This is a genomic window from Streptomyces niveiscabiei (assembly GCF_033794345.1).
In the GTDB taxonomy this organism is placed as follows: Bacteria; Actinomycetota; Actinomycetes; order Streptomycetales; family Streptomycetaceae; genus Streptomyces; species Streptomyces niveiscabiei.
Window position 1 is genome coordinate 171597 of sequence record NZ_JARAYJ010000004.1, and the last position, 113893, is coordinate 285489.

At 71.6% G+C, this 113893-nt stretch carries 109 protein-coding genes and 1 riboswitch (2 of these 110 only partly in view); of the genes, 71 read left to right on the forward strand and 38 right to left on the reverse strand.

The window, feature by feature from the left end:
• Together PV682_RS07075 and PV682_RS07080 are read left to right on the forward strand one after the other, a co-directional pair.
• On the forward strand, positions 1 to 571 hold the final stretch of the coding sequence (locus PV682_RS07075; protein ID WP_319725156.1) for a glycosyltransferase family 4 protein. It extends 572 nt beyond the left edge of the window; only the last 571 of its 1143 coding nucleotides appear in the window; its start codon lies beyond the left edge, outside the window; its stop codon occupies positions 569 to 571.
• Positions 572 to 603: 32 nt separating this feature from the next.
• The gene (locus PV682_RS07080) at positions 604 to 2235 is read left to right on the forward strand and encodes a GMC oxidoreductase (RefSeq protein ID WP_456154969.1); all 1632 of its coding nucleotides are present in this window, start codon (positions 604 to 606) and stop codon (positions 2233 to 2235) included.
• A gap of 19 nt (positions 2236 to 2254) precedes the next feature.
• On the opposite strand, the gene PV682_RS07085 is transcribed toward PV682_RS07080, so the two are convergent.
• Positions 2255 to 4051: an AMP-dependent synthetase/ligase gene (locus PV682_RS07085; RefSeq protein WP_319725157.1), complete on the reverse strand. Its 1797-nt coding sequence runs from the start codon at positions 4049 to 4051 to the stop codon at positions 2255 to 2257.
• Between the two features lie 276 nt (positions 4052 to 4327).
• Here PV682_RS07085 and PV682_RS07090 point away from each other — a divergent pair, with 276 nt between their 5' ends.
• The 6 genes from PV682_RS07090 to PV682_RS07115 all read left to right on the forward strand — a co-directional run bounded on the left by PV682_RS07090 (position 4328) and on the right by PV682_RS07115 (position 9178).
• On the forward strand, positions 4328 to 5083 hold the full coding sequence (locus tag PV682_RS07090; protein WP_319725605.1) for a metallophosphoesterase family protein: 756 nt from the start codon (positions 4328 to 4330) through the stop codon (positions 5081 to 5083).
• Between the two features lie 85 nt (positions 5084 to 5168).
• Positions 5169 to 5603, forward strand: coding sequence for an SRPBCC family protein (locus PV682_RS07095; RefSeq protein ID WP_319725158.1), 435 nt, complete (start codon positions 5169 to 5171; stop codon positions 5601 to 5603).
• A gap of 62 nt (positions 5604 to 5665) precedes the next feature.
• A complete protein-coding gene (locus tag PV682_RS07100) occupies positions 5666 to 6808 on the forward strand; it encodes an ArsA family ATPase (RefSeq protein ID WP_319725160.1) in 1143 nt (380 codons plus the stop codon).
• 53 nt (positions 6809 to 6861) lie between these two features.
• Positions 6862 to 7326, forward strand: a complete 465-nt coding sequence (locus PV682_RS07105) for a DUF5304 domain-containing protein (protein WP_319725162.1) — start codon at positions 6862 to 6864, stop codon at positions 7324 to 7326.
• Between the two features lie 55 nt (positions 7327 to 7381).
• Entirely contained in the window at positions 7382 to 8335 is a 954-nt protein-coding gene (locus PV682_RS07110; protein WP_319725164.1) for an ROK family glucokinase, read from the forward strand.
• Between the two features lie 126 nt (positions 8336 to 8461).
• The gene (locus tag PV682_RS07115; RefSeq protein WP_319725166.1) at positions 8462 to 9178 is read left to right on the forward strand and encodes an endonuclease/exonuclease/phosphatase family protein; all 717 of its coding nucleotides are present in this window, start codon (positions 8462 to 8464) and stop codon (positions 9176 to 9178) included.
• A gap of 5 nt (positions 9179 to 9183) precedes the next feature.
• Here the strand turns inward: PV682_RS07115 and PV682_RS07120 are convergent, their stop codons facing one another.
• Positions 9184 to 9786: a hypothetical protein gene (locus tag PV682_RS07120; RefSeq protein WP_319725168.1), complete on the reverse strand. Its 603-nt coding sequence runs from the start codon at positions 9784 to 9786 to the stop codon at positions 9184 to 9186.
• On the reverse strand, positions 9779 to 10564 hold the full coding sequence (locus PV682_RS07125; RefSeq protein ID WP_319725170.1) for an alpha/beta hydrolase: 786 nt from the start codon (positions 10562 to 10564) through the stop codon (positions 9779 to 9781). Before PV682_RS07125 ends, PV682_RS07120 begins: the two co-directional genes overlap by 8 nt.
• Positions 10565 to 10716: 152 nt before the next feature.
• On the opposite strand from PV682_RS07125, the gene PV682_RS07130 reads away from it, so the two are divergent.
• Genes PV682_RS07130 through PV682_RS07145 form a run of 4 tightly spaced genes read left to right on the forward strand, consistent with a single transcriptional unit; the run spans position 10717 to position 14443 of the window.
• The gene (locus tag PV682_RS07130) at positions 10717 to 11469 is read left to right on the forward strand and encodes a lysophospholipid acyltransferase family protein (protein ID WP_109363213.1); all 753 of its coding nucleotides are present in this window, start codon (positions 10717 to 10719) and stop codon (positions 11467 to 11469) included.
• A 26-nt stretch (positions 11470 to 11495) separates the two neighbouring features.
• The gene (gene macS / locus PV682_RS07135) at positions 11496 to 12695 is read left to right on the forward strand and encodes a MacS family sensor histidine kinase (RefSeq protein WP_319725174.1); all 1200 of its coding nucleotides are present in this window, start codon (positions 11496 to 11498) and stop codon (positions 12693 to 12695) included.
• Positions 12692 to 13360, forward strand: coding sequence for a response regulator transcription factor (locus PV682_RS07140; RefSeq protein WP_319725176.1), 669 nt, complete (start codon positions 12692 to 12694; stop codon positions 13358 to 13360). Before macS ends, PV682_RS07140 begins: the two co-directional genes overlap by 4 nt.
• A gap of 54 nt (positions 13361 to 13414) precedes the next feature.
• Positions 13415 to 14443, forward strand: a complete 1029-nt coding sequence (locus PV682_RS07145) for a 6-phosphofructokinase (RefSeq protein WP_319725177.1) — start codon at positions 13415 to 13417, stop codon at positions 14441 to 14443.
• On the opposite strand, the gene PV682_RS07150 is transcribed toward PV682_RS07145, so the two are convergent.
• Together PV682_RS07150 and PV682_RS44275 are read right to left on the reverse strand one after the other, a co-directional pair.
• Complete coding sequence (locus PV682_RS07150) at positions 14440 to 16263, reverse strand: anthranilate synthase family protein (RefSeq protein ID WP_319725179.1); 1824 nt, start codon at positions 16261 to 16263, stop codon at positions 14440 to 14442. The two genes, PV682_RS07145 and PV682_RS07150, sit on opposite strands and share 4 nt — an antisense overlap.
• 95 nt (positions 16264 to 16358) lie before the next feature.
• Positions 16359 to 16415: a trp operon leader peptide gene (locus tag PV682_RS44275; RefSeq protein WP_407705620.1), complete on the reverse strand. Its 57-nt coding sequence runs from the start codon at positions 16413 to 16415 to the stop codon at positions 16359 to 16361.
• Between the two features lie 96 nt (positions 16416 to 16511).
• Between PV682_RS44275 and PV682_RS07155 the strand changes: the two genes are divergently transcribed.
• Both PV682_RS07155 and PV682_RS07160 read left to right on the forward strand, forming a co-directional pair.
• On the forward strand, positions 16512 to 17867 hold the full coding sequence (locus PV682_RS07155) for a class II 3-deoxy-7-phosphoheptulonate synthase (RefSeq protein WP_055723975.1): 1356 nt from the start codon (positions 16512 to 16514) through the stop codon (positions 17865 to 17867).
• A gap of 121 nt (positions 17868 to 17988) precedes the next feature.
• Entirely contained in the window at positions 17989 to 18210 is a 222-nt protein-coding gene (locus tag PV682_RS07160) for a (2Fe-2S)-binding protein (RefSeq protein WP_319725181.1), read from the forward strand.
• Here the strand turns inward: PV682_RS07160 and bfr are convergent.
• A complete protein-coding gene (gene bfr, locus PV682_RS07165; protein ID WP_112475516.1) occupies positions 18207 to 18686 on the reverse strand; it encodes a bacterioferritin in 480 nt (159 codons plus the stop codon). The two genes, PV682_RS07160 and bfr, sit on opposite strands and share 4 nt — an antisense overlap.
• Before the next feature lie 186 nt (positions 18687 to 18872).
• On the opposite strand from bfr, the gene PV682_RS07170 reads away from it, so the two are divergent.
• Positions 18873 to 19505 carry a sulfite oxidase-like oxidoreductase gene (locus tag PV682_RS07170; protein WP_319725184.1) on the forward strand — a complete coding sequence of 211 codons (633 nt, stop codon included), beginning with the start codon at positions 18873 to 18875 and terminating at the stop codon, positions 19503 to 19505.
• Between the two features lie 3 nt (positions 19506 to 19508).
• Here the strand turns inward: PV682_RS07170 and PV682_RS07175 are convergent, their stop codons facing one another.
• The 6 genes from PV682_RS07175 to thiO all read right to left on the reverse strand — a co-directional run bounded on the left by PV682_RS07175 (position 19509) and on the right by thiO (position 25658).
• The gene (locus tag PV682_RS07175) at positions 19509 to 19979 is read right to left on the reverse strand and encodes a DUF4396 domain-containing protein (protein ID WP_319725186.1); all 471 of its coding nucleotides are present in this window, start codon (positions 19977 to 19979) and stop codon (positions 19509 to 19511) included.
• Positions 19980 to 20054: 75 nt separating this feature from the next.
• Positions 20055 to 20921 (reverse strand): deoxyribonuclease IV, encoded by an 867-nt coding sequence (locus PV682_RS07180; protein WP_319725188.1) that lies wholly within the window; start codon positions 20919 to 20921, stop codon positions 20055 to 20057.
• A gap of 191 nt (positions 20922 to 21112) precedes the next feature.
• Entirely contained in the window at positions 21113 to 23029 is a 1917-nt protein-coding gene (pknB, locus tag PV682_RS07185; RefSeq protein ID WP_319725190.1) for a Stk1 family PASTA domain-containing Ser/Thr kinase, read from the reverse strand.
• 467 nt (positions 23030 to 23496) lie between these two features.
• Positions 23497 to 24291, reverse strand: coding sequence for a thiazole synthase (locus tag PV682_RS07190; RefSeq protein ID WP_319725192.1), 795 nt, complete (start codon positions 24289 to 24291; stop codon positions 23497 to 23499).
• Positions 24292 to 24294: 3 nt separating this feature from the next.
• A complete protein-coding gene (gene thiS, locus PV682_RS07195; protein ID WP_319725194.1) occupies positions 24295 to 24495 on the reverse strand; it encodes a sulfur carrier protein ThiS in 201 nt (66 codons plus the stop codon).
• Positions 24492 to 25658: a glycine oxidase ThiO gene (thiO, locus tag PV682_RS07200; RefSeq protein ID WP_319725196.1), complete on the reverse strand. Its 1167-nt coding sequence runs from the start codon at positions 25656 to 25658 to the stop codon at positions 24492 to 24494. The genes thiS and thiO overlap by 4 nt, the downstream gene beginning before the upstream one ends.
• Positions 25656 to 25768, reverse strand: a riboswitch (TPP riboswitch). (Overlaps the previous gene by 3 nt.)
• Positions 25769 to 25820: 52 nt before the next feature.
• Between thiO and PV682_RS07205 the strand changes: the two genes are divergently transcribed.
• The 6 genes from PV682_RS07205 (at position 25821) to PV682_RS07230 (ending at position 30727) form a co-directional block, all read left to right on the forward strand.
• The gene (locus PV682_RS07205; RefSeq protein WP_319725198.1) at positions 25821 to 26165 is read left to right on the forward strand and encodes a hypothetical protein; all 345 of its coding nucleotides are present in this window, start codon (positions 25821 to 25823) and stop codon (positions 26163 to 26165) included.
• Positions 26166 to 26197: 32 nt separating this feature from the next.
• A complete protein-coding gene (locus tag PV682_RS07210; RefSeq protein ID WP_319725200.1) occupies positions 26198 to 27436 on the forward strand; it encodes an NAD(P)/FAD-dependent oxidoreductase in 1239 nt (412 codons plus the stop codon).
• Between the two features lie 123 nt (positions 27437 to 27559).
• On the forward strand, positions 27560 to 27925 hold the full coding sequence (locus PV682_RS07215; RefSeq protein WP_055721929.1) for an Rv2175c family DNA-binding protein: 366 nt from the start codon (positions 27560 to 27562) through the stop codon (positions 27923 to 27925).
• Between the two features lie 91 nt (positions 27926 to 28016).
• Positions 28017 to 28661 carry a thiamine phosphate synthase gene (thiE, locus tag PV682_RS07220; RefSeq protein ID WP_319725202.1) on the forward strand — a complete coding sequence of 215 codons (645 nt, stop codon included), beginning with the start codon at positions 28017 to 28019 and terminating at the stop codon, positions 28659 to 28661.
• 138 nt (positions 28662 to 28799) lie between these two features.
• Positions 28800 to 29723 carry a methylenetetrahydrofolate reductase [NAD(P)H] gene (gene metF / locus PV682_RS07225; protein WP_055725468.1) on the forward strand — a complete coding sequence of 308 codons (924 nt, stop codon included), beginning with the start codon at positions 28800 to 28802 and terminating at the stop codon, positions 29721 to 29723.
• 59 nt (positions 29724 to 29782) lie between these two features.
• Positions 29783 to 30727, forward strand: a complete 945-nt coding sequence (locus tag PV682_RS07230) for an SCO2102 family sporulation regulator (RefSeq protein WP_319725206.1) — start codon at positions 29783 to 29785, stop codon at positions 30725 to 30727.
• Between the two features lie 65 nt (positions 30728 to 30792).
• Here the strand turns inward: PV682_RS07230 and PV682_RS07235 are convergent, their stop codons facing one another.
• From PV682_RS07235 to PV682_RS07245, 3 genes are all read right to left on the reverse strand, one after another.
• Positions 30793 to 32370 (reverse strand): phytoene desaturase family protein, encoded by a 1578-nt coding sequence (locus PV682_RS07235; RefSeq protein ID WP_319725208.1) that lies wholly within the window; start codon positions 32368 to 32370, stop codon positions 30793 to 30795.
• A gap of 68 nt (positions 32371 to 32438) precedes the next feature.
• Positions 32439 to 33050: a DUF4126 domain-containing protein gene (locus PV682_RS07240; protein WP_319725211.1), complete on the reverse strand. Its 612-nt coding sequence runs from the start codon at positions 33048 to 33050 to the stop codon at positions 32439 to 32441.
• A 416-nt stretch (positions 33051 to 33466) separates the two neighbouring features.
• Positions 33467 to 34093 carry a TetR/AcrR family transcriptional regulator gene (locus PV682_RS07245; RefSeq protein ID WP_055722826.1) on the reverse strand — a complete coding sequence of 209 codons (627 nt, stop codon included), beginning with the start codon at positions 34091 to 34093 and terminating at the stop codon, positions 33467 to 33469.
• Between the two features lie 200 nt (positions 34094 to 34293).
• On the opposite strand from PV682_RS07245, the gene PV682_RS07250 reads away from it, so the two are divergent.
• From PV682_RS07250 to PV682_RS07260, 3 genes are all read left to right on the forward strand, one after another.
• Complete coding sequence (locus PV682_RS07250; RefSeq protein WP_319725216.1) at positions 34294 to 34836, forward strand: SAV_6107 family HEPN domain-containing protein; 543 nt, start codon at positions 34294 to 34296, stop codon at positions 34834 to 34836.
• A 107-nt stretch (positions 34837 to 34943) separates the two neighbouring features.
• On the forward strand, positions 34944 to 35762 hold the full coding sequence (locus PV682_RS07255; protein ID WP_319725219.1) for a methyltransferase: 819 nt from the start codon (positions 34944 to 34946) through the stop codon (positions 35760 to 35762).
• A 284-nt stretch (positions 35763 to 36046) separates the two neighbouring features.
• On the forward strand, positions 36047 to 36439 hold the full coding sequence (locus PV682_RS07260) for a DUF3040 domain-containing protein (protein WP_055722823.1): 393 nt from the start codon (positions 36047 to 36049) through the stop codon (positions 36437 to 36439).
• Positions 36440 to 36711: 272 nt separating this feature from the next.
• Here PV682_RS07260 and PV682_RS07265 read toward each other — a convergent pair whose 3' ends face one another.
• The 4 genes from PV682_RS07265 to PV682_RS07280 form a co-directional block, all read right to left on the reverse strand.
• Positions 36712 to 39213: a transglutaminase TgpA family protein gene (locus tag PV682_RS07265; RefSeq protein WP_319725223.1), complete on the reverse strand. Its 2502-nt coding sequence runs from the start codon at positions 39211 to 39213 to the stop codon at positions 36712 to 36714.
• On the reverse strand, positions 39210 to 40526 hold the full coding sequence (locus PV682_RS07270; protein ID WP_319725225.1) for a DUF58 domain-containing protein: 1317 nt from the start codon (positions 40524 to 40526) through the stop codon (positions 39210 to 39212). Before PV682_RS07270 ends, PV682_RS07265 begins: the two co-directional genes overlap by 4 nt.
• Before the next feature lie 665 nt (positions 40527 to 41191).
• Positions 41192 to 42205 carry an AAA family ATPase gene (locus tag PV682_RS07275; protein WP_055722820.1) on the reverse strand — a complete coding sequence of 338 codons (1014 nt, stop codon included), beginning with the start codon at positions 42203 to 42205 and terminating at the stop codon, positions 41192 to 41194.
• 242 nt (positions 42206 to 42447) lie between these two features.
• The gene (locus PV682_RS07280) at positions 42448 to 42999 is read right to left on the reverse strand and encodes a beta-class carbonic anhydrase (RefSeq protein ID WP_319725228.1); all 552 of its coding nucleotides are present in this window, start codon (positions 42997 to 42999) and stop codon (positions 42448 to 42450) included.
• Between the two features lie 353 nt (positions 43000 to 43352).
• Here PV682_RS07280 and rsmH point away from each other — a divergent pair, with 353 nt between their 5' ends.
• The 16 genes from rsmH to PV682_RS07360 all read left to right on the forward strand — a co-directional run bounded on the left by rsmH (position 43353) and on the right by PV682_RS07360 (position 61505).
• Positions 43353 to 44309 (forward strand): 16S rRNA (cytosine(1402)-N(4))-methyltransferase RsmH, encoded by a 957-nt coding sequence (gene rsmH / locus PV682_RS07285; RefSeq protein WP_079057024.1) that lies wholly within the window; start codon positions 43353 to 43355, stop codon positions 44307 to 44309.
• Between the two features lie 118 nt (positions 44310 to 44427).
• Positions 44428 to 45153, forward strand: coding sequence for an FtsB family cell division protein (locus PV682_RS07290; RefSeq protein WP_319725233.1), 726 nt, complete (start codon positions 44428 to 44430; stop codon positions 45151 to 45153).
• Positions 45154 to 45158: 5 nt separating this feature from the next.
• On the forward strand, positions 45159 to 47132 hold the full coding sequence (locus PV682_RS07295; RefSeq protein WP_319725235.1) for a peptidoglycan D,D-transpeptidase FtsI family protein: 1974 nt from the start codon (positions 45159 to 45161) through the stop codon (positions 47130 to 47132).
• Between the two features lie 73 nt (positions 47133 to 47205).
• Positions 47206 to 48831 carry a UDP-N-acetylmuramoyl-L-alanyl-D-glutamate--2,6-diaminopimelate ligase gene (locus PV682_RS07300; protein WP_319725237.1) on the forward strand — a complete coding sequence of 542 codons (1626 nt, stop codon included), beginning with the start codon at positions 47206 to 47208 and terminating at the stop codon, positions 48829 to 48831.
• A 4-nt stretch (positions 48832 to 48835) separates the two neighbouring features.
• A complete protein-coding gene (locus PV682_RS07305; protein WP_319725239.1) occupies positions 48836 to 50236 on the forward strand; it encodes a UDP-N-acetylmuramoyl-tripeptide--D-alanyl-D-alanine ligase in 1401 nt (466 codons plus the stop codon).
• Positions 50233 to 51306, forward strand: a complete 1074-nt coding sequence (gene mraY, locus PV682_RS07310) for a phospho-N-acetylmuramoyl-pentapeptide-transferase (RefSeq protein WP_055718462.1) — start codon at positions 50233 to 50235, stop codon at positions 51304 to 51306. Before PV682_RS07305 ends, mraY begins: the two co-directional genes overlap by 4 nt.
• The gene (murD, locus tag PV682_RS07315) at positions 51288 to 52703 is read left to right on the forward strand and encodes a UDP-N-acetylmuramoyl-L-alanine--D-glutamate ligase (RefSeq protein WP_319725244.1); all 1416 of its coding nucleotides are present in this window, start codon (positions 51288 to 51290) and stop codon (positions 52701 to 52703) included. Before mraY ends, murD begins: the two co-directional genes overlap by 19 nt.
• Before the next feature lie 133 nt (positions 52704 to 52836).
• Complete coding sequence (ftsW, locus tag PV682_RS07320) at positions 52837 to 54189, forward strand: putative lipid II flippase FtsW (protein ID WP_319725246.1); 1353 nt, start codon at positions 52837 to 52839, stop codon at positions 54187 to 54189.
• A 6-nt stretch (positions 54190 to 54195) separates the two neighbouring features.
• Positions 54196 to 55284, forward strand: coding sequence for an undecaprenyldiphospho-muramoylpentapeptide beta-N-acetylglucosaminyltransferase (gene murG / locus PV682_RS07325; RefSeq protein WP_055718459.1), 1089 nt, complete (start codon positions 54196 to 54198; stop codon positions 55282 to 55284).
• A gap of 36 nt (positions 55285 to 55320) precedes the next feature.
• Positions 55321 to 56121 carry a cell division protein FtsQ/DivIB gene (locus tag PV682_RS07330; protein ID WP_319725250.1) on the forward strand — a complete coding sequence of 267 codons (801 nt, stop codon included), beginning with the start codon at positions 55321 to 55323 and terminating at the stop codon, positions 56119 to 56121.
• Between the two features lie 279 nt (positions 56122 to 56400).
• On the forward strand, positions 56401 to 57594 hold the full coding sequence (ftsZ, locus tag PV682_RS07335) for a cell division protein FtsZ (protein WP_055718457.1): 1194 nt from the start codon (positions 56401 to 56403) through the stop codon (positions 57592 to 57594).
• Positions 57591 to 58319, forward strand: a complete 729-nt coding sequence (gene pgeF, locus PV682_RS07340) for a peptidoglycan editing factor PgeF (RefSeq protein ID WP_319725253.1) — start codon at positions 57591 to 57593, stop codon at positions 58317 to 58319. Before ftsZ ends, pgeF begins: the two co-directional genes overlap by 4 nt.
• A 6-nt stretch (positions 58320 to 58325) precedes the next feature.
• A complete protein-coding gene (locus tag PV682_RS07345) occupies positions 58326 to 59045 on the forward strand; it encodes a YggS family pyridoxal phosphate-dependent enzyme (RefSeq protein ID WP_319725255.1) in 720 nt (239 codons plus the stop codon).
• A 129-nt stretch (positions 59046 to 59174) separates the two neighbouring features.
• Positions 59175 to 59813, forward strand: a complete 639-nt coding sequence (locus PV682_RS07350; RefSeq protein ID WP_055718454.1) for a cell division protein SepF — start codon at positions 59175 to 59177, stop codon at positions 59811 to 59813.
• A gap of 71 nt (positions 59814 to 59884) precedes the next feature.
• Entirely contained in the window at positions 59885 to 60169 is a 285-nt protein-coding gene (locus tag PV682_RS07355) for a YggT family protein (RefSeq protein ID WP_010350399.1), read from the forward strand.
• Positions 60170 to 60221: 52 nt separating this feature from the next.
• Positions 60222 to 61505 (forward strand): DivIVA domain-containing protein, encoded by a 1284-nt coding sequence (locus PV682_RS07360; protein WP_319725260.1) that lies wholly within the window; start codon positions 60222 to 60224, stop codon positions 61503 to 61505.
• 177 nt (positions 61506 to 61682) lie between these two features.
• Here the strand turns inward: PV682_RS07360 and ileS are convergent, their stop codons facing one another.
• The gene (gene ileS, locus PV682_RS07365; RefSeq protein ID WP_319725263.1) at positions 61683 to 64820 is read right to left on the reverse strand and encodes an isoleucine--tRNA ligase; all 3138 of its coding nucleotides are present in this window, start codon (positions 64818 to 64820) and stop codon (positions 61683 to 61685) included.
• Between the two features lie 415 nt (positions 64821 to 65235).
• Here ileS and PV682_RS07370 point away from each other — a divergent pair, with 415 nt between their 5' ends.
• From PV682_RS07370 to PV682_RS07385, 4 genes are all read left to right on the forward strand, one after another.
• On the forward strand, positions 65236 to 65664 hold the full coding sequence (locus PV682_RS07370; RefSeq protein WP_319725266.1) for a TraR/DksA family transcriptional regulator: 429 nt from the start codon (positions 65236 to 65238) through the stop codon (positions 65662 to 65664).
• A 146-nt stretch (positions 65665 to 65810) separates the two neighbouring features.
• The gene (gene lspA / locus PV682_RS07375; RefSeq protein ID WP_319725269.1) at positions 65811 to 66356 is read left to right on the forward strand and encodes a signal peptidase II; all 546 of its coding nucleotides are present in this window, start codon (positions 65811 to 65813) and stop codon (positions 66354 to 66356) included.
• Between the two features lie 12 nt (positions 66357 to 66368).
• Positions 66369 to 67313 carry an RluA family pseudouridine synthase gene (locus tag PV682_RS07380; RefSeq protein WP_055718449.1) on the forward strand — a complete coding sequence of 315 codons (945 nt, stop codon included), beginning with the start codon at positions 66369 to 66371 and terminating at the stop codon, positions 67311 to 67313.
• Between the two features lie 60 nt (positions 67314 to 67373).
• Complete coding sequence (locus PV682_RS07385; protein WP_319725273.1) at positions 67374 to 68960, forward strand: Na+/H+ antiporter; 1587 nt, start codon at positions 67374 to 67376, stop codon at positions 68958 to 68960.
• Between the two features lie 39 nt (positions 68961 to 68999).
• Here PV682_RS07385 and PV682_RS07390 read toward each other — a convergent pair whose 3' ends face one another.
• Complete coding sequence (locus PV682_RS07390) at positions 69000 to 70109, reverse strand: mechanosensitive ion channel family protein (RefSeq protein WP_319725275.1); 1110 nt, start codon at positions 70107 to 70109, stop codon at positions 69000 to 69002.
• An 85-nt stretch (positions 70110 to 70194) separates the two neighbouring features.
• On the opposite strand from PV682_RS07390, the gene PV682_RS07395 reads away from it, so the two are divergent.
• Entirely contained in the window at positions 70195 to 70764 is a 570-nt protein-coding gene (locus tag PV682_RS07395) for a dienelactone hydrolase family protein (protein WP_319725277.1), read from the forward strand.
• Here the strand turns inward: PV682_RS07395 and PV682_RS07400 are convergent, their stop codons facing one another.
• The 4 genes from PV682_RS07400 to PV682_RS07415 all read right to left on the reverse strand — a co-directional run bounded on the left by PV682_RS07400 (position 70765) and on the right by PV682_RS07415 (position 75511).
• Positions 70765 to 72438, reverse strand: coding sequence for an alkaline phosphatase D family protein (locus PV682_RS07400; protein ID WP_319725279.1), 1674 nt, complete (start codon positions 72436 to 72438; stop codon positions 70765 to 70767).
• A gap of 82 nt (positions 72439 to 72520) precedes the next feature.
• Complete coding sequence (locus tag PV682_RS07405) at positions 72521 to 73330, reverse strand: thioredoxin domain-containing protein (protein ID WP_319725281.1); 810 nt, start codon at positions 73328 to 73330, stop codon at positions 72521 to 72523.
• Positions 73331 to 73399: 69 nt separating this feature from the next.
• Positions 73400 to 74086 carry a hypothetical protein gene (locus PV682_RS07410; RefSeq protein WP_319725283.1) on the reverse strand — a complete coding sequence of 229 codons (687 nt, stop codon included), beginning with the start codon at positions 74084 to 74086 and terminating at the stop codon, positions 73400 to 73402.
• A gap of 99 nt (positions 74087 to 74185) precedes the next feature.
• Positions 74186 to 75511 carry a DUF2252 domain-containing protein gene (locus PV682_RS07415; RefSeq protein WP_319725286.1) on the reverse strand — a complete coding sequence of 442 codons (1326 nt, stop codon included), beginning with the start codon at positions 75509 to 75511 and terminating at the stop codon, positions 74186 to 74188.
• A 170-nt stretch (positions 75512 to 75681) separates the two neighbouring features.
• Between PV682_RS07415 and dnaE the strand changes: the two genes are divergently transcribed.
• Complete coding sequence (dnaE, locus tag PV682_RS07420) at positions 75682 to 79221, forward strand: DNA polymerase III subunit alpha (protein ID WP_319725288.1); 3540 nt, start codon at positions 75682 to 75684, stop codon at positions 79219 to 79221.
• Positions 79222 to 79415: 194 nt separating this feature from the next.
• On the opposite strand, the gene PV682_RS07425 is transcribed toward dnaE, so the two are convergent.
• A complete protein-coding gene (locus PV682_RS07425; RefSeq protein ID WP_165854583.1) occupies positions 79416 to 79580 on the reverse strand; it encodes a hypothetical protein in 165 nt (54 codons plus the stop codon).
• Positions 79581 to 79804: 224 nt separating this feature from the next.
• Between PV682_RS07425 and PV682_RS07430 the strand changes: the two genes are divergently transcribed.
• The 4 genes from PV682_RS07430 to PV682_RS07445 all read left to right on the forward strand — a co-directional run bounded on the left by PV682_RS07430 (position 79805) and on the right by PV682_RS07445 (position 83831).
• On the forward strand, positions 79805 to 80995 hold the full coding sequence (locus PV682_RS07430) for an NYN domain-containing protein (protein ID WP_319725291.1): 1191 nt from the start codon (positions 79805 to 79807) through the stop codon (positions 80993 to 80995).
• Between the two features lie 96 nt (positions 80996 to 81091).
• A complete protein-coding gene (locus tag PV682_RS07435) occupies positions 81092 to 82066 on the forward strand; it encodes an ABC transporter ATP-binding protein (RefSeq protein ID WP_319725608.1) in 975 nt (324 codons plus the stop codon).
• Between the two features lie 97 nt (positions 82067 to 82163).
• Positions 82164 to 82985, forward strand: a complete 822-nt coding sequence (locus tag PV682_RS07440) for an ABC transporter permease (RefSeq protein WP_319725292.1) — start codon at positions 82164 to 82166, stop codon at positions 82983 to 82985.
• A 195-nt stretch (positions 82986 to 83180) separates the two neighbouring features.
• Positions 83181 to 83831 carry a DUF2567 domain-containing protein gene (locus PV682_RS07445; protein ID WP_319725296.1) on the forward strand — a complete coding sequence of 217 codons (651 nt, stop codon included), beginning with the start codon at positions 83181 to 83183 and terminating at the stop codon, positions 83829 to 83831.
• A 414-nt stretch (positions 83832 to 84245) separates the two neighbouring features.
• Here PV682_RS07445 and ybaK read toward each other — a convergent pair whose 3' ends face one another.
• The 4 genes from ybaK to PV682_RS07465 all read right to left on the reverse strand — a co-directional run bounded on the left by ybaK (position 84246) and on the right by PV682_RS07465 (position 88314).
• A complete protein-coding gene (gene ybaK, locus PV682_RS07450; RefSeq protein ID WP_319725298.1) occupies positions 84246 to 84743 on the reverse strand; it encodes a Cys-tRNA(Pro) deacylase in 498 nt (165 codons plus the stop codon).
• 8 nt (positions 84744 to 84751) lie between these two features.
• Positions 84752 to 85489 (reverse strand): LON peptidase substrate-binding domain-containing protein, encoded by a 738-nt coding sequence (locus PV682_RS07455; RefSeq protein WP_319725300.1) that lies wholly within the window; start codon positions 85487 to 85489, stop codon positions 84752 to 84754.
• A gap of 11 nt (positions 85490 to 85500) precedes the next feature.
• Complete coding sequence (locus PV682_RS07460; RefSeq protein WP_319725302.1) at positions 85501 to 86532, reverse strand: hypothetical protein; 1032 nt, start codon at positions 86530 to 86532, stop codon at positions 85501 to 85503.
• 183 nt (positions 86533 to 86715) lie between these two features.
• Positions 86716 to 88314, reverse strand: coding sequence for an oxidoreductase (locus PV682_RS07465; RefSeq protein ID WP_319725306.1), 1599 nt, complete (start codon positions 88312 to 88314; stop codon positions 86716 to 86718).
• A 179-nt stretch (positions 88315 to 88493) separates the two neighbouring features.
• Here PV682_RS07465 and hisD point away from each other — a divergent pair, with 179 nt between their 5' ends.
• The 10 genes from hisD to PV682_RS44280 all read left to right on the forward strand — a co-directional run bounded on the left by hisD (position 88494) and on the right by PV682_RS44280 (position 96718).
• Positions 88494 to 89819, forward strand: a complete 1326-nt coding sequence (gene hisD, locus PV682_RS07470) for a histidinol dehydrogenase (protein WP_319725310.1) — start codon at positions 88494 to 88496, stop codon at positions 89817 to 89819.
• Positions 89816 to 90922 carry a histidinol-phosphate transaminase gene (locus tag PV682_RS07475; RefSeq protein WP_319725312.1) on the forward strand — a complete coding sequence of 369 codons (1107 nt, stop codon included), beginning with the start codon at positions 89816 to 89818 and terminating at the stop codon, positions 90920 to 90922. The genes hisD and PV682_RS07475 overlap by 4 nt, the downstream gene beginning before the upstream one ends.
• A complete protein-coding gene (gene hisB, locus PV682_RS07480; protein ID WP_319725316.1) occupies positions 90919 to 91512 on the forward strand; it encodes an imidazoleglycerol-phosphate dehydratase HisB in 594 nt (197 codons plus the stop codon). The genes PV682_RS07475 and hisB overlap by 4 nt, the downstream gene beginning before the upstream one ends.
• Complete coding sequence (locus tag PV682_RS07485) at positions 91509 to 91673, forward strand: hypothetical protein (RefSeq protein ID WP_319725319.1); 165 nt, start codon at positions 91509 to 91511, stop codon at positions 91671 to 91673. The genes hisB and PV682_RS07485 overlap by 4 nt, the downstream gene beginning before the upstream one ends.
• Positions 91664 to 92314, forward strand: a complete 651-nt coding sequence (gene hisH / locus PV682_RS07490) for an imidazole glycerol phosphate synthase subunit HisH (RefSeq protein ID WP_319725322.1) — start codon at positions 91664 to 91666, stop codon at positions 92312 to 92314. The genes PV682_RS07485 and hisH overlap by 10 nt, the downstream gene beginning before the upstream one ends.
• Positions 92311 to 93036 (forward strand): bifunctional 1-(5-phosphoribosyl)-5-((5-phosphoribosylamino)methylideneamino)imidazole-4-carboxamide isomerase/phosphoribosylanthranilate isomerase PriA, encoded by a 726-nt coding sequence (gene priA / locus PV682_RS07495; RefSeq protein WP_319725324.1) that lies wholly within the window; start codon positions 92311 to 92313, stop codon positions 93034 to 93036. Before hisH ends, priA begins: the two co-directional genes overlap by 4 nt.
• Positions 93033 to 93428, forward strand: a complete 396-nt coding sequence (locus PV682_RS07500) for a RidA family protein (protein WP_319725326.1) — start codon at positions 93033 to 93035, stop codon at positions 93426 to 93428. The genes priA and PV682_RS07500 overlap by 4 nt, the downstream gene beginning before the upstream one ends.
• The gene (gene hisF / locus PV682_RS07505; protein WP_112476256.1) at positions 93425 to 94180 is read left to right on the forward strand and encodes an imidazole glycerol phosphate synthase subunit HisF; all 756 of its coding nucleotides are present in this window, start codon (positions 93425 to 93427) and stop codon (positions 94178 to 94180) included. Before PV682_RS07500 ends, hisF begins: the two co-directional genes overlap by 4 nt.
• A gap of 124 nt (positions 94181 to 94304) precedes the next feature.
• Positions 94305 to 94895, forward strand: coding sequence for a helix-turn-helix domain-containing protein (locus PV682_RS07510; protein ID WP_319725329.1), 591 nt, complete (start codon positions 94305 to 94307; stop codon positions 94893 to 94895).
• Positions 94892 to 96718: an MFS transporter gene (locus PV682_RS44280; RefSeq protein ID WP_407705617.1), complete on the forward strand. Its 1827-nt coding sequence runs from the start codon at positions 94892 to 94894 to the stop codon at positions 96716 to 96718. Before PV682_RS07510 ends, PV682_RS44280 begins: the two co-directional genes overlap by 4 nt.
• 145 nt (positions 96719 to 96863) lie before the next feature.
• Here the strand turns inward: PV682_RS44280 and PV682_RS07525 are convergent, their stop codons facing one another.
• Complete coding sequence (locus tag PV682_RS07525; RefSeq protein WP_319725332.1) at positions 96864 to 97499, reverse strand: TIGR03085 family metal-binding protein; 636 nt, start codon at positions 97497 to 97499, stop codon at positions 96864 to 96866.
• Between the two features lie 83 nt (positions 97500 to 97582).
• Here PV682_RS07525 and hisI point away from each other — a divergent pair, with 83 nt between their 5' ends.
• The 11 genes from hisI to lgt all read left to right on the forward strand — a co-directional run bounded on the left by hisI (position 97583) and on the right by lgt (position 106510).
• Complete coding sequence (gene hisI / locus PV682_RS07530; RefSeq protein ID WP_109363068.1) at positions 97583 to 97963, forward strand: phosphoribosyl-AMP cyclohydrolase; 381 nt, start codon at positions 97583 to 97585, stop codon at positions 97961 to 97963.
• 11 nt (positions 97964 to 97974) lie between these two features.
• Positions 97975 to 99468: an anthranilate synthase component I gene (locus PV682_RS07535; RefSeq protein WP_109363042.1), complete on the forward strand. Its 1494-nt coding sequence runs from the start codon at positions 97975 to 97977 to the stop codon at positions 99466 to 99468.
• Positions 99469 to 99667: 199 nt separating this feature from the next.
• Positions 99668 to 100315 (forward strand): TIGR02234 family membrane protein, encoded by a 648-nt coding sequence (locus tag PV682_RS07540; protein ID WP_319725337.1) that lies wholly within the window; start codon positions 99668 to 99670, stop codon positions 100313 to 100315.
• A gap of 150 nt (positions 100316 to 100465) precedes the next feature.
• Entirely contained in the window at positions 100466 to 100717 is a 252-nt protein-coding gene (locus PV682_RS07545) for an HGxxPAAW family protein (RefSeq protein WP_055718338.1), read from the forward strand.
• A gap of 119 nt (positions 100718 to 100836) precedes the next feature.
• On the forward strand, positions 100837 to 101277 hold the full coding sequence (locus PV682_RS07550; RefSeq protein WP_319725341.1) for a DUF2752 domain-containing protein: 441 nt from the start codon (positions 100837 to 100839) through the stop codon (positions 101275 to 101277).
• Between the two features lie 116 nt (positions 101278 to 101393).
• Entirely contained in the window at positions 101394 to 102203 is an 810-nt protein-coding gene (gene trpC / locus PV682_RS07555; RefSeq protein ID WP_319725343.1) for an indole-3-glycerol phosphate synthase TrpC, read from the forward strand.
• Between the two features lie 21 nt (positions 102204 to 102224).
• Positions 102225 to 102422, forward strand: a complete 198-nt coding sequence (trpM, locus tag PV682_RS07560; protein WP_319725345.1) for a tryptophan biosynthesis modulator TrpM — start codon at positions 102225 to 102227, stop codon at positions 102420 to 102422.
• A 60-nt stretch (positions 102423 to 102482) separates the two neighbouring features.
• Complete coding sequence (trpB, locus tag PV682_RS07565) at positions 102483 to 103724, forward strand: tryptophan synthase subunit beta (RefSeq protein WP_319725347.1); 1242 nt, start codon at positions 102483 to 102485, stop codon at positions 103722 to 103724.
• A complete protein-coding gene (gene trpA / locus PV682_RS07570) occupies positions 103721 to 104539 on the forward strand; it encodes a tryptophan synthase subunit alpha (RefSeq protein ID WP_319725350.1) in 819 nt (272 codons plus the stop codon). The genes trpB and trpA overlap by 4 nt, the downstream gene beginning before the upstream one ends.
• A gap of 127 nt (positions 104540 to 104666) precedes the next feature.
• On the forward strand, positions 104667 to 105440 hold the full coding sequence (locus tag PV682_RS07575; protein WP_319725352.1) for a DsbA family protein: 774 nt from the start codon (positions 104667 to 104669) through the stop codon (positions 105438 to 105440).
• A gap of 116 nt (positions 105441 to 105556) precedes the next feature.
• Positions 105557 to 106510: a prolipoprotein diacylglyceryl transferase gene (lgt, locus tag PV682_RS07580; protein WP_319725354.1), complete on the forward strand. Its 954-nt coding sequence runs from the start codon at positions 105557 to 105559 to the stop codon at positions 106508 to 106510.
• Between the two features lie 60 nt (positions 106511 to 106570).
• On the opposite strand, the gene PV682_RS07585 is transcribed toward lgt, so the two are convergent.
• The 7 genes from PV682_RS07585 to PV682_RS07615 form a co-directional block, all read right to left on the reverse strand.
• A complete protein-coding gene (locus PV682_RS07585) occupies positions 106571 to 107386 on the reverse strand; it encodes an HpcH/HpaI aldolase/citrate lyase family protein (RefSeq protein WP_319725356.1) in 816 nt (271 codons plus the stop codon).
• Positions 107383 to 108573, reverse strand: a complete 1191-nt coding sequence (locus PV682_RS07590; protein WP_319725358.1) for a CaiB/BaiF CoA transferase family protein — start codon at positions 108571 to 108573, stop codon at positions 107383 to 107385. The genes PV682_RS07585 and PV682_RS07590 overlap by 4 nt, the downstream gene beginning before the upstream one ends.
• Entirely contained in the window at positions 108570 to 109463 is an 894-nt protein-coding gene (locus PV682_RS07595; protein WP_319725360.1) for a ribokinase, read from the reverse strand. Before PV682_RS07595 ends, PV682_RS07590 begins: the two co-directional genes overlap by 4 nt.
• On the reverse strand, positions 109460 to 110878 hold the full coding sequence (locus PV682_RS07600; protein ID WP_319725362.1) for an ADP-ribosylglycohydrolase family protein: 1419 nt from the start codon (positions 110876 to 110878) through the stop codon (positions 109460 to 109462). The genes PV682_RS07595 and PV682_RS07600 overlap by 4 nt, the downstream gene beginning before the upstream one ends.
• Positions 110866 to 112032: an ADP-ribosylglycohydrolase family protein gene (locus tag PV682_RS07605; protein ID WP_319725364.1), complete on the reverse strand. Its 1167-nt coding sequence runs from the start codon at positions 112030 to 112032 to the stop codon at positions 110866 to 110868. The genes PV682_RS07600 and PV682_RS07605 overlap by 13 nt, the downstream gene beginning before the upstream one ends.
• An 8-nt stretch (positions 112033 to 112040) precedes the next feature.
• Complete coding sequence (locus PV682_RS07610; protein ID WP_319725610.1) at positions 112041 to 113306, reverse strand: ADP-ribosylglycohydrolase family protein; 1266 nt, start codon at positions 113304 to 113306, stop codon at positions 112041 to 112043.
• 88 nt (positions 113307 to 113394) lie between these two features.
• Positions 113395 to 113893, reverse strand: partial view of an ADP-ribosylglycohydrolase family protein gene (locus PV682_RS07615; RefSeq protein WP_319725366.1) — the 3' end only. Its footprint extends 527 nt past the window's final position; 499 of the gene's 1026 nt are visible here — the last part of the coding sequence; the start codon falls outside the window, past its right edge — the gene reads right to left on this strand; its stop codon occupies positions 113395 to 113397.

The following is a 113893-nucleotide window of genomic DNA, read 5'->3' on the forward strand; positions in this document are numbered from 1 at the left end:
GGCACGGCTCGGGCTGACGGACCGTCCGGTCGTGGTGTGCGTGTCGCGGCTCGTGCCGCGCAAGGGCCAGGACACGCTGATCAGGGCGATGCCGGGCATCCTGAAGGCCGAGCCGGAGGCGGTGCTGCTGATCGTGGGGGGCGGCCCCTACGCGGGCGAGCTGCGAAAGCTGGCCCGGGAGACGGGAGTCGAGGACTCGGTGCGCTTCACGGGTTCCGTCCCGTGGGAGGAACTGCCCGCCCACTACGGCGCCGGGGACGTCTTCGCGATGCCGTGCCGGACGCGGCGGGGCGGCCTCGACGTCGAGGGCCTGGGGATCGTGTACCTGGAGGCGTCGGCGACGGGACTGCCCGTGGTGGCGGGGGACTCGGGGGGCGCGCCGGACGCGGTCCTGGACGGTGAGACCGGCTGGGTCGTACGCGGCGAGTCGGTCGAGGAGACGGCCGAGCGGATCGTCACGCTGCTGGGTGACGGGGAGTTGAGGCGGCGGATGGGGGAGCGGGGGCGCAAGTGGGTCGAGGAGAAGTGGCGTTGGGACCTCTTGGCGGAAAAGTTGAGGACGCTTCTCTAGCAGGAACCCGCCATTCCCCCCATGCTCCGCATATGACAGCACATCTGACGCAACGTCAGCTCAGTAGACGCCAGATCCTCGGCATGGCCGCCCTCCAGACGGCCGCCACTCTCGGCCTCACCCGCATCTCCCTCCAGTCCGCGCACGCCGAAGAACCCGAGGCCATCGACAACTCCCCGGCGATCGTGGTCGGTTCGGGCTACGGCGGAGCGGTCGCCGCGCTGCGGCTCGCGCAGGCCGGCATCCGTACCCTCGTCCTCGAAATGGGCCGCGCCTGGAACACGGCCGGAGCGGACGGCAAGGTCTTCTGCAACACGGCGAATCCGGACAAGCGCTCGATGTGGTTCAGGACCCGCACTGAGGCCCCCCTCGCGAGCTTCCTGTGGCTGGATGTCGTGAACAGGGACATCACCTCCTACCCCGGAGTCCTGGACCGCGTGAAGTTCGCGGACATGTCGGTGTACGTCGGCAGAGGCGTCGGCGGCGGCTCCCTCGTGAACGGCTCCATGGCGGTCACCCCCGACCGGGCGTACTTCACCGAGCAGTTCCCCACGGTCGACGCGACGGAGATGTACGGCACGTACTTCCCGAGGGCCCGCCGGATGCTCGGCGTCAACACGATCGACCCGACCTGGTTCGAGTCGACGGAGTGGTACAGGTTCAGCCGCACATCGAGGAAGGCGGCGACGAACACGGGCCTCAGAACGACCTTCGTACCCAGCGTGTACGACTTCACGTACATGCGGAAGGAGGCCGCGGGCACGGCGACGAAGTCGGCGCTGGGCCAGGAGGTCATCTACGGCAACAACCACGGCAAGCGCAGCCTCGACAAGACGTACCTCGCCTCCGCGCTCGGCACGGGCAACGTCACCATCCACACGATGGAGAAGGTCACCGCCATCAGCCGCGCGAGCGACGGGAGTTGGCTCCTCAGCACGGCCCGCATCGACGACACGGGCACGGTCGTCGAGACGAGACAGTACGGCTGCGCCTACCTCTTCCTCGGCGGCGGCAGCCTCGGCACCACCGAACTCCTCGTCAAGGCACGCCAGTCGGGCACCCTCCCCGCCCTGGACGCGAGCGTGGGCGCCGGCTGGGGCACCAACGGCAACGTCATGCTGGGCCGCGCCAACCACCTGTGGGACACGACCGGCGCCAACCAGTCCACGATGCCGGTCATGGGCATCGACGACTGGGCCAACACCGACAACCCGGTGTTCGCCGAAATGGCCCCGCTGCCCACGGGACTCGAGAACTGGGTGAGCCTCTACCTGGCGATCACGAAGAACCCGGAACGCGCGAGGCTGACGTACGACAACGGCGCGCTGGGCCTGAGTTGGAGCGCCGCCCAGAGCGCGGTGTCGGTGGCGATGGCGAAGAAGCTGTTCGACCGGATCAACGCGGCGAACGCGACGATCTACCGCTACGACCTGTTTGGCACGCCCAGCAAGGTCTTCGCGGACGACTTCTGCTACCACCCTCTGGGCGGCTGCGTGCTGGGGAAGGCGACCGACGACTACGGCCGCGTGAAGGGGTATTCACGCCTGTACGTCACCGACGGCTCGCTCGTGCCCGGCAACATCGGCGTGAACCCGTTCGTCACGATCACCGCGCTCGCCGAACGGACGATGGCGCGGGTCCTCGTGGAGGACACCGCGCCATGAACTGCCCTGAAGGGAAAGGCTACTTCGCGTACAGGGCCTCGATCTCGGCCGCGTAGTCCTTCGCCACCACGTTCCGCTTGAGCTTCAGCGAGGGCGTGAGGTGACCCGAGTCCTCCGTGAACTGGGAGGAGAGAATGCGGAACTTCCGCACCGATTCCGCTTTCGACACCGCGGCGTTGCCGTCGTCGACCGCCGTCTGGATCGCCGCGAGCAGATCCGGGTCGTCACGCAGCGACGCCGCGGTGGCGCCCGCCGGCTTGCCGTGCTCACTGGCCCAGCGGCCCAGGAACTCGTCGTCGATGGTGACGAGCGCCGCCACGAACGGCCGGCCGTCCCCGACGACCATGCACTCGGCGACCAGCGCGTGCGCCCGGATGCGGTCCTCGATCACCGCCGGGGCGACGTTCTTGCCGCCCGCCGTGACGATGATCTCCTTCTTGCGGCCGGTGATGGAGAGGTAGCCGTCCTCGTCGAGGGTGCCGATGTCCCCGGTGTGGAACCAGTTGTCGGCCAGCGCCTCGGCGGTCGCCGCCGGGTTGTTCCAGTACTCCTTGAAGAGGTGCTCGCCGTGCAGCAGCACCTCGCCGTCGTCCGCGATCCTGACGACCGAGCCGGGCAGCGGCTGGCCGACCGTACCGATCTTCTGCCGGTCCCACGGGTTGAACGCCGTCGCCGCGCAGGACTCGGTGAGGCCGTAGCCCTCCAGGACCGTGAAGCCGATGCCCCGGAAGAAGTGGCCGAGCCGCTCGCCGAGCGGGGCGCCGCCGGAGATCGCGTACTCGCCCCGGCCGCCCAGGACCGCGCGCAGCTTGTTGTAGACGAGCTTGTCGAACACCTTGTGCTTGATCTTCAGCCCGAGCGACGGACCCGACGGCAGGTCCAGGGCCTTGCTGTAGGCGATCGCCGTGTCGGCGGCCTTGTCGAAGATCGCGCCCTTGCCGTCGGCCTGCGCCTTCGCGCGCGCCGAGTTGTAGACCTTCTCGAAGACGCGCGGCACGCCCAGGATCAGCGTCGGCTTGAACGAGGCCAGCTCGTCCGTGAGGTTCTTGATGTCCGGGAGGTTGCCCAGCTTGATCGGCGCCATCATCGGCGCGATCTGCACGAGCCGCCCGAAGACGTGCGCCAGCGGCAGGAACAGCAGGACGCTGCACTCGCCGGTGCGGAACAGGGGGCGCAGCCGCTCGACGACGTTCCCGCACTCCGCGAAGAAGCTGCGGTGCGTGAGCACACAGCCCTTGGGTCTGCCGGTGGTCCCCGAGGTGTAGACGATCGTCGCCGGGTCGTCGGCCTTCGCCTGCGCGCTGCGCTCGTCGAGCGTCTCGTCCGTCACGTCCCGGCCGAGCCGGCCCAGCTCCTCGACGCCGCCCGCCTCGATCTGCCAGACGTGCTTCAGCTCCGGCAGCGACGCGCGCACCGACTCGACGGCCGCCGCGTGCGACTCCAGCTCGACGACGCAGGCCGTCGCGCCCGAGTCGGAGAGGATCCAGCCGATCTGCTCCGGCGAGCTGGTCTCGTACACCGGGACCGTGACCGCGCCTGCGCTCCAGATCGCGAAGTCCAGCAGCGTCCACTCGTACCGGGTGCGCGACATCAGGGCCACCCGGTCGCCCGGCCGGACCCCGGCCGCGATCAGGCCCTTCGCCGCGGCGTGCACCTCGGCGAGGAACTCCGTGGCCGTCACGTCCTGCCACGCGGTGCCCGCCTTGCGGGCGATCACGGCCACATCCGGGTGCTGCGCGGCGTTTCTGCGGACGATGTCGGTCAGATTCCCGTCCGCAGGGACCTCGTACAAAGCCGGAAGGCTGAACTCGCGCAAGACTGCTGCTCCTCATAGGGCGCCGGCGCCACGACGTCGTGCGATGCGACGGAACGGTCCAAGGCTCGGTGGACTGCCCGGACGTTACCGGTCGGTATGGCGACTTCGACAGGGGGTCCGGCTGAGATGTTCGCTGCGTCACACATCTTCGGTACTGCTCTGCGTACGGTAGTCCACAGACTTACTGACCGGCCAGTAACGGCGGTCGCGGACGTCACTGTTCACCCGCCGCGTCCCCGCCTACCCTTGATCGTCATGGCATCCACACGCATCCACGTGGTGAGTGACGTCCACGGCAACGCGCACGACCTCGCGCACGCCGGGGAGGGCGCCGACGCGCTCGTCTGTCTGGGCGACCTGATCCTCTTCCTCGACTACGCCGACCACTCGCGCGGCATCTTCCCCGACCTCTTCGGCGCCCAGAACGCCGCCCGGCTCGTCGCCCTGCGCACCGCCCGCCGCTTCGACGAGGCGCGTGACCTCGGCCGGCAGCTCTGGTCCACCGTCGACGGCGACCGCGCCACCGTCATCGAGGACGCCGTGCGCAGGCAGTACGCCGACCTCTTCGCCGCGTTCCCGACCCCGACGTACGCCACCTACGGCAACGTCGACATGCCCGCGCTCTGGAAGGAGTACGCCGCTCCCGGCACCACCGTCCTCGACGGCGAGGTCGCCGAGATCGGCGGCCGTACCTTCGGGTTCGTCGGCGGGGGCCTGCGCACGCCCATGAACACGCCCTTCGAGATCTCCGACGAGGAGTACGCCGCGAAGATCGAGGCACTCGGCGCCGTCGACGTCCTGTGCACGCACATCCCGCCGGAGGTGCCGGAGCTGGTGTACGACACCGTCGCGCGCCGCTTCGAGCGCGGGAGCCGCGCGCTGCTCGACGCCATCCGCCGCACCCGGCCCCGCTACTCCCTCTTCGGACACGTCCACCAGCCCCTCGCCCGGCGCATGCGGGTGGGCGCCACCGAATGCGTCAACGTCGGTCACTTCGCCGGGTCCGGGAAGCCCTGGGTCCTGGAGTGGTGAGGGGCGTGAAGTCGGCAGGTCATGCGCGCGGTAGCCTTCACGCGCAGCGACTAATCACCGGCCCGCATCTGGAGGAACCCCGGCGATGGCGGAACACACCAGTTCGAGCATCACGATCTCGGCGGCACCGGCCGACGTCATGGCGGTCATCGCCGACTTCGCGCGGTACCCGGACTGGACGGGTGAGGTGAAAGAGGCCGAGGTCCTCAAGTCCGACGCGTCCGGCCGCGCCGAGGAGGTCCGCCTCGTCATGGACGCGGGGGCCATCAAGGACGACCAGACGTTGGCGTACACCTGGACCGGCTCCAACGAGGTCTCCTGGACGCTGGTCAAGTCCCAGATGCTGCGCTCCCTGGACGGCTCGTACACGTTGAAGCCGGCGGGCGCCGGTTCGACCGAGGTCACCTACCGCCTCACGGTCGACGTCAAGATCCCGATGCTGGGCATGATCAAGCGCAAGGCCGAGAAGGTCATCATCGACCGGGCGCTGGCGGGGTTGAAGAAGAGGGTCGAGGGCTAGGAGTTTCGGGTGCGGGTTGTGGGTGGCCGGCAGCCGCAACTCAACCGTTAGCGTTGATCCTTATGCGCACTCTCTTGGTCACCGGTCCCGGCGGTGCCGGTCGTACGACCCTCGCTGCCGCTACCGCCCTCGCCGCCTCCCTCGACCGCACCCGGACCCTCGTCCTCAGTGCTGATCGCGGGGACAGCCTGGGAGCTGCGCTCGGAGTACCTACCGGGGACAAGCCCCTCGCCGTCAACGAGTTCCTCACCGCCTGGCGGCCCGATGCCTCGCTCGGTTTCCGGGAGGACCTTCTCCGGTTCCAGGAGAAGGCCACCGGCGCGCTTGACCTGCTCGGTGCCTCGCGGCTCGAAGCGGAGGAGATGACCTCCCTTCCCGGCGCCGAGGAACTCAACCTCCTGCGGGCGCTGCGGGATGCCGTCCTGTCCGAGCGGTTCGAACTGGTCGTCGTCGATCTGCCGGCCATCCCGCAGGCGCTCGCTCTGCTGGCCCTGCCCGAGGAGCTGCGGCGTTATGTCCGGCGGCTCCTTCCCGCCGAGCGGCAAGCCGCACGAGCCCTGCGCCCGGTGCTGGGGCGCCTCGCCGGGGTGCCGATGCCGGCGGAGTGGCTGTATGAGACGGCGAGTAAGTGGGACGGTGAACTCGCCGCCGTAGAGGCCGTGTTGGCGGACCCCCGGACCGGCGTACGGATCGTCGCCGAACCCGGCCCCGCGGGGGCCGACGCCGTGCGGGACGCCCTGCTGGGGCTCGCGCTCAGGCGGTTGCCCGTCGAGGCGCTGGTCGCCAACCGGGTCGTCCCGGACGAGGGCGGCCGGCTGACGGGTCTCGCCGCCCAGCAGCGCAAGACCCTGGACGAGTGGGGTGCGGTGATCGTCCCCCACCTCGGCGGAGACCCACGCGGCGTCGACGACCTCCGCGCCCTCGCCGTACCCCCGGTCGAACTGCCGGCGGCATCCGTCGAGTGGCCCGTGACCGAGCAGGACGACGTCTTCGTGTGGACGCTGCCCCTCCCCGGCGCCGTACGCGACGAACTGGACCTGATCCGGCGTGGGGACGAACTCGTCGTCACCGTCGGCCAGTTCAGGCGGATCGTCCCGCTGCCCTCCGCGCTGCGGCGCTGCACGGTCGAGGGCGCCTCGCTCAGGGACGGCGAGCTGAGGGTGCGGTTCGCGCCTGATCCGCGGTTGTGGCCGAAGGACCGGTGAAGGAGCGCGGCGCGTTCCGGTACCGTCGTAAGGACGAGCCGTAGGGAGACGTCATGAGCAGCGACGACAGTCAGGGACGTGAGGCGGTCGAGGAGACCCCGCGGGCGACGGACGCGGACGCCTGGGCCACCGCCTGCGAAGAGGACCTGGCCGCGGAGAAGGCCCGCCGCCGCGCCCAGTACGGACCGCCCCCCGGCTCGGCCGGCGAGGAACTCCGCAAGCTCTTCGACGCGGTCTCCGACAAGCTCGGCACCCTCAACTCCCCCCTCCTCGGCGCGGTCGCGGGCCCGGCCGCGCAGCAGGTCGTCCGCCAGGTCGTCCAGCAGGCGAAGGCCGTCGTCGAACCGGTCGTCGAACGCAACCCGGACGTCTTCGACCACCTCAGCGCGGCCGGCAACGAACTCCTCGCCGCGTACCGCTCGGCGGTCCAGCGCCAGGAGAACCGCTGGACCAAGAGTGACACCGGAGACGACAGGGACGAGGGCACGGGCCCGGGCCAGCGCATCGACGTCGACTGAGGGTCCCCTCCGGTACGGTGGCCCATAGCGGGGCTCGACCGAAACTGAGGGATTCATGGGACTCACCATCGGCGTCGACATCGGCGGCACGAAGATCGCGGCCGGCGTGGTCGACGAGGAAGGCACCATCCTGTCGACCCACAAGGTGCCGACCCCGGGCACGCCCGAAGGCATCGTGGACGCCATCGCCTCCGCCGTCGAGGGAGCGCGCGCCGGGCACGAGATCGTGGGCGTCGGCATCGGCGCCGCCGGTTACGTCAACCGCCAGCGCTCCACCGTGTACTTCGCGCCGAACATCGACTGGCGCAGCGAGCCGCTGAAGGAGAAGGTCGAGCAGCGCACCGGCCTCCCCGTCGTCGTCGAGAACGACGCGAACGCCGCGGCCTGGGGCGAGTACAAGTTCGGCGCGGGCAAGGGCCACCGCAACGTCATCTGCATCACCCTCGGCACGGGCCTGGGCGGCGGCATCATCATCGGCAACAAGCTCCGCCGCGGCCACTTCGGCGTCGCCGCCGAGTTCGGCCACATCCGCATGGTCCCCGACGGGCTGCTCTGCGGCTGCGGCTCCCAGGGCTGCTGGGAGCAGTACGCCTCCGGCCGCGCCCTCGTCCGCTACGCCAAGCAGCGCGCCAACGCGGCCCCCGAGAACGCGGAGATCCTCCTCGGCCTCGGCGACGGCTCGCCCGACGGCATCGAGGGCAAGCACATCTCGATGGCGGCGAGGCAGGGCGACCCGGTCGCCGTCGACTCCTACCGCGAGCTGGCCCGCTGGGTGGGCGCGGGCCTGGCCGACCTGGCGTCCCTCTTCGACCCGTCGGCGTTCATCATCGGCGGCGGCCTGTCGGACGAGGGCGAGCTGGTCCTCGACCCGATCCGCAAGTCGTACAAGCGCTGGCTGGTGGGCGGCAATTGGCGCCCGGTGGCGGACGTCCTGGCGGCGAGCCTGGGCAACGAGGCGGGCCTGGTAGGGGCGGCGGACCTGGCAAGGGAACCGGACCCGATCATGTAGGGATCGCGCTCAATCGGGCGCGAGGTCATTGCCGTTAGGGGCGCGGGGAACTGCGCGAGCAACCACACACAACCGGTACTCGCGCACTACCTCAGCGCCCCTCCCCTTTAGGCGTAAATTGACGCCATGCCCCTGCCCCCCACCATCCGCGTACTCACCTACAACATCCGCTCGATGAGGGACGACACCCCCGCACTCGCCCGCATCATCAAAGCAGCCACCCCCGACCTCGTCCTCCTCCAGGAAGCCCCCCGCTTCTTCCGCTGGCGCAAGAAACTCGCCCGCCTGGCAAGAGCCGCAGACCTGGTCGTCCTCACCGGCGGCGGCACAGCGGCGGGCCCGGCGATCCTCTGCTCCCTGCGCACGACGGTCGAGCGGACCGAGGACGTCCTCCTCCCCCTCACCACCGGCAACCACAGACGAGGCTTCGCGACAGCGATCGTCCGAATCGGCAACGCCCGCCTAGGAGTTCTCAGCACCCACCTCTCCCTGGACGAGGAGGAGCGCTACGACCAGACGGCCACCCTCCTCGACCGCCTGGCAGGGCTGGGCGTGGACCACGCGATCGCGGGCGGCGACATCAACGAACCCCCCACGGGCCGCTCGTTCCAACGCCTCGCGGAGACCCTCCAGGACACGTGGATGACGGCACCGTGGGGAACGGAACACACCTTCCCGGCGACCGAACCGAACAGCAGGATCGACGCCATCTTCACGACGAAGGGCATCGAAGTCCTCACGGCGGGCGTCCCGAAGGACTACCCCGGCATCACGGAGAACGACCTGAGGGCGGCCACGGACCACCTCCCGGTCCTGGCCACCCTCAGAATCCCCGGCAACTAGAGCAACTAGACGACCGCACCCCGCCCGGGATCGTCGTCCCCCTCCTCGTCCGTCCGCATCCGCATGACCAGCGTCGCGAACCCCCCGAGGAACCCGCCGATGCCGACCGTCGCGAGCCACCACGTCATGTCCCACCCGAGGAGCACGGCGATCAGCAGCAGCACCGGCCCCCCGACGACCGCGAGCCACGCGAACTTCGCGGTCGTGTCGGCCTCGGGCAGCGGCGGCGGCTCGGGGGGCACGAAGTGCCCTTCGTCGTCCTCGCCGAGGTCGTCGTCCTTGGGCTCGGCCAGCGAGTAGTCGCGCGGCCCGGCCACGACGCCGGGCGCGAACGTCACGGAACCGCCGAGCGGCTTGTCGGCCGGCGGTTCGGCGGCCGGCTTCTCCCCGGCCCCGGAATCGGCCTCGGCGGCCGGCGCGTCGTCGTTGGCCTGCGCCTCCAGCAGCGCCAGATCCTCCACCGACTTGAACGGCTTCGCCCCCGGCGGATCCTTGGGCTCGTCCCCGTACCCGGCGACGATGGCGGCCCACGCGGCCTCCTCGTCGAACGGGACGTGCTGGTCCTCCGGCTCTGCGTTGTCCTCGCGGTCGGAGTCGTGCTCAGCCACCTGCCGTCGTCCCTTCCTCAGCGACACCCCTGTCGGCTGCGAGCCGGTCGATGAACGCGATGCTCTCCTCGACGACACGGTCCGCGTCGTGGTCCAACGTCGCGACGTGGTAGCTCTGTTCCAACACGACCTCGCGTACGTCCAACGACGAGATCCGGCTCAGGATCCGCGCGGAGTCCGCCGAGGGGACCACATGGTCCACGGCCGAGCGCAGCAGCAGCACCGGCTGCGTCACCTGCGGCAGCTCGCCGTCCAGCTTGCGCAGCGCGCCGCGCAGGGAGTGCGCGCAGTGCAGCGGCACCCGGTCGTACCCGATCTCCTCGGCGCCCTCCTTCGCGATGTCGCTGGCGATGCCGGGGGTCGTACGGATCAGGTGGCGGGCCACCGGGAGGGCGTACGCGGCGAGGCCGTGCACCTTGTTCGCCGGGTTGACGACGACCACGCCGGCGATGTCCGCGCCGTGCTTCGCGGCGAGGCGCAGGGCGAGGGCGCCGCCCATGGAGAGGCCGGCGACGAACACCGTCGTACAGCGCTCGCGCAGGGCGCGCAGTTCGCGGTCCACCTCGGCGTACCAGTCGGGCCAGCCGGTCAGGGCCATGTCCTCCCAGCGCGTGCCGTGCCCGGGCAGCAGGGGCAGCGACACCGTGAGGCCGTGTTCCGCGAGGCGCCGGCCCCAAGGGCGCAGCGACTGCGGGGAACCGGTGAAGCCGTGGCAGAGCAGGACGCCGACCTCTCCGCCCTCGTGGCGGAACGGCTCTGCTCCGGGAAGGACCGGCACGTCGGTCTCCTCATCGGTCAAAAGGGCGGGACGTGTGGTTCACCGTACGCGACCGCACTGACACCGACCAGGGCCGTCGGCCTGTTGCGCACCGAGCCGGGTTAAGGTCTGTTCGACACAAAACAGGAGGCACTCGGTTGTTGTACGGCGCGATGAAGGTCGCTATCGGGGGACCGCTGAAGGTCACCTTCAGGCCCTGGGTGGAGGGCCTGGAGAACATCCCCGCCGAGGGGCCCGCGATCCTGGCGAGCAACCACCTCTCGTTCTCCGACTCGTTCTTCCTCCCGGCGGTCCTCGACCGCAAGGTGACGTTCATCGCGAAGGCCGAGTACTTCACCACCCCGGGCGTGAAGGGCCGGCTCACCGCCGCGTTCTTCAAGGGCGTCGGCCAGCTCCCGGTGGACCGCTCGGGCGCGCGCGGCGCCGGTGAGGCCGCGATCAGGAGCGGCATCGAGGTCCTGGAGCGCGGCGAGCTGTTCGGGATCTACCCCGAGGGCACCCGCTCGCCCGACGGCCGCCTCTACCGGGGCAAGCCCGGCGGCCTCGCCCGCGTCGCGCTCGCGACCGGCGCGCCCGTCATCCCCGTCGCGATGATCGACACGGAGAAGATCCAGCCGCCCGGCCAGGTCATGCCCAAGCTGATGCGCCCCGGCATCCGCATCGGCAAGCCCCTCGACTTCAGCCGCTACGACGGTATGGACCAGGACCGCTTCATCCTGCGCGCGATGACCGACGAGGTCATGTACGAGATCATGAAGCTCTCCGGCCAGGAGTACGTGGACATCTACGCCACCGCCGCCAAGCGGCAGCTCACCGAGGCGGCGAAGGCCGAGAAGGCCGCCAAGGCCGCGCTCGCGCAGGCCGAGAAGGAACAGGCCAAGAAGGAGAAGGCCGAAGAGGCTTAGGGTTTCTGGTCTAGGGGGTGGGGGACATGCCCAAACGGGAACGCGTCATGCGCATGTCGGTCGAGCAGCCGCTGTGGCGTGCGCTCACCGGCTACCGCGTCCTGACCATGCTGTACGCGATCGGCCTGTTCATCAGCGCCTACGACGACTTCGACCGCCCCGAGGTCGCCTTCGTCTACTTCCCGCTGCTGTTCATATGGACGCTCGCGACGCTCCCCCGCGTCGCGAGCGCCGCCAACTGCACCAAGCGCTTCCTCGCCGCCGACCTCACCGTCGCCGTCGTCGGCATCCTCCTCACCCCCCTCGCCGTCACCGACGAGCGCATCAACTCCGGCGGCCCCACGCTGCCGTCGATATGGACGGCCGGCTCCGTCCTCGCGTTCGCCATCAAGGGCGGCTGGCGCTGGGCCGCCTTCGCCTCCACGCCGGTCGCGGTCGCCAACCTCATCCAGCGCGGGGCGCCCGCCCACGACACCGTCCACAACGTGATCCTCGTCTGGGTCGCCGCCATCGCCATCGGGTACGTCGTCGAGGTCGCCCGCGCCTCCGAGCGCACCCTCGCCCGCGCCCTGGAGATCGAGGCCGCGACCCGGGAGCGCGAACGGCTCGCCCGGGACATCCACGACAGCGTCCTCCAGGTCCTGGCCATGGTCCAGCGCAGGGGCGCGGTCATCGGCGGAGAGGCCGCCGAGCTGGGCCGCATGGCCGGCGAACAGGAGGTCGCCCTGCGCACCCTGGTCTCCGGCGGCCTCGCCCCCGTCTCCCACGTCTCCGAGGACCTCACCGAGGGCGCCGTCGTACGCCTCGTCGACGAACCCGACCCGGACGGCCCCGCCGACCTACGGCCGCTGCTCGCCCCGTACGCCTCCGCCCGCGTCAGCCTCGCCGAACCCGGCGCCCCGGTCGAGCTGGCGCCCGCCGCCGCCCGTGAACTCGCCGCCGCCGTCGGCGCCGCCCTGGACAACGTGCGCCGGCACGCCGGGGACGACGCGCACGCCTGGATCCTCGTCGAGGACGAGCCGGACGAGGTGATCGTCACCGTCCGCGACGACGGGCCCGGCATCCCCGAAGGGCGCCTCGCGCAGGCCGAGGGGGAGGGGCGGCTCGGCGTCGCCCAGTCGATCCGGGGCCGGCTGCGCGACCTCGGCGGACGCGCCGAACTGATCTCCACGCCCGGCCAGGGCACCGAAGTCGAACTGACGGTCCCGAAGAAGGGCAGGACATGAGCGGCATCAAGGTGATGGTGGTCGACGACCACCCGATGTGGCGCGACGCGGTCGCCCGGGACCTCGCCGAGCACGGCTTCGACGTCGTCGCCACCGCCGGGGACGGCGACCAGGCCGTACGCCGCGCCAAGGCCGCCGTCCCCGACGTCCTCGTCCTCGACCTCAACCTCCCCGCCAAACCCGGCGTCCAGGTCTGCAAGGAGGTCGTCGCCGCCAACCCCGCGCTGCGCGTCCTCGTGCTGTCCGCGAGCGGGGAACACGCGGACGTTCTGGAGGCCGTCAAGTCCGGCGCGACCGGGTACCTGCTGAAATCGGCGTCCACGGAGGAGCTGCTGGACGCCGTGCGGCGTACGGCCGTCGGGGACCCCGTCTTCACGCCCGGGCTCGCCGGGCTCGTCCTCGGCGAGTACCGCCGCCTCGCCTCCGACCCCGCGCCCGCCTCCGGCGGCGGCGACCAGCCCGACGCGCCCCGGCTCACCGACCGCGAGACCGAGGTGCTGCGCCTCGTCGCCAAGGGCCTCAGCTACAAGCAGATCGCCGAACGCCTCGTCATATCCCACCGCACGGTCCAGAACCACGTACAGAACACCCTCGGCAAGCTCCAGCTCCACAACCGGGTCGAGCTTGTCCGGTACGCGATCGAGCGGGGTCTCGACGACGAGTGAACCGCGCGCAAGACTGACACCTCGTCAGGTCGGTCGGGCGAAGGGACTTGTTCCATGCGCGTCGGAGTACTGACCGGGGGCGGCGACTGCCCCGGCCTCAATGCCGTCATCCGGGCGATCGTCCGCAAGGGCGTCCAGGAGTACGGCCACGAATTCACCGGGTTCCGCGACGGCTGGCGCGGACCCATGGACGGCCGCGCCGTCCCCCTCGACATCCCCGCCGTACGCGGCATCCTCCCGCGCGGCGGCACGATCCTCGGCTCCTCCCGCACGAACCCCTACCGGGAGGAGGGCGGCGTCGAGCGGATCAGGGCGACGCTGGCCGCGCAGGGCGTCGGCGCGCTCATCGTCATCGGCGGCGAGGACACCCTCGGCGTCGCCGCGCGCCTCTCCGACGAGGAGGGCATCCCCTGCGTCGGCGTCCCCAAGACCATCGACAACGACCTCTCCGCGACGGACTACACGTTCGGCTTCGACACGGCCGTGGGCATCGCGACCGAGGCCATCGACCGGCTCCACACCACCGCCGAGTCCCACATGCGCGTCCTGGTCGTCGAGGTCATGGGCCGCCACGCCGGATGGATCGCGCTGCACTCGGGCCTCGCCGGGGGCGCGAACGTGATCCTCATCCCCGAGCAGCGCTTCGACGTCGACCAGGTCTGCGGCTGGGTCACCTCCCGCTTCCGCGCCTCCTACGCCCCGATCGTCGTCGTCGCCGAGGGCGCGATGCCGAAGGACGGCGACCTGGTCCTCAAGGACCAGTCCCTGGACTCCTTCGGACACGTACGCCTCTCGGGGGTGGGCGAATGGCTGGCCAAACAGATCGAGAAACGGACGGGCAACGAGGCCCGGACGACCGTCCTCGGCCACGTCCAGCGCGGCGGCACCCCGAGCGCCTTCGACCGCTGGCTCGCCACCCGCTTCGGCCTCCACGCGATCGACGCGATCCACGAGGGCGACCACGGCGTGATGGTCGCCCTCCGGGGCACCGACATCGTCCGGGTCCCCCTGGCGTCGGCGACGGAGAAACTGAAGACGGTGAACCCGAGACTGTACGAGGAGGCAGGGGTCTTCTTCGGCTAGCCGACCGGCTTCAGGGCACCCATCAACTCCCGTACGATCCCTGCTCCGTCGAGCGTCAGGATCGACTCCGGATGGAACTGCACCCCCGCGAACCCGGGCCCGCGCAGAGCGTGCACCTCCCCGTTCGCGGCCCTGCTGACCTCCACGTCCGTCTCCTCGCCGCACCGCGCCACGAAGCTGTTGTAGAAGCCGACCGTCTCCCGCCTCCCGAACAGGTCGATCTCCACCTGGGCCCCCTGGAACGGCACCTCCTTCCGCACGATCTCCATCCCCAGCTCGGCGGCGACGAGTTCGTGGCCGAGGCACACCCCGAGCACCCCGTGCCGATGCCCGCGCAGCAGCTCTCCGGCCAGCTCCCGCAGGAACCGCATCTTCGGGTCGGTGAGGTCGGAGGGGTCGCCGGGGCCGGGGCCCAGGACGACGGGGCCGGGGTGCGCGAGCACGGCCTCGCGCAGCCCGGGTTCGTCGTAGCGGCGGACGGTCACGTCGAGGCCGTTCGTGCGCAGGACGTGCGCCAGCATCGCCGTGAAGGTGTCCTCGCCGTCGACGACCAGCGCATGCCCGTCCAGTCCCGGCGTCCGCTCCTGCATCCGCAGCCAGAACGGCGCCAGGGACGACCGGCGTCCGTCCAGCGCGGCCCGCACCCGGGGGTCGTCGGACAGCCGCGGCCGGCCCCGCTCGGAACGCGGCCGGGACGGACGTACCCCCAGCGCCGCCAGCACACCGGCCGCCTTCGCGTGGGTCTCCGCCACCTCGCTCGCCGGATCGGACCCGCGCACCAGGGTCGCCCCGACGGACACCCGCAGCCGCCCCTCGGCGGAGATGTCGGCCGTACGGATCAGGATCGGCGAGTCGAGGGTCTGCGCGCCCCCGGCGTCGCGGCCGAGCAGCGCCAGCGCGCCCGCGTAGTACCCGCGCCCCCCGGACTCGTGCCGCTCGATGACCCGGCACGCGTTCTGCACGGGCGAGCCGGTGACGGTCGCGGCGAACATGGTCTCGCGCAGCACGTCACGGACGTCGAGGGAGGACTTGCCCCGGAGTTCGTACTCCGTGTGCGCGAGGTGCGCCATCTCCTTCAGCCGGGGCCCGATCACCACCCCGCCCATGTCCCCGACCGTGCACATCATCTTCAGCTCCTCGTCGACGACCATCGACAGCTCCTCGATCTCCTTGCCGTCGGCGAGGAAGCCCAGCAGGTGCTCGGGCGTCGGCCCCTCGGCGGGATAGCGGTACGTCCCGCTGATCGGGTTCATGACGACGGTCCCACCGGACATCCGCACGTGCACCTCGGGGGACGCGCCGACGAGGGTCCGCTCACCGGTGTGCACGACGAACGTCCAGTACGCGCCGCGCTCGCCGACGAGGAGCCGCCGGAAGAGGGCGAGGGCGTCTTCGCGGGAGAAGCCGCCGATATGACCTTCGTACGTACGCCGGATCACGAAGTTGGCCCCCTCACCGCTGCCGATCTCGTCGCGCAGGACGCGTCCGACGATCTCGCCGTACTCCTCGTCGTCGACGTCGAAGCGGCCGTCGGTCACGCGGACGTCGTGGGCGGGGAGGTGCTCCAGCGCCTCGTCCAGGGTGAGGGTGTGGGTCTCCTCGGGGATCAGGACGGTCAGCGGGGTGCCGTCGTCGCGTACGTCGAAGCCGCGCTCGCGGATCTGGCGGAACGGGATCAGCGCGAGCCCGTGGTCGGGGAGGTCCGCGAGGCGGTCGTACACCTCGGTCGGGCCGATCAAGAGCTCGACGGTGTCGCCGTCGTGGCCGGGCGTGCGGCGGCGCAGGAGCGCGAAGGGGCGGGGATCGTGCAGGAGGTCCATGTGGTGGCTCTCTCTGTGGGAGAGAGACGGCCCCGGGAAACCCTGGGAAACACGAAGGCCGCCTCTCGGGGCGGCCTGTGGGATGTACGCGCAGATCAGCGGGCCGCCGGGGGAGCGGTCCACCACCAGGTACGGGTCGAGTGCGCGAACATGCGGCGTACCCTACAGCACACCGTCGCCGTCCCACCCGTGTCTCACCTTTCGAGCCATGCGAAAACCGGTCGACACGACCCCGTAATGTGGAGCCCGTGACCGTGAACGCTGATTCCCAAGCCGTCGCCGCGCTGGCGACCTGGCGCGACCTGCCCGCGGCGCAGCAGCCCGAGTACCCCGACACCGAGGCGCTGCGCAAGGTCGTCGCGGAGCTCGAGTCGTATCCGCCGCTCGTCTTCGCGGGGGAGTGCGACCAGCTGCGCAGCCGGATGGCGGCCGTCGCCAAGGGGGAGGCGTTCCTTCTCCAGGGCGGCGACTGCGCCGAGGCGTTCGACGCCGTGGGCGCCGAGCAGATCCGCGCCAAGCTGAAGACGCTCCTCCAGATGGGCGCCGTCCTGACGTACGCCGCCTCGGTGCCGGTCGTGAAGGTCGGCCGTATCGCCGGCCAGTACTCCAAGCCGCGCTCCAAGCCGACCGAGACCCGTGACGGCGTGACCCTGCCGACGTACCGCGGCGACTCCGTCAACGGCTTCGACTTCACCGAAGAGGCCCGGATCCCGGACCCCGAGCGGCTGAAGCGGATGTACCACGCCTCCGCGTCGACGCTGAACCTGGTGCGCGCCTTCACCACCGGCGGCTACGCCGACCTGCGCCAGGTGCACGCCTGGAACCAGGACTTCGTGAAGTCCTCGCCGTCCGGCCAGCGCTACGAGCAGCTCGCGCGCGAGATCGACAACGCCCTGAACTTCATGCGGGCCTGCGGGACGGACCCGGAGGAGTTCAAGACCGTCGAGTTCTACTCCTCGCACGAGGCGCTGCTGATGGACTACGAGTCGGCGCTGACCCGCGTCGACTCCCGCACCGGCAAGCTGTACGACGTCTCCGCGCACATGGTGTGGATCGGTGAGCGCACGCGCCAACTGGACCACGCGCACATCGAGTTCGCGTCGAAGATCCGCAACCCGGTCGGCGTCAAGCTGGGTCCGACGACCACGGCCGAGGAGGCGCTCCAGTACGTCGAGCGCCTCGACCCCGACCGGGAGCCCGGGCGGCTGACGTTCGTCGTCCGCATGGGCGCCGACAAGGTCCGCGACAAGCTCCCCGAGCTGGTCGAGAAGGTCACCGCGTCCGGCGCGGTGGTGGCCTGGGTGACCGACCCGATGCACGGCAACACCTTCGAGGCGGCCTCGGGCCACAAGACCCGCCGCTTCGACGACGTGCTCGACGAGGTCAAGGGCTTCTTCGAGGTCCACAAGGGCCTCGGCACCCACCCGGGCGGCATCCACGTCGAGCTGACCGGCGACGACGTCACCGAGTGCGTGGGCGGCGGCGACGAGATCTTCGTCGACGACCTGCACCAGCGCTACGAGACGGCCTGCGACCCGCGGCTCAACCGCAGCCAGTCGCTGGACCTCGCGTTCCTGGTGGCGGAGATGTACCGCGACCAGTAGGTCTCAGGACATGCCTTGGGGCGCGGATCACATGCGATCCGCGCCCCTTCGCACTTTTGCGGCACCTGTCCGCCGGGTAAGGTTAGGTTCACCTAATCGTTCTGGTGGGAGGTGAGTCCGCGTGTACGTGTGCAGCTGCTTCGGCGTGACCGAGGCGCAGGTCCTGCGGCACGCGGACGACGGCGCCTGCACGCCCCGCCAGATCGCCTCCGCCTGCAAGGCCGGTACGGACTGCGGCTCGTGCGTCCGCCGTATCCAGGCGATCCTCGGCCGGGGGGCCTGCAAGTCGGCGGTGACGCGGCTGGAGTCGGTGGAGCCGGTCTCCCTGGAAGAGGCCGCCTAGCTCTCCGGCTGCTCGATCAGCTGGGCGATGTAGAGCGCCTCGCCGAGCTTCTCGACCAGTTCGAGCTGGGTGTCGAGGTAGTCGATGTGGTGCTCCTCGTCCTCCAGGATCGACTCGAAGATGTTCGCCGACGTGATGTCGCCCTTCTCGCGCATCACCTTGATGCCGCGCTTCAGGCGGTCGATCGCCTCGACCTCGATCATGCGGTCCGCCTCGAACATCTCCTTGACGGTCTGGCCGATCCGGACGTGGAAGAGGCGCTGGTAGTTCGGCAGGCCCTCCAGGAAGAGGATCCGGTCGGTCAGCACCTCGGCGTGCTTCATCTCGTCGAACGACTCGTGCCGGGTGTACTTCGCGAGTTTCGTCCAGCCGAAGTTCTCCTGCATCTTCGCGTGCAGGAAGTACTGGTTGATCGCCGTCAGCTCACCCGTGAGCTGCTCGTTGAGGAATTCGATGACTTCCGGGTCGCCCTGCATCGCCAAGGCTCCTTCCGTACGGGATCTGTGGGGGGATCTATGGGTGGATCTATGGGGGAGGACGCGGCCGATGATGGCACTGGTGCGGAAGATCGTCCAGTAAGTGCGGGCTTAGTAAGTAAGGGCATGCTTAGTTCGAATTGCCCCGATTTTCGGGTTCGTATTTGTATCTGTCAGGATGGAGTCATGGGTCGTCCGGTGGAGCGGGAATCAGGAGAGAGCGGACCGTCCGAGCTTCCGCCGGGGCAGCGACTCCAACGAGGCTGGCCGGTCACGCACTACGGCCCCGTCCCCAAGTTCCGCCCCGAGCGCTGGGACTTCCGCGTCTTCGGCGCCACCGCCGACGGGGAGAAGCACAGCTGGAGCCACGAGGAGTTCGCGGCCCTGCCGTACGCGACCGTCGTCGCGGATCTGCATTGCGTGACCAAATTCAGCATGCTCGGCGCGGAATGGGGCGGTATTCCGGCGCGTGCGGTCCTCGCGCTCGCGCCGCCCGCCCCCGAGGTCACACACGTCATGGTGTGGGCCGAATACGGGTACAGCGCCAACCTCCGGCTCGCCGACTTCACCGATGCCCGCACCCTCTTCGCCAGCCACAAGGACGGCGAACTCCTCACCGCCGAACACGGATTCCCGCTGCGGCTCGTCGTGCCCCACCTCTACGCCTGGAAAGGGCCCAAGTGGGTGCGCGGCATCGAGTACATGACCGCCGACCGGCGCGGGTTCTGGGAGGAGCGGGGCTATCACAACGTCGGCGACCCCTGGCGCGAGCAGCGGTACTCGTACCAGGAGGGGCCGGGGGAGGGGCCGGAACTCTGAGATTCAGTGGTGGTGTTGGTGGACCACCGCGTGGCCTTTGCCGCGCCCGATCATCCACTTGTTCACCGGGACGGTGACGAGGAACGCGATCACCAGGGAGATCGCGAGGGAGCCCCAGAACAGGACGTCCGCCAGTTCCGCGTCCATCGCGTCCGGCCACAGCGCGATCACGCCGTTGTCGATCAGCTCCATGACCGCGATCGACAGGGTGTCCGCGGCCAGCGCCACCCGGATGGCCGCCTTCAGCCCGAGCCCGCTCCTCAGCACCCCGCGCAGGGTGAGCGAGTAGCCGAAGAAGAACGCGAGCACGATCGCGAGGACCGTGGTCGGGAGGTTCCCCCACCCGGCCGCCGTACCGATCACCATCCCCAGCACTTCACCGATGGCGCAGCCGGTGAGGCAGTGGAGGGTGGCCTGGATCGCCATGGCCCAGGTCGCGGGCGTGGGGTGGTGGGCGTGCGCCTCGTGCTGCATGGGGGCTCCCGGGGGTCGGTTGCGGGACCTGCACCGGGCTGAACTGTATACCCCCCTAGGGTATTCCGTGCCGGGTCAGCCGTCCCGGAGTTCCTTCAGCCGCGCCACGTCCGCCGCGTGGCCCTCCTTGCCGCCCGGTGTCTCGATGACGAGCGGGACGCCCTCCGTCGCCGGGTGGGTCATCAGGGCGCGGAAAGGGTCCTCGCCGATGTGACCGGCGCCGATGTTCTCGTGGCGGTCCTTGTGCGCGCCCACGACGTCCTTCGAGTCGTTCGCGTGGATCAGCTTCAGGCGGCCCTCGCCGACCGTACCGACCAGCAGGTCGAGCGTCTGGTGCATGCCGGTCGGGCCCGTCAGGTCGTGGCCCGCGGCGAAGATGTGGCACGTGTCCAGACAGACGCCGAGCTTCGGGTGGGCGTCCAGGGCCTCGAAATACGGGCCGAAGTCCCAGGTGCGGGAGCAGAGGGACGAGCCCTGTCCCGCCGTCGATTCGAGCAGGAGGTACGGGTCGTCGTCGTGGGTCAGCTCGTCCAGCAGCGGCAGCATGTGCTCGCGGACCTGGCCCAGCGCCACCTTCCGCTCCCGGCCGCCGGTCGCGCTTCCCGTGTGGACGACGACCCCGAGCGCCCCGATCGCCCGCGCCCGCCGCAGGGAGTGCCGCAGCGACTCCACCGACTTCTCGACGGTCGCCTCCGTGTGGGAGCCGAAGTTGATCAGGTACGGCGCGTGCACGTACGCCGGGACACCCCGCTCCGCGCACGCCTCCCGGAACGCCTCGTCCTGCCGCGGGTTCCCCGCCGGCGTCGCCCACCCCCGCGGGTTCGCGACGAAGACCTGCACGGTCTCCGCCTTCAGCTCCTCGGCGTACGAGAGACCGACGGAGTGCAGACCACCGGCCACGGGGACGTGGCCGCCTACGGGGTTACGGGAGGGGAAGTTCACGCTTCCAGGGTGTCACGCGGGGTGGGGGGCTCCGCGCCGGGTACGGGGGCGGGGCCGGGGGCTGGGCTGGTCGCCGGGGCCGTCGGCCGCGCTGACCGCTGGTGCCGTTGGCCGAGCTGAGCGCTGGTGCCGGTGGCCGGTGCTCGCCGGCCCCGGCCGCCCCGCCGTCCCCGTACCCCCTCATCACCCCCTCACCGGATGGTGATCGTGATCGTCGACCCCTTCGGCGCCGTCTTCCCCGCGTCCACCGACTGGTCCTTCACCGTGTCCCCGAAGAGGCCCAGCAGACCCCGGTCCTCCTCGACCTTGAAGCCGGACTGTTCGAGCTGCTTCTTCGCGTCGTCGACGCTCGATCCGACGACGTCCGGGACCTCGACCATCTCCGGGCCCTTGGACAGGGTCAGCGTGACCGTGTCGCCCTCGGCGGCCTCGCCGTCCGCGCCGGGCGACTGCTGCGCGACCTTGCCCTTGTCCAGCTCGGAGTTGACCTGCGTCGAGGAGATCTCGACCTTGAGGCCGGCCCCCTCCAGCGCGGTCGTCGCCGCGTCGAGGTCCTGCCCGGTGACGTCCGGGATCTCGACGGACGCGCCCTTGCTGACGACCAGCGCGACGGCGGACCCGGCACGCCGGGACGTGCCGACCGCGGGCGTCGTACGGATGACGGTCCCCTTGGTGACCGAGTCGTTGAACTCGCTGGTCACGACGCCCGGTTCGAGCCCGGCGGCGGTGAGGCGCTTGCTCGCCTCGGCCTGCGTGAGACCGGTGACGTCCGGGACGCGGACCGTCTGCGGGCCGTCCGAGACCGTGAGGGTCACCGAGTCGTTCTTGCGGATGCGGGCGCCCGGCGCGGGGTCCGTGCTGATGACGGTTCCGCGCCGCACCGTGTCGCTGTAGGCGTGCTTCACGTCGCCGACGGCGAGCCCTGCGTCGTCCAGCCGCTCCTTCGCGACCGCCTCGGTCTGCGTGAGGACCGCGGGGACGTTCGTGAACTGGCCCGAGTTGATGTACCAGACGCCCGTACCGATCCCCAGGACCAGCAGGACCCCGGCGACGACCGCGACGACGCCCCGCCGGCGCCGCACCGGGCTCCTGCGCGGCGGGGGCGGGGGCGCCTCGAAGCGGGACGTGTGCTGGACGTCCTCCTCCTCGTTCACCGGCAGCAGGCGCGGGACCGTCAGCGACCTCGGGATCACGCTCGTACGGTCCTGCGCGATGTCGTGCTCCGACGCCGTCGACTGCGGCGGCACCGCGTCCAACTGCTCCTCGCTGAGCGCTCCGCGCGCGGTGCGGACCTGGCCCAGCAGCTCCACCGCGTCGTTCGGCCGCACGTCCGGTGTGCGCGCCGTCGCCGACGCGACCAGCTCGTCCAGCTCGTACGCCAGACCCGGTACGGCCGCCGAGGGCGGCGGGACGTCGTCGTGCAGGTGCTTGTACAGCACGATCGCCGGGGTCTCGCCCTCGTGCGGCTGCGCGCCGGTCAGCATCTCGTACAGCAGGACCCCGCACGCGTACACGTCCACGCGCGCGTCCGCCGTGCCCCTCTCCGTCTGCTCCGGCGCCAGATACGCGACCGTCCCGAGCACGCCCCCCGTGCTCTCCGTCACCGTCCCTACGGACCGCACCAGCCCGAAGTCCGCGACCTTGACCCGGCCGTCGTCCCCTATCAGCACGTTCTCGGGCTTCATGTCCCGGTGCACGAACCCGGCACGGTGCGCGGCGCCCAGCGCTGCCAGCACCGGCTCCAGAATGTCCAGCGCGGCCCGGGGCTGAAGCGCACCCCGCTCCCGCAGCACATCCCGCAGCGTGCACCCGGCGACGTACTCCATCGCCAGATACACGTAAGGCCCATCGGCCCCCTGATCGAAAACCTGCACCACATTCGGGTGCGCCAACCGGGCGACCGACTTGGCCTCCCGGATGAACCGCTCCACGAACACGCCGTCCGCCGCCAGCGCCGGATGCATCACCTTCACGGCCAGCACCCTGTCCAACCGCATGTCCACGGCCCGATAGACCGTAGCCATCCCGCCAACCGCGATCCGCGCATCGACGCGATAACGCCCATCGAGCACCTGCCCGACGAGAGGGTCCTGAAGGGTCGTATCCACGCCGCCGAGTCTACGAGCCACCACTGACACAGAGATCCGCCCACCCGGAATGGGAACACCCTTGTGACGCGAAACCCCCCTGACCCCTGGAGGGAAGGGTTCCGTCAGTGGCGGGGATCACGGGGCGGGGGGAGAACACGACTGACGACCGGGCCGCCACCCGAGCCCGACATCCGCGCCCGCGCGGAAGCCGCGTGCCTGGTCGGCACCCGCGACCGGAGGTCCTCCGACCCATCCGCGCCCGCGCGCGGGAGCCGCAGCCGGAGCGCCTCGGCTGCCCGGTGGAGACCCGCACATCCGAGCCTGCGGAGGGCGCAGCGTTCCCGGCCTGCGCCGCCCCGCGTCACGCGCATCCGCGCCCGCGCGGAAGCCGCGTCTGTGGTGGGGCTTCGGACGGGAAGCCCCACGGGAGACGCCAGCCTCTCGGCCGACTGGAAACGGTGGTGCGTGGGTGGGGAAGGGAGCGGTCAGAAGGACGGGCGTTCAGGGTCGAACGCCGCCAAGCCCTCCGCCGGGGACGACGCCTCCGCGAAGTACCGGCGAGGGATGCGCCCCGCCAACCGCGCCGAGCGCCCCGCCTCGACCGCGCTGCGCATCGCCGATGCCATCAGGACGGGGTCCTGCGCCCGCGTGACCGCGGACGCCAGCATCACCCCCGCGCACCCCAGCTCCATCGCGAAGGCCACATCGGAGGCCGTCCCGGCCCCCGCGTCGAGAATCACCGGCACGCGCGCGTGCTCGACGATCAACTGGAAGTTGTGGGGGTTGCGGATCCCGAGCCCGGACCCGATGGGCGACCCGAGGGGCATCACCGCCGCACACCCCACATCCTCCAGCTTCCGCGCGAGGACGGGATCGTCGTTCGTGTACGGCAGCACAGTGAACCCGTCGTCCACCAGCACCTCCGCCGCCTCCAGCAACTCGACGGGATCCGGCAGCAGCGTCCGCTCATCGGCGATCACTTCGAGCTTGACGAGCGACGTCCCGAGCGCCTCCCGGGCGAGCCGGGCGGTGAGAACGGCCTCCCCCGCGGTGAAACAGCCGGCCGTATTGGGCAACACCCGAACCCCGAGCCGATCAAGAACGGACAGAACCGATCCCTGGGTGGAGGGATTCACCCGCCGCATGGCGACGGTCGTCAGCTCGGTCCCGGACGCGACGAGCGCACGTTCGAGGACATCGAGACTGGCCGCACCCCCGGTCCCCATGATCAGCCGCGAGGAGTACGCCGTACCCCCCAGCAGAAACGCGTCATCAGCCATGACTCAACCTCCCTGGACAGCCGTGAGCACTTCGACGCGATCCCCGTCGGAGAGAACGGTCGTGGACCACCCCGCGCGCGGGACGACGATCTCGTTGAGCGCGGCGGCGACCCCGGAGGGAACGGGCGCGAGCGTACGGACGACGGAATCGAGCACCGTCCCCGCGTCGACCACCCGCACCTCGCCATTGACGGAGATGTTCATACGGCGTGCTCCAGAAGCGAGCCGGCACCGAAGCGCCGGGGAGTGAAGGAACGGGCTTCCTCGGGTAGCTCACCGCAGGTCAGCGCGTGCGCGAGCGCGTCCCCGGTGACCGGCGTCAGCAGGACCCCGTTGCGGTGGTGCCCGGTCGCGAGGAGCAGCCCGGCGAGCCCGGTCGGCCCGAGAAGGGGCGCGTTGTCGGGCGACCCGGGCCGCAGCCCCGCACGCGTCTCCGTGAGCGGCAGCTCGGTGATCCCGGGCACCAGCTCGTGCGCGTCGCGCAGCAACTCGTACACACCCCCCGCGGTGACGGCGGTGTCCCACCCCTGCTCCTCGGTGGTGGCCCCCACGACGAGCTCCCCGTTCGCACGGGGCACGAGATACACGTGACTCCCGCGCACGACGGCCCGCACGGTACGGCTCAGGAAGGGCGCGTACGCGGCCGGCACGGCGAGCCGCAGCACCTGCCCCTTCACGGGCCGCACGGGCGGCCGTACGGCGTCGGGGACCCCGTCGAGCCGCGCGCTGAGGCTGCCCGCGGCGAGCACGACCTGCCCGGCGCCGAGGAACGCACCCGCGCGCGTGTGCACGCCGGTGGCCCGCCCCCCGGTGACGTCGAGCCGCGCGGCCCACTCACGGTGGAAGGCGACCCCCGCGCGCGTACAGGCGACGACGAGCGCGGCGGCGAGCCGACGGGGATCGACCTGATGGTCGCCGTCGACGCGCAGTCCCCCGCGCACACCGGGCGCGAGCATGGGCTCCAGACGGCGGCACTCCCGCCCGGACAGCCACTCCGACTCCAGCCCGGACTGCCGTTGCAGCACGTGCAGGTCACGCAGGTGGGCCCGGTCGTCGGCGTCGAGCGCGACGGCGAGCGTCCCGCAGCGGCGGTAGCCGACGTCGTGCCCGGTGACCTCGGTCAGCTCGGCCACGAAATCGGGGTACCGGCGCGCGGAGGCGAGGTTCAGACCCAGCAGGGTCTGCTCGCCGTGGTGCAGTTCGGTGACGGCGGCCAGCATCCCGGCGGCGACCTGAGCGGCCCCGCCCCCCGGCTCGGGATCCACCACAGAGGCCCTCAGGCCGCGCTGTGCGGCCCGCCAGGCGGTGACCAGCCCGATGATCCCGCCCCCGACCACGAGGACGTCAGACGGACGCGTAGGCGACATGGGCGTCCAGCCCCTCCCTTCGCCGGCATGACCCGGATCAGGTTCGTACGGTCGGAGGCCGGCCAGCCTCCCTCTCAGCCCGGTACGCCCGGGCTCCCGCGAGTGCTTTACGTTGGCACCACCCTAGCCCGCACCCCCCGCACCTCGTAAAGGGAGCCTCAGTTGACCCTCGACGGCCTCGTGTTCGCCCCCGTCGCCGACCAGGCGCCCGGCCAGGTCGGCACGGGCACCCGGTTCACTTACCACGAGTCCGACGGCGTGGTCTGGGCCGACTACGCGGGCGGGGACGTCGTACGCGGCCACCTCGTCGGCACGCGCGCGGGCGACCGCGTCGACTTCCGCTACGTCCAGCTGCGCACCGACGGGACGACCGCTTCCGGCCACTGCGTGTCGACCGTCGTGATCCTCCCCGACGGACGTCTGCGGCTCGACGAGACCTGGGAGTGGGAGTCCCAGCGGGGCACCGGTACGAGCGTTGTGGAGCAGGTCACGAAGCCGGGCCCCTGACTGACTCACCGTCACGCAACTATGGTGATCGAGTGAGCGAGCAGACGCAGGAGCAGGAAACGGACGCCCCGCGCGTGGTCGTCGTCGGCGCCGGGATGGCCGGGGTGCAGACCGCGGTCGCCCTGCGCGAACAGGGCTTCGCCGGGACGGTCACCGTCGTCGGCGCGGAACCCCACCAGCCGTACGACCGCCCGCCGCTCTCCAAGGCCGTCCTCCTCGGCAAGTCCGACGGCTCCGCCTTCGACATCGACTTCCCGGGCCTCGGCATCGACCTCGTCCTCGGCCGCGAGGCCCTCGCCGTGCGCCCCTCGGATCACGTCGTCGACACGGACGCCGGTACGGTCCCGTACGACGTCCTCGTCCTCGCCACCGGCGCCGAACCGATCCTCCTGCCCGGCACGGAGGGCGTCCCCGGCGTCCACCTCCTGCGCACCCTCGACGACGTCGAACGCCTCCGTCCCGTCCTCGCCGACCAGCACGACGTCGTGGTCGTCGGGGCGGGGTGGATCGGCGCCGAGTTCGCCACCGCCGCGCGCGAGGCGGGGTGCGCGGTGACGGTCGTCGAAGCGGCGGACCGCCCCCTCGCGGGCGCGCTCCCCGCCGACGTCGCCGCACCCATGACCTCCTGGTACGCCGACCTCGGCGTCGAACTGCGCACCCACGCGCGCGTACGGAGCATCGAGCCGGGCGCCGTTGTGCTGGACGACGGCACGCGCATCCCCGCGGGCGCGGTCCTCGTCGGCATCGGCGCGCGGCCCGCGACGGCGTGGCTGCGCTCCTCGGGGGTGACCCTGGGCTCCCACGGCGAGGTCGTCACCGACGAACACCTCCGCACGTCCGCGCCCGACGTCTACGCCGTCGGCGACTGCGCCTCGTTCCCCTCCGTGCGCTACGGCGAACGCCTCCTGATCCACCACTGGGACAACGCCCTCCAGGGGCCCCGCACGGTCGCCTCGAACATCCTGGCGTCCGCCACCGGCGCGCCCCTGACCGCCTACGACCCCGTCCCGTACTTCTGGTCCGAGCAGTTCGGGCGGTTCGTGCAGTACGCGGGGCATCACGCGGGGGCCGACACGATGATCTGGCGCGGTGACCCGTCCGGACCGGCCTGGTCGGTGTGCTGGCTGCGGGAGGGGCGCCTGGTCGCCCTGTTGGCCGTAGGACGGCCTCGGGATCTGGCGCAGGGGAGGCGGTTGATCGAGGCGGGGGCCGTGATGGATGTGGTGGTGCTGGGGGACGCGGGGGCGCCGTTGAAGTCGGCGGTGGCGTGAGGGAGCGGCTGGTTCGGCGGCCGGGTGCCGGCGGTCCCGGCAGGCTCTCGGCGTGGGTGTCCGGGTGGGTGTCCGGGTGGGCTCCGCTTCCGCGTGTCAGTGGCAGATGGCAGGCTTGATGTCGTGACCGAGATTGACACGAAGATCGACGCTCTTGTCCCCGCCTGGCTGACCCTGCCCGACATCGCCGAACTGCTCGACGAGGAGGTGACGCGCGTACGGCAGCTGGTGAAGGAGGGCCAGCTGATCGCCGTCCGCCGCGGCGAGAACCGCGCCCTGCACGTCCCCGCCTCCTTCATCGACGGCGACAAGGTCGTCAAGGGCCTCTCCGGCCTGCTGACGCTCCTGCGGGACGACGGCTTCACGGTCGAGGAGATGATCGAGTGGCTCTTCACTCCCGACCCCACCCTCCCCGGCACCCCGGCCCAGGCACTCCTGGAGAACCGGGGCACCGAGGTCAAACGCCGGGCCCAGGCACTGGCGGTCTGACCGACACGCGGTGAGGTACGGCCGTGCCTCCCGGAGAGACACGGCCGTGCCCCACCCGACACCACCGACCGACCCACCCCGGGGGGACCCCATGCCCGACGCCGCAGTACAGCTAGCCGACGCCCGTCTCTACCTCTGCGTGGACGCCCGTAAGCGCCAGGGCGACCTCCCGGAGTTCCTGGACGCCGTGCTCGCCGGGGGAGTGGACATCGTGCAGCTCAGGGACAAGGGGCTGGAGGCGGCGGAGGAGCTGGAGCACCTCGCCGTGTTCGCGGACGCCTGCGCGCGGCACGGCAAGCTCCTCGCCGTGAACGACCGCGCGGACATCGCGCATGCCGCCGCCGCTGACGTACTGCACCTCGGCCAGGGCGACCTTCCCGTCCCCGCGGCGAGGGCGATCGTGGGCCCGGGGACGCTGATCGGCCGCTCCACGCACTCGGCGGCGGAGGCGGAGGCCGCGGCGGTCCAGGAGGGCGTCGACTACTTCTGCACGGGCCCCTGCTGGCCCACCCCGACGAAGCCCGGCCGCCCGGCCCCCGGCCTCGGCCTGGTCCGCCACACCGCGTCCCTCGCCCCCGCCCGCCCCTGGTTCGCGATCGGCGGCATCGACCTCACGAACCTCGACGAGGTCCTGGAGGCGGGCGCCCGCAGAGTGGTGGTCGTCCGCGCGATCTCGGAGGCGACCGACCCCGGCGAGGCGGCGGCGCGCCTCAAGAAACGCTTGAACGAGGCGTGACCGGGGAAGGCGGCGCAGCCGCCGGACCTGCCCACTTCCCCTACGCCCCGTCCGATAAACGGACACCGCACCCGTGGATTAGGGCAAATTTCCGAGGGCCGGTTGGGGGAGTGGCCCGGTGCTGGCTAACCTGCGGGTATGGCCCTCGGAACCGCATCCACAAGGACCGACCGCGCGCGTACGGTGCGTGACATCCTGGCGTCCGGCAAGACGACGTACTCGTTCGAGTTCTCGGCCCCGAAGACGCCCAAGGGCGAACGGAGCCTGTGGAGCGCGCTGAGGAGAGTCGAGGCGGTGGCACCGGACTTCGTGTCGGTGACCTACGGTGCCGGCGGCTCCACGCGCGCGGGGACGGTGAAGGAGACCCAGCAGATCGTCGCGGACACGACGCTGACGCCGGTCGCGCACCTGACCGCCGTGAACCACTCGATCGCCGAACTGCGCAACATCATCGGCCAGTACGCTGACGCCGGGATCAGGAACATGCTCGCGGTCAGGGGAGACCCGCCCGGCGACCCGATGGCCGACTGGATCGCGCACCCCAGCGGACTGACGTACGCGGCGGAACTGGTCCGCCTGATCAAGGAGTCCGGCGACTTCTGCGTCGGCGTCGCCGCGTTCCCGGAGATGCACCCGAGGTCGGACCACTGGGACACGGACGTCGCGCACTTCGTCGACAAGTGCCGCGCGGGCGCGGACTACGCGATCACCCAGATGTTCTTCCAGCCCGAGTCCTACCTGCGCCTGCGCGACCGCGTCGCCGCCGCGGGTTGCGACACCCCGGTCATCCCCGAGATCATGCCGGTCACCAGCGTCCGCATGCTGGAGCGGCTCCCGCAGCTCAGCAACGCGGTCATCCCGTCCGCCCTGAAAGAGCGGATCCTCACAGCGAAGGACGATCCGGCCGCTGTACGCTCCATTGGTATCGAATTCGCCACGGAGTTCTGCGCGCGGCTGCTCGCCGAGGGCGTCCCCGGACTGCACTTCATCACGCTCAACAACTCCACGGCGTCGCTGGAAATCTACGAGAACCTTGGCCTGCACCATCCCCCGCGGGCCTAGACCGGTCGCACGGAAATAAGACACACTGCGTAGCGGCCACTGGGAGAAGAGGGGCGTACATGGGCTGGACGGTCCTCTACATCGCGTTCGGCGTCGTCGCACTCTGGCTGCTCGGCGAGGTGCTGTTGCAGTACAAGGCGCGACTGCGCTGGCGGCTGCTGGCGTTCGCCGGCTTCCTGGGCGTCGTCTTCGGTGTCCTGATTCCATCGGTCCCGGTGATCGCCGTCGGCGCGGTCGCGTTCGCGATCGGGCAGACGTACGTCACGCTGTCGTTCCGCAAGGGCTTCGAGTCCGGCTGGGCGGTCAGCCGCCCGGGCCTCGCGGAGGGCTTCACGAAGCGCCGCAAGGGCAAGAAGGCCGACGACGACGATCCGGCCGCCCCCGCGACCCCGCCCCCCGGCACGGCCGAGGCCCCCGACGCGCCGTACGAGGCCGCCGACCCCGCCCTCGACGCCGCGGCCACCGCCGCCTTCGAGCGCGCGACCGGCGGCTACGACGACGACTTCGACCACGACGACGTTTTCACCCCGGCCCGCCCCCTCAACCAGTCCGCCGACACGGTCTACGAGCCCCAGCCGATGCCGGACGAGACCGGCACGTACGGCGTCTACAGCGACACCGCGTACGCGGCGGCCACCGGCCAGGACCAGTACGCCGCCTACTACGACCAGCAGCAGGCGTACGGCTACGACGCCACCGGCGAGCAGCAGCAGTACGCCGCCTACTCCGACCCGTACATCGGCACCCAGACCTACGGCACGGGTTCGTACGACACCACCGGCTACGACCAGCAGCAGTACGGCACCCAACAGGGCTACCCCCAGGACCAGTACGCCCAGCAGGGCTACACGGAGACCCCCGCGGGCGGCGTCTGGGTCCCCCAGCAGCGCAACACGGACGACCCGCCCTACGGCGACCTCCCCGCCGACCAGCAGTACTACCAGGACGGCCAGGGCCAGCAGCAGCACGGCAACGGGTACGACGAGCAGCAGTACCGTTTCTGAACCGCCGGGCGTGCGCAGCCGATCCTGCCGGGAGCGTGCGCCCCGTGCCCCCGCCGCTCACCTCCTCACTGCGACCCCCTGAACTCCGGCCCCTCCACGATCAGTCCCGCCACCAGTGCCCCCGACATGCCCGCGTGCGGCAGTCCTCCGCCGGGGTGGGACCAGCCGCCCACGGTGAACAGGCCGGGGAGGGCGGTCGTGTTGGACGGGTGCAGCAGCCGGCCCTCCGCCGCGGCCAGCGCGGGGGGCGGAATCGAGCCACCTTCCGCGCCGGTCGCCGCCGCGACGTCCGCCGGGGTGCGCACCTCACGCCACAGGAGCCGCTCCCGCAGGCCCGGTACGGCCCGTTCGGCGGCCGTCAGCATCGCCTCCGCCGCGGCCTCGTGATCCCCTCCGGCGCCGGCCGGGACCGTGGCCGTGAGGACCATCGCCTCGTGCTCGGCGTCCGGAGCCAGGGTCGGGTCGTCCGGGCGCAGGACGGTGACCGTGGGGGAGGCCGGGGCCGTCGGCTCCGCCCCGAAGAGGGACGCCAACTCGGCCTCGCGGTCGGGGGTGTGGACGACGGTCAGATGCGGGGTGCCCCCGGGGCGAGCGCCACGCAACGCGAGCAGCACCGTCAGCCGGCTCGGCAGCCCCCGCTGCGGCTGCACCTCGCCCTCCCCGCGCGCGGGGACACCGAGGAGGCCGGGAGCAGCGCCGGTGACGACGAAGTCGGCGTCCACGAGGGTGCTGCCGGGGGCGGCGCCGTCGGCCAGGTACTCCCGGGAGGCGCTGCCGGTCGGCGAGCCGTGTGCGGTCCTCCCGTTCGGTGAGTTCCGCGACGTGCTCTCCGTCACCTCCACCCCCGCGACCCGGCCGTCCTTCTCCACCACCCGGACGACCTCCGTGCCGAACACGAACTCCACCCGCCGCGCGAGGCACCGCTCGTACACCGCGCGGGCCAGTTCACGCAGGCCGCCCTGGACGTACCAGGTGCCGAACGCGTGCTCCATGTACGGCAGGACGGCCGCGCTCGCGGGCGCCGTGCGGGGGTCGAGGCCGTGCGCGAGGGCGTGGCTCTCCAGCAGTGCGGTGAGGCGCGCGTCGCGCAGCTCCCAGGCGCCGACCTTGGCGAGCGTGCCCGCCCTGCGCGTGCGCAGGAGCCGCTTGTGCGGGACCGACGGGTACGGCTCGCGCCCGGCCAGCACCTCCCAGTTCGGCCACAGGGGCTCCTCCAGCAACGGCCGCCGCATACGGTCCCACGCCTCGCGCGCCCGCACGAGGAAGTCCCCCCATCGCGCGCCCGCCCCCGCCCCCAGCGCCTCGTCCAACGCCGCGACCACACCCGCGCGCGAGGCGTTCGGCAAGGACACCGCGCTCCCGTCCCCGAACACGTGCCGCGCCGAGGGGTCGACCTGGGTCAGCCCGACGACGTCCTCCAACGCCTCCTTGCCGGTCTTGACGAACAGATCCCGCCACACCGCGGGCAACGTCAGCACCCCGGGCCCCACGTCGAACCGGAACCCGTCCCGCTCCCACCGCCCGACCCCGCCGCCGTACGTCTCCCCCCGCTCGTACACCACCACCCGGTGCCCCGCGATCGCCAACCGCGCAGCCGCCGCCATCGCGCCCATCCCGGCGCCGATCACCACGATCCGTCCCATGCCGGCGACTGTATCGGCCACCACTGACAGCGAGGCCGGGGCGGGTCGCCCCACCCGCCTCCCTCACCTCACCCTGACGGCCCGCTTCGCCCCGCCGGCCTCCGTTCCTCCCGGCGTTGCGCCCTCCGGCGCAGGAAACGGCGGATTCGGGAGACGAGGAAGACCAGGAGGACCACGCCGACGACGAGCAGCGTGCCCGCGATGATCGCCGCCGCCTCCGGATGGAACATCGCGAAGGTCACCAGCCCTCCGACGCCGAGATCCTCCGCAAGGCTCACGATCAGGTTGCTGAAGGGCTCGGGCGACGTGTTGACGGCCATCCGCGTGCCCGCCTTGACCGCGTGGCTCGCGAGGGCCGTGGAGCCGCCCAGGAGGCCCGCGGCGATGTCGGAGAGGGACCCGGAGTGGCCCGCGAGGAGCGCGCCGACCCAGGCGCCCGCGACGGGCCGGATCAGCGTGTGGACGGCGTCCCAGACGGAGTCGACGTACGGGATCTTGTCGGCGACCGTGTCGCACAGGAACAGCACGCCCGCGACGACCAGGACCTCAGGGCGTTGCAGGGTCTCCGGGATCTCGTCGCTGAACCCTGTCGCGCCGAACACGCCGAGCAGCAGCACCACCGCGTACGCGTTGATGCCGCTGGCCCAGCCGCTGGTGAACACGAGGGGGAGTACGGACACGGACGCGATGGTAACCAGGGCGGGACGAGCCGGCCTGGTGATGAGCACACAGCTCTGAGTATCCGTACCTAACCCCCGAGATGAGTACGCGCGCGGATGGGTGCCGACCTGCGTGAACGGGAGAGTGGAGGCACGGAAAGGGGCCCGGCGCCGGTACCGCCGACACGGGGCGGCGGAACCGGCACCGGTCCCGGACCGCTCCTTCCGCCGGCCTGGTCGGCGGGAGCGAGGCACGGGGGACCCCTGGGGGGAACGACCGGACGGGGGACCGACGGGGGAATCGGGGGAACAGGGGGAAACGGGGGGGAGCAAGAGGAAGCGCCGGTTCGACGGTGGCCCGCGGGGGACGCGGCCACGTCGGACCGGCGCTTTCGTCGTACGCCTCGGTAAGGGGCGCTACTCCAGGAGGGCGCCCCTTACAGCCGCCCGCTCACCCGCCCCTGCAACAGCCGCGACAGCGCCGCGTGGACCTCGTCCAGCGACCGCTCCGGCTGGAACGCCTGCCAGTCCAGCGCCGCGACCAGCACCATCCCGACGAGCGCGGCGGCGGTCAGGGGTACGTCGATGTCGTCCGCGAACTCGCGTTCCTCCACGCCCGCGCGCAGGACGTCCTCGACGACGGCCACCGCCTCCTTCCGCACGACCATGAGGGTCGACTGCCAGGCACGGTTCGTGCGCCACAGCTCGGCCACGTACAGCTGGGTGAACGCGGGATACCGGTCGATGAAGACGAGCCCCGCGCGGATCATCGCGTCGAGCGCGTCGACCCGCGTGCCGCCCGCGCGCGCGGAGCGCTCGGCCGCCTCTCTCAGGGAGGCGGTCAGCAGGCCCACGCCGTGTCGCAGCAACTCCTCGAAGAGGACGGACTTGCTGGCGAAGTTGTAGTACACGGTGCCCTTGGCGACGCCCGCGCGCTCGGCGATCTCGTCCACCGTGGTGGCGGAGAACCCCTGCTCGGCGATGAGCGTGACGGCCGCCTCGTAGAGCTTCTGCCGAGTGGCCTCGCGGCGGGTGCCGCCGCCCGACGTGGTGCTGCTTTCCATGCGTCGATTCTCACAGGAACGGGAGCGCCGGGGGACCGGTTCGAAGATCGCGGCGAAGGCGGGACGCGAAAGGCGGCCAGAAGGGGTGATCGAACTCCTGACCGAGACAAAAGACCAGGTCAGAACGGATTGTCAGTGGCATACCTCACGATGGGCACATACGGCCACAGTGCCGTCACCCAGACGACAGGAGGTTCGTCATGGCCAGCAACCGCGCGGCAGCCGCCCACCGGCACAGCGTCACCGGCCCTGCCCCCTCACTGAACGGCCCGGCGAGCGACGTGCACCCCGTCCTGCGCCGGGCCACGGCCCCGCCCGCCGCCCTCGACCTGCTCACGCAGGCGCGCACAGGGCTGGACGAGGCCGCCGTCCTCGACACCCCCAACGAGCGGTACGCCACGGCGCACCTCGCGGCGCTGCGCACCGCCGCCGCCGTCCTCGCGGCCCGCGCCCGGCCCGACCTCACGCCCCGGCGCCGCGCCCGCATCCGCAGCGCCTGGGAGCTCCTCCCCGAGATCGCCCCCGAACTCGCCGAGTGGAGCGCCCACTTCGCCGCGGGCGCCACCCGCAGGGCCCGCGCCGAGGCCGGCATCGTCGGCGCGGCGTCCCCGCGCGACGCGGACGACCTCATACGCGACGTCGCGATGTTCGTGCGCCTGGTGGAGCGCCTGCTGTCCGTCCAGCCGGTCCTGCCGCGCCAGAACCCGCCGGGAGGCGACCGCGACTACCCGCACGCGGGCTGACGGCACGGCCGAGGCAATAGGGTGGACGCGCACGAAGCCCTCACCTCGGGGGTGTCCGTCCGCCCCGCCGGGTAACGCGGCGGGGCCGCGTCTAGGAGTCAGTTGCCGTGTCGGATCCGTCGCGCTCGCCCGCCCCGCAGGAACGTCCGCAGACCGGGGCGCTGGGGACCGATCCGGCGAGGCCGCGTTCGTCACTGCGCACGGCCGTCGTGTGGGAGGTGCTCCAGGAGGCGCTGGAGCACCGGGTCAAGGGCAGCGGCCGTGAGTCGCTCGACGTGCTGGACGCCGGGGGCGGCAGCGGCAACTTCGCCGTACCGCTCGCCCGGCTCGGCCACCGGGTGACCGTCGTCGACCCCAGCCCCAACGCCCTGTTCGCCCTGGAGCGCCGCGCGGCCGAGGCCGGCGTCGCCGAGCGCGTACGGGGCGTGCAGGGCGACGCGGGCGGCCTCTTCGACGTCGTGGAGCGCGGCGGGTACGACGCCGTCCTGTGCCACGGCGTCCTGGAGTACGTCGACGACCCCGCCGACGGCATCCGCAACGCCGTGGCCGCGCTGCGCCCTGAGGGCGTCCTCAGCCTCCTCGCGGCGGGCCTCGGCGGCGCCGTCCTCGCGCGGGCGCTCGCCGGGCACTTCAAGGAGGCCCGGCAGGCGCTCGGTGACCCCAGTGGCCGATGGGGCGAGGGCGACCCCGTCCCCCGGCGCTTCACGGCCGAACAGCTCACGGAACTCGTCGAGGGCGCGGGCCTCGCCGTCGGCGCGGTGCACGGCGTACGGATCTTCGCCGACCTCGTCCCCGGCGTCCTCGTCGACACCGAGCCCGGCGCGCTGGAAGCCCTGCTGAAACTGGAGGAGACGGCGGCGGAACTGCCCGCTTTCCACTCCGTGGCGACCCAGCTCCACGTCCTCGGCGAGACCCGCGCGAGCTGACCGGTCCCTTTACGCCCCCTTGACCCTGGCTTGATCAAGGTCCCGGCCGTGATGGAGTACGCCACAGGCCCTCCGTTACGGCGTCGTGCGCCGTATGATCGAGGGAGACCGTCCGGCATGACGGGTCGGCCGCCGGGGAATGGAAGCCTCAGCGAGCCGGGACGCTCTTGACGGGTTCTGGTTGGCCAATTGGCGTAGAGGGGCGGGTTTCACGGGGGCGATTCCCTGCCTATCCTGAAGGGACCCCCGGGTCGCCCCGGCGACTGCACGATGAGGAGGACGCCGTGCCGCTCTCTGAGCACGAGCAGCGAATGCTTGAGCAGATGGAGCGAGCGCTGTACGCCGAAGACCCCAAGTTCGCGACAGCGCTTGAGGGAAGCGGGCTGCGGACGTACACCCGGCGACGGGTCTACCAGGCGGTCGCCGGCTTCCTCGTAGGTATCGCGCTCCTCATGGCCGGTATGGTCGCCCAGCAGGTCTGGCTCAGCGTGGTCGGGTTCCTCGTCATGCTGGGATGCGCCGTGCTCGCCGTGACCGGTTGGCGCAAGGCCCCCAAGCCGGGCGAGCAGCCCGCGCCCGGCGGCCCCCACGCCCGCCAGCCCCGGTCGAGGCGCTCCATGATGGACCGCATCGAGCAGCGCTGGCAGCGCCGCCGCGACGAGCAGCAGGGCCAGTGACCCGAGGCGCGTAGCGCAGCTCCTGACACGTACGGCTGAGGGGGCCACCCGATCGGGTGGCCCCCTCAGCCATGCGCGCCGGATGGCGTCGGGAACAGCCGAACAGGATGACGGCCGAGCGGGGAAGCCGCCGAGCCGGGGCACAGCCGAACCGGGGCACAGCCGAACCGGGGCACAGCCGAACCGGGGCACAGCCGAACCGGGTGATAGCCGAGAAGGAGGGCCGCCGCGCGGTGTCCGGAGACACCCCGCGGCGGCCCTTCCCGCGCCTCTCAGCCTCCTTGCTGCTGCCCCCGCCCGGCCCACGGCGCCCGCTGCGCCAGGCCGGCCCAGCGGGTCGCCCAGGACGCCTTCGCGGCCGTCCAGCGGTCCATGAGGTCCCACATCGCCCGGACGGCGGAACGAGGGGCGACGAGGGCGCGCAGGCGGACCGGCCAGGTCGCGCGGGCACGGAAAGCGGCGCGGACCGCACGGGCCTCGTCCGCCAGGCCGGCCTCCGCGCGCGGGTGCGGCGCGAAGAGGACCTGCTCCACCGCGCCGGCCACCCGGTGCACGGACCGCGCCGCGGGCTCCTCCAGCTCGCCGAGCCCGACGATCCGCTCGGCGGCCCGCCGGGGCGTGAGCGCCTCGTCCGGCGCGATGCCGAAGTCCCACGCCGTGTCCGTCAGCTCCCGCCACACCGCCAGGACGTGCGCGACGGCGGCCTCACCGGCCCGCACGGAGGGATCCTCACCCGGCGCCAGCGGATCACCCACCGCGCCCTGGGGCCCCGCGCGCTCCCCGCCAGGACCGGCCCCGGCGTGCCGCGCCGACGCCAGCCGCAGCGACCGCCTGCGCAGCCGCCACAGCATCGGCAGCGACGGCACCGCGATCACCAGCACGGCCAGCAGCGACCACCAGGCCACCTTGTACCAGGGGGTGCCCCCGCCGCCGCCCGTCGCCGAGTCCACCGGCAGCGCGCTCGCGCAGCCGTTCTCCTTGCGCTCCACCGCCGAGCAGCTCGCGCTCGCGGACGGCGCCGCGGAAGGCGCCGCGCTCGCCGACGCCGAGCTCTCCGGCACCGCCGGAGCCGCCGTGTCCGCGGAGTCCGGCAGCGTGTACGACGGCGTCGAACCCCGCGTCGGCGTCGGCTCGAACCGGGTCCAGCCGATGCCCTCGAAGTACAGCTCCGGCCACGCGTGCGCGTCCTTCAGGCTCACCTCGACCGTGCCGTTCCCCTGCGGGGTGCCCGGCGCGAAACCGACCGCGACCCGCGCCGGGATGCCCAGCGTCCGGGCCATCGCCGCCATCGCGAACGAGTAGTGGACGCAGAAGCCCTGCTTGTCCCGCAAGAACGTGGCGATCGCGTCCGGACCCGACCCCACCTCGACCTGGGTGTCGTACTGGAAGCCGCCCGTCACCGCGAAGTAGTCCTGGAGCGCGACCGCCTTCGCGTAGTCCGTCTCCGCGCCCCGGGTGATCTGCCGGGCCTGCTGCCACACCACCGACGGCAGCGAGGACGGCACCTCCGTGTAGTCGCCCAGGATCGAGGAGCGCGCCTCGGGCGCCGCCGCGAGCTGCTCCGCCGTCGGCTGCACCTCCAGGCTGCTGACCTGGTACGTCAGACCGCGCGTGTTCTGGCCGTGGTCCCCGACGAGCGTCATGCCCTCCGGCTCGAACCGCCAGTTCCCGGCGATGCGCACCCCGCTCGGCGGGTACGGCATCGGCAGCCAGTCCTGCGCGTACCAGTCGGCGGCCGTGACCTGCGTGGTGACCTCCGTGCGCTTCACGTCCGAGCGCAGGCCCACCGGCGTCGGGAAGCTCTTGGGGACCTCCTGGATGCGCTTGCGGGACGGGCGCCAGGTCGTGCCGTCGAAGTCGTCCAGGGAGACGATCCGCAGGTACATGTCCGACAGGTCGTTGGAGTTCGTCCGCAGCGTCAGGACCGTACGGTCCTGGTCGATGTTCAGGCTGTCGCGCAGCGACACCAGCGGGTTGACCGCCGAGATCGTGCCCCCGCCGCCCGTGCCCGCGCCGACGCCCGCGCCCGTGCCGTCCAGCAGGCCGCCCTGGATCGCCGGGATCGGCAGCAGCGGCACCACCAGGGCGACGCCGAGCGCCGCCATGCCGATCCGCCGCCCCGTGCGCACCGGGGCCACCGGGCCCTCCGCCGCGCCGGGACCGCCGGGCCCGCGCGGGGCGCCGCCGAAGACGCGGCCCCACTGGGAGAGCCGCTCGCGGCCCTCGGCGAGCAGCAGCATCAGATAGCCGGCCGCCGCGACCAGGAACCACAGCCAGTCGGAGCCCCCCTCGGACAGGCCCGCCGCCACCGAGTACAGGGCCAGCAGCGGCAGCCCCGCCGGGGCCGCGTTGCGGAACGTCACCGCGAGGGTGTCCACCAGCAGGCCGATCACCAGGACCCCGCCGATCAGCATCAGCCGGATGCCGTCGGACAGCGGGGCCGGGATCGCGTACCGGCTCACGTCGTCCCCGCCCGCCTGGAACAGGTCCGCGAAGCGCGTGATCGCCTCCGGGCCGGGGACGATTCCCGCGAGTGCCTGCTCGCGGGCGAAGACCAGGGTCAGCAGCAGGACCGTCACCAGCACCTGCGCCGCCACCGTCAGCGGCCGGGCCAGCGGGATGCGGCGGGCCGCCGCGCCCACGCCCGACTGGACCAGCAGGAGCAGCACCGCCTGGAGGAACCACGAGCTGCGGTCGACCAGCGGCAGCAGGGCGGTCGCCGCCATCAGCGTGGCCGCCGCCGAGCACAGCGTCACTCTCGCCCGCCCGCTCATGATCCCGTCCTTCCGGTCGTGCCCACCACGCCCGACCGCTCGCGGTCCGCCTGGCGCCACAGGTCCTCCAGCGAGGCGCCCCTCGGGACGCTCACCGCCGTCCAGCCCGCGTCCCGCAGCATCCTCAGCCGCTCCGCCTGACCCTTCATCGGTTCGGACCCGCCGTTCGGTTCACGGCCCGCCTCCCGGCTCCAGGAGTCGTTGTCGACGAGGAACGCGATCGCTCCTCCGCTGCGCTGGCGCATCTTCGCGGCCACCGCCGCCTGCTCCTCGTCCAGGTCGCCGAGGAACGCGACGAGGAGGCCCTCGTTGCCGCCGCGCAGCACGTCGTACGCGCGCGAGAGGCCCGCGCCGTCGGAGTGGTCGACCACCGCGAGGGTGTCCATCATCAGGCCGGCCGCCTCGGCGGACTCGCCGCCGCCCACGAAGCCCTCGGTGCCCTCGCCGGGGACCGAGCTGCCGGTGTCGGTGAGCAGGCGGACCGTGAAGCCGCGCTCCAGCATGTGCGTCAGGACCGACGCCGCGCCCGAGACCGCCCACTCGAAGGGCGCGTCCGGGCCGACGCCGTCGTACGCGATGCCCCGGGTGTCCAGCAGGACCGTGCAGCGGGCGCGCTGCGGCTGTTCCTCGCGGCGGACCATCAGCTCGCCGTAGCGGGCCGTCGAGCGCCAGTGGACGCGGCGCAGGTCGTCGCCGTAGCGGTAGCCGCGCGGGATCACGTCGTCCTCGCCGGCCAGCGCGAGCGAGCGCTGGCGGCCGTCGCCGTACCCCTTGGCCTCGCCGCTGAAGCGGACCGGGGGGAGGGGGTCGACGCGGGGGATCACGGTCAGGGTGTCGTACGACGAGAACGAGCGGGTCAGCTCGCACATGCCGAACGGGTCGGACAGGCGCAGCTGGAGGGGGCCGAGCGGGTAGCGGCCCCGCAGGTCGGAGCGGACCCGGTAGGAGACCTCGCGCCTGCCGCCCGCCTCGACACGGTCCAGGACGAAGCGGGGGCGCGGGCCGAGGACGTACGGCACCCGGTCCTGGAGCATCAGCAGGCCGGTCGGCATCCGCGACACGTTGTCCATGCGCAGGTGCACGCGGGCCTCACTGCCGGCGGGCACGCGCGCGGGCGCGAGCCTCCGGCTGCCCGCCACCCGGTACCGCGTCCGGTACAGCACTCCCGCGCAGATCAACGGCAGCACCGCGAGCAGCAGCCCGACCCGCAGCAGATCCGGCTGCCCGAGCACGTACGCGCAGATGGCGGCGGCTATCCCGGCGGCCAGGAACGACCGCCCCCGCGTGGTGAGCCCGGCGAGCGCGGTCCGCACGCCACCTTTCTCCCCCGGCTTGCCCTCACCGCGCCCCCCTGCGCCACCCGGGCCACCGCCCACCCGCCCACTCGCGCTCGCCCCCGCAGGCCCGTGCGCCGGTGGCCCCGCAGGCCGCCCGGGATACGCCCCAGGGGCGCCCACCCCGGCAAAGCCACCGGGTACGGCCCCCGCAGGGCCGGCAGATCGCCGGGGGTGTCCGCCCGAAGCAGTCCCGGTGGCATGCCCGCTTGCTGTCGCCCCGGCGGAGTCGGCCGGAGGAGTGCCGGGCCGTTGGGGGGAGGCGCTCGGAGCGCTCCCAGCGGGGGTGCTCGGCGGAGTGCCGGGCCGTCGTGGATACCCGCCTGATGTGGCCCCCGTGGCCTGCCCGCCTGTCGGCGGTGCGAAGGAACCGGCCGCTGCCGGGTCGCCCGGGGTGTCCGGGCGACCGCCCGCAGAAGCACCCGGGGCGCGCCCGGGCTGCGGTGATCCCGTCGGCCGTGCGGGCTCGCCGAACGCCGCCTCGGCCCGGCCGCCCGGGTGCCGCCCGTGTGCCGGCCTCGTGGAGTCGTCGGACGGCGTTCCCGCGAAGCCTCCCCGTGTACCCCCGGCGGCTGCCCCCGCAGGCCGCCCGTCCGGTGTGCCCCCTGCCGGGAACCCGCCGGGCGGCGCCCCTCCGGGCGTCATCACAGACCCCGCGAGCCGTACGGCTGGCCGTAGTCGCGCTGCTGCTGGGGGGTTGCCGGGACCGGGGTGCGCTGGAGGATCTCCTCGACGACCTGTTCCGAGGTGCGGCGGTTGAGCTGGGCCTGGGCCGTGGGCAGGAGGCGGTGGGCGAGGACGGGGACCGCGAGGGACTGGATGTCGTCGGGGAGGGCGTAGTCGCGGCCGGAGAGGGCGGCGGTGGCCTTCGCCGCGCGCAGGAGGTGGAGCGTCGCGCGCGGGGAGGCGCCCAGTCTGAGGTCGGGGTGCGTGCGGGTGGCGCCGACGAGGTCCACGGCGTACCGCTTGACCGCCTCGGCGACATGGACTCCGCGCACGGCGTCGACGAGCTTGACGATGTCGTGCGCGTGCGCGACGGGCTGGAGGTCGTCCAGGGGGCTCACCGCGCCGTGCACGTCGAGCATCTCCAGCTCGGCCTCGGGGCTCGGGTAACCGATGGAGACGCGGGCCATGAAGCGGTCGCGCTGCGCCTCGGGCAGCGGGTAGGTGCCCTCCATCTCGACCGGGTTCTGGGTCGCGACGACCATGAACGGGCTCGGCAGCTCGTACGACTGCCCGTCGATGGTGACCTGGCGCTCCTCCATGGACTCCAGGAGCGCGGACTGCGTCTTCGGCGAGGCGCGGTTGATCTCGTCGCCGATGACGATCTGCGCGAAGATCGCGCCCGGCTTGAACTCGAAGTCACGGCGCTGCTGGTCCCAGATGGACACGCCGGTGATGTCCGAGGGCAGTAGGTCGGGGGTGAACTGGATACGGCGGACCGAGCAGTCGATGGACCGCGCCAGGGTCTTGGCGAGCATGGTCTTGCCGACGCCGGGGACGTCCTCGATCAGCAGGTGCCCCTCGGCGAGCAGCACGGTCAGCGCGAGTCGTACGACCTCGGGCTTGCCCTCGATCACCCCCTCCACCGACCCGCGGACCCTGTCCACGGTGGTGGTCAGATCAGTGAGGCTCGCTCGTTCGTCATAGGTCGTCACCCGGCCCTCCTCGGCCCGTACTGTTCCGGGCCGCCGCTGTCGTGCGAACCGGCCCACCCCGAATCACGGACGCCGCCCCCGGAATGTTCGGCTCGGCGCCCTCACCGCATTCTTGCCGCCGTTACCGATTCGTGTCACTCGCCTGTGGATAACCGCCGGAGATATGTCCTGGGCTGCGGCTTTTGCCGGTAATGGTGACAGGAAGTTGACAGGGCGCGGACCCCGTACTCGCGGTGCTCGCGCTAGTGGGCCGGGTCGATCTCGCGCAGCAGACCCGTCTTCACGTCGAAGACGAAGCCTCGCACATCGTCGGCGTGCAGCAGGAACGGGGACGTGCGCACCCGCTGCATGGACTGCCGGACGTCCTGGTCGACGTCCCGGAACGCCTCCACCGCCCACGCGGGACGCTGGCCGACCTCGTCCTCCAGCTCGGTGCGGAACTCCTCGGTGATCTGCTCCAGGCCGCAGCCGGTGTGGTGGATCAGGACGATCGAACGGGTGCCCAGCTTGCGCTGGCTGATGGTGAGCGAGCGGATCACGTCGTCGGTGACCACACCGCCCGCGTTGCGGATCGTGTGGCAGTCGCCCAGTTCGAGGCCGAGCGCCGCGTGCAGGTCCAGACGGGCGTCCATGCAGGCCACGACCGCGACACGCAGGACCGGGCGGGCGTCCATGCCGGGGTCGGTGAACGCCGAGGCGTAGTGCTCGTTCGCCTGCACCAGCCGGTCGGTGACCGTGCCGCCGTGAGGTATGGCGCCTTCGGAGTCTGTCGATACGGATGCGGAAGTCGTCATATCCATGACGGTACTGGTCACCCGCCTTCCGGTCCCGTTGTGAGAAAGGAAAATGAGGGTCATCGCACCCTCGGTGTGAGGTAAGCCACAAGAGTGAGCAGGTGGGGGCCCAAAGGGTGATTTCTCGCGGTACGCGGCTACCCGCGCGCGAGGGTCCGCGACGCGCAGGCCGGTTGATTGACCGTGAGACAGCGTGGACTAAAGTGACGCGAAGCGGGAGGCGCGGCAGCGGAGGCTCTCCCTGCCGACTCGAACCCGAGAAACTTCCCCGTGGGACCCCGGCCCGGCCGCTCGTGGTCTCCCCGCGTGCGCGGCGCGTACGTACGGGCCCCGCCGGTAACTGAGAGGGCCCCTTGAGCAACAGCCGACACGTCCCCGTGATGCTCCACCGGTGCCTGGACATGCTGGCACCAGCGCTCCAGGAGCCGGGAGCGGTCGTCGTCGACTGCACACTCGGGCTCGGCGGCCACAGCGAGGCCCTCCTGGAGCGCTTCCCCGAGGCCCGCCTCGTCGCCCTCGACCGCGACAAGGAGGCCCTGCGCCTGTCCGGCGAGCGCCTCGCGCCCTTCGGCGAGCGCGCCACCCTCGTCCACGCCGTGTACGACGAACTCCCCGACGTCCTCGACCGGCTCGGCCACCCGCGCGTCCAGGGCGTCCTCTTCGACCTCGGCGTCTCCTCCATGCAGCTCGACGAGGCCGGCCGCGGCTTCGCGTACGCACAGGACGCCCCCCTCGACATGCGCATGGACCAGACGACCGGCATCAGCGCCGCCGAGGTCCTCAACACGTACCCCGGCGGCGAACTGGTGCGCATCCTGCGCGCGTACGGCGAGGAGAAGCAGGCCAAGCGGATCGTCTCGGCCGTCGTGCGCGAGCGCGAGAAGGAGCCGTTCACCAACAGCGCGCGGCTCGTCGAGGTGATCCGGGGCGCGCTGCCGCAGGCCGCGATGCGGACCGGCGGCAACCCCGCCAAGCGGACCTTCCAGGCGCTGCGCATCGAGGTCAACGGCGAGCTGTCCGTGCTGGAGCGGGCGATCCCGGCGGCCGTCAAGTCGCTGGCCGTGGGCGGGCGGATCGCCGTCCTGTCGTACCACTCCCTCGAAGACCGCCTGGTCAAGCAGGTGTTCGCGGCCGGCGCCGCCAACACGGCGCCGCCCGGGCTGCCGATCGTGCCCGAGCGCTACCAGCCCCGGCTCAAGCTGCTCACGCGCGGTGCCGAACTTCCCACCGAGGAAGAGATCGCCGAGAACCGCCGGGCCGCCCCCGCGCGGCTGCGGGGCGCCGAGCGCATCAGGGAGGACGTGGAGTGAGCCGGTCAGGGAGCCGACCGCGAAGTTCCCGGAGCGGGCCGATTCACACATCTGAGCGACTCGGGCCGGTTCGTGCATCTTCGCGGAGGCTTCGGACGTCCTACTGGGTGGAGGCGCTATGAGAACGGGACTCAAGGGACGACTGGCCGGGCTGCTGCCGGCCGGAGGCGGTGCGCAGGCCGGACGGACACCGTTCGTGCTGCTGGTCGTCGTCCTGCTGGGCGGCGGGCTGATCGGCCTGCTGGTGCTCAACTCCGCGCTCAGCGAGGGCTCGTTCCGGATGGACGACCTCCAGAAGGAGACCAAGAGCCTCACCGACGAACAGCAGGCGCTCCAGCGGGACATCGACTCCTACTCCGCGCCGGACGCCCTCCAGAAGCGCGCCCGCGAACTCGGCATGGTCCCCGGCGGCGACCCCGCCTTCCTCCAGCCCGACGGCACCGTCAAGGGCTCCCCCTCACCCGCCGCGCAGCCCTCCGGGGCCCACGCGCGCGAATCCGTACGGCCCCCCGAGGCGATCACGCTGTCGCAGACGAACCAGGACGCGGCGAACCAGAACGCGACGGGCGGGCTCCCCACCGGCCAACTCCCCACCGGCCAGAGCCAGGTCCCCGGCACCCAGGCGAATCAGCCGGGCCGGACGGGGCAGACGCCGAACCAGCCGGGTCAGCCGAACCAGCCCGCCCGGCCGCTCGTCCAGGCGAACGAGCCGAACCAGGGGAACGAGCCGAACCAGTCGGGCCAGCCGCCCCGGTCCGGCCAGACCGGCACCACGAGCCGCCCGGACCGCACAGCCCAGGCCCCCGCCGCCCAACCCCCCGCCCCCACGACCCCCGGCAGGTGACGGAAGTGTCCGACAGGGAACCGCCCCGCCGCCGAGTCCCCGGCCCCGCCCGCCCGCCCCGCCCCGCGCAGAGCGCCCCGCGCAGGCCCGCCCCGGGCGCCCGGCCCCCCGCCCGCCGCCCCGCACCCCCCCGCTCCCCAGCCGCAGCCCCCAAACCTCTGCGCCTCGGCAGCCCGAGGCCCCGCCTGCGGCTGGTCGGCGTGGCCCTCGGCCTCGTCCTGAGCGCCTTCGTCGTCCGCCTCCTCCAGGTCCAGGCGGTCGACGCGAGCACGTACACCGCGAAGGCCGAGCAGAACCGGTACGTCGGACAGGTCCTCGCGGCGGAGCGCGGCGAGATCACCGACCGCAGCGGCGTAGCCCTGGCGACCAGCGAGGACGCGTACGACATCACCGCCGACCCGACGATGTTCTCGGCGAAGCAGCTGAAGATCGACGACGGCCCCGAGCAGGCCGCCGCCCTCCTCGCGCCGATCCTCGGCCAGGACCAGGCCGACCTGGTCAAGAAGCTGAGGCCGAAGAACTCGGCGTCCCGGTACGCGAAGCTGGCGTCCCGGCAGACCCCGCAGGTCTGGAAGCAGATCCGCGACCTGCGGGCCACCCTCGCGGGCAAGGCCAGCACCGACAAGACGGCCGTGAACGTCCTGGGCGGAGTCTTCTCCGTCCCCAGCAGCAAGCGCGTGTACCCCAACGGCGACCTCGCCGCCGGGATACTGGGCTGGGTCAACGCGGAGGGCGTCGGCGGGGGCGGCGTCGAACAGCAGCTCAACAAGCTCCTCGCGGGCAAGGACGGCAAGATCCGCTACGCCCAGTCCGGCGGGCGGCAGGTGCCGACGGCCGGATCGACGGAGACGCCCGCCGTACCCGGCTCCGACGTCGAGCTGACCATCGACCGGGACATCCAGTGGGCCGCGCAGAACGCGATCACGGAGCAGGTCCAGAAGTCGAAGGCGGATCGCGGCTACGTCATCGTCCAGGACACGCGCACCGGCGAGATCCTCGCCATGGCCAACTCCCCGGGCTTCGACCCCAACGACCTGTCCTCGGCGACCTCGGCGAACATGGGCAACGCGGCCGTGCAGGACGCCTACGAGCCCGGCTCGACCGCGAAGGTCGTCTCGATGGCGGCGGTCCTGGAGGAGAACGCGGCGACGCCGCTGACCAAGGTCACCGTCCCGAACCGGCTGCACCGCGGCGACCGGCTCTTCCAGGACGACATCGACCACCCGACCTGGTACCTCACCCTCAACGGCGTCCTCGCCAAGTCGTCCAACATCGGCACCATCCTCGCCACCGGACAGCTCGGCAGGACCCAGCCCGAGGCGAACCAGGTCCTCTACTCCTACCTGCGCAAGTTCGGCGTGGGACAGCCCACCGGCCTCGGCTTCCCCGGCGAGACGCGCGGCATCCTCGCGCCGGCCGCCGACTGGTCGACCTCGCAGCAGTACACGATCCCGTTCGGCCAGGGCATGTCCGTCAGCGCCCTCCAGGCGGCCTCCGTGTACTCGACGATCGCCAACGGCGGCGTACGCGTCGAACCGACGCTCGTGCGCGGCACCGAGGGCCCCGACGGACGGTTCACGCCCGCGCCCGCGCCGCGGACCTCACGGGTCGTCAGCGAGAAGACCGCCAGGACGCTGAGCCAGATGCTGGAGTCCGTGGTCGACGACCGGGAGGGCACCGGCACCAAGGCCCGCATCCCCGGTTACCGCGTCGCCGGGAAGACCGGCACCGCCAACCGAGTCGATCCCGTCACCGGCACGTACAAGGGGTACACGTCCTCCTTCGCGGGCTTCGCGCCCGCCGACAACCCGCGCGTCACCGTCTACTGCGCCATCCAGAACGCGACGAAAGGCAGCTACTTCGGCGGCCAGATCTGCGGCCCGATCTTCAAGCAGGTCATGGAGTTCGCCCTCAAGACCCTCCAGGTCCCGCCGACGGGCGCGAAGCCCGCCAGCCTGCCGGTGACGTTCACCCCATGAGCACCGCAAACGCCACGAACGCCATGAAACCCCCGCCCCTCCCGTTCAGCGCCGAACAGCCAGGAACCAGCCCGTGACCATGATCACTCCCGACCCGGGGAACCACACCCCGCCCCCGTCCTCGCTTCGCTCCGGAGCGGGTCGGCCCGGTACGCTCACCGCCGTGCCACACGCTGATCAGTCCCGAAACCACCAGACACCCCGGCCGCAGCAGGTCACCGCGACACCCCTCGCGGACCTCGCCGACCGGCTGGGCGCGCGGCGGCAAGACGAGAGCGCTGCGGAGGTCACGGGCATCACCCACGACTCGCGCGCCGTCCGCCCCGGCGACCTGTACGTCGCCCGCGCGGGCGAGCGCACGCACGGCGCCGACTTCGTCGCCCAGGCCGCGGCCCAGGGCGCCGCCGCCGTCCTCACCGACCCGGCGGGCGCCGACCGCGCCGCCGCGACCGGCCTGCCGGTCCTGGTCGTCGACGACCCGCGCGCGCGGATGGGCGAACTGGCCGCCGACGTCTACGGCCGTCCGGCCGAGGCCCTGCTGAAGATCGGCATCACCGGCACCTCGGGCAAGACCACCACCGCCTACCTCGTCGAGGGCGGCCTGAAGGCCCCCGCCGGCCTCATCGGCACGGTGGAGACCCGCATCGGCGACGAGCAGATCAAGTCGGAGCGCACCACCCCCGAGGCCACCGACCTCCAGGCCCTGTTCGCCGTCATGCGCGAGCGCGGCGTCGAGTCGCTCGCCATGGAGGTCTCCAGCCACGCCCTGTCGCTCGGCCGGGTCGACGGCGTGGTCTTCGACGTCGCCGTCTTCAACAACCTCAGCCCGGAACACATGGAGTTCCACTCCGACATGGAGGACTACTTCCGGGCCAAGGCCACCCTGTTCACCAGGGAGCGCAGCAGGCGAGGGGTCGTCAACTACGACGACGCGTACGGCCGCAGGCTCGCCGCCGAGGCCGAGGTCCCGGTCGTCACGTTCTCCGCCGAGGGCGACCCGGACGCCGACTGGCGCGCGGTGGACGTCCACATCGGCGCGATGGACTCGGACTTCACGGTCGTCGCCCCCGACGGGTCCCGGATCGCCGCCAAGTCGCCGATCGCCGGCCCGTTCAACGTGGCCAACAGCCTCGCCGCGATCGTCGCCCTCGTCGAGGCCGGCGTCGACCCGCACACCGCCGCCGAGGGCGTCGCCGCCGTACCCGGCGTGCCGGGGCGCCTGGAGCGGGTGGACGCGGGACAGCCGTACCTCGCGGTCGTCGACTACGCGCACAAGACGGACGCGGTCGAGTCGGTGCTCAAGGCGCTGCGCAAGGTCACCAAGGGGCGGCTGCACATCGTGCTCGGCTGCGGGGGCGACCGGGACGTCACCAAGCGCGCGCCGATGGGCGCGGCGGCGGCCCGGCTCGCCGACACGGCCGTACTGACCTCCGACAACCCCCGCTCCGAGGACCCCCTCGCGATCCTCACCGCGATGCTCGACGGCGCCGCCTCCGTGCCCGCGCACGAGCGCGGCGAGGTGCTCCTGTTCGAGGACCGCGCCGCCGCCATCGAGGCGGCCGTGGCCCGCGCGCACGCGGGGGACACCGTGCTGGTCGCGGGGAAGGGCCACGAGCAGGGCCAGGACATCGCCGGCGTGATCCGTCCCTTCGACGACCGCCAGGTGCTTCGCGAAGCTATCCAGAAGACCCAGGGATGAACTTGTGATCGCCCTCTCCCTCGCCGAGATCGCTGAAGTCGTCGGCGGGCAGATGCACGCCATACCGGATCCGTCCGCGCGCGTCACCGGACCCGTCGTCCGCGACTCCCGCGAGGCCGGACCCGGCAGCCTCTTCGTCGCGTTCGTCGGCGAACGCGCCGACGGCCACGCCTACGCGCGCCAGGTCGTCGACGCGGGCGCGGTCGCCGTCCTGGCGTCCCGCCCGGTGGACGCGCCCGCGATCGTTGTGGACGACGTCACCAAGGCGCTGGGCGCCCTCGCGCGCCATGTCGTACGACGCCTCGGCGCGACCCCCGTCGCGCTCACCGGATCGGCCGGCAAGACCAGCACCAAGGACCTCATCGCCCAGGTGCTGAACAGCCACGCGCCGACCGTCTGGCCCGAAGGCAACCTCAACAACGAGATCGGCCTGCCGCTGACCGCGCTGCGCGCCACCGACGAGACGAAATACCTCGTCCTGGAGATGGGCGCGCGCTACATCGGCGACATCGCCTATCTCACACAGCTGACGCCCCCGAAGATCGGCCTCGTCCTCAACGTCGGCACCGCCCACATCGGCGAGTTCGGCGGCCGGGAGCAGATCGCGCAGGCCAAGGGCGAACTGGTCGAGTCGCTGCCGGCGGACGGCGCCGCGATCCTCAACGCCGACGACCCCCTGGTGCGGGCCATGGCCTCCCGTACGACGGCGAAGGTGGTCCTTTTCGGCGAGAGCGACGAAGCGGACGTACGCGCCGAGAACGTGCGACTCACGGACAGCGGACAGCCCTCCTTCAGGCTTCGCACACCCTCCGGTGCGAGTGACGTGACCATGCGCCTGTACGGTGAGCACCACGTGTCGAACGCGCTCGCCGCCGCCGCCGTCGCCCATGAGCTGGGCATGTCCGCACAGGAGATCGCTGAGGCGCTCTCCGGGGCGGGCACCCTCTCCCGCTGGCGGATGGAGGTCACCGAGCGCCCGGACGGCGTGACGATCGTCAACGACGCCTACAACGCGAACCCCGAGTCCATGCGAGCGGCGCTGCGCGCGCTCGTGGCCATGGGCAAGGGGCGGCGGACCTGGGCGGTGCTCGGCAAGATGGCCGAGCTCGGGGACGAGGCGCTCGCCGAGCACGACGCGGTCGGACGGCTCGCCGTCCGGCTCAATGTCGGCAAGCTCGTCGCGGTCGGCGGCCGGGAGGCCGCCTGGCTGCAACTGGGCGCATACAACGAGGGTTCGTGGGGTGAGGAGTCGGTGCACGTGTCCGACGCACAGGCGGCTGTCGACCTGTTGCGCAGCGAGTTGCGCCCGGGGGACGTCGTACTCGTGAAGGCGTCCCGATCGGTCGGTCTGGAGAGTGTCGCCGAGGCGCTGCTCGCCGCTGAGGGCGAGGTTTCCGCCCGATGATGAAACAGGTCCTGTTCGCGGGAGTCATTGGTCTGTTCCTGTCGCTGGTCGGCACCCCGCTGCTGATCAAGCTGCTGGCGCGCAAGGGGTACGGCCAGTACATCCGTGACGACGGCCCGCGCGAGCACGCCAGCAAGCGCGGTACGCCGACCATGGGCGGTATCGCGTTCATCCTCGCGACGGTCGTCGCCTACTTCGGCGCGAAGATCATCGCCGGCAAGCCCCCGACGTACTCGGGCCTGCTGGTGCTCGGTCTGATGATCGGCATGGGTCTGGTCGGCTTCCTGGACGACTACATCAAGATCGTCAAGCGCCGTTCGCTGGGTCTGCGGGCCAAGGCGAAGATGGCCGGACAGCTCATCGTCGGCATCGGATTCGCGGTGCTGTCGCTCCAGTTCGCGGACAACAGAGGCAATACGCCCGCGTCCACGAAACTGTCGTTCATCACGGACTTCGGCTGGTCCATCGGACCGGTGCTGTTCGTCGTGTGGGCGCTGTTCATGATCCTGGCCATGTCCAACGGCGTGAACCTGACGGACGGTCTGGACGGCCTCGCCACCGGCGCCTCGGTGCTGGTCTTCGGCGCGTACACGTTCATCGGCGTCTGGCAGTACCAGGAGTCCTGCGCCAACGGCGAGACGCTCACCAACCCCAACGCCTGCTTCGAGGTACGAGACCCCCTTGACCTCGCCGTGGTGTCGGCGGCGCTGATGGGGGCCTGCCTCGGCTTCCTGTGGTGGAACACCTCCCCGGCGAAGATCTTCATGGGCGACACCGGCTCGCTGGCCCTCGGCGGTGTGCTGACCGGCCTCGCGATCTGCTCCCGCACGGAGCTGCTCGTGGCCCTCATGGGCGGCCTGTTCGTCCTCATCACCATGTCGGTCGTCATCCAGGTCGGCTCGTTCCGCCTCACCGGCAAGCGCGTCTTCCGGATGGCACCGCTCCAGCACCACTTCGAACTCAAGGGCTGGTCCGAGGTCCTGGTCGTGGTCCGCTTCTGGATCATCCAGGGCATCTGCGTGATCGTCGGACTCGGCCTCTTCTACGCGGGATGGGCAGCGGACAAGTGACCGACTGGCAGGGCAAGCACGTCACCGTCGCCGGACTCGGCGTCTCCGGCGTCCCGGCGGCCAAGGTGCTGCGCGGGCTCGGCGCGGAGGTCACCGTCGTCAACGACGGCGACGGCGACCGCGCACGCGCGCAGGCCGACGAACTCCGTGAACTCGGCGTCACCGTCCGCCTCGGCGACGGCAGCACCCTGCCCGAGGGCACCGGCCTCGTCGTCACGGCGCCGGGCTGGCAGCCCGACAAGCCCCTCTTCACGGCGGCCCGCGCGGCCGGCGTCGAGATCTGGGGCGACGTCGAGCTCGCCTGGCGCCTGCGCGGCCCGGACGCCCCGCCCTGGCTGTGCGTCACCGGCACCAACGGCAAGACGACGACGACGCAGATGCTGGCGTCGATCCTGACGGCCGCCGGCCTGCGTACGGCCGCCGTCGGCAACATCGGCGTCTCCCTGCTGGACGCGGTCAACGGGGACTACGACGTCCTCGCCGTCGAGCTCTCCAGCTACCAGCTCCACTGGGCGCCCTCCCTGCGCGCCCACTCCGCCGCCGTCCTCAACCTCGCCCCGGACCACCTCGACTGGCACGGCTCCATGGAGGCGTACGCCGCCGACAAGGGCCGCGTGTACGAGGGCAACCGGGTCGCCTGCGTCTACAACGTCGCCGACAAGGCCACCGAGGACCTGGTGCGCGAGGCGGACGTCGAGGAGGGCTGCCGCGCGATCGGCTTCACCCTCGGCACGCCGGGCCCCTCCCAGCTCGGCGTCGTCGAGGGCATCCTCGTCGACCGCGCGTTCGTCGAGAACCGGCAGCAGAACGCGCAGGAACTCGCCGAGGTCGCGGACGTCAACCCGCCCGCCCCGCACAACATCGCCAACGCCCTCGCCGCCGCCGCCCTCGCGCGCGCGTACGGCGTCCCCGCCAAGGCGGTCCGCGACGGGCTGCGCGCGTTCACGCCGGACGCGCACCGCATCGCCCATGTGGCCGACGTGGACGGCGTCTCCTACGTCGACGACTCCAAGGCGACCAACACGCACGCCGCGCAGGCGTCGTTGGCCGCGTACGAGTCGGTCGTGTGGATCGCCGGAGGGCTCGCGAAAGGCGCCGCCTTCGACGAGTTGGTGGCCGGTTCCGCCGAACGGCTGCGCGGCGTCGTCCTGTTCGGCGCGGACCGTGCGCTGATCCGGGAGGCCCTCGCGCGACACGCCCCGCAGGTACCGGTCGTGGACCTCGACCGGACCGACACTGGGGCGATGCTCCAGGCGGTGCGGGAGGCTCAACGCCTCGCGACCGAGGGCGACACCGTTCTTCTCGCCCCGGCTTGCGCCTCGATGGACATGTTCACCAACTACAACCAGCGTGGGGACGCGTTCGCGCAAGCGGTTCGCGAACTCGCCGGCACCTGACCCGGCCGCCTGCCGGGGCGAGCTATGGGAGGGACCGTGATGTTCGGCTGCGGGTCGTGGGGGGCTGGTCGCGCCCCCGTGGCGGAGCCGCAAATGTCGGGGCCCCGCGCCCCTAAAAGACGGGGTGCTGCCGGTGCCTAGCAGTCGTACCGGGGGTCCTCCCGTCCAAAGAACTGTGCGGCGGCCGGTTGTTCGCAGTCCCAAGCGGCGTGACAACCCTCTCATCCGCCTCCACACCCGCGCCCGCAAAGCCTGGGACCGCCCCCTCACCGCCTACTACCTGATCCTCGGCGGAAGTCTCCTCATCACCGTCCTCGGGCTCGTGATGGTGTACTCCGCGTCGCAGATCACCGCGTTGCAGCAGTCCCTGCCCGGCACGTTCTTCTTCCGCAAGCAGTTCCTCGCTGCGTCCATCGGGGCGTTGCTGCTGGTGGCGGCGTCCCGGATGCCCGTCAAGCTGCACCGGGCGCTCGCGTACCCCATTCTCGCCGGGGCCGTGTTCATGATGGCGCTCGTGCAGGTGCCGGGGATAGGGGTGGCCGTCAACGGGAACCAGAACTGGATCTCGCTCGGGGGCTCGTTCCAGATCCAGCCGAGCGAGTTCGGGAAGCTGGCGCTCGTGCTGTGGGGGGCTGATCTGCTCGCGCGCAAGCAGGACAAGAAGCTGCTCGCGCAGTGGAAGCACATGCTCGTCCCGCTCGTCCCGGTCGCGTTCATGCTGCTCGGACTCATCATGCTGGGCGGCGACATGGGCACGGCGATCATCCTGACGGCCGTGCTCTTCGGCCTGTTGTGGCTCGCGGGAGCGCCGACGCGGCTGTTCGTGGGGGTGTTGTCGATCGCCACCCTGATCGGGCTGATCCTGATCAAGACGAGCCCCAACCGCATGGCCCGCCTCCAGTGCATCGGCGCCACGGACCCCAAGGCGGGACCGGTGGACTGCTGGCAGGCGGTGCACGGCATCTACGCCCTCGCGTCGGGCGGCATCTTCGGTTCCGGCCTCGGCGCGAGCGTGGAGAAATGGGGCCAACTCCCCGAAGCGCACACCGACTTCATCTTCGCCGTCACCGGTGAGGAACTGGGCCTCGCGGGGACGCTGTCGGTCCTCGCCCTCTTCGCGGCTCTAGGCTATGCGGGTATCCGCGTGGCCGGACGCACGGAGGACCCCTTCGTCAGGTATGCCGCGGGAGGCGTGACCACCTGGATCATGGCCCAGGCCGTGATCAACATCGGTGCGGTGCTCGGCCTGCTGCCGATCGCCGGTGTCCCTCTCCCGCTGTTCTCCTACGGGGGTTCGGCCCTGCTGCCGACCATGTTCGCCATCGGGCTGCTGATCGCGTTCGCGCGTGAGGACCCCGCTGCGCGGGCGGCGCTTGCGATGCGGCAGACCCGTTCTGCTAGAAAGCGGGGCGGGGGTCCTCGGGAACCCCGGAGATGGAACACGATGCGACGGCGTGCCCCGGCACGTACGTCCGGAGAGCGGTGAATTTCGGTGCATGTCGTACTCGCAGGCGGAGGGACCGCCGGCCACATCGAGCCCGCGCTCGCCCTCGCGGACGCGCTGCGCAGGCAGGACCCGACCGTGGGCATCACGGCCCTGGGGACGGAGCGCGGCCTGGAGACCAAGCTCGTCCCGCAGCGGGGCTACGAACTCGCGCTGATCCCGGCCGTACCGCTGCCCCGCAAGCCCACCCCCGAGCTGATCACCGTCCCGGGCCGGCTGCGCGGCACCATCAAGGCGGCCGAGCAGGTCCTGGAGCGCACCAAGGCGGACTGTGTGGTCGGCTTCGGCGGGTACGTCGCCCTGCCCGGCTACCTCGCCGCCAAGCGCCTCGGCGTGCCGATCGTCATCCACGAGGCCAACGCCCGCCCCGGCCTCGCCAACAAGATCGGCTCCCGGTACGCCGCCCAGGTCGCCGTCTCCACGCCCGACAGCAAGCTGCGCGACGCCCGTTACATCGGCATCCCGCTGCGCCGCTCCATCTCCACCCTGGACCGCGCCGCGGCCCGCCCCGAGGCCCGCCACCTGTTCGGCCTCGACCCGAACCTGCCGACGCTGCTGGTCTCCGGCGGTTCGCAGGGCGCCCGGCGGCTCAACGAGGTCGTCCAGCAGGTCGCGCCCTGGCTCCAGCAGGCCGGGATCCAGATCCTGCACGCGGTCGGCCCGAAGAACGAACTGCCGCACGTGCAGCAGATGCCGGGGATGCCCCCGTACATCCCGGTAAGTTACCTGGACCGGATGGACCTCGCGTACGCCGCGGCCGACATGATGCTCTGCCGCGCGGGCGCGATGACCGTCGCCGAGCTCTCCGCCGTCGGACTCCCGGCCGCCTACGTCCCGTTGCCCATCGGCAACGGCGAACAGCGGCTGAACGCCCAGCCGGTGGTCAAGGCCGGTGGCGGACTGCTGGTCGACGACGCGGAACTGACGCCGGAATGGGTCCGGGAGAACGTCCTGCCCGTCCTCGCCGACCCGCACCGGCTGTACGAGATGTCGCGCGCGGCCAGCGAGTTCGGCCGCCGGGACGCGGACGACCTGCTCGTCCGCATGGTGTACGAGGCGATCGCCTCGCGCCGTTAGACGCGCCGTTAGCGGCATCGAGAAAGGGCGGGCAGCGTGGCCGGAGGACCCTCCACCGTCGAGCGCGGTGCGGAACGTCGGCAGGGACCCACCGGCCCGCCCCTCGTCCGCCGCCTGGACCCGCGCAGGCTCCGCCTGATCGTCGTCCTGGCCGTCGCCGCCGTCCTCCTCGGGGCGGGCGGCGCCTGGGTGTTGTACGGCTCCCCGTGGCTGCGCGTCGAGGACGTCTCGGTGTCGGGGACGGACGTCCTGACGCCGGAGCAGGTCCAGGACGCGGCTCAAGTCCCGCTGGACACACCGCTGGTGTCGATCGACACCGACGAGATCGCGTCACGTCTCCAGCGGGCCCTGCCGCGTATCGGCGAGGTGGACGTGGCCCGTTCGTGGCCGCACGGCGTCACGATCGAGGTGACCGAGCGGACCCCGGTCCTGCTGATCCGGCACGGCTCCGGGTACACCGAGGTCGACGGCGAGGGCGTCCGGTTCGCGACGGTCCCTCAACCGCCGAAGGGCGCGCCCCTGTTGGAACTGGCCCTCACGAACTCCGGTTCGACCGCCGCGAGTCTGCGCCGCTTCGACGAGGACCGCCTCGTCCGCGAGGCCGTCCGCGCGGCCGGCAGCCTTCCGTCCGGCGTGCTGAAAACCACAAAAACCGTCAAAGTTCGTTCGTACGACGATATTTCACTCGACTTGACGGATGGTCGCACGGTCGCGTGGGGGAGCGCCGAGAAGGGCGCGGCGAAGGCCCGTACGCTCAGTGCCCTCATGAAAGCCGCGCCGGACGCCCGGCACTTCGACGTGAGCGTCCCCACCGCCCCTGCGTCATCAGGGAGTTGACGCACATACGCGCAGGCCAGCACCCTGGTTGGGCAGCGACATGGCTGATCACATAGGGTGAAAAGAAAAACGGGAGGTTCGGCGTGTTCGTTGAACGGGCGCCACTTGTCGACTTAGTGTCCTGTTCGGAAGACTCCAAGGAACAGACACACTGGTAACCCTAAACTTCAGCGTTAGGGTTCGGGTCGGCGCTACGGACCGTCCCATTCGGCATCCGTCGTCGGGGCTCGGGCAACCGGGCAGCGGCGACAACGTAATTCGAGGCGAGAGGCCTTCGACGTGGCAGCACCGCAGAACTACCTCGCAGTCATCAAGGTCATCGGTGTCGGCGGCGGTGGTGTCAATGCCATCAACCGGATGATCGAAGTCGGTCTCAAGGGCGTCGAGTTCATCGCCATCAACACCGACGCGCAGGCGCTGTTGATGAGCGACGCCGACGTCAAGCTCGACGTCGGCCGCGAACTCACCCGAGGACTGGGCGCAGGCGCCAACCCGGCCGTCGGCCGCAAGGCCGCCGAGGACCACCGCGAGGAGATCGAGGAGGTCCTCAAGGGGGCCGACATGGTCTTCGTGACGGCGGGCGAGGGCGGCGGCACCGGCACCGGCGGCGCACCCGTCGTCGCCAACATCGCGCGCAACCTGGGCGCCCTCACCATCGGCGTGGTCACCCGCCCGTTCACCTTCGAGGGCCGCCGGCGCGCCAACCAGGCCGAGGACGGCATCGCGGAGCTGCGCGAAGAGGTCGACACCCTCATCGTCATCCCCAACGACCGGCTGCTGTCCATCTCGGACCGCCAGGTCTCCGTCCTCGACGCCTTCAAGTCGGCCGACCAGGTCCTGCTCTCCGGCGTCCAGGGCATCACCGACCTCATCACCACCCCGGGCCTGATCAACCTCGACTTCGCCGACGTCAAGTCCGTGATGTCCGAGGCCGGTTCGGCGCTCATGGGCATCGGCTCGGCCCGCGGCGACGACCGCGCGGTGGCCGCCGCCGAGATGGCCATCTCCTCGCCGCTCCTCGAAGCCTCCATCGACGGCGCCCGCGGTGTCCTGCTCTCCATCTCCGGCGGCTCCGACCTCGGCCTGTTCGAGATCAACGAGGCAGCCCAGCTGGTCTCCGAGGCCGCCCACCCCGAGGCGAACATCATCTTCGGCGCCGTCATCGACGACGCCCTCGGCGACGAGGTCCGCGTCACCGTCATCGCGGCCGGCTTCGACGGGGGCCAGCCCCCGGCCCGGCGCGACAACGTGATCGGCTCGGCCTCCACCCGCCGCGAGGAGCCCGCGCCGGTCAGCCGGCCCGAGTCCCGCCCGTCCTTCGGCTCGCTCGGCAGCGTGACGCCGAAGGAGGACCCGGAGCCCGCGCCGGAACCGGTCGCCGACCTGCCCCCGCTGAGCCCGCCGGTCCCGCCGTCGCGGACGTACTCGGACAGCGCCGCCGAGGAACTGGACGTACCGGACTTCCTGAAGTGATAGGACAGCGCGAGAGCGTGCGCGGCGCGCACTTCGCCTTCACCGACCGGTGGGGCGGGGTGAGCGCCGCTCCGTATGAGGAGCTCAACCTGGGCGGCGCGGTCGGCGACGACCCGGCCGCCGTCCTGACCAACCGTGAACTGGCCGCCAAGTCGCTCGGTCTCGACCCGGCGTCGGTGGTCTGGATGAACCAGGTGCACGGCGCCGACGCCGAAGTCGTGACCGAGCCCTGGGGCGCGAAGCCGGTGCCGGAGGTCGACGCGATCGTCACCGCCCGCCGCGGCCTCCCCCTCGCCGTCCTCACCGCCGACTGCGTCCCCGTCCTGCTGGCCGACCCGGTCGCCGGTGTCGCCGCCGCCGCGCACGCGGGCCGCCCCGGCATGGTGAAGGGCGTCGTCGCCAGTGCCGTACGCGCGATGGCGGAGCTCGGTGCCGAGCCCGCCCGGATCGTCGCCCGTACCGGGCCCTCGGTCTGCGGCCGGTGTTATGAGGTGCCGTCGCAGATGCGTGCCGAGGTCGCCGCGCTCGAACCGGCGGCGCACGCCGAGACCAGCTGGGGCACTCCCGCCGTCGACGTCGCCGCCGGGGTGCACGCGCAGCTGGAACGGCTCGGGGTGCGCGACCGGGCGCAGTCGCCGGTGTGCACGCTGGAGTCGCACGACCACTTCTCGTACCGCCGCGACGGCGCCACAGGGCGACTCGCGGGATATGTCTGGCTGGACTGATGGGGCATGACGGACCGTAAGGACGAACTCGCCGGGAATCTGGCGAAGGTGGAGGAGCGCATCGCGCGCGCGTGCGCGGACGCCGGGCGGGCCCGGTCGGAGGTGACGCTGATCGTCGTCACCAAGACCTACCCGGCGAGCGATGTGCGGATGCTGTCGGAACTCGGTGTGCGGCACGTCGCCGAGAACAAGGACCAGGACGCCGCGCCCAAGGCCGCCGAATGCGCGGATCTGCCGCTGACCTGGCACTTCGTCGGGCAGTTGCAGACCAACAAGGCGCGTTCCGTGGTGGGTTACGCGGATTTCGTGCAGTCCGTCGACCGGGACCGGCTCGTCGTCTCGCTGTCGAAGGAGGCCGAGCGGGCCGGGCGCGAGGTGGGGTGCCTGATCCAGGTCGCGCTGGACGCGGGGGAGAGCGCGCGGGGTGAGCGCGGGGGCGTCGCGCCGGGCGGGATCGGGGAGTTGGCCGGGCTCGTCGCGGCCTCGCCGGGGGTGCGGCTGGACGGGCTGATGACCGTCGCTCCGCTGACCGGTGAGTACGCCGGGCGTGAACGGGCAGCGTTTCAGCGGTTGATGGATTTGTCGACCGACCTGCGCCGGAGCCATCCGGCTGCCACCATGGTGTCAGCGGGGATGAGTGCGGACCTTGAGCAGGCCGTGGCGGCCGGGGCGACACATGTGCGCGTCGGCAGTGCGGTACTCGGAGTCCGTCCTCGGCTCGGGTAACGTCGCCAGGAAGTCGGACCACAGTAGAAAATATGGTCATTACCCGCCAGGAGGCGGACACAAGGGCCACGTGGATCGCGGGACTTGGCAGTCGTCAACCGATCCACCACAGAGCGGAGGACTCAGAGCATGGCCGGCGCGATGCGCAAGATGGCGGTCTACCTCGGCCTCGTGGAGGACGATGGGTACGACGGCCGGGGCTTCGACCCCGATGACGACTTCGAACCCGAGCTGGACGAACCCGAGCGCGACCACCGGCGGCACGAACCGTCGCACCAGTCGCACAACGCACATCAGTCCCAAAGGGACGAAGAGGTGCGAATCGTCCAACCCCCCGCCCCTCGTGAGCCGGTGGTCCGCGCGGCGGCGCCGACCGCGGAATCCGGACGCCCCGCACGCATCGCGCCCGTGGCGTCCATCACACAAGAACGTCAGTCCCTGGAGAAGAACGCACCGGTGATCATGCCCAAGGTCGTGTCCGAACGAGAGCCTTACCGGATCACCACGCTTCACCCGCGGACCTACAACGAGGCCCGTACCATCGGGGAACACTTCCGTGAGGGCACCCCGGTGATCATGAACCTCACCGAGATGGACGACACGGATGCGAAGCGACTTGTCGACTTTGCCGCCGGTCTGGTGTTCGGTCTCCATGGCAGCATCGAGCGGGTGACACAGAAAGTGTTCCTGTTGTCTCCTGCTAACGTCGATGTCACGGCGGAGGACAAGGCCCGCATCGCAGAGGGCGGGTTCTTCAACCAGAGCTGAGACGCACCACCGGATTTACCCGGCAAGACAAGACAGAGCACGCGTAAGCAGGGGAGAGGGAAGCACCGAACATGGGCGTGGTCCTGAACATCATCTACATCGCGCTGATGGTCTTCCTCATCGTGCTCATCTTCCGGCTGGTCATGGACTACGTCTTCCAGTTCGCCCGCTCGTGGCAACCCGGCAAGGCGATGGTGGTCGTTCTGGAGGCCACCTACACTGTCACCGATCCACCGCTCAAGCTTCTTCGGCGGTTCATCCCGCCGTTGCGTCTCGGGGGCGTGGCGCTCGACCTGTCCTTCTTCGTACTGATGATCATCGTCTATGTCCTGATCTCGATCGTGATCCGGCTGTGAACGATGTGACCTACCGTCTTGCCGATGCCGAAGACAACGTTGAGGTGAAGAGATGCCGTTGACCCCCGAGGACGTGCGGAACAAGCAGTTCACGACCGTCCGCCTCCGAGAAGGCTATGACGAGGACGAGGTCGATGCCTTCCTCGACGAGGTCGAAGCCGAACTGACCCGCCTCCTGCGCGAGAACGAGGACCTGCGCGCCAAACTGGCCGCGGCCACCCGCGCCGCCGCGCAGAACCAGCAGCGCAAGGCCCCGGAGCCGCAGGACCAGCAGCAGGGCATGCCCCAGCAGCAGGGAATGCCGCCCCAGCAGGGCATGCCGCAGCAGGGGATGCCCCAGCAGCAGGGCATGCAGCAGCCCGGGATGCCCCAGCAGGGCATGCCCCCGCAGGGGATGCCGCAGCAGGGCATGCGAGGACCGGGCGCCCCGGTGCCCGCAGGGATATCGGGCCCGCCGCAGCAGCAGATGGGCGGCCCCATGGGCGGCCCGCCCCAGCTGCCGAGCGGTGCCCCGCAGCTTCCGGCCGGTCCCAGCGGCCAGGGTCCCCAGGGTCCCGGTCCGATGGGCCAGGGTCCGATGGGCGGCCCCATGGGCCAGGGCCCGATGGGCGGTCAGCCGCCCATGCAGCAGCAGATGGGCGGCCCGATGGGTGGCCCCATGGGCGGTCCGATGGGCGGCCCCGGTCAGGGCCCCGGCGGCGACAGCGCCGCCCGCGTCCTCTCGCTGGCCCAGCAGACCGCCGACCAGGCGATCGCCGAGGCCCGCTCCGAAGCCAACAAGATCGTCGGCGAGGCCCGTTCGCGCGCCGAGGGCCTGGAGCGCGACGCCCGCGCCAAGGCCGACGCCCTGGAGCGGGACGCGCAGGAGAAGCACCGCGTCGCCATGGGCTCCCTGGAGTCCGCCCGCGCCACGCTGGAGCGCAAGGTCGAGGACCTGCGCGGCTTCGAGCGCGAGTACCGCACCCGCCTGAAGTCCTACCTGGAGTCGCAGCTGCGCCAGCTGGAGACCCAGGCCGACGACTCCCTCGCCCCGCCGCGCACCCCCGCGACGGCCTCCCTGCCGCCGTCCCCGTCGCCCTCCATGGCCCCGGCCGGCGCGGGCGCCCCGTCCTACGGCGCTGGTGCGCCCGGCATGGGCTCGGGCATGGGCGGTCCCGGCATGGGTGGTTCGGGCATGGGCGCGCCCAGCCCCGCCGCCCCGTCCTACGGCGGCCAGCAGCAGATGTCCCCGGCGATGACCCAGCCGATGGCTCCCGTCCGTCCGCAGGGTCCCTCCCCGATGGGCCAGGCTCCCTCGCCGATGCGCGGCTTCCTCATCGACGAGGACGACAACTGACGGCCTCCTAGAGGCCCCTACGGCACGTAGTACGCCGTAGACACAGGCAGCGTTCAGGGCGCGGCCCCGGATTCGTCCGGGGCCGCGCCCTTTTTACGCGAGTTGCGGCGGAGTTGACGACAAAGGCCCGGCTCCCCCCTGTCGTAGCGGGGGAGCCGGGCCTCGGTCGTACGGCGGTTACGCCTTGCGCAGGCGGAACGTCAGGGCGAGCCCCTCGTCCGTGAACGGCTCGCCGTACGTGTCGTCGGCAGGGCCGGTCGCGAAGTCCGTCGCGAGGACCTCGTCGGCGATGAGGGTGCTGTGGCCGGTGAGGGCCTCGGTGACCGCCGGGTCGGCGGACTCCCAGCGCAGGGCGATGCGGTCGGCGACGTCGAGGCCGCTGTTCTTGCGGGCCTCCTGGATCAGGCGGATCGCGTCACGGGCCAGGCCCGCGCGGCGCAGCTCCTCGGTGATCTCCAGGTCCAGGGCGACGGTCGCGCCCGCGTCGGAGGCCACCGACCAGCCCTCGCGGGGCGTCTCGGTGACGATGACCTCGTCCGGGGAGAGGGTGATCGTCTCGCCGTCGACCTCGACCGACGCCGTGCCCTCGCGCAGGGCCAGCGACAGGGCCGCCGCGTCCGCGTTCGCGACCGCCTTGGCGACGTCCTGGACCCGCTTGCCGAACCGCTTGCCGAGCGCCCGGAAGTTGGCCTTCGCCGTCGTGTCGACCAGCGAGCCGCCGACCTCGCTCAGCGACGCCAGCGACTCGACGTTCAGCTCCTCCGTGATCTGCGCGTGCAGTTCGCGGTCGAGGGCGTCGAAGCCGGACGCCGCGACCAGCGCGCGCGACAGCGGCTGACGCGTCTTCACCCCGGACTCGGCGCGGGTCGCGCGGCCCAGTTCGACCAGGCGCCGGACCAGGACCATCTGCCGGGACAGCTCGGCGTCGATCGCCTTCTCGTCCGCCTCCGGCCACGCCGACAGGTGCACGGACTCCGGGGCGCCCGGGGTGACCGGGACGACCAGGTCCTGCCAGACCCGCTCGGTGATGAACGGGGTCAGCGGCGCCATCAGCTTCGTGACCGTCTCGACGACCTCGTGCAGCGTGCGCAGCGCCGCCTTGTCGCCCTGCCAGAAACGGCGCCGGGAGCGGCGTACGTACCAGTTCGACAGGTCGTCGACGAACGCGGACAGGAGCTTTCCGGCGCGCTGGGTGTCGTACGCGTCCAGAGCCTGCGTCATCTGCGCGGTGAGGGTGTGGAGTTCGGACAGGAGCCAGCGGTCCAGGACCGGGCGGTCCGCCGGGGACGGGTCGGCCTCGGACGGGGACCAGTTCGACGTGCGGGCGTACAGGGCCTGGAAGGCGACCGTGTTCCAGTACGTCAGGAGGGTCTTGCGGACGACCTCCTGGATCGTGCCGTGGCCCACCCGGCGCGCCGCCCACGGGGAGCCGCCGGCCGCCATGAACCAGCGGACCGCGTCGGCGCCGTGCTGGTCCATCAGCGGGATCGGCTGGAGGATGTTGCCCAGGTGCTTGGACATCTTGCGGCCGTCCTCGGCCAGGATGTGGCCCAGGCAGACGACGTTCTCGTATGACGACTTGTCGAAGACGAGCGTGCCGATCGCCATCAGCGTGTAGAACCAGCCGCGGGTCTGGTCGATCGCCTCGGAGATGAACTGCGCCGGGTAGCGGGACTCGAAGAGGTCCTTGTTCTTGTACGGGTAGCCCCACTGCGCGAACGGCATGGAACCCGAGTCGTACCAGGCGTCGATGACCTCGGGGACGCGCGTCGCCGTCTTCCGGCACTGGGGGCACGCGAAGGTGACCGCGTCGATGTACGGGCGGTGCGGGTCCAGGGACGACTGGTCGGTGCCCGTCAGCTCGGTCAGCTCCGCGCGGGAGCCGACGACCGTGAGGTGGTCGTCCTCGCAGCGCCAGATCGGCAGCGGGGTGCCCCAGTAGCGGTTGCGGGACAGCGCCCAGTCGATGTTGTTGGTGAGCCAGTCGCCGTAACGGCCGTGCTTGACCGTGTCCGGGAACCAGTTCGTCTTCTCGTTCTCCTGGAGGAGCCGGTCCTTGACCGCGGTCGTGCGGATGTACCAGGAGGGCTGCGCGTAGTAGAGGAGCGCGGTGTGACAGCGCCAGCAATGCGGGTAGCTGTGCTCGTACGGGATGTGCTTGAAGAGGAGGCCGCGCTGCTGAAGGTCCTCGGTGAGCTTTTCGTCCGCCTTCTTGAAGAAGACTCCGCCGACCATCGGTACGTCCGCGTCGAACGTGCCGTCCGGGCGGACCGGGTTCACGACCAGGAGGCCGTACGCGCGGCAGACCTTGAGGTCGTCCTCGCCGAACGCCGGGGACTGGTGGACGAGGCCGGTGCCGTCCTCGGTGGTGACGTACTCGGCGTTGACGACGAAATGCGCTTCTTCTGGGAACTCCACGAGCTCGAACGGACGTTGGTAGTTCCAGCGCTCCATTTCGGCGCCGGTGAAGGTCTGGCCCGTGGTCTCCCAGCCCTCGCCGAGCGCCTTGGCGACGAGCGGCTCGGCGACGACGACCTTCTCCTCGCCGTTCGTCGCGACGACGTACGTCACCTCGGGGTGCGCGGCCACGGCCGTGTTGGAGACCAGCGTCCAGGGGGTCGTCGTCCACACCAGGAGGGCGGCCTCGCCGGCCAGCGGACCGGAGGTGAGGGGGAAACGGACGTACACGGACGGGTCGACGACCGTCTCGTAGCCCTGGGCCAGCTCGTGGTCCGAGAGGCCGGTGCCGCAGCGGGGGCACCAGGGGGCGACGCGGTGGTCCTGGACCAGGAGACCCTTGGCGAAGATCTCCTTCAGCGACCACCAGACCGACTCGATGTACTCCGGGTCCATCGTCACGTACGCGTCGTCGAGGTCGACCCAGTAGCCCATGCGGGTCGTCAGCTCGGAGAAGGCGTCCGTGTGGCGCAGCACCGACTCGCGGCACTTCGCGTTGAACTCCGCGATGCCGTAACGCTCGATGTCCTGCTTGCCGGAGAAGCCCAGCTCCTTCTCGACCGCCAGCTCCACCGGCAGGCCGTGGCAGTCCCAGCCGGCCTTGCGGGCGACGTGGTAGCCGCGCATCGTGCGGAACCGGGGGAAGACGTCCTTGAAGACGCGGGCCTCGATGTGGTGGGCGCCGGGCATGCCGTTCGCGGTGGGCGGGCCCTCGTAGAACACCCACTCCGGGCGGCCCTCGGACTGCTCCAGCGTCTTGGCGAAGATCTTCCGCTCGCGCCAGAAGTCGAGCACTGCGTGCTCAAGGGCGGGCAGGTCGACCTGGGCGGGGACCTGGCGGTACGTCGGCTCTGTCATCTGCGAGCTTCCTCCAACGGACTTGCTGCCTTCCGTCGGAGGGACGAGAGCCGTTTCGCTCCCGCGGTACCACCCTCCTTGGCCCGCCCGTCCTCCGGGGAGCCCCCTCATTGGGTTCGCGAAACCGGGTCTACTCGCCTGACGGCTTTCTTCCGGCGGCTCCGGGGTGATCTTCACGACGCGCTCGCCCCCGGGCTCCCACCGTCCCCGGGTCGCTCTCGGCCGCGTACGCCGCTACTCGTCCCCATCCACGCTTTCTCGCTCCGCTCAGTGTACGGGGCTCCGGGCGGGGCGGCCGAACGGAATTCCCGGGGTGCGCGACGGGTGGTTCGACCTGTTGCCGACCGGGTGAAGTCGATTTATCGTCCCAGCACGATTCGCGTGCAAGATCACGGTATGTGAAGGGGCCGCGGCCATGGTGGCGAAGAACAAGAAGAGTGCGGGTACGGCTGTGCTGGCTGTACGGAAGGGGGAGGAGCCATGGACTCCGGCGGAGGTGGCGGAGGCGCGGGCCGAGCTGCTGTCCGAGGTGCTGCGGCTGCGGGGGGAGATCGACGCGTCCGAGAACGCGCTGGTGGGCCTCATGCGGGACTCCGGGGACGGGGCCGGTGACGACCAGGCCGACACCGGGACGAAGAACATCACGCGCGAGCACGAGATGGCGCTCACCGCGAACGCGCGGGAGATGCTGGAGCAGAGCGAGCGGGCGCTGGAGCGGCTCGACGCGGGGACGTACGGGCTGTGCGAGAGCTGCGGGCAGGCGATCGGAAAGGCCCGGATGCAGGCGTTTCCTCGGGCGACGTTGTGCGTGGAGTGCAAGCAGAAGCAGGAACGGCGCTACTGAAGGGGGTGGCGGGGGTTCGGTGGCGAGTGCGGCTGCTTTGTGGCTGGTCGCGCAGTTCCCCGCGCCCCTAAAGATGGCGCTGCGCGCCCATCTTTTCAGGGGTGTCGTACCCTCGTCCTCACTGGTACCTAGGTCGAGGGACACACGTGGCAGAGGTGGAGCGCGTTATCGGTACGTCGGAGACTCCGGAGGACGAACAGCCTCGGGGGAAGCGGCGGGTTCTCGTGTTGTTCGCGGTGGCCGCTGTCGCTTATGCGCTTGATCTCGTCAGCAAGATCATTGTGGTGGCCAAGCTGGAGCACCACGCTCCTGTCGAGCTGATCGGGGACTGGCTCAAGCTGGACGCGATCCGCAACTCCGGGGCCGCGTTCAGTTTCGGGGAAGCGTTCACCGTGATCTTCACGGTGATCGCCGCCACCGTGATCGTCGTGATCGTGCGGCTGGCCCGCAAGCTGTACAGCCTGCCGTGGGCCGTCGCGCTGGGGCTGCTGCTCGGGGGTGCGCTCGGGAACCTCACCGACCGGATCTTCCGGGCGCCCGGGGTGTTCGAGGGGGCCGTCGTCGACTTCATCGCCCCGAAGCACTTCGCCGTGTTCAATCTCGCCGACTCCGCGATCGTCTGCGGGGGCATTCTGATCGTCCTCCTGTCGTTCAAGGGACTGGACCCGGACGGGACCGTCCACAAGGACTGACATACTCGACGGGTGAGCACGATTCCCGAGATCCGAACCCTGCCCGTGCCCGACGGCCTGGAGGGCGAGCGCGTCGACGCCGCCATCTCCCGCATGTTCGGCTTCTCCCGCACGAAGGCCGCCGAGCTGGCCGCGGCGGGGAAGGTCTCGGTGGACGGCTCGGTGGTCGGCAAGTCGGAGCGCGTGCACGGCGGCGCCTGGCTGGAGGTCGAGATGCCGCAGGCCCCCGCCCCCGTACAGATCGTCGCCGAGCCGGTCGAGGGCATGGAGATCGTGTACGACGACGATGACGTCGTCGTCATCGTGAAGCCGGTCGGCGTCGCCGCGCACCCCTCCCCGGGCTGGACCGGCACCACCGTCATCGGCGGGCTCGCCGCCGCCGGGTACCGCATCTCCACGTCCGGCGCCGCCGAGCGCCAGGGCATCGTGCACCGGCTCGACGTCGGGACGTCCGGCCTCATGGTCGTCGCCAAGTCGGAGCGGGCGTACACCTCGCTGAAGCGGCAGTTCAAGGAACGCGTCGTCGACAAGCGCTACCACACCCTCGTCCAGGGCCACCCCGACCCGACCAGCGGCACCATCGACGCGCCCATCGGACGCCACCCGCAGCACGACTACAAGTGGGCCGTCACCGCCGACGGCAAGGCGTCCGTCACCCACTACGACCTCATCGAGGCGTTCCGCTCGGCCTCCCTGCTCGACATCAAGCTGGAGACCGGCCGCACCCACCAGATCCGCGTGCACATGTCCGCGCACCGGCACCCCTGCGTCGGCGACCTCACGTACGGCGCCGACCCCACCCTCTCCAAGCGGCTGCGCCTGACCCGGCAGTGGCTGCACGCGGTCCGCCTCGGCTTCGAGCACCCCGGGGACGGGGAGTGGGTCGAGTTCTCCAGCGACTATCCCGCGGACCTCCAGCTCGCGCTGGACCTGGTCCGGGAGGAGACGTACGGCTGAGCCCGGCGTGCGAGGCTTGTTCTTGATCGGTTGTGTCGAGAGAACGCCGGAGCCGTCGCCGTGGATCAGCTGGCCCTCTTGTTCGTCCTGCTGCTCGGGGCCGTGATCAGTGTGCCCGTGGGGGACCGGCTCGGGTTGCCGTCCCCGGTGCTGATGACGCTGCTCGGGATTCTGCTCGCCGTCGCGGACTTCGTGCCCAACGTCGACATCCCGCCCGGGCTGATCCTGCCCGTGCTGCTGCCGCCGCTGCTGTACGCGGCCGTGCGGCGGACCTCCTGGCGGCAGTTCGCCGCCAACCGGCGGCCCATCTTCCTGCTCGCCGTCGCGCTCGTCTTCGTGACGACGTTCTCCGTCGCCGCCGTCGCTCATGCGATCGTGCCCGGGCTGTCCGTCGCCGCCGCCGTCGCCCTCGGAGCGCTCGTGGCCCCGCCCGATCCCGTGGCCGCCACCGCCGTCGCCGGACAGCTCGGGCTGCCCCGGCGGCTCGTCTCCATCCTGGAGGGGGAGGGGCTGTTCAACGACGTCACCGCGATCGTGCTGTACCACGTCGCCATCGCGGCCGTCGTCAGCGGGGAGTTCCGGGCCGGTGAGGCGGTTCTCCAGTTCGTGCTGTCCGCCGTCGTCGCGGTCGTCGTGGGGGTCGCGCTCGGGTGGGGGGCCAACAAGCTCCTCGATCTGCTGGGGGACGCGACCCTCCAGATCAGTCTGACGCTGCTCGTGCCGTTCGCCGCCTACGTGCTGGCCGAGGAGCTGCACGGGTCCGGGGTGCTGGCCGTGCTCACCTGTGCGCTGTTCCTCGCGGAGTACGCCGCCGACCCCGACGACGTCGTCAACCGGCTCGCCGGGCACGCGTTCTGGGACATCGTCGACACGCTGGTCACCGGTGTGGCCTTCGGGCTGATCGGGCTCGAACTGCACAACGCCCTGCGCACCGCTTCCGGGCGGTGGGGGGAGATGCTCGGGTGGGCCGCGGTCGTCGCCGGGGTCGTCATCCTCGTACGGCTCCTGTGGCTGCTTCCGGCGGGGTGGCTGGCCCGGAAGTTGCACGCCCGGCGGGACGTCGACGAGGAGATTCCCGTGAGCTGGCGGGAGACCGTCGTCATGTGGTGGTCCGGGATGCGGGGGGTCGCCTCCGTGGCCCTCGCGCTCGCCATTCCGCTGCACATCGACGACGGGTCCGCGTTCCCCGCCCGCGACGAGATCGTGTTCATCGCCTTCGGGGTCATCATGACGACCCTCGTGCTCCAGGGGCTGACCCTTCCGTTCCTCGTGCGGCGGCTCGGGGTGCGGGCCGACACCGAGCGGGAGAAGGAGTACGAGCGGGAACTGGCGGTCCGGGCCGCCAAGGCCGCCAAGCGCAGGCTGCGCGAGATCGAGGAGGTGGAGGAGCTGCCCGAGGAGGTCTCCGAGCAGTTGCTGCGGCGGGCGTTCGAGATCGGGGTGCGGATCTCCCCGCACATCGCCGAGGACGAGCGGCGCGAGGGGCACGAGCAGCGGGTGCGCCGGCTGAAGCGGGTCCGGCGCATCCAGGGCGAGATGATGAGCGCGGCCCGCCACGAGGTGCTGGCCGCGCGCAGCGAGAGCGGCGCGGACCCGGAGATCGTGGACCGGGTGCTGCGGCAGCTGGACGTACGCAGCCTGCGGTGACACCGTGCCTCATCGGTACGCCCCTGTCACCGTCTCCCGCTACCCCCGCCCCCCGTGCGGCGGCTCGTACGCCCGGCGTGGTGACGCCCCGTCCGGGCGCGGCGTTGCCGAGGGGAGCTGGGCGTCCGCCGTGTTGACCCGGGGGAGGGCGTACGGGTGGTGGTCGCACAGCCAGCGGATCATCTGTTCGCGGACGATCACCCGCACCTTCCAGATGTCGTCCGCGTCCTTCGCCGTCAGGAGGGCGCGGACCTCGATCGTGTTCGGCGTGGTGTCGGTCACCGCGAGGTCGTAGGCGCGTCCGTCCCAGTGCTCGCACGCCCTCAGGATGTCGCGGAGGTGGACCCGCATCGCGTCCAGCGGGGCCGAGTGGTCCAGCTGCCAGAAGACCGTGCCGGTCAGCTGGGCGCCACCCCGGGACCAGTTCTCGAACGGCTTGGACGTGAAGTACGACACCGGCATGGTGATCCGGCGTTCGTCCCAGGTGCGGACGGTCAGGTACGTGAGCGTGATGTCCTCGACCGTGCCCCACTCCCCGTCGACGACGACCGTGTCGCCGAGCCGGACCATGTCCCCGAAGGCGATCTGGAACCCGGCGAACATGTTGCTGAGTGTCGACTGGGCGGCGACACCCGCGACGATGCCGATGATGCCGGCGGAGGCGAGGAGGGAGGCGCCGGCGGCGCGCATCGCGGGGAACGTGAGCAGCATCGCGGCGATCGCGACGACCCCGACGACCGCCGCGACGACCCGCATGATCAGGGAGACCTGGGTGCGTACCCGGCGTACGCGCGCGGGGTCGCGGTGGGCGCGGGAGCTGGCGTACCGGGTGAACGTGGTCTCGACGATCGCGGCGGCGATGCGGACGACGAGCCAGGCCGCCGAGCCGATGAGGACGAGCGTGAGGGTGCGGCCGATGCCGACGCGGTGGTCCTGGAGCAGCTCGGCCCTGTCGTAGGAGCCTCTGAGCAGGGCGGCGCACAGCAGGAGCTGGTAGGGGACGCGGCCCCGGCGCAGCAGGCCCCACAGGGGGGTCTCCGAGTGGCGGGCGTCGGCCTTGCGCAGGAGGCGGTCGGTGGCCCAGCCGATGAGCAGGGTCAGGGCGAGCGAGCCGCCCACGACGATCACGGGTCGGAGCAGGTTCTCCATACCGTCGAACGTAACCGCTCAGGGATGCCCGTGAACATGGGGGCCGTGAGGCTCGTGTGAAGGGCGCGGCTGGCACCATGTGGGCATGAACATCATGCTTTTCCACTCGGCCTACGGTCTCCGGCCCGCCGTACAGGACGCCGCGCGGCGGCTGCGCGAGGCCGGGCACGTGGTCTGGACGCCCGATCTCTTCGAGGGGCGGACGTTCGACGAGGTCGAGGCGGGGATGGAGTTCAAGGAGGCCGTCGGCAAGGAGGAGCTCCTCAAGCGGGCCGTCCTCGCCGCCGCCCCCTACTCCGAGCGCGGACTGGTCTACGCCGGCTTCTCGCTGGGCGCGTCGATCGCGCAGACCCTCGCGCTGGGCGACGAGAAGGCGCGCGGCCTGCTCCTCCTGCACGGCACGTCGGACATCGCGCCCAACGCCTCCGTGGACGACCTCCCCGTACAGCTCCACGTCGCCTCGCCGGACCAGTTCGAGACGGACGACTGGCTGAACTCCTGGTACCTCCAGATGCGGCGGGTCGGCGCCGACGTCGAGGTCCACCGGTACGCCGGGGCCGGCCACCTCTACACCGACCCCGGGCTGCCCGACCACGACGAGGAGGCCGCCGGCATCACCTGGCGGGTGGCGCTCGGCTTCCTCGACACGCTCTAGCTACACCGGGTCGTAGGTCCGCTCGACCTTCTGGGAGCCGGCGAGCGTGCGGTAGGACCGCGACCACGACGACGTCGCGTTCTGCTTCGTCTTGTCGGAGAGCGTGTAGTAGTCCATCTGCGCGCGGGCCTGCGTGATGTCGAGCACGCCGTAGCCGTGGCGGTCGGTGTCGACCCACTGGACGTGGCGGTTGGCGGCGCGGATCACCGGCGAGGCCAGGGCGGAGATGACGCCCTCGGGGGCGTTCGTGAGGTCGTCGAGGTTGTCGGAGGTGACCGACGTGACGACGAACTCGGTGGCCGCCGACGGGGAGAGCGGGTAGGTGCCGGCGTCCACGGGGACGTCGTTCGCCCACGCCATGTGGATGTCGCCGGTGAGGAAGACCGTGTTGGATATCGCGTTCGACCTCAGGTGGGCCAGCAGTTCGCGCCGGTCGTCCGTGTAGCCGTCCCACTGGTCGGTGTTGAGGGCGAGGCCCTCCTCGGGCAGGCCGAGCAGCTTGGCCAGCGGCTTGAAGAGGTCGGCGGCCAGGGAGCCGATCGCGAACGGCGAGATCATCACCGAGTTCCCGACGAGCTTCCAGGTCGTGTCGGAGGACTTCAGCCCGGCCTTCAGCCAGTCCAGCTGGGCGCGCCCGGTGATCGTGCGCTCGGGGTCGTCCACCGAGCCGCTGCCGGTCTTGACCTGCTGCGAGCGGAAGGACCGCAGGTCGAGCAGGGAGAGGTCGGCGAGCTTCCCGAACCGCAGCCGCCGGTAGGTCGTCCCGGCGAGGGCGGGGCGCACCGGCATCCACTCGAAGTACGCCTGCTTGGCCGCCGCCTGACGCGCGCTCCAGGTGCCCTCGGCGCCCTCGGTGTGGTTCTCGGCGCCGCCGGACCAGGAGTCGTTGGCGAACTCGTGGTCGTCCCAGATCGCGACGACCGGTGCCTTGGCGTGCAGGGCCTGGAGGTCGGTGTCGGTCTTGTAGGTGCCGTGCCGGGCGCGGTAGTCGGCGAGGGTGGTGATCTCGTGGGCGGGGACGTGCGGGCGGATCACCTTGCCGCGGGTGCCGTACTGGCCGGTGCCGTACTCGTAGATGTAGTCGCCGAGGTGCAGCCAGGCGTCGAGGTCGTTGCGCGCCGCGAGGTGGCGGTAGGACGCGAAGTAACCCGCCTCCCAGTTCGCGCAGGAGACCACGCCGAAGCGCAGGCCCGCGACGGACGCGTCGGCGGCCGGGGCCGTACGGGTGCGGGCCACGGGGGAGAGGGTGCCTCCCGCCGAGAAGCGGAACCAGTAGTCGGTCGCCGGGGCGAGGCCGCGGACGTCCGCCTTGACGGTGTGGTCGAAGGCGGCGCTCGCGGTGACCGTGCCGCGCGCGGCGATGTCCGTGAGGGCCTTGTCGCGGGCGATCACCCACTCGACCTCGGTGTCCGGGCCGAGCCCCGAGCCGGGGAGCGCCTCGGGCACCGGCGTCACCCGGGTCCACAGCAGGACGCCGTCGGCGAGGGGGTCGCCGGAGGCGAGGCCGTGGAGGAAGGCCGGGGCGGTTTCGGAGGCGGCGCGCGCGGGCAGGGCGGCGGCCAGCGGACCCGCCAGGACGGCGGTCGCCGCCGCGGCCTTGACGACCGTACGGCGGCGAGGGGTGAGGGACGTGTGGGCGGGGCTCTGCGCTGTGGGTCTCTGCGGTGTGGTCACGAACCCTCAGGTTACTGATCGGTATGAACGCCGGTGGGCGAACTCGTGAAGTCCGCCCACCGGTTGTTCACCCGGCAGGGGTTCAGCCCTTGAGCGCGGCGTCGACCACCTGGTTGAACTGGTCCACCGTCATCATCGGCTTCCCGTCGTTGAGCTGCTTGCCGTCCATGACGAAGCCGGGCGTGCCCTGGACGCCTTCCTTGTTGTCGTCGAACGTCTTGGACATGGCCATCGCCCAGGCGTCGTAGGTGCCCTTCTTCACAGCGTCCTGGAACTTCGCGTTGCCCTTGAGCGCGGGGACCGTGTCGGCTATCTCGATGAGGTAGCCGTCGTTCTTGAACTTGTCGTTCGTCTCCTCCGGGTGCCACTTCGTCGAGTACATCGCGGCCTTGTACTCCAGGAACGCCTCCGGGCTGACGTTCAGTGCCGCGCCCAGCGCGCTGAGGGCGTTCTTGGAGCCCTCGCCGTTGTCCTTGTTGTCGATGAAGGTCGCGCCGACGTACTGGAACTTGTACTTGCCGGAGTCGATGTCCTTCTTCACGGTCGTCCCGACCGTCTGCTCGAACTGGGCGCAGATCGGGCAGCGCGGGTCCTCGAAGATCGTGAGGGTCTTCTTCGCGGTGTCCTTGCCGATGACGACGGTCGTGCCCTTGTCGCCGGTGGTGTTGGCCGGGGCGACGACCGTGTCGCTCTTCACGGCCTCCCAGTGGTCCGGCTTGTTGGCCTGGATCACCGCGTAGCTGATCCCGCCGGCCGCCGCCAGCACCGCCAGCGCCGAGGCGCCGACGACGACCTGCCGCTTGGCCTTGTCCTTCTTCGCCTGCCGCTCGCGCTCCTGGCGCAGCCGCTCACGGGCCGCCGTCTTCGCCGCCTGGCTGTTGCGCTTGCTCATGTCGGTGTTCTCCCTGGGAAAGATGCTGGGTACGGGGGTGTCGCGTCGCGTGCCTGGTCAAGCTCGGGCTCAGGCGGCGAGCGGCGGGCCCCTGCGGCCCAGGGAGTGGACGAGGAGCAGGTCGCGGACGGCGGCCGTACGGCGCGTCGCGCGCGGCAGGCGGCCACGGGCGCCGGTCTCGGGGCGCGGCCGGTGGGTGACGGCGGCCACCGCGAGCAGCAGCGGCCGGAACGTCGTCACGGCGGCGGCCCGCAGCAACTGGGCGAGGGCCCGCTCGCCCCGGCGCAGCCAGGCGGCGGCGACCAGGCCGACGCTGACGTGCGCCGCGAGCAGCCCCCACGCGGTGGCCGGGTCGGCGTGCGCGAGGAGCGCCGGGACCTGGCCGGAGTGGGTGACGCGGGCGAGGGGGGTGCCGAGCGCGGTGCCGTCGCCGCACAGGACGTTCCAGCCGACCGAGCGCAGCGGGCCGGTGACCGGGCCGCCGGCCGGGCCGTAGCAGACGTTCTGGCCGGTCGTGAAGACCGTGTCGGCCGCCAGCTCCAGCGGGACCAGCAGCGCGGCGATCCGGGCGTAGCCGCGTTCGCGGCCCGCGAGGAGGTAGGCGAGCGCGAACACGGCCACGGCGATGACCGCGACCGTGTTCAGCGGCAGGGGGGCCCGGGACAGCAGGACGTGCGACGCGGTGCTGAGCGTCACGACGAGTGCCGTGAACAGCGCCGCGCGAACGGCTCTGAGTCGGGTCCCGGATATGTTCATAACACCGGCAGTGTGACATGGTCCGCCGTAAGAGACCCCTAAAAGCTGCCTGTGAGAGGCCCCGGGGCGGCTATGCGTGACCTCGGCGCGACCTGCGCGTCACAGACCCGGTATCCGGCCGTTGCGGAACAGGTCGACGAAGATCTGGTGGTCCTGGCGCGCGCGGGCGCCGTACGCGTGCGCGAAGTCCACCAGGAGCGGCGCGAAGCCCTCCTCGTCGGCCGCGAGCGCCGCGTCGATGGCGCGCTCCGTGGAGAACGGGACCAGCGACTCGCCCGAGGTGTCGTCCGCCGCCGCGTGCATCGTCGCCGTGGCCCGGCCGAGGTCGGCGACGACCGCCGCGATCTCCTCCGGGTCGTCGATGTCGCCCCAGTCCAGGTCCACCGCGTACGGCGACACCTCGGCGACCAGCTGGCCCGCGCCGTCCAGCTCGGTCCAGCCCAGCCACGGGTCCGCGTGCGCCTGGAGGGCGCGCTGGGAGATGACCGTGCGGTGGCCCTCGTGCTGGAAGTAGTCCCGGATCGCGCGGTCCGTGATGTGCCGGGACACGGCCGGGGTCTGGGCCTGCTTGATGTAGATCACGACGTCGTTCTCCAGGGCGTCGCTGTGCCCCTCCAGCAGGATGTTGTACGACGGCAGCCCGGCCGAGCCGATGCCGATGCCCCGGCGGCCGACGACGTCCTTCACGCGGTACGAGTCGGGGCGGGCCAGCGAGGAGTCCGGGAGGGTCTCCAGGTAGCCGTCGAACGCGGCCAGCACCTTGTAGCGCGTCGCCGCGTCCAGCTCGATGGAGCCGCCGCCCGGCGCGAAGCGGCGCTCGAAGTCGCGGATCTCCGTCATCGACTCCAGGAGGCCGAAGCGGGTCAGCGAGCGGGCGTCCCTGAGCGCGTCCAGGAGCGGGCCCTCGGCCGTGTCCAGCGTGAAGGGCGGGACCTCGTCGCGCTTCGCGCCCGTCGCGAGCGCGTGCACACGCTCCCGGTACGCGCCCGCGTAGACGCCGACCAGCTCGCCGATCTGCTCGTCGCTCAGCGCCTTCGCGTACCCGATGAGGGCGATGGAGGCGGCGAAGCGCTTGAGGTCCCAGGTGAAGGGGCCGACGTACGCCTCGTCGAAGTCGTTGACGTTGAAGATCAGGCGGCCCGTCGCGTCCATGTACGTGCCGAAGTTCTCCGCGTGCAGGTCGCCGTGGATCCACACGCGCGCGGTGCGGTCGTCCAGGTAGGGGCCGCCGTGCTTCTCCCCGTCCAGGTCGTGGTAGAAGAGAGCGGCCGTCCCCCGGTAGAACGCGAACGCGGAAGCCGCCATCTTGCGGAACTTCACGCGGAACGCGGCCGGGTCGGCGGCCAGGAGCTCGCCGAACGCGGTGTCGAAGACGGCGAGGATCTCCTCGCCGCGCTGCTCGTCGTTGAGCCGGTTGACCGACATCGCCGGGTGCCTCCTGGTGCGTACGTGTTCGACAGTGTTTCTGCCGACTCCAACGGGCGGGGCCTTCGAGAAGTGCCCGCCTGTGAAGGTACGCGGGGGAGCCCCGTGCGTGTCAGTGCCGAGGCATAGACTTCACGCCGACCCCCAGACCGCTCCCAGGAGGCCACGCCGTGTCGAAGCCGCCGTTCACGCACCTGCACGTCCACACCCAGTACTCCCTGCTGGACGGTGCCGCGCGGCTCAAGGACATGTTCGACGCGTGCAACGAGATGGGCATGACCCACATCGCGATGTCCGACCACGGCAACCTCCACGGGGCGTACGACTTCTTCCACACGGCGAAGAAGGCGGGCATCACGCCGATCATCGGCATCGAGGCGTACGTCGCCCCCGAGTCCCGGCGCAACAAGCGCAAGATCCAGTGGGGCCAGCCGCACCAGAAGCGCGACGACGTCTCCGGCTCCGGCGGTTACACGCACAAAACGATGTGGGCCGTGAACAAGACGGGCCTGCACAACCTCTTCCGCCTCTCCTCCGACGCCTACGCGGAGGGCTGGCTCCAGAAGTGGCCCCGGATGGACAAGGAGACCATCTCCCAGTGGTCCGAGGGCATCGTCGCCTCCACCGGCTGCCCCTCCGGCGAGCTCCAGACCCGCCTGCGCCTCGGCCAGTACGACGAGGCCCTCAAGGCGGCGGCCGACTACCAGGACATCTTCGGCAAGGACCGCTACTTCCTGGAGCTGATGGACCACGGCATCGAGATCGAGCACCGGGTCCGCGACGGCCTCCTGGAGATCGGCAAGAAGCTCGGCATCCCGCCCCTGGTCACGAACGACTCGCACTACACGTACGCGCACGAGGCGACCGCCCACGACGCCCTGCTGTGCATCCAGACCGGCAAGAACCTCTCCGACCCGGACCGCTTCAAGTTCGACGGCACCGGCTACTACCTCAAGTCCACGGACGAGATGTACGCCGTCGACTCCTCGGACGCCTGGCAGGAGGGCTGCGCCAACACCCTCCTGGTCGCCGAGATGGTCGACACCACCGGCATGTTCGAGGCCAAGAACCTCATGCCGAAGTTCGAGATCCCCGAGGGCTACACCGAGGTCACCTGGTTCCGCGAGGAGACCATGGCCGGGATGCGCCGCCGCTTCCCGAACGGCATCCCGGACGACCGCATGAAGCAGGTCGAGTACGAGATGGACACCATCATCTCGATGGGCTTCCCGGGCTACTTCCTCGTCGTCGCCGACTTCATCATGTGGGCCAAGAAGCAGGGCATCGCGGTCGGCCCCGGCCGAGGCTCGGCGGCCGGCTCGATCGTCGCGTACGCCATGGGCATCACCGACCTCGACCCCATCCCGCACGGCCTGATCTTCGAGCGGTTCCTCAACCCCGAGCGCATCTCCATGCCGGACGTCGACATCGACTTCGACGAGCGCAGGCGCGTCGAGGTGATCCGGTACGTGACGGAGAAGTACGGCTCCGACAAGGTCGCCATGATCGGCACCTACGGCAAGATCAAGGCCAAGAACGCCATCAAGGACTCCGCGCGCGTGCTGGGCTACCCGTACGCGATGGGCGACCGCCTCACCAAGGCCATGCCCGCCGACGTCCTCGGCAAGGGCATCGACCTCGACGGCATCACCAACCCCTCCCACCCGCGCTACAACGAGGCGGGCGAGATCCGGGGGATGTACGAGAACGAGCCGGACGTCAAGAAGGTCATCGACACCGCCAAGGGCGTCGAGGGCCTGGTCCGGCAGATGGGCGTGCACGCCGCCGGCGTCATCATGTCCAGCGAGCCCATCGTCGACCACGCCCCGGTCTGGGTGCGGCACACCGACGGCGTGACCATCACGCAGTGGGACTACCCGAGCTGCGAGTCGCTCGGCCTGCTGAAGATGGACTTCCTCGGCCTGCGCAACCTGACGATCATGGACGACGCCGTCAAGATGGTGAAGTCCAACAAGGGCGTCGAACTCGACCTGCTGGCGCTGCCGCTCGACGACCCGAAGACCTTCGAACTCCTCCAGCGCGGCGACACGCTCGGCGTGTTCCAGTTCGACGGCGGGCCCATGCGGTCGCTGCTGCGGCTGATGAAGCCCGACAACTTCGAAGACATCTCCGCCGTCTCCGCGCTCTACCGTCCCGGCCCGATGGGCATGGACTCGCACACGAACTACGCGCTGCGCAAGAACAAGCTCCAGGAGATCACCCCGATCCACAAGGAGCTGGAGGAGCCGCTCGAAGAGGTCCTCGCCGTCACCTACGGCCTGATCGTCTACCAGGAGCAGGTGCAGAAGGCCGCGCAGATCATCGCCGGGTACTCGCTCGGCGAGGCCGACATCCTGCGCCGCGTGATGGGCAAGAAGAAGCCCGAGGAACTCGCGAAGAACTTCACGATCTTCCAGGCGGGCGCCCAGAAGAACGGCTACAGCGACGAGGCGATCCAGGCGCTGTGGGACGTGCTGGTGCCGTTCGCCGGGTACGCGTTCAACAAGGCGCACTCCGCCGCGTACGGGCTCGTCTCCTACTGGACCGCCTACCTCAAGGCCAACTACCCCGCCGAGTACATGGCCGCGCTCCTGACGTCCGTCAAGGACGACAAGGACAAGTCCGCGATCTACCTCAACGAGTGCCGGCGCATGGGCATCAAGGTGCTGCCGCCGGACGTCAACGAGTCCGTGCACAACTTCGCCGCCCAGGGTGACGACGTGATCCTCTTCGGGCTCGAAGCGGTCCGCAACGTCGGCACGAACGTCGTCGAGTCGATCATCCGCAGCCGCAAGGCCAAGGGGAAGTACGCCTCCTTCCCCGACTACCTCGACAAGGTCGAGGCCGTCGCCTGCAACAAGCGGACCACCGAGTCGCTGATCAAGGCCGGGGCGTTCGACTCCCTCGGGCACACGCGCAAGGGGCTCACCGCGCACTTCGACACGATGATCGACAACGTGGTCGCGGTGAAGCGCAAGGAGGCGGAGGGGCAGTTCGACCTCTTCGGGGGGATGGGGGAGGAGGACAGCGACGAGCCCGGGTTCGGGCTGGACGTCGAGTTCACCACCGACGAGTGGGAGAAGACGTATCTGCTCGCGCAGGAGCGGGAGATGCTCGGTCTTTACGTCTCCGACCACCCCCTGTTCGGGCTCGAACACGTGCTGTCCGACAAGGCCGACGCGGGGATCGCGCAGCTCACCGGGGGTGAGCATGCCGACGGGGCCGTCGTGACCATCGGCGGGATCATCTCCGGGCTCCAGCGCAAGATGACCAAGCAGGGCAACGCCTGGGCCATCGCCACGGTCGAGGATCTCGCCGGGTCCATCGAGTGCATGTTCTTCCCGGCGACGTACCAGCTGATCTCCACGCAGCTCGTCGAGGACGCGGTCGTGTTCGTCAAGGGGCGGCTCGACAAGCGGGAGGACGTGCCGCGGCTCGTCGCGATGGAGCTGGCTGTGCCGGATCTGTCCAACGCGGGGACGAATGCGCCGGTGATCCTCACGATCCCGGCCACCCGGGTCACGCCGCCGATGGTGAGCCGGCTGAACGAGATCCTCACGCATCATCGGGGGGACAGCGAGGTGCGGATCCGGTTGCAGGGGCCGACGAAGACGACGGTGCTGCGGCTGGACCGGCACCGGGTGAAGCCGGACCCCGCGTTGTTCGGTGACCTCAAGGTGCTGCTTGGGCCGGCTTGCCTTGCGGGGTAGGGGGAGGGTGGATCGGTTGTAGGCCGGCTGCGGGGTGGTGGGGGCTGGTCGCGCCCACGCGGCGGTAGCCGCCTATCAGATACAGCCCCGCGCCCCTAGAAGACTTAGCCCAGCCCGGCGCTTAGAAGCACAGCTTGTTGGCGTGGACGAGGGGCGCATCCCTTTGTGGGTGCGCCCCTCTTTGTCTTACTGCCTCAGTTGTGGCCGAAGCGGCGTTCCCTGTGCTTGCGGGCCATGTCCATCGGGCTGGCCGTCGTCGCTCGCTTCGCTTCCGCTTCCATCGCGGTCTGCTGGGCCTGCTGCTGGCCTCGTTCCGCCTGGGAAGCCTGGGCGCGGTTCTGTTTCTTGTGCTTGGCCATGGGGATCTGCCTCCTGAGGATGGTTAGGGGCTAGGGCCTGGTTCAGACTCACACGGGTGGAGATAAGCCGCATTTCGGATCATTGCCCTGTGTGACCAAGGGGTCGGAGGGGGCAATGTCCCCAAACGCCACGCCGAAGATCGAGTTCCGGCCGTTAACCCTCGCGAGGTCGGGCAGACTCGAAGGAAGCCCGAAGCACAACTCCCGGGAAGAGGGTGAGTCGCGTGGACCGCTGCATCGTCCTGGTGGACGCCGGGTATCTGCTCGGGGCCGCCGCCAGTCTCCTCGCCGGCGAGCCCTCGCGCTCCCGTATCAGCGTCGATCACAGTGCACTCGTACAAGGACTGCGAGAACAGGCGGAGTCCGACACCGAACGGCCGCTGCTGCGGATCTACTGGTTCGACGGCGCCCCCGACCGCGTCCCCCAGCCCGAGCACCGCAGGCTGCGCGTGATGCCCCGGGTCACCGTCCGGCTCGGCGCGCTGACCCGCAGCGACGGACGCTGGGCGCAGAAGGGCGTCGACGCCGCGATGCACGCCGAGCTGACCGAACTGGCCCGCAACCGCGCCTGCTCGGACGTCGTGCTGGTGACCGGCGACGGCGATCTGCTGCCGGGGATGATGGCCGCGAAGGAGCACGGCGTCGCCGTCCACCTGTGGGCCGTCCAGGCCGCCGACGGGGACTACAACCAGTCCGAGGACCTCGTCGCGGAGGCGGACGAGCGGCGGGTCCTCGACCGGACGTGGATCACCAAGGCCGTCCGCGCGAAGGAGCACGGCGGGGTGTGCGCGCCGCAGCCCGTGCCGCGCCCGGAGATCGCGGCGATCCTCGCGGCCCCCCTGCCCGACGCGCCGCGTCCCCCCGCCCCCGAGCCGCACGAGCACGCGCAGGCCGACAGCAACGGCGTGTCGGAGCGCGTCCCCGCCCCCAAGGGCATCCCCACGCCGAAGGACCTCGCGACCCTGCGCGCCTCCGGCGAGAAGCCGGTGCCCGCGCCGAACGCGACCCTGCGCTGGTCCTCCGACAAGGGCTGGGTCGACCGGCCCGCCGCCGAGCCCCCCGAAGCCGCCGCGATGCCGACGCTCGCGCAGCTCACGACCGCCGAGCAGCGCTGGGCGGACCGCGAGGAGGACATCACGACCGTCGGCGGCGACCCGTACGAGGTAGGACAGGTGTTCGCGCGGCGCTGGATCGCCCGTCTCGGTGACCAGAGTCACCTCCCGAAACTGTCCGGAATGTATCCCCGCGTACCCCACCGCATCGACGGCGAGCTGCTGCGCTACGCCGCCCGCTTCGGGCTCCTCGCGCACAAGGACGACCAGATCGACGAGCACGACCGGTACGCGATCCGGGCCGGATTCTGGCGTGAGATCGACGCCAGGACCGGCGTCGAGCACGCGCCCGCGGCCGACTGAGCGGCGACCCGGACAAGGGCCGGGCCCGCCGACCCCGTACGCTCTCCCCTTGTGAGTACGCGCGCGGCACCGGCAGTCCGGCACACGGAGGACGTCGTGATTGCCGTGCGCGGGCTGACCAAGACCTACCGGGCGGTGCGCGGCAGGCGCGGCGCGCCCGGCACGCCCGAGGTGCGGGCCACGGACGACGTCTGCCTCGACATCCACCGCGGTGAGATCTTCGGACTGCTCGGGCCCAACGGCGCCGGGAAGTCCACCCTCGTACGGCAGCTGACCGGGCTGATGCGGCCCGACTCCGGCAGCGTCGAGATCCTCGGGCACGACATCGTGCGCCACCCCGAACGGGCGGCGCGGCTCCTCGCGTACCTCGGGCAGGAGTCCACCGCGCTCGACGAGCTCACCGTCTCCCTCGCCGCCGAGACCACCGCGCGGCTGCGCGGGCTCGACGTGCACGAGGCGCGCGCCGAGCGGGACGCGGTCCTCGACGAACTCGGGCTCACCGCTCTCGCCGGACGGCCCTTGCGCAAGCTGTCCGGGGGGCAGCGGCGGCTCGCCTGCTTCGCCACCGCGCTCGTCGGGGAGCGGCGGCTGCTCGTCCTCGACGAACCCACCACCGGCATGGACCCCGTCGCCCGGCGCGCCGTCTGGTCCGCCGTCGACCGGCGGCGCGCCGAGCGGGGGACGACCGTACTGCTCGTCACCCACAACGTCATCGAGGCGGAGACCGTCCTCGACCGGGTCGCCGTCCTCGACCGGGGGCGCGTCATCGCCTGCGACACGCCTACGGGGCTGAAGGAGCAGGTCGCCGGGGAGGTGCGCGTCGATCTCGTGTGGCGGGAGAAGGCGCCGCTGGACGTCCCCGAGGTGGCCGCGCTGCGGGAGCGGGCGATCGAGTCGGGGCGGCGCTGGACGCTGCGGCTCGCGCCGGAGGAGGCCCGGGCCGTCGTGTCGACCGTGACCGGCGGGGCCGCGTTCGCCGCGCTCGACGACTTCACGCTGGCCACGCCGAGTCTTGAGGACGTGTACCTCGCGCTCGGGGGGAATTTCCGGCAGGGGCTGGTGAAGGCATGAAGGGCCCTTTTGGCGTCCTGTGTGACGGGATGAGTTTTTCGGGCGCCGGATCCGTACGGGACGGGGCCGGGGTCCTGGAGAAGAGGAGCAGCGCCACGTGAGTGTCGTACCCGCCGGGGTTCTGCCGGGGAGCGTGCGGGGGGCGGAGCAAGGAGGGCGTGAGGCCGCCGAGCTCGGGCCTCGCGCCCGGCTGTGGCCGTCCCTCGCCGCCGTGTACCGCGCGCAGCTCTCGCGTGCGCGGGTGGCGCGGATTCCGCTGCTCTTCGTCGCGACGTTCCAGTCCGTCGGGATCCTCATCATGATGCGCGGGGTCGTCGACGGGGGGAGCGAGGCCGAGGCCGTCGTCGCCGGGTCCGCCGTGCTCGTCGTCGCCTTCGTCGCGTTGAACCTTCTCGCGCAGTACTTCGGGCAGTTGCGGGCCAGCGGCGGGCTCGACCATTACGCGACGCTCCCCGTGCCGCCCGCGGCCGTCGTGCTGGGGGCCGCCGGGGCGTACGCGTCGTTCACCGTGCCGGGGACCGTGGTGACCGCCGTCTTCGGGTGTGTGCTCTTCGGGTTGCCGCTGACGCACCTCTGGGTCCTGGTCGCCGTGATCCCCCTGGCGGGGGCCGCGCTGTCGGGGCTGGGGGCGGCGCTGGGGCTGCTGGCGCCCCGGCCCGAGCTGGCCACCGTGATGGGGCAGCTGGGGATGTCGGCCGCGCTGCTGCTGGGGGTGCTGCCGCCGGACCGGATGCCGGAGGCGGTGCGGTTCGCCCGGGATCTGCTGCCGTCGACATACGGGGTGGAGGCGATGGCGCGGACGTTCGCGGAGCGGCCCGACTGGGGGTACGTGGTGGGGGATCTGGCGGTCTGCGCCGGGGTGGGGGTCGTGTCGCTGGCGGTGGCCACGTGGGCTTATCGGCGGGCCGCGGTCCGGTAGAGGGGCGGGTGGTGGAGGCCGCGGGGCGGGTGTGGGGCGTGTGCGGTCGGTCGCGCCCGCGTGGCGGCAACTGCCGGCCGGTGTGGCTGCGCGCCCCTGGGGCAGGCCGGCCGGGCAGGGGGCCGGCGGCCGGGTGCGAGGCACTGAGTGGCCTCCGGTGGGGCGGGCCACAGGCGGGCCTGGCACGATGGCAGGGTGACCGCTCCGCTGACTCCGCCTACGCCGCCGCACGAACCGTCCCCGCGCGGGGACTGGCCTCCGCCGCCTCCGGAGGGGTACGGGGAGGTGGTGGGCGTGAAGGACCGGGCCGAGCTGTTGGGTGATCTCCGGGACGGGGCGCTGGTCGCCGTGGCGGTGACCGTGCTCGGCGTCGTGCTGGGGCTGCTGTGGCTGTGGCTCGCGCCCCGCGTGCCGCTCGTGGGCGACCAGTCCGACGGGAGCTGGGTCGTCTACCTCAAGGACTCCGAGGGCGAACAGGCCATCGGCGTCGACGGAACGTTCACGCTGCTCGCGCTGGCCTGCGGGGCGCTCAGCGCGGTCGGCGTCTTCCTGTGGCGCCGGCGGGGCGGCATCCCGCTCGTCGTCGGGCTCGCCCTCGGGGGTGTGCTGGCCTCGGTCGTCGCGTGGAAGCTGGGCACCTGGCTCGGGCCGACCTCCGACGTCATCGCCCACGCGAAGAGCGCGGGCAAGGGGGTGACGTTCTCGGCGCCGCTGAAGCTGGGGGCGAAGGGGGCGCTGATGGTGTGGTCCATCGGGGGGCTGCTGGTGCATCTGGGGTTGACGGCGTTGTTCGGGCCTCGGGATCCGGAACTGTACGAGCACCCGTATTTGACGCCGCCGGTGTAGGAGGGCGTCGGCATCCGCGCGGGGCGCTCGCGCGGGGCGGGGGCGCGGTGGGGCCGCGGCGCGGTGGGGCGGGGTGCGTGGAGGCGAGGCGCGCGGCGGGGGCGGGCCGGGCGGAGGTGGGGTGCGTGGCGGAGGCACGGCTGCCCGAGCTGGAGTCCGGGCGTTGTCGGTGCGTGCCCGTTCGCCCTCGCCGTACGGCCGCCCCCGGTCCCGGCGTCGCGGCGCATCCGGTGCGGGCGTCCCGGCGGGCGCCTCCGGTGCGGGCGTGGGCAGCCCGGCCCCGCCCGCACCGCGAGCCCTACGCCGGTCGCCTCCCGTGGTTCGCGCGCCGTTTCTTGATCCGCCACTTGCGCTTGCGTGTGCGTTTCGACATGCCCTCTCTGCTTAACGGAGAGAGGGCGGCGCGTCGAGAGGTCACGTACGTCCGATGGGGGCCAGGACCGCTTGCGTGAGGGTGGCGAGGTCGCCGGGGGAGAGCTCGACCTCCAGGCCGCGGCGGCCGGCGGAGACGCAGATGGTGGGGTGGGCGTCGGCCGAGGCGTCGAGGACGGTCGGGAGCCGCTTGCGCTGGCCCAGGGGGGAGATGCCGCCCCGGACGTACCCCGTGGTGCGTTCGGCGAGGGCCGGGTCGGCCATGGCCGCCTTCTTGCCGCCCACGGCCGTCGCCAGGGCCTTCAGGTCGAGGGTGCCGGCCACCGGGACCACCGCGACCGTCAGCGCCCCGTCGACGTCCGCCACCAGCGTCTTGAACACCCGCTCCGGCGACACCCCCATCGCCTCGGCGGCCTCCTCGCCGTACGAGGGGTGCGCGGGGTCGTGGTCGTAGGAGTGGACCGTGTACGCCACCCCCGCCGCCGTCAGCGCGACGGTCGCCGGGGTGCCGCCGGCCTGTTTCTTCGGCTTCTTCGCCACCGGGGTCCTCAGTTCAGGCTGGTCGGGCCGCGCGTCAGGTCGGACGCGGGCAGGGAGGGCAGGCCGCGCAGGATCGCCGACTCGACGCGCAGGAGCTTCAGCTCGTCCCGCAGCCGGGACGCGAAGTCCGGTGCCTGGAGGAGCCGTTGCTTGGTCGGCGTGTCGAGCATCATCGTCGCGGCGACGAGGTACGACACGACGCCGGGCTCGTCGGGGAGGTCGCCGGAGAGGACGGACAGCTCGCGCGCGCCGGCGAGCCGCTTCTGGTACTGGCGGAAGGCCCGCAGGACGGCTTCCGCGAGCCCCTGCGCCTCCTCGCCGCGCTCCTCCGGCAGCTCCTCCAGCTCGGCGGTGAGGTACGGCCCCGAGGCGTCGACGGACAGCAGCCGCACCCGGGTCGTACCGGTCGCCAGCACCTCGAACGTGCCGTCGCCCCGCTCCCGGACGGTCGCCGCGTCGGCGACGCAGCCCACGGAGTGGAACGCCTTGAGCGGGTCGGGGCCGAACCCGGCGAGCGGTCCGCGCCGCGGCAGCGCGGTCGGGTCGGGCATGCCCTGGGCCGCGGGCGCGACCTCGTGGCCGTCGCGGATGGCGACGACGGCGAACCGGCGCGGCTCGTCCTCCGGCGTCTTGAGCAGCGAGCGCATCATCGCGCGATAGCGCTCCTCGAAGACGTTCAGCGGCAGCACGAGCCCGGGGAACAGCACCGAGTTCAGGGGGAAGAGCGGGAGCCGGACGGTGGTCACGGTGCGGAAGCCTAATGCTCCGCGCCGGTCGGATGTCCGTCGTGACCGTTCCACGGGCGGTCCTGACGGCCGTGGAGGATGTCCTCGCGGGCCGCGAGGAAGAGCCCGAGGGGGTCCTCGGAGAAGCGGTTCCAGGGGAACGAGGTCACGTACGGGCCCAGCAGCCGCAGCTGGACGAGCGCGTCCTCGCGCCGCCCGAGGCGGTCCAGGACGTAGACGAGGCCGTTGCGGACCTCGGCCGCGCGCGCGTCGCCCGCGCCGAGCCGGGCGGACAGGACGATCGCCCGGTCGGCCGCCGCGTCGAGCCGCTCGCGCGCCACGAGGGGCCCGCAGCCGTCCGTCAGGTACGAGAACGCGACGAGCGCCGGCAGGGACTGCACGAGGGAGTCGGCGGGGGCGTCCTGCGCGGCGCGGTCGGCGAAGTCGAAGCACTCGCGGTGCGAGCCGTGCCAGGAGGCGCCCAGGTAGCGCAGCGCGGCCACATGGCACCCGAAGTGGTGGGGCGAGCGGCGCACGGCCGCCTCCCACAGCTCGCCGAAGTACTTGTGTCCGGCGTGCGCCCCGCGCGCGTGGTCGAGGGCGATGCGCCAGGGCACCGGGTCGCGGTCCCAGGCCTGCGCCGCCGCCGTGATCAGCGGGCTCACCTCGCGCAGCAGTTCAGCGCGCGCCGGGGAGCGCCAGGCGCGGCCCACCGCGAGCTGCGCGGCGACCAGCAGGACGTCCGGGTCGCGCGGCGCGCCCGCCCGCCACACCTCGAACCACTCGGGCCGCGCCATCGCGAACGCCGCGAGGCGTTTGACGTACCGGTCGCGGGCCTCCCAGTCGCGCCGCACGCGGGTGCGCGCGAGGAGTCCGGCCGCCGGTCTGTGCTCGCCGCGCCCGGCCGCGACGAGCGCGGGGCCGAGGAGGTCGTCGGGGACGTCGAGCAGCATCTCGTCGTCGGCCGGCAGTCCGGTGACGGCGAGGGGCGGCGCGGCCTTCGGGGCTTTCGGCGCGCGGGCCGGGCGGATGAACGGGGGCAGCAGAGCCATGGTGCCGACCATTGAAAAACGCTGGTCGGCGACGCGCCAGAGGTAAAGCGCAACCCATGGAAAGTTGTACGCCCCAAGGTCAAGGGAAGGTAAAAGGTTACCGTTCAGTCGCCACGGTACGGGCACAGCGTGCGGTTTCCGTGGCCTTGGGGCCGCCTGGAGTGCGGGTTCCGTGGGGGTTGCGGCGCGCATGTTTCAGTCCCTCCGCAGCAGCCGGGTCGCGCCCGCCGCCACCGTCGTCGCCAGGATCCAGCCCAGCAGGATCATCACGGCCGCCGTCCACTGCCAGGCCCCCTCCAGCCGCCACTGCCCGGCCTGGCCGAGGTCGATCACCGGCAGCAGGAGGTCCAGGGCGAACAGGACCGGGTCCCAGGTGGGGCTGCTCCCGCCCGTGGGGTGGTGCGGGGCGTGGCCGAAGGCGACCGACCCCGCCGCCCACAGCACCCCCATCCACACCGCCGCCCGGCCCGGCCGGTACCCGTAGGCGACCGTCCAGTCCTGCGCGTACCCCCAGAGCTTCGCGCCCGGCGGGAGGGTCTCGCGGCGTCTGCGCTGCTTGGCGAGCAGGACCTCCCGCGCGTCCTCGTCCTCCCCGCCCGCCCGCAGGACCGCCGCGAGGCGCTCGTACGGCTCCGGCGCGTACTCCGCGGTCGCCGCCGCGACCCACTCCAGGCGCGCGGCCAGCGGGAACGGGCCGACCGGGATCAGGTTGTCGTACGTGAACCCGGCCATGTGCAGGCGGCCGGGGCCCGGCCAGGCCGTCGCGCGGTCGATCAGGTTGACGACCCGCGTGCCCGACAGGACGACCGTGCCGTGCTCCGGGTGCTGGCCGAGGAAGCGCAGCTCCGACGCGTGGACCCGGCGCAGGGACAGCTCCTGGTCGTCCGTGAGGGTGAAGCGCGCGGACTGGAGGTCCACCGCGTCCCCGAACCGGCCGTCGTCCAGCCTCAGGCCGCCCCGGCACTCGAAGCGCTGGACGCGGACGCCCCGCGCGGGTGTCACCCCGGGCGCCTGCCGGCCGCCCGCCGCCGCGGGCGTCAGGTACAGCGAGCGCTCGACGGTGAGCTGCGGGGCGTTGAGCGCGAACCGGCCCTGCGGGTCGGCGAGGCGGGCTCCGCGCAGGCTCAGCGACACGCCGACCTTCGCGCCGCGCAGGCTCAGCTCGCCGTAGGACTCCAGCAGGTCCGCCTGGATGTCCTGGCCGACCGTCATCCCGTCGGCGGTGACGGAGCGCCCGCTGCGGTCCTGGTGCACCACTGCCTGGCTGAGCAGCAGGTCCGTGCCTATGTGCGCGTCGGTCAGGCGGATGCCCTCGGGGAAGCGGCTGCGCGGGAGGTGCAGGTCCCCTTCCGTGTGCACCCGGGCCGCCTCCAGGCGGGGCACCGCGCAGTCCACGAGGCGCAGCGTCGTGAACCGGGCCTCCGGGAGCAGCACCTCCCGGTCGAACCGGCAGCCGCGCAGTTCCACGTAGGGCAGGACCCGGCCGCCCGACACGTCCAGCGTGCCGCTGACGCGGACGCCGACCAGCTTCAGCGACGACACCCGGCCCGTCAGCGCCGGCGGGCCGTCCAGCAGGAGCCAGGCCACCACCCTGGCCCGCACCGTCCGCCCCTCGCCCCAGGGGTGGCCGCCGTGCGGGTCGTCCACCTCCGGGTTGCCGCAGCTCAGGTCGTACACCCCGCCGTCGCGGAACGCCTGCCACAGGCCCGCCTCGACCGCCGTCAGGTCTCCCGGGAGGTCCCTGACATGCGCTCCGGCCCCCTCGATCGCCACTGCCCCTCCTTCCTCGTACATCTGTTCTCCTCGCACCTGTTCTGCCCGCTCCGTGAGGCTTTGAACACTGAACGTGACATCGATCTTCGAAAGTTCCCAACCTGTCCGAATTCATTGCCACGTTGTGTGACGGGGTGGTTCTGTATCAGCCATTGATACGCGCGGACGGCCCCGGAACCAGGTCTGCGAGAATTGGTTCCGTGATCTCGCGAATCGATCTGCGCGGCGACGCCCTCCCCGAAGGGCCCGCCCTGCGCGACCTGCTGCCCCGAGCCGACTTCGACGTCGCGGCTGCCCTGGAGAAGGTGCGGCCCATCTGCGAGGCCGTGCATCATCGGGGCGACGCGGCACTGATCGACTTCGCCGAGAAGTTCGACGGCGTACGGCTCACGTCCGTACGCGTCCCCGCCGAGGCGCTCACCGAGGCGCTGGCCGGCCTCGACACGGCCGTCCGCGCGGCCCTGGAGGAGTCGATCCGGCGGGTCCGCTTCGTGCACCGCGCACAGCGCCGCGGCACCCACACGACCCAGGTCGTGCCCGGCGGCACCGTGACCGAGAAGTGGGTGCCCGTCGACCGGGTCGGGCTCTACGCGCCCGGCGGGCGGTCCGTCTACCCCTCCTCCGTGATCATGAACGTGGTGCCCGCGCAGGAGGCCGGCGTCGGCTCGATCGCCCTCGCCTCGCCCGCGCAGGCCGAGTTCGACGGCCTGCCGCACCCGACGATCCTCGCCGCGTGCGCGCTGCTCGGCGTCGACGAGGTGTACGCGGCCGGCGGCGCCACGGCCGTCGCGATGTTCGCGTACGGCACCGAGTCCTGCCCGCCCGCGAACATGGTCACCGGACCCGGCAACATCTGGGTCGCCGCCGCCAAGCGCTACTTCACCGGCCGGATCGGCATCGACGCCGAGGCCGGGCCGACCGAGATCGCGATCCTCGCGGACGCCACCGCCGACCCGGTGCACGTCGCCGCCGACCTGATCAGCCAGGCCGAGCACGACCCGCTCGCCGCGGCCGTCCTGGTCACCGACTCCGCCGAACTCGCCGACGCCGTCGAGAAGGAACTGATCCCGCAGGTCGCCGCCAGCAAGCACATCGACGACCGCATCGCCCCCGCGCTCGCGGGCCGGCAGTCCGCGATCGTCCTCGTCGACGGCGTCGAGGAGGGCCTGCGCGTCGTCGACGCGTACGGCGCCGAGCACCTGGAGATCCAGACCGCCGACGCCGCCGCCGTCGCCGACCGGGTGCGCAACGCGGGCGCGATCTTCGTCGGCCCCTGGGCGCCCGTCTCCCTGGGCGACTACGCGGCCGGCTCCAACCACGTCCTGCCCACCGGAGGCTGCGCCTGCCACTCCTCCGGCCTGTCCGTGCAGTCGTTCCTGCGCGGTATCCACATCGTCGACTACACGCGCGAGGCGCTCGCCGACGTCGCCCACCACGTGGTCACGCTCGCGGAGGCCGAGGACCTCCCGGCGCACGGCGCGGCGATCAAGGCGAGGTTCGGCTGGAAGGTCCCGGAGAGCAAGTGACAGGCATCGACGATCTCCCCGTACGGGACGAGCTGCGCGGCAAGTCCCCCTACGGAGCGCCCCAACTGGACGTCCCCGTACGGCTGAACACGAACGAGAACCCCTACCCGCTCCCCGCGGAACTGGTCGAGCGGATCGCCGAGCGCGTGCGCGAGGCCGCCCGCGACCTCAACCGCTACCCCGACCGGGACGCCGTCGAACTGCGCACGCAGCTCGCGAAGTACCTCACGGACACCACCGGGTACGAGGTCGCGCTCGCCAACGTGTGGGCCGCCAACGGCTCCAACGAAATCATCCAGCAGCTGCTCCAGACCTTCGGCGGGCCCGGCCGCAGCGCGATCGGCTTCGAGCCGTCGTACTCGATGCACGGCCTCATCGCGCGCGGGACGGGCACCGAGTGGCTCACGGGCCCGCGCGCGGACGACTTCACGATCGACGTCGACGACGCCACGCGCGCGATCACCGAGCACCGCCCCGACGTCGTCTTCGTGACGACCCCCAACAACCCCACCGGCAACGCCGTCCCGGCCGGGACCGTCCTCGCCCTGTACGAGGCCGCGCAGGCCGCGAAGCCGTCCATGGTCGTCGTCGACGAGGCGTACATCGAGTTCAGCCACGGCGACTCGCTGCTGCCCCTCCTGGCGGGCCGCCCCAACCTGGTGATCTCGCGGACGATGTCCAAGGCGTTCGGCGCGGCGGGCCTGCGCCTCGGCTACCTCGCCGCGCACCCGGCGGTCGTCGACGCCGTCCAGCTCGTCCGGCTTCCCTACCACCTCTCCGCGGTCACCCAGGCGACCGCGCTGGCCGCCCTGGAGCACACCGGGACGCTGCTGAAGTACGTCGAGCAGCTCAAGTCGGAGCGCGACCGGCTGGTCGGCGAGCTGCGGGCCATCGGCTACGAGGTGACCGAGTCCGACGCCAACTTCGTGCAGTTCGGCCGGTTCGGCGACCCGCACGCGGCGTGGCGATTCATCCTCGACCGCGGCGTCCTGATCAGGGACAACGGGGTACCCGGCTTCCTCAGGGTGTCCGCCGGGACCCCCACCGAGAACGACGCGTTCCTCGACGCGGTCCGTGAACTCAAGAAGGAGCAGCCCGCATGAACCGCGTCGGCCGCATAGAGCGCACCACCAAGGAGACGTCCGTCCTGGTCGAGATCGACCTCGACGGGACGGGCAGAACCGAGATCTCCACGGGCGTCGGCTTCTACGACCACATGCTCGACCAGCTCGGCCGGCACGGTCTGTTCGACCTGACCGTGAAGACCGAGGGCGACCTGCACATCGACTCGCACCACACCATCGAGGACACCGCGCTCGCGCTGGGCGCCGCCTTCAAGCAGGCCCTCGGCGACAAGGTCGGCATCTACCGCTTCGGCAACTGCACGGTGCCCCTGGACGAGTCCCTCGCGCAGGTGACCGTCGACCTGTCCGGCCGCCCCTACCTCGTGCACACCGAGCCCGAGAAGATGGCGCCGATGATCGGCGAGTACGACACGACGATGACCCGGCACATCCTGGAGTCCTTCGTCGCGCAGGCACAGATCGCCCTGCACGTGCACGTGCCGTACGGGCGCAACGCGCACCACATCGTCGAGTGCCAGTTCAAGGCCCTCGCGCGCGCGCTGCGCTACGCCAGCGAGCGCGACCCGCGCGCGGCGGGCATCCTTCCTTCCACGAAGGGCGCGCTGTGACCGGCCTGTCGACCGTTCTGATCGTTCTCGGCCTGTTCCTGCTCGGCGGTGTCTACTCCTTCGCCAAGCAGAAGATGCCGACGAGCCTGATCGTGCTGCTCTCGATCAGCGCCGCGCTGTGCCTGGTCGCCGGTGTCCTGAGGCTGGAGGTGTGGAATTGAGCGGCTCACCGAAGAAGGTCGTCGTCTTCGACTACGGCTTCGGCAACGTCCGGTCCGCCGAACGCGCCCTCGCGCGCGTGGGCGCCGACGTGGAGATAACGCGCGACTACGACAAGGCGATGAACGCCGACGGCCTCCTGGTGCCCGGTGTGGGCGCCTTCGCCGCCTGCATGAAGGGCCTCACGGCCGCGCGCGGTGACTGGATCGTCGGCCGGCGGCTGTCCGGCGGGCGCCCGGTGATGGGCATCTGCGTCGGCATGCAGATCCTCTTCGCGCGCGGCATCGAGCACGGCGTCGAGACCGAGGGCCTCGACGAGTGGCCGGGCACGGTCGAGCCCCTCAAGGCCGACGTCGTCCCGCACATGGGCTGGAACACCGTGAGCGCCCCTGAGAGCTCCGAACTCTTCGCCGGGGTCGAACCGGACGCACGCTTCTACTTCGTGCACTCCTACGGCGTCCAGGACTGGTCCCTGGAGGTCCGCAACCCGGCCATCAGGGCCCCCAAGGTCGCCTGGACGACCCACGGCACCCCGTTCGTCGCCGCCGTCGAGAACGGCGCCCTGTGGGCGACGCAGTTCCACCCCGAGAAGTCCGGCGACGCCGGAGCCCAGCTCCTCACCAACTGGATCGGAACACTGTGACCAAGCTCGAACTCCTTCCCGCCGTCGACGTCCGCGACGGCCAGGCCGTCCGCCTCGTGCACGGCGAGTCCGGGACCGAGACGTCCTACGGCTCCCCCCTGGAGGCCGCGCTCGCCTGGCAGCGCGCGGGCGCGGAGTGGCTGCACCTCGTCGACCTGGACGCCGCGTTCGGCACCGGCGACAACCGGAAGCTCATCGCCGAGGTCGCCGGCGCGATGGACATCAAGGTCGAGCTGTCCGGCGGCATCCGGGACGACGACACGCTGGCCGCCGCCCTCGCGACGGGCTGCACGCGCGTGAACCTCGGTACGGCCGCCCTGGAGACGCCCGAGTGGGTCGCCAAGGTCATCGCCGAGCACGGCGACCGGATCGCGGTCGGCCTCGACGTCCGCGGCACGACCCTGCGCGGGCGCGGGTGGACGCGCGACGGCGGGGACCTGTACGAGACGCTGGAGCGGCTCAACGCCGAGGGCTGCGCGCGGTACGTCGTCACCGACATCGCCAAGGACGGCACCCTCCAGGGCCCCAACCTGGAGCTGCTGCGGGGCGTCTGCGCCGCGACGGACCGTCCCGTCGTCGCCTCCGGCGGCGTGTCGTCCCTCGACGACCTGCGCGCGATCGCGGAACTCGTCCCCCTCGGCGTCGAGGGCTCCATCGTCGGCAAGGCCCTGTACGCGAAGGCGTTCACCCTCGAAGAGGCGCTGGCGGCGGTGTCGTCATGACGTCCGTACGGCGGGTGCAGAGCGGCAGCCCCTGGGAGGAGCCCTTCGGCTTCGCGCGCGCGGTCCGGGCGGGCGACCGGGTCGTCGTCGGCGGCACGACGTCCTTCAAGGGCGGCGTCCTGTACGGCGAGGGCGACCCGTACGAGCAGGCCAGGACGGCGTTCGGGACGGCGCTCGCGGCCATCGCCGAGTTCGGCCTCGGGCCGGAAGCGGTCATCCGTACGCGCCTGTACCTCACGCACGCGCGGGACGTCGACGAGGTGGGACGCGCCCACAAGGAGATCTTCGACGCGGTGCGCCCGGTCAGCACGATCGTCGTCGTCACCGGGTTCGTCGACCCGCGCATCCTCGTCGAGGTCGAGCTGGAAGCGTTCTCGGGAGCCTCGTCATGACCCTCGCCGTACGCGTCATCCCCTGCCTCGACGTCGACAACGGGCGCGTCGTCAAGGGCGTCAACTTCCAGAACCTGCGCGACGCGGGCGACCCCGTCGAGATGGCCAAGGTGTACGACGCGGAGGGCGCCGACGAGCTGACGTTCCTCGACATTACCGCGTCCTCCGGGAACCGGGAGACGACCTACGACGTGGTGCGGCGCACCGCCGAGCAGGTGTTCATCCCGCTGACCGTCGGCGGTGGCGTGCGCGCGCCGGAGGACGTCGACAAGCTCCTGCGCGCGGGCGCGGACAAGGTGGGCGTCAACACGGCCGCCATCGCCCGCCCCGAGCTGATCCGCGAGATCGCCGAGCGGTTCGGGAGCCAGGTGCTCGTGCTGTCCGTGGACGCGCGGCGCACCGCGTCCGGGTCCTTCGAGGTCACCACGCACGGCGGGCGCCGGGGGACCGGCATCGACGCCGTCGAATGGGCCCACCGGGCCGCCGAACTCGGCGCCGGGGAGATCCTGCTCAACTCGATGGACGCGGACGGGACGAAGGACGGCTACGACATCGAGATGATCGAGGCCGTCCGCAAGCACGTGTCCGTGCCGCTGATCGCCTCCGGGGGCGCCGGGAAGCTGGGTGACTTCGCGCCGGCCGTGGGCGCGGGCGCGGACGCCGTGCTGGCCGCGTCGGTGTTCCACTTCGGGGACCTGCGGATCGGGGAAGTGAAGCAGGCGCTGCGGGAGGCCGGGCACCCGGTGCGGTGAGGTTCCAGCGCGTTGCTGTAAGCCCCGTTCGCCTGGCGAGCGGGGCTTACTTGTGCCGTGACGCGAAAGAGAAGTTGCGCAAAATATGTTGCGCAACTTTTCTTTCGTATCTAGCGTGGTTCGCATGGCAAGCCAGGAGAGGGACCGGCGGATCACCGACGTGGGCACGCTCAAGGCGCTCGCGCACCCGCTGCGGTCCGCGCTGTACCGGGGGCTGACCGTCGCGCGCGTGGCGACCGCCTCGCAACTCGCCGCGCAGGTCGACGAGGCCGTGTCCCTCGTCAGCTACCACCTGCGCAAACTCGCCGAGCACGGGCTCATCGAGGAGGCCGAGCCGCAGAGCGCGGACGGACGCGAGCGGTGGTGGCAGCGGACCTCCGACGGGCTGCGCGTCCACGACGCGGACTTCCGCGACGCGCCCGAGGCCGCCGCCGCGCACACCGCCGCGAACCGGCTCTTCTTCGAACAGCGCGCCGATTTGTACCGGCGCTTCCTCGACGAGCGCGCGCACTGGAGCGCCGAGTGGAACGCCGCCGCCGAGTCCTCCGAGTCCAACCTGCGGCTCACCGCGGCGGAGCTGTCCGAGCTGAACCGTGAGGTGCTGGCCCTGCTCCAGCGCTACGACGAGCGGGGGCGGGCCGCCGAGGCCGCCGGTGACACCGACGGGCGGGAGAACGTGCAGATCCAGACCTACGCGTTCCCGTTCCGGCTGTGAGCGGCTCCGTGCGCGCGCGGGGCGCTCACCGGGATCCGAACGTCCTGCGCTGGCTCGCCGGGTTCACCCTCTCCGGGGTCGGCGACAACGTGTACTACGTCGCCCTCTCCTGGACCGCCGTCCAGTCCGGGACACCCGTCCAGGCGGGGCTCGTGACCGTCGCGGGAGCGCTGCCCCGCGCCGTCCTCATGCTGGGCGGGGGCGTGCTGGCCGACCGGTACGGGGCTCGGCGGGTCGTTCTGGGCAGTACGGGGGTGCGGTGCGCGCTCGTCCTGTCCGCGGCCGTACTGCTGCTCCTCGCGCGCCCCGGGCTCTGGGTCCTCGGCGCCGTCGCCGTCCTCTTCGGGACCGTCGACGCCGCGTTCCTGCCCGCCGCCGGGGCCCTGCCGGCCCTCATAGCCCCGCCGGGGGAGTTCGGGAGGGTGCAGGGCCTCCGGGGCCTCTCCACCCGCCTCGCGAACGTCCTGGGCGGACCGCTGGGCGGGCTGGGCGTCGCGGTGGGGGGTACCGCGGGGGCGTTCGGGGCGGCGGCGTTGCTGATCGGCGTGTCGTGGCCGGTGCTGGGGGCGGTCCGGGTGCGGGCGGGGGCGGAGGCGGAGGGCCCCGCCCCGCGCGGGCGGGCGGGTTCGGGGGACGCGGTCCCCGTGCGGGGTGGGGCGGCTGGGGGGAGCGACGCGCCCGCGCCGGGGACGGCCCCGGCTCGCGGCGCATCCGCGCAAGGCCGGACGGCTTCCGGGGGTGTGGTTCCCGTGCGGGGTGCGGGCGGGGGTTCGGGGCGAGCCGAAGGGGAGGTGACTTCGGCCGGGGAGGGCTTCTCGCGGGGGAGTGCGCCGGGGGAAGGGCGTTTTGTGCGGGGGCGGGTGCGGCGGGAGGGAGCCGCCGACGAGGTCCCCGCGCGCGGGGGGTTGGCCGCGTCTGTGCCGTCCACGCCTGTTGCTCCGCAGGGCGGCCGATGCGACGGGTGTCAGGAGGTGTCGTCCGAGCCCAGGCGTTGTGCCCCTGCGCCGCTCGCGCCCGCGCGTGAGGCGGTGCGGCCTGGCGGGGTACGTGGGTGGCGTGCCTGGTGGTGGGGGGAGGCGGGAGCTGGAGGGGTAGGTGGTCGCGCGCGGGTGCGTGGTGAGGTGGTGCGGCTCGGCGGGGTGCGTGGGTGGTGTGCCCGGTGGCGGGGGGAGGCGCGAGCCGAGAGGGCCGGTGTGTGGGGTGGCCGGTGGCGTGGCGTGGTGGGGGAGTTGGTGGACGGCTTGCGGTACGTGCGGCGGGATCGGGTGCTGTCCGCGCTCGTGCTGTCCATCACGCTCAGCGATCTGGGGTTCGTGGGGCCGATGAATCTCGGGTTGACCTTGCTCGCCGGGGAGCGGGGGTGGGGGGCCTCCGGGCTGGGGCTCGTGCTCGCCGGGTTCGGGGTGGGGGCCGGTGCGGCGTCGTTGCTGCTCGCCTGGCGGGGGCGTGTTCCGCGCGCGGGGCTGGTGCTCGCGGTCGCCACTGTGGGCGGTGCCCTCGCCATCGCCGCCCTCGCGCGCGTGCCGTCCGTCGCCGGGGCGGTCGCCGTCGCCCTGGGCGTCGGACTGCTCGCCGGGCTCGGCGGCGCGCTCGCCGGAACGCTGGTCCAGGCGCGCGCGGGCGCGTCGTACATCGGGCGCGTCACCGCCGTATCGACCCTCATCGGGTACGGCGTCGCCCCGCTGACCTTTCCCGTCGTCGGCTGGGCCGTCTCCCTGTGGGGCACCGGGCCGGTCTTCACGGCGTGCGCGACGCTGAACGGGCTCAGCGCGGTGGTGGTGCTGGGCGTACGGGGGCTGCGGCGGGCGGAGCTGCCGGGGTGAGGGACGGGGCGTCTCTGCGCCGAGGCTGCTCGCTCTGGCGTTCGTTCCACGCGGGCCGCGGCTCGACCGCGGTCGAGCCGCGGCCCGCGCGCGGTGCAGCCCGGCCACGGTTGCCTCGTCCCGCGCGCGGGACGGTGTGTTCCCCTCAGATGCCCAGCTGCTTGCCCGACTGGAGTCTCTCGATCGCTTCCTTGTCGCCCTCCAGGTCGACCTGGGCCGTGGACTGGCGGCCGAAGACGAACATCAGGAGTTCGGAGGGTTCGCCGGTGGCGGTGACGACCGGGGTGCCGCGGTGGGCGACCGCGGTGCGGCCGTCGGGGCGGCGCAGGACCAGGCCGGTGGGGGAGGAGCGGGCCATGAGGCGGGCGGTGCGTTCCAGGCGGGACCAGAGGGCGTCCTGGAAGACGGGGTCCAGGGGGCGGGGGGTCCAGTTGGGCTGGGCTCGGCGGACGTCTTCCGTGTGGATGTAGAACTCCACCGTGTTGGCCGCCTCGTCCAGTTGCTTCAGGGCGAAGGGGGAGAAGCGCGGAGGGCCGGTGCGGATCAGGGCGATCAGGTCCTCGTACGGCTTCGCCGTGTACTCGTCCATCACCTTGTCCAGGCGGGACGCCAGTTGCTTGATCAGGGTTCCGCCCGCCGCGTCGGGACGGCGCTCGCGCACCACCACGTGCGCGGCGAGATCCCGGGTCCGCCAGCCCTCGCAGAGCGTCGGGGCGTCCGGACCGCAGGTCTCCAAGAGGTCGGCGAGGAGGAGCCGTTCACGCTTGGCGAAGGTCGACATGCCGCCAGCCTACGACCGCCGCGGACGTCCGCACAGTGGACACCGGACCGTCACTGTCAGTGGCAGGCGGCACAATGGCAGACATGACCAGCACGACCGGCGACCCCCGGCCCAGCAGCCTCGATCCCGAGATCGCGGCCCGCCTCAAGCGCAGCCCCGACGGCCTCGTACCCGCGATCGCCCAGCAGCACGACACCGGCGAGGTGCTGATGCTGGGCTGGATGGACGACGAGGCGCTGCACAGGACGCTGACGACCGGCAGGTGCACGTACTGGTCGCGCAGCCGCGCCGAGTACTGGGTCAAGGGCGACACGTCCGGGCACGTCCAGTGGGTGAAGTCGGTCGCCCTGGACTGCGACGCGGACACGCTGCTCGTGAAGGTCGACCAGGTCGGCGCCGCCTGCCACACGGGCGCGCGCACCTGCTTCGACAAGGATGTGCTCCCCATCGCCTCGGGTCAGTAGGGTCGGCCGCCATGGACCTCGACACGTTCCGCAAGCTCGCCGTCGACCGGCGCGTCATCCCGGTCACCCGCAAGCTCCTCGCCGACGGCGACACGCCGGTCGCGCTCTACCGCAAGCTCGCCGCCGAGCGCCCCGGCACGTTCCTGCTGGAGTCCGCGGAGAACGGCCGGACGGCGTATCAGTGGTCTCGCTACTCCTTCGTGGGCGTCCGCAGCGCCGCCACCCTCACCGCGCGCGACGGCCAGGCGCACTGGCTGGGCACCCCGCCCGTGGGCGTCCCCGTCGACGGCGACCCCCTCGCGGCCCTGAGGGCGACCATCGAGACGCTCCACACGCCCCACGCGGAGGACCTCCCGCCGTTCACCGGCGGCATGGTCGGCTATCTCGGCTACGACATCGTCCGCCGCCTGGAGAAGATCGGCCCCGGCGAGCGCGACGACCTCCGGCTCCCCGAGCTGACCATGCTCCTCACCAGCGACCTCGCGGTGATGGACCACTGGGAGGGCTCGGTCCTGCTGATCGCCAACGCGATCAACCACAACGACCTCGACACGGGCGTCGACGAGGCGTACGCGGACGCGGTCGCGCGGCTCGACGCGATGGAGGCGGACCTCTCGCGCCCGGTCGCCCAGCCGCCCGCCGTCCTGCCGCCCTCCGAACTGCCCGAGTACACCGCCCTGTGGGGCGGGCCCGACTTCATGGCCGCCGTCGAGGACATCAAGGAGCGCATCCGCGCGGGCGAGGCGTTCCAGGTCGTGCCCTCGCAGCGGTTCGAGACGCCGTGCACGGCCAGCGCGCTCGACGTGTACCGGGTGCTGCGGGCGACCAACCCGTCGCCGTACATGTACCTCTTCCGGTTCGACGGGTTCGACGTCGTCGGCTCGTCCCCCGAGGCCCTCGTCAAGGTCGAGGACGGGCGCGCGATGGTGCACCCCATCGCCGGGACCCGGCACCGGGGGGCGACCCCGCAGGAGGACCAGGCCCTCGCGGACGAGCTGCTCGCCGACCCCAAGGAGCGCGCCGAGCACCTGATGCTCGTCGACCTCGGGCGCAACGACCTGGGGCGAGTGTGCGAGCCGGGGTCCGTGGAGGTCGTCGACTTCATGTCCGTCGAGCGGTACTCCCACGTGATGCACATCGTGTCGACCGTCACCGGGCGTGTCGCGCCCGGCCGTACCGCCTTCGACGTCCTCACGGCCTGCTTCCCCGCCGGCACCCTCTCCGGCGCGCCGAAGCCCCGCGCGATGCAGATCATCGACGAACTCGAACCGTCCCGGCGCGGCCTGTACGGCGGCTGCGTCGGCTACCTCGACTTCGCGGGCGACTCCGACACGGCGATCGCCATCCGCACGGCGCTGCTGCGCGACGGCACCGCGTACGTCCAGGCGGGCGCGGGCATCGTCGCCGACTCCGACCCGGTCGCCGAGGACCAGGAGTGCCGCAACAAGGCGGCGGCGGTGCTGCGGGCGGTCCACACGGCCAACCGGCTCGGCGGGAGCGCCTGACGCGGGCGGGACGAAGGCGGGCGCGGCAGGCTTTTCGCCGGGCGGCGGGCGCGCGCGGATGCTCGTCCAAGAGGCGGCAAGCACGCGCGCGGGTGCTCGTCCAAGAGGCGGCGAGCACCGGCCCGTCGGCTCCCTCCGGCCGAGCACCGCGCGCCGGAAATGAACCCCGGGTGACGGAACGCCCGGGGTTCAGGCGATAGTGGGGTACGTGACTGCTGTGCCTCAACCCCGCCCCGGAGCCGGAGCCGCCCGCTCCGGACGTCGTAGCCTCGCCCTCGCCCTGCTCAGCGGGGCGCTGGGGGCGGCTGTCGCGTTGCTGGCCACCCGGCAGCGCTGGTCGGAGGGGACCGCGTCGGTCGCGGGCGGCGCCTTCCGGCTCACCGCGAAGGGCAGCGACGTCACGGGCGTGCCCGCGGCGCTCGCGATAGTGGGCCTCGCCGCGCTCGTCGCCGTCTTCGCCGTCCGCCGGGCGGGCCGCCTCGCCGTGTCCGCCGTTCTCGCGCTCTCCGGCGCCGGAATCCTGTTCGCCGCGCTCTCCGGCGCGGACGACAGCTCCGCGCTCGACGAGCAGGCCGCGAAGGCCTCCGGCGACACGTCCGCGACGGTCGCCGCGCTCTCCCACACGGCCTGGCCGTACGTCGCCGCCGCGGGTGGCGCCCTGCTCCTGCTCGCCGGGCTCCTCGCCCTGCGCTACGGCCGGCTGTGGCCCGGCATGTCGGGCCGGTACGAGCGTGACGGCACGCCGCGGCCCCGCCGTACCGCCAAGCCGGCCGACCCGGACCGGCCCGAGGACATGTGGAAGGCGCTGGACCGGGGCGAGGACCCCACGGGGGCGGATCCGGCGTAGCGTTCGCCGGGCCCGTACGCACGCCTGGTCCCGTTGTGGTGAATCGGGCGTCGGCGCGGGACACCCCGGCGTCCCGCGCGCGGGTGCGTGCGGGACAATGTGGGTGAGCGTCCGGGTTGGGCGTCACATGGACAGCATGAGGAGCAAGTCATGGCGGGCAGCAGCCACGGTCACACTTTGGCCGCTTGGACCGGTGTCACGATCTGTTTCATCGGGTTCTGCGTCGCGGGCGCGTTCATGGTGATGGCGGAGCCGCTGGGTTTCTGGGCCGGCATGGTGATCTCGGTCCTCGGCGGTGTCGTCGGCCTGATCATGAAGGGCATGGGCCTCGGCCAGCCGAAGGGCTTCCGCGACCTCCCCGAGCACATCACCTACGGCACCCCGGCCAAGGCCGAGAGCTGACCCGACTCCCCCCGAGTCACGAGACTTCCGAGGGCGGCCCGGACACCGAGAGGGTGTAACGGAGCCGCCCTCGCGCGTGCGCGGGTGCTTTCGCCGCCCCCGCGGGCACAATGCGAGACATGACGACGACCGACAGCACCGAGAGCCCGGTGAAACCTTCCTCCGGCGTGTTCGCGCGTTTTGCCGTCCCCGCAGGGATCATGGCGGCCGTCGTGGGGGCGTTCGGATACGTCGCGACCGTCGACCCCAACGAACCCGGGCACTACCCCGTCTGCCCGCTGTTCCAGCTCACCGGCGTGTACTGCCCCGGCTGCGGCGGGCTGCGCAGCGCGCACGCCTTCGCGCACGGGGACCTCCTGGGCGCGCTCCAGGACAACGCCGCCGCCGTGCTCGCCTATCTGGGGTTCGCCGTCGTGTGGACTGTCTGGGTGGTCCGCGCGGCGCGGGGGCGCCCCGCGCGCGTGGTGCTCGGAAACGCGCATCTGTGGGCGATCGGCGCGTTCCTGCTGGTCTTCACCGTTGTCCGGAACCTGCCGGTCGGTGGCTGGCTACGGCCTTGATCGACGGGGAAATGTCCAGGTAGTGGGACCGGTGTCGGCCTGATGCGGGGCTCGTGCGGTACGGCGGATACCATCGCTGTCAAGGAAAAGTCACCACCCGGAAGGGGGCCACTCGCGTGAGTGTGCTCGACGAGATCATCGACGGAGTCCGTGCCGACCTCGCGGAGCGGCAGGCGCGCGTCAGCCTCGACGAGCTGAAGGAGCGCGTGGCCAAGGCTCCGGCGGCCAAGGACGGCGTCGCCGCCCTCAAGGGCGACGGCGTCAAGGTGATCTGCGAGGTCAAGCGCTCCAGCCCCTCCAAGGGCGCGCTGGCCGCGATCGCCGACCCGGCGGGCCTCGCCGCCGACTACGAGGCGGGCGGCGCCGCCGCGATCTCCGTCCTCACCGAACAGCGCCGCTTCGGCGGCTCGCTGGCCGACCTCGACGCCGTACGCGCGCGCGTGGACATCCCCGTCCTGCGCAAGGACTTCATCGTCACGTCGTACCAGCTGTGGGAGGCGCGCGCGCACGGCGCGGACATCGCGCTGCTGATCGTCGCCGCCCTCGACCAGCCCGCCCTGGAGTCCCTGGTCGAGCGCGCCGAGTCGATCGGCCTGACCGCGCTCGTCGAGGTCCACGGGGAGGACGAGGTCGAGCGCGCGGTCGCCGCGGGCGCGAAGGTCATCGGCGTCAACGCGCGCAACCTCAAGACCCTTGAGGTGGACCGCTCCACGTTCGAGCGCGTCGCCCCCGAGATCCCCGACGGCATCGTCAAGATCGCCGAGTCCGGCGTCCGGGGCCCGCACGACCTGATCGCCTACGCCAACGCGGGCGCCGACGCCGTACTCGTCGGCGAGTCCCTCGTCACCGGCAAGGACCCGAAGACGGCGGTCGCGGACCTGGTCGCGGCGGGGGAGCACCCGGCGATCCGCAACAGCCGCGGCTGATCACCCGTTAGGCTGACGACGATGACTCCCACTCCGGCCTCCCAGGAACGGCACGCACGCCTCGCGCGCGGCTGCCGCCCCCGGGGCTGCCGCGCGCCCGCGCGCAAGGTGCACGGCCGGAGGGTGCGGTACGTCATCGGGGACGAACCCGGTCAGGTGAACGGCATGCGATGGCAGCGCCGCCCCAATCTCAGGGGCGCGGGGGCCTGCGTGTCGTAAGTCCCCGTACCCCACGGCGAATTGATGCTTCTCCCATCCGACTCACCGTGAGGTTTTCGCATGTCCAGCGAGTTCTTCATTCCCGACCCCGAGGGTCAGGTCCCCAGCGCCGAGGGCTACTTCGGCGACTTCGGCGGCAAGTTCATCCCGGAGGCTCTCGTCGCCGCCGTGGACGAGGTCGCCGTCGAATACGACAAGGCCAAGCACGACCCGGAGTTCGCCCGCGAACTCGACGATCTGCTGGTCAACTACACCGGCCGCCCCAGCTCCCTCACCGAGGTGCCCCGCTTCGCGCGGCACGCGGGCGGCGCGCGGATGTTCCTCAAGCGCGAGGACCTCAACCACACCGGCTCCCACAAGATCAACAACGTCCTGGGTCAGGCCCTGCTCACCAAGCGCATGGGCAAGACCAGGGTCATCGCGGAGACCGGCGCGGGCCAGCACGGCGTCGCGACGGCCACCGCGTGCGCGCTGTTCGGCCTCGACTGCACGATCTACATGGGCGAGATCGACACCCAGCGCCAGGCGCTGAACGTCGCGCGCATGCGCATGCTCGGCGCCGAGGTCATCGCCGTGAAGTCCGGCAGCCGCACGCTGAAGGACGCGATCAACGAGGCGTTCCGCGACTGGGTCGCCAACGTCGACCGCACGCACTACCTGTTCGGCACGGTCGCGGGCCCGCACCCGTTCCCGGCGATGGTCCGCGACTTCCACCGCGTGATCGGCGTCGAGGCCCGCCGTCAGATCCTGGAGCGCGCGGGCCGCCTCCCGGACGCGGCGATCGCCTGCGTCGGCGGCGGCTCCAACGCCATCGGCCTGTTCCACGCGTTCATCCCCGACACGGACGTACGCCTCATCGGCTGTGAACCGGCGGGGCACGGCGTTGAGACGGGTGAGCACGCGGCGACCCTGACGGCCGGTGAGCCCGGCATCCTGCACGGCTCCCGGTCGTACGTCCTCCAGGACGACGAGGGACAGATCACCGAGCCGTACTCGATCTCGGCGGGGCTCGACTACCCCGGCATCGGCCCGGAGCACGCGTACCTCAAGGACAGCGGGCGCGGCGAGTACCGCGCGGTCACCGACGACGCGGCGATGCAGGCCCTGCGCCTCCTGTCGCGCACCGAGGGGATCATCCCGGCGATCGAGTCCGCGCACGCCCTCGCGGGCGCGCTGGAGGTCGGCCGGGAGCTGGGCGAGGACGGCCTGATCGTCGTCAACCTGTCCGGGCGCGGCGACAAGGACATGGACACGGCGGCCCGTTACTTCGGCCTGTACGACACCGAGGGGGACTCGAAGTGAGCGGCAACATCCAGCTGTTGAGCGACACCCTCGCCGCCGCGAAGGCCGAGAACCGGTCCGCGCTGATCGCCTACCTCCCGGCCGGTTTCCCGACCGTGGACGGCGGCATCGAGGCGATCAAGGCCGTCTTCGACGGCGGCGCGGACGTCGTCGAGGTCGGGCTCCCGCACAGCGACCCGGTGCTCGACGGGCCGGTCATCCAGACCGCCGACGACATCGCCCTGCGCGGGGGCGTGCGGATCGCGGACGTCATGCGGACGGTCCGCGAGGCGCACGAGGCGACCGGCAAGCCGGTGCTGGTGATGACGTACTGGAACCCCATCGACCGCTACGGCGTCGAGCGGTTCACCGCCGAGCTGGCCGAGGCGGGCGGCGCGGGCTGCATCCTGCCCGACCTGCCCGTCCAGGAGGCCGGGCTGTGGCGGGAGCACGCGGCCAAGCACGGGCTCGCGACGGTCTTCGTCGTCGCGCCGAGCAGCAAGGACGCGCGCCTCGCGGAGATCACGGCGGCGGGCAGCGGGTTCGTGTACGCCGCTTCGCTGATGGGCGTGACCGGTACGCGCGAGTCGGTCGGCGCGCAGGCGCAGGACCTGGTCGAGCGGACCCGGGCGACCCGGGACGACCTGCCGGTCTGCGTCGGGCTCGGGGTGTCCAACGCCGCGCAGGCCGCCGAGGTGGCCGCCTTCGCGGACGGCGTGATCGTCGGGTCGGCGTTCGTGAAGCGGATGCTGGACGCGCCGGACGCGGCGGCCGGGGTCGAGGCCGTGCGGGAGCTGGCGGCGGACCTGGCGAAGGGTGTGCGCCGGTCGGCGTAGTGCCCGGAGCGTCCGGTAAGGCCGTGTCTGCGGCTTTTGTTCGGGCGTAACGGGTGAATCGGTCACTCGATCGAGTGGTCCTGGGACAGGGGAGGCGCAATGCGTCTCCCCTGTTCGTTTGCGGGGTGTGAGCGAGAAGAATCGAGTGGGAAAGCTGTCGGCGCGGGAGCGGCTGGCGGTCGAGCGTGAGAAGCAGAAGGCCGCGGAGAAGCGGCGCAAGGTGCTGATCGTCGGGGCGAGCGTCGTGGCCGTGCTGGGGGTCGCGGCGGGCATCGGGGTCGTCGCGGCGAACGCGGGCAAGGACGGCGGGGCCGCCGAGGGTCCGGTCGTCGCGCCGTCCGGGGCCAACGGCAAGGACGCGCTGGCCATCCCCGTCGGCAAGGAGAGCGCCAGGTCGACGCTGACCGTGTGGGAGGACTTCCGGTGCCCGGCCTGCAAGTCCTTCGAGACGGCGTACCGCTCGGTGATCCATGAGCTGACCGGCGCGGGGAAGCTCAAGGTCGAGTACCACCTGGCCACCCTCATCGACGGGAACCTGCGCGGCAGCGGCTCCCGCAAGGCGGCCAACGCGGCGGCCTGCGCGCAGGACGTCGGCAAGTTCCCCGCGTACCACGACGTGCTGTACGACAACCAGCCGCAGGAGACCGACGACGCGTACGCGAAGGAGGCGAAGCTCATCGAGCTGGCCGGGAAGGTCGACGGGCTCGACACGCCCGCCTTCCGGGCGTGCGTGGAGAAGGGGACGCACAACGCGTGGGTGAAGAAGTCCGCCGCCGCGTTCAGCAATGGCGGGTTCGGGGGGACGCCGACCGTGTTGTTCAACGGGAAGAACATCTACCAGGACCAGTCGATGACGCCGGCGAAGCTGAAGCAGATGGTGGAGGACGCGGACAAGGGGTGAGGCGCCCGCCGACAGGGGATCGACAGGCGTTCCCCCGTGTTTGACCCGCCCGTTATGCAGCCGTTGCCGGGCCGCCCGTCGTGGGTCCGGTCCGGCAGGGTAGCGTCGACCCTGCCATGGAACTTGCCTACATTCCCAGCCCGTCGCGCGGGGTCATCCACCTCGGACCCATTCCGCTGCGCGGCTACGCGTTCTGCATCATCGTCGGCGTCTTCGTCGCGGTCTGGCTCGGCAACAAGCGGTGGGTCGCTCGGGGCGGCCGGGCCGGGACCATCGCCGACATCGCCGTCTGGGCGGTGCCGTTCGGGCTCGTCGGGGGGCGGCTGTACCACGTCATCACCGACTACGAGCTGTACTTCAGCGAGGGCCGGGACTGGGTCGACGCCTTCAAGGTCTGGGAGGGCGGCCTCGGGATCTGGGGGGCCATCGCGCTCGGGGCGCTCGGGGCGTGGATCGGGTGCCGGCGGCGGGGGATCCCCATGCCGGCGTACGCGGACGCGGTGGCGCCGGGGATCGCGCTCGCGCAGGCGATCGGGCGCTGGGGCAACTGGTTCAACCAGGAGCTGTACGGCAAGGCCACCGACCTTCCCTGGGCCCTGCACATCACGTCCTCGGCGGACGGCCGTGTTCCCGGGTACTACCACCCGACGTTCCTGTACGAGTCCCTCTGGTGCGTCGGCGTCGCCTTCCTCGTCATCTGGGCGGACCGGCGGTTCACGCTCGGGCACGGGCGGGCGTTCGCCCTCTACGTCGCCGCGTACTGCGTCGGGCGGTTCTGGACCGAGTACCTCCGCGTCGACGACGCGCACCACGTCCTGGGGCTGCGTCTCAACAACTGGACCGCGCTGCTGGTCTTCCTGCTGGCGGTCGTGTACCTGGTGATCTCCGCGAAGAAGAGGCCCGGCCGGGAAGAGATCGTCGAGCCGGGGGCGCTGGAGGAGAAGGCGGAGGCCGCGGCTTCTGGTGAGGCGGAGTCCGAGAAGGCCGAGGACGACAAGGCTGACGAGGGCAAGGCCGACGAGGGCAAGAAGGCTGACGCCGAGAGCGGGTCGGCGAGCAAGAAGAGCTAGCCGGGTCCACGACGGTGAGGGCGCCCAGGGTTTCCTGGGCGCCCTTAGTCGTCGTGGATGTCAGCGTGTGATCAGGGACAGGGTTCTGTGGGCCGCCTCCAGGATCGCCCTGTCGATGAAGGTGCCGTCCGGGAGGGCTTGGGCTCCCTCGTTCGCCTCGGCCGCCTTGACGATCGACTCCGCCTTCTCGATCTCCTCCTCCGTGGGGAGGTAGGCCCGCTCGATGACCGGGAGCTGGCGGGGGTGGATGGCCGCTCTGCCTAGGAAGCCCAGGGCCCGGCCTGCCGCGCTGGTGGCGGCCAGGGCGGTGAGATCGCGGGTGTTGGTGTGGACCGACTGGGGCGGGGGCGGGAGGGCGGCGGCCCGGGCGGCGAGGATCGTGCGGGAGCGGGGGTAGGCGAGGGACGCGTCCGAGGTGGTGTTCAGGTCCGCCTTCAGGTCGGCCTCGCCCAGGGCCAGACCCGCCAGGGCGGGGTGCGCGGTGGCGATGGCGTACGCGTTCTCGATCGCCAGGGCTGATTCGAGGAGGGCGTACAGGGGGATCTCGCGGGACAGGAGGCCGGTCGTCGCCGTGATGTCCCGGGGGGTGGTGACCTTCGGGAGGCGCAGGGCCGAGACGCCGGGGAGGGGGGAGAGGGCCGCGAGGTCGGCGCGGGACCAGGGGGTGTCCGGGGCGTTCACGCGGACGTGGATCCGGTGGGCGTGGGGGTCCGAGAGGCGTTCCGCTGTCGCCGCCCGGGCGTAGTCCTTGCGGTCGGGGGAGACCGCGTCCTCCAGGTCGATGATCACCACGTCGGCGCCTGCGGCGAGGGCCTTGGTGACCACCTCGGGGCGGTCGCCGGGGACGTAGAGCCAGGTCAGGGGGAACTTTCTCATACGGCGCCCTGTTCGCGGAGGGTGGCCGACTCCTGGGCGGTCAGGCCGAGTTCGCGGAGGATCTCGTCCGTGTCGGCGCCGTGCGCGCGGCCGGTCCAGCGGATCGCGCCGGGGGTGGCGGAGAGGCGGAAGAGGACGTTCTGCATGAGGAGCGGGCCGAGGTCGGGGTCGTCGACGCGGGTCAGGGTGCCCAGGGCCTCGTACTGGGGATCGTGGACCACGTCGCGGACGTCCTGGACCGGGGCGACAGCGGCCTCTGCCTTCTCGAAGGCCGGGAGGACCTCGTCGCGGGGGCGGGCCGCGATCCACTGGGCCACCGCCTCGTCCAGCACGTCGGCGTGCGCGGCGCGTCCGGCGCCCGTCGCGAACCAGGGCTCGGTGATGAGGTCGGGGCGGCCGACCAGGCGCATCACACGTTCGGCGACGGACTGCGCGGAGGTGGAGACGGCGACCCAGGTGCCGTCGGCCGTGCGGTACGTGTTGCGGGGGGCGTTGTTCGCGGAGCGGTTGCCGGTGCGCTGCTGGACGTGGCCGAGCTGGTCGTACCAGGTCGGCTGCGGGCCCAGGACCGTGAGGATCGGCTCGATGATCGCCATGTCGACGACCTGGCCCTCGCCGGTGAGGTCGCGGGCGGACAGGGCCGTCATGACCGCGTACGCCGTCGCCAGGCCCGCGATGGAGTCGGCGAGGCCGAACGGCGGGAGCGTCGGAGGTCCGTCCGGCTCGCCGGTGACGGCGGCGAAACCGCTCAGCGCCTCCGCGAGGGTGCCGAAGCCGGGGCGGTGCGAGGCGGGGCCGAACTGGCCGAACGCGGTGACGCGCGTGAGGATCAACCGGGGGTTCACGGCGTGGAGTTCGTCCCAGCCGAGGTCCCACCGCTCCAGGGTGCCCGGGCGGAAGTTCTCGATGATCACGTCCGCGGTCTCCGCGAGGCGCAGGAGCGTGGAACGGCCGCCCGGCGTCGAGAGGTTCAGGGTCATCGTGCGCTTGCCCCGGCCCAGGACCTTCCACCACAGGCCGACGCCGTTCTTCGACGGGCCGTGGCCCCGGGACGGGTCCGGCTTCGCCGGGTGCTCGACCTTGATCACCTCCGCGCCGAAGTCACCCAGCAGGGTGGCGGCGAGCGGGCCCGCGAACAGGGTGGCCAGATCCAGGACCCGCAGGCCCCGCAAGGGAGTTGCTGTCATGAGGTGTAGCGCTCCTCGATCTCCTGGCGGTACGGCATCGACGCGGACGCGCCCGGGCGTTCCACCGACAGGGACGCCGCCGCCGTCGCCCAGCGGAGGGACTCGGGCAGGGGGCGTTCCTCGCCGAGGGCTGTCGCCAGGGCGCCGACGAAGGTGTCTCCGGCGGCAGTTGAGTCGACGGGGGTCGTCGGCGGGGTCGGGACCGCGAGGGGGTCGGCCTCTCGGGAGACGTACAGGACTCCTGCCGCGCCCAGCGTGACGATCACCTCCGGGACGTGCGTGAGGAGGTGGCGGGCCGCCTCCACCGGGTCCGTGCGGTCGGTGAGGGTGATCGCCTCGTACTCGCCCGCCACCAACAGGTCGGTGTTCGCGAGGAGTTCGGGCGGGAGGGGGCGGGCCGGGGACGGGGTGAGGACCGTGCGGACGCCGTGGGCCCGCGCCGCCCGTGCTCCCGCGATCACCGCCGGGAGCGGGATCTCCAGCTGGAGCAGCAGCGTGTCCGCCGACGCGATCAACGTCTCGTCGCCGGGGGCCAGATGGTCCACCGTGCCGTTCGCGCCCGGGATCACGACGATCGCGCTGCCGCCGTCCGCGTCCACGACGATGTGGGCCGTGCCGGACGGCGTGTCCATCGTGCGGATGTGGTCCGTGTTCACGCCCGCCGTGTCCAGCGCGGTGCGCAGGCGCGGGCCGTGGGCGTCCGTTCCCACCGCGCCGATCATCGAGACCGTCGCGCCCGCTCTCGACGCCGCGATGGCCTGGTTCGCGCCCTTCCCGCCGGGGGTGGTGCGCAGGTCACGGCCCGTCACCGTCTCGCCGGGGCGTGGGGGGTGGTCCACGTACGTGACCAGGTCCATGTTCGTGCTGCCCAGTACGACGATGTGGGTCATGGGCGGGCTGCCTCCACGTGCGTGAGGTGGGCGAGGGTGTCGAAGCCGGTGCCGTCGAAGTCGGCGATCGTCGTGGACAGGCGGTTCTTGAGCGGCGCCGTCCAGTGGGGCGGGGGCGGGCCGGTGAGGAGGGCCGCGATGCCGCCCGCTGTCGCGCCGTTGGAGTCCGTGTCCCAACCTCCCGATACCGTGCGGCAGATGGACGCCGTGAAGTCACCGTCCGCGTGGGTCAGGGCGGCTGCGATCAGTGCGGTGTTCGGGATCGCGTGGACCCAGTGGTAGTGGCCGTGGGTGGCGTGCAGTTCGTCCACGACTCTGTCGAAGTCCCGTTCCGTCCGGGCCAGTTGGATCGCCTCCGTGACTGCCTTGTGCAGGCGGGAGGTTGAGGGGATCAGGTCCAGGGCTCTGGCGAGGCAGGTGTGGATGTCGTGCGTGCGTGCCGTTGCCGTCGCGATCGTCGCCGCGATGAACATCGCCGCGTAGACGCCGTTCGCCGTGTGCGTCAACGTCGCGTCCCTGTACGCCTGTTCTGCCGCCGCGCCCGGGTTTCCCGGGTTCGTCCAGCCGTGGACGTCCGCGCGGATCAGCGCGCCGATCCACTCCCTGAACGGGTTGTTGTGGTGGGCCGTCCTCGGCGGGTCGATGCCGGTGAGGAGGTTGCGGTACGCGATCCGCTCCGCCGTGAACGTCCGGCCCGCCGGGAGTTCGTCCAGCCAGAGTCTCGCCACGTCCTCCGTCGTGAAGTCTCTGCCGTGGCGCTGGAGGAGGAGCAGGTTCAGGAGGGGGTAGTTCAGGTCGTCGTCCTCCGGCATGCCGTCGATGTTCTCGGCGAGGGAGGTCGTGGCCGAGCGGCGGTTCCAAGGGTGCTCGGCCAGCAGGGAGTCGGGGACGCCCTTCGCCGTGAAGTAGGTGTTCAGGGGCCAGTTGCCGGTGGATTTCGCGAGGGCCCGGATGGCGTGGAGGGGGAGTTTCTCGACGGGTTTGCCGAGGAGACAGCCGACGGCTCTGCCTAGCCAGGCGGATTCGAAGGTGCGGTTCGCCGTAGGGGCGAGAGCTGAGTGGGCGGGTGCGGGATCGTCGTGGCTTGTCGCGCAGTTCCCCGCGCCCCTGAGGTGGGTGGGGATGAGGGTGGTTTGTCGAGTGGCGGTTGCGTCTCGGATCGCGAGCCAGTCCGTCGGTTCCGCTGTTGCCAACCTGCTCGGCCGGGCTGCCAGTTCCGTCAGGAGCGTGGTCGCCAAGTCGCTTAGGTGGGGCGGTGGTTGGGTGGGGGAGGCGCCCGCTCTTTCGGGGGCCTCTCTGCCGCCCGCTCGGTGCCAGCGGGTTGCGATGTCGCTCGCTTCTCTGCCGTCTTCCCTCGCCTGGCGGAGTTCGTGGCCCAGGAGGTCCTCCGGCTGGAGCCAGGTCAGGCGGAGCACAGGTGCGCTCCCAGCGTGGTGAAGGCCGACTCGTGTGTTCTGCGGCGTTCTACATCCTTGACGAAGACTTCCCTCGTCACCTCCGCGAGGGTTTCTGCCGGCTCCCAGAGGTTCAACTTGCTCGCCGCTGCCACCTCGTCGGACCAGTCGCTCGGGGGTGCCGAGCCCAGCGCTCCGGCCAGGGCTCCTGTCATCGTCGCGATCGAGTCGCAGTCTCTGCCGTAGTTGACGGCGCCCAGGACCGCCGGCTCGTAGGCGCCGTCCGTGATCAGCAACATGGCCAGGGCGATGGGGAGTTCCTCGATCGCGTGGAGGCGGGAGGGGCGGCGGGCGTTCAGGGAGGGGGCGCGGTAGTCGGGGCCCACCGTGTCGTAGGGGGCGATGGCTTCCCGTAGGGGGGCCAGGGCTGATTCCGGGTCCGTGTGGTGGGTCGCCGTCTCCGCCACCTTCTCGATCGCCGTTCTCGTGCCGTCCTTCGCCAGGGCCAGGCAGGTGGTGACGACCGAGGTGGGGGTCGCGTCGGGGGTGCACGCCGCCGATACCGCCGCCGCGAAGACTCCCGCCGCCTCGCGGCCGTACGAGGACTGGTGGGCGCCCGCGATGTCCAGGGCCTCGGCGTACGCGGCTTTGGGGTTGGCCGCGTTGATCAGGCCGACCGGGGCCATGTACATCGCGGCGCCGCAGTTGACGATGTTGCCCACGCCGGCTTCCCGGGGGTCGGCGTGGGCGTAGTGGAGGCGGGTGGCGAGCCACTTCTCCGCGAGGAAGAGGCGGTGCAGGAGGAGGGTCTCCGCTTCCAGTTCCGGGATCCAGCGGGGGGTTGTCATCAGGTCCGGGACCAGGTGGTCGGCGATCGCGTACGCGTCGAGGTGGTCGCGGACCTTCGCGTAGACCCTGATCAGCGCGTGCGTCATCAGGGTGTCGTCCGTGATGTGGCCGTTCCCCTTGTGGTACGGGGCGATCGGGCGGGCCGTGCGCCAGTCGTCGCCGTTCCAGGGGCCCACGATGCCGGTGACTCTGCCGCCGTGGCGGGCGAGGATCTGGGCGGGGGAGTAGCCCTCCACGGGGCCGCCGAGCGCGTCGCCCACCGCCGCGCCGACCAGGGCGGCGGTGATGCGGTCCTCCAGGGATGTTTGGGGGGTTTTGTCTGGCATGAGGTGAATCATGCTCCTGTTGTGGGCGGTTGTGCGGCTTCCAGGAGTTCGGCGAGTTCCAGGAGGTCGGTGCCGGTGAGGCGGGGGAGGGTGCAGCCGGAGAGCGTGCGGGAGGTGGTGCGCCAGGTGTCGGGGATCGCCGCCGCGCCGCCGATCGCGCCGGTCAGGGCGCCGGTGAGGGCCGGGGTGGAGTCGGCGACCCTGGAGAGGCAGGTCGCCGCGGGGATCGCCTCGGCGATACGGCCGTGCGCGGCGAGGGAGATCGCGAGGGTCACCGGGACCGTCTCCGCCGCCGCGATGCCGTAGCTGTAGACGTGGTCCACGATCTGGTGCTCCAGCAACGGGATCAGGGCGAACGCCGAGTCCGTCGTCTCCGCCAGGTGCAGGGCGTGGCGGGCGTTTCTGCCGATCTCTGTCTCCGGGGGGAGTTGGGCCAGGGCCGCCTGTACGCAGGTTTCGATCGGTTCGCCGGTCAGGGCCAAGGAGATCGCCGCCGCCATGGCCCTCGCGCCGTGCACTCCGTCGCCGTCCTGGGTGTAGCGGGCGTCGAACTCCGCGAGGTCCGCTGCTCGTTCCGGGTCTCCCGGGTGGGTCGTGGCCAGGACACAGGCCCTTACGCAGGCCGCGTCGTCGAAGTAGTGCGGGTTGTCGTGGCCCGTCGCCGGGGGGCGTAGGCCCGCTGCGAGGTTCGTCAGGCCGGCTCTCACCGAGATGCGGGCGCGGAGGGGGAGTACCGCTGATTCGATCTCCGGGGCCCTTGTCGTCGCGGCGGCCACCTCTGCCGCGAGGGACGTCCAGGTCAGGTCGATCGCCGTTCTTGTGCGGTGGTCCCTGCTCAGGTCGTTCAGGGTGGTGGGGTCCGTGGTGCGCAGGAGGGTCTGGGCGGTCAGGGCTGCCCATTCCGCGTCGTCCGAGGGGCCCAGGTGGAGGGGGGCCGGGGGCTGGTTCAGGGCGATGGGGACGGGGAGGGTGGTGGTGGCGTTCTGTTCCGCGAAGGTGTCCAGTTCGCGGGTGAGGCGGCGGGTCCAGTCGGGCATGCGGGTTGCTCTGTGGCGGGCGGAGGGCCAGCCGGTGGCGTCGCCGGTGGCCAGGCCGAGGAGCATGCCGGTGACTGGACGCCGGGCCTTGGCTTCGCCATCGGCCTGGTGTTTCCCGCCCGCACCACCCGTGCGGGTTGCGTTGTCGGGTGCGGGATTTTCCTGTGGGGGGTGCGCTTCGTCGGCGGCTTGCGGGTTGGGGTGGGGGCCTCTGTGGGGGGTGGTTCTGTCGTACAGCGGGTGCGATGCGCTGTTCTTCCTTGGTGTCACGTACGTGTCCTGATCTCCTCGTCGGTTCCCCCTGCCCCCCGTCGCCCCCCTCGCCTCACCTCTCCTCCCCGCCCTCCGCCGCCAGCGCGTAGTCCGCTCTTGTCGGGGTCCACTTCGTGCTCTCCGTCTGGATGAGGAGTTCGGCTACGTCGAGGACGTGGTGGCCGGCCATTTCGGGGAGGCAGGAGCCTTTTGCGGGGCCGATGGCCTTGGCCCAGGTCGGAGGGATGGCTGAGGCGCCCTGGGTTGCTCCGGAGAGGGCGCCTGCGACTGCTGCTGTCGTGTCCGCGTCTCTGCCCATGTTCACCGCCGTGAGGACTGAGGACTCGAAGTCGGCGTTGGCGTAGGCGTAGGCGCCGAAGGAGAGGGCCACGGCCTCGGGGGCCAGGTCGGTCCAGGGGTAGCCGGGGATGATGACGGCGGTGCGGATGGCGCGTTCGCCTTGGTGGGCGTGGGCTACTGCGCGGCGGAGGGAGCGGGCGGTCCAGGAGTCGTCGGGGATGACGGCCAGGGCGGAGGCGATGACGGTGATGGGGGGTGCGCCGGTCATGGCG

What these genes read in the sequence shown, in the direction of transcription:
- PV682_RS07080 (WP_456154969.1), top strand. Translation starts at nt 604, where the DNA reads ATGACAGCACATCTGACGCAACGTCAGCTCAGTAGACGCCAGATCCTC.
- PV682_RS07095 (WP_319725158.1), top strand. Translation starts at nt 5,169, where the DNA reads ATGGCGGAACACACCAGTTCGAGCATCACGATCTCGGCGGCACCGGCC.
- PV682_RS07100 (WP_319725160.1), top strand. Translation starts at nt 5,666, where the DNA reads ATGCGCACTCTCTTGGTCACCGGTCCCGGCGGTGCCGGTCGTACGACC.
- PV682_RS07105 (WP_319725162.1), top strand. Translation starts at nt 6,862, where the DNA reads ATGAGCAGCGACGACAGTCAGGGACGTGAGGCGGTCGAGGAGACCCCG.
- PV682_RS07110 (WP_319725164.1), top strand. Translation starts at nt 7,382, where the DNA reads ATGGGACTCACCATCGGCGTCGACATCGGCGGCACGAAGATCGCGGCC.
- PV682_RS07115 (WP_319725166.1), top strand. Translation starts at nt 8,462, where the DNA reads ATGCCCCTGCCCCCCACCATCCGCGTACTCACCTACAACATCCGCTCG.
- PV682_RS07130 (WP_109363213.1), top strand. Translation starts at nt 10,717, where the DNA reads ATGAAGGTCGCTATCGGGGGACCGCTGAAGGTCACCTTCAGGCCCTGG.
- macS (WP_319725174.1), top strand. Translation starts at nt 11,496, where the DNA reads ATGCCCAAACGGGAACGCGTCATGCGCATGTCGGTCGAGCAGCCGCTG.
- PV682_RS07140 (WP_319725176.1), top strand. Translation starts at nt 12,692, where the DNA reads ATGAGCGGCATCAAGGTGATGGTGGTCGACGACCACCCGATGTGGCGC.
- PV682_RS07145 (WP_319725177.1), top strand. Translation starts at nt 13,415, where the DNA reads ATGCGCGTCGGAGTACTGACCGGGGGCGGCGACTGCCCCGGCCTCAAT.
- PV682_RS07150 (WP_319725179.1), bottom strand. Translation starts at nt 16,263, where the DNA reads ATGGACCTCCTGCACGATCCCCGCCCCTTCGCGCTCCTGCGCCGCCGC.
- bfr (WP_112475516.1), bottom strand. Translation starts at nt 18,686, where the DNA reads ATGCAGGGCGACCCGGAAGTCATCGAATTCCTCAACGAGCAGCTCACG.
- PV682_RS07170 (WP_319725184.1), top strand. Translation starts at nt 18,873, where the DNA reads ATGGGTCGTCCGGTGGAGCGGGAATCAGGAGAGAGCGGACCGTCCGAG.
- PV682_RS07175 (WP_319725186.1), bottom strand. Translation starts at nt 19,979, where the DNA reads ATGCAGCACGAGGCGCACGCCCACCACCCCACGCCCGCGACCTGGGCC.
- PV682_RS07190 (WP_319725192.1), bottom strand. Translation starts at nt 24,291, where the DNA reads ATGGCTGATGACGCGTTTCTGCTGGGGGGTACGGCGTACTCCTCGCGG.
- thiS (WP_319725194.1), bottom strand. Translation starts at nt 24,495, where the DNA reads ATGAACATCTCCGTCAATGGCGAGGTGCGGGTGGTCGACGCGGGGACG.
- thiO (WP_319725196.1), bottom strand. Translation starts at nt 25,658, where the DNA reads ATGTCGCCTACGCGTCCGTCTGACGTCCTCGTGGTCGGGGGCGGGATC.
- thiE (WP_319725202.1), top strand. Translation starts at nt 28,017, where the DNA reads ATGCCCGACGCCGCAGTACAGCTAGCCGACGCCCGTCTCTACCTCTGC.
- metF (WP_055725468.1), top strand. Translation starts at nt 28,800, where the DNA reads ATGGCCCTCGGAACCGCATCCACAAGGACCGACCGCGCGCGTACGGTG.
- PV682_RS07230 (WP_319725206.1), top strand. Translation starts at nt 29,783, where the DNA reads ATGGGCTGGACGGTCCTCTACATCGCGTTCGGCGTCGTCGCACTCTGG.
- PV682_RS07235 (WP_319725208.1), bottom strand. Translation starts at nt 32,370, where the DNA reads ATGGGACGGATCGTGGTGATCGGCGCCGGGATGGGCGCGATGGCGGCG.
- PV682_RS07245 (WP_055722826.1), bottom strand. Translation starts at nt 34,093, where the DNA reads ATGGAAAGCAGCACCACGTCGGGCGGCGGCACCCGCCGCGAGGCCACT.
- PV682_RS07250 (WP_319725216.1), top strand. Translation starts at nt 34,294, where the DNA reads ATGGCCAGCAACCGCGCGGCAGCCGCCCACCGGCACAGCGTCACCGGC.
- PV682_RS07265 (WP_319725223.1), bottom strand. Translation starts at nt 39,213, where the DNA reads ATGAGCGGGCGGGCGAGAGTGACGCTGTGCTCGGCGGCGGCCACGCTG.
- PV682_RS07280 (WP_319725228.1), bottom strand. Translation starts at nt 42,999, where the DNA reads ATGACGACTTCCGCATCCGTATCGACAGACTCCGAAGGCGCCATACCT.
- PV682_RS07290 (WP_319725233.1), top strand. Translation starts at nt 44,428, where the DNA reads ATGAGAACGGGACTCAAGGGACGACTGGCCGGGCTGCTGCCGGCCGGA.
- mraY (WP_055718462.1), top strand. Translation starts at nt 50,233, where the DNA reads ATGATGAAACAGGTCCTGTTCGCGGGAGTCATTGGTCTGTTCCTGTCG.
- murD (WP_319725244.1), top strand. Translation starts at nt 51,288, where the DNA reads ATGGGCAGCGGACAAGTGACCGACTGGCAGGGCAAGCACGTCACCGTC.
- PV682_RS07345 (WP_319725255.1), top strand. Translation starts at nt 58,326, where the DNA reads ATGACGGACCGTAAGGACGAACTCGCCGGGAATCTGGCGAAGGTGGAG.
- PV682_RS07350 (WP_055718454.1), top strand. Translation starts at nt 59,175, where the DNA reads ATGGCCGGCGCGATGCGCAAGATGGCGGTCTACCTCGGCCTCGTGGAG.
- PV682_RS07355 (WP_010350399.1), top strand. Translation starts at nt 59,885, where the DNA reads ATGGGCGTGGTCCTGAACATCATCTACATCGCGCTGATGGTCTTCCTC.
- PV682_RS07360 (WP_319725260.1), top strand. Translation starts at nt 60,222, where the DNA reads ATGCCGTTGACCCCCGAGGACGTGCGGAACAAGCAGTTCACGACCGTC.
- ileS (WP_319725263.1), bottom strand. Translation starts at nt 64,820, where the DNA reads ATGACAGAGCCGACGTACCGCCAGGTCCCCGCCCAGGTCGACCTGCCC.
- PV682_RS07370 (WP_319725266.1), top strand. Translation starts at nt 65,236, where the DNA reads ATGGTGGCGAAGAACAAGAAGAGTGCGGGTACGGCTGTGCTGGCTGTA.
- PV682_RS07390 (WP_319725275.1), bottom strand. Translation starts at nt 70,109, where the DNA reads ATGGAGAACCTGCTCCGACCCGTGATCGTCGTGGGCGGCTCGCTCGCC.
- PV682_RS07395 (WP_319725277.1), top strand. Translation starts at nt 70,195, where the DNA reads ATGAACATCATGCTTTTCCACTCGGCCTACGGTCTCCGGCCCGCCGTA.
- PV682_RS07405 (WP_319725281.1), bottom strand. Translation starts at nt 73,330, where the DNA reads ATGAGCAAGCGCAACAGCCAGGCGGCGAAGACGGCGGCCCGTGAGCGG.
- PV682_RS07410 (WP_319725283.1), bottom strand. Translation starts at nt 74,086, where the DNA reads ATGAACATATCCGGGACCCGACTCAGAGCCGTTCGCGCGGCGCTGTTC.
- PV682_RS07415 (WP_319725286.1), bottom strand. Translation starts at nt 75,511, where the DNA reads ATGTCGGTCAACCGGCTCAACGACGAGCAGCGCGGCGAGGAGATCCTC.
- PV682_RS07425 (WP_165854583.1), bottom strand. Translation starts at nt 79,580, where the DNA reads ATGGCCAAGCACAAGAAACAGAACCGCGCCCAGGCTTCCCAGGCGGAA.
- PV682_RS07460 (WP_319725302.1), bottom strand. Translation starts at nt 86,532, where the DNA reads ATGGTCGGCACCATGGCTCTGCTGCCCCCGTTCATCCGCCCGGCCCGC.
- PV682_RS07465 (WP_319725306.1), bottom strand. Translation starts at nt 88,314, where the DNA reads ATGTACGAGGAAGGAGGGGCAGTGGCGATCGAGGGGGCCGGAGCGCAT.
- hisB (WP_319725316.1), top strand. Translation starts at nt 90,919, where the DNA reads ATGAACCGCGTCGGCCGCATAGAGCGCACCACCAAGGAGACGTCCGTC.
- PV682_RS07500 (WP_319725326.1), top strand. Translation starts at nt 93,033, where the DNA reads ATGACGTCCGTACGGCGGGTGCAGAGCGGCAGCCCCTGGGAGGAGCCC.
- hisF (WP_112476256.1), top strand. Translation starts at nt 93,425, where the DNA reads ATGACCCTCGCCGTACGCGTCATCCCCTGCCTCGACGTCGACAACGGG.
- PV682_RS07510 (WP_319725329.1), top strand. Translation starts at nt 94,305, where the DNA reads ATGGCAAGCCAGGAGAGGGACCGGCGGATCACCGACGTGGGCACGCTC.
- PV682_RS07525 (WP_319725332.1), bottom strand. Translation starts at nt 97,499, where the DNA reads ATGTCGACCTTCGCCAAGCGTGAACGGCTCCTCCTCGCCGACCTCTTG.
- hisI (WP_109363068.1), top strand. Translation starts at nt 97,583, where the DNA reads ATGACCAGCACGACCGGCGACCCCCGGCCCAGCAGCCTCGATCCCGAG.
- PV682_RS07535 (WP_109363042.1), top strand. Translation starts at nt 97,975, where the DNA reads ATGGACCTCGACACGTTCCGCAAGCTCGCCGTCGACCGGCGCGTCATC.
- PV682_RS07545 (WP_055718338.1), top strand. Translation starts at nt 100,466, where the DNA reads ATGGCGGGCAGCAGCCACGGTCACACTTTGGCCGCTTGGACCGGTGTC.
- PV682_RS07550 (WP_319725341.1), top strand. Translation starts at nt 100,837, where the DNA reads ATGACGACGACCGACAGCACCGAGAGCCCGGTGAAACCTTCCTCCGGC.
- trpM (WP_319725345.1), top strand. Translation starts at nt 102,225, where the DNA reads ATGACTCCCACTCCGGCCTCCCAGGAACGGCACGCACGCCTCGCGCGC.
- trpB (WP_319725347.1), top strand. Translation starts at nt 102,483, where the DNA reads ATGTCCAGCGAGTTCTTCATTCCCGACCCCGAGGGTCAGGTCCCCAGC.
- lgt (WP_319725354.1), top strand. Translation starts at nt 105,557, where the DNA reads ATGGAACTTGCCTACATTCCCAGCCCGTCGCGCGGGGTCATCCACCTC.
- PV682_RS07585 (WP_319725356.1), bottom strand. Translation starts at nt 107,386, where the DNA reads ATGAGAAAGTTCCCCCTGACCTGGCTCTACGTCCCCGGCGACCGCCCC.
- PV682_RS07590 (WP_319725358.1), bottom strand. Translation starts at nt 108,573, where the DNA reads ATGACAGCAACTCCCTTGCGGGGCCTGCGGGTCCTGGATCTGGCCACC.
- PV682_RS07595 (WP_319725360.1), bottom strand. Translation starts at nt 109,463, where the DNA reads ATGACCCACATCGTCGTACTGGGCAGCACGAACATGGACCTGGTCACG.
- PV682_RS07605 (WP_319725364.1), bottom strand. Translation starts at nt 112,032, where the DNA reads ATGCCAGACAAAACCCCCCAAACATCCCTGGAGGACCGCATCACCGCC.